Below are 89693 nucleotides of genomic sequence, written 5' to 3'. Positions count from 1 at the left end.
GCGGAAGCTTTGCTCGGTTTTGACTTATTCTTACATGGATGTAAGCCAGTAGGGTAACGCAGGAGCAGTTACCGAGCCCACTAGGTTACAAACCTCGCGCCGCGATTAAACCGCCCCTAGTTTGAACAAATTTCAAACTGCAAAGGTCAACAGACCCTATTTAAGCCACTTTTTATGCACCTTGCTCAACACTTAATCTAAACGGCTTTATTAATAAAAATTAAAGCAAAAAAAAGCGGCTTTACTATAAAAGTAAAGCCGCTTACACACACAATGATTGGGTGTAACTGTGATTTTTTACGTTACGCTGGGCTCATAAACTCGTTAATTTGTTCATGAGTCAGTGTAGGTGTAGCACCGGCACTTTCGGCCACCATTGCACCTACTGCACACGCAAAATCAACAGCATGTTGTGCACAATCGCTACTACAAAGCTGATAAATTAACGACCCTAAAAACGAATCCCCCGCGCCTACTGTATCCACAACGCTAATTAAATAACCTGAGTTATAGTAATTTTCGCCTTTTATGGTTAGTAGTGCACCGTGGCTGCCTTTAGTTACACATAAGTATTCGGTGTTAGTTTGCTGTGCAATAAACGCTAAGTTTTGCTCAAGTGAATGGAACTTACAGCCCATTGCTTTAGCAATTTCATAAAGCTCTTCATCGTTTAATTTGATGAAATCGGCTTTATTCATTAAATCTACTAATGTGTCTAACGTGTAGTGTGGCGCACGTAAATTTACGTCAAACACTTTAAAGTTAGCTACATCAACTAATTGGTTTAATGTGGCAAGTGAGGCATCGCTTCGGCCAATTAGGCTGCCAAATACAAATACATCACTGGCTTTTACTTTTTCAATAAGTGAGTCTGTAAGCTCAATGTTATCCCATGCAGTGTCGGCAACTATTTCGTAGCTGGCTGAGCCGCTTTTATCTAGGGTAACTTGTACTGTGCTGGTTTTTTTGTCGTTATTAACGCCAATGTATTCGCAGCTTACGCCTTTGCTTTTAATTTCGCCTAGTAGCTCAGTACCGAGTTCATCGTTACCTACAGCGCTTATCATGTCGGCTTTAATGCCCAGTGAGTTAATACGCACACACATGTTAAGCGGTGCGCCGCCTAGGCGTTTATCGTTCGCAAAACAATCCCATAGTACTTCGCCAAAGCAGCTTACGCTTACGTCTTTACCTTGTTTAGAATCAATTAAAATGCTCATTATTAGTTACCTTTAGGCTCAAGCACGTTATTCATAATTGCTTTAATTTTGCTAGCCGGTGCGTATAACGCTTCTACATTGTTTTTGTAGTGAGACGTAAAGGCACTTTGCGTATTTAAATCGCCAAATAAGCTAGTTAGCGATAAAAATGCAAGGTCATCAGTCGCCGTTTTAGCCGCAGCTTCATGTAACTCGCTTTGCATTGCATCGATTATTTCAAGCTTATTGCCTTGCTCATCTTCGCCTTTATCGCTGTAAAAACACCATGCAGCAATAACCAGGGTCGCAAGTGATACATCACGGCCATGGGCTAGATTTTCGTTAATGGTGGCAATTAAAAACTTAGGTAACTTTGCTGCGCTTTCTGAACAAATGCGCGATAAGCTGTCTTTAATGTTTGGATTAGCAAAGCGCTCAATTAGCGTGTCTTTGTAGATTTCAAGATCAATGCCTTCTAATTTCTCTAGGTTAGGCGTTACTTCTCTATCCATAAACGCACGTAAGTACTTTGCAAATAAAGGATCTGATACTGTTTCGTCAATTGTGCCGTAGCCATGTACAGAGCCTAATAAACCCAGTACCGAATGGCCTGCATTTAATAAGCGTATTTTCATGGTCTCAAAAGGTGTTACGTCACTTACAAATTGTGCGCCAACGCTATCCCAATCTGGGCGTCCGCAACAAAATGAGTCTTCAATTACCCATTGTGAAAACGACTCACAGGTAATTGGCCATTCATCGCTAACACCGTAGGCATCAACAACGTAGTCAATATCGCTCTTTTTAGATACTGGCGTAATACGGTCAACCATTGCATTTGGGAAGGTTACGTTATTAGCAATCCACTCGCTTAGTTCTTTATCTTGCTCGGCCGCAAAGGCAAGTAGCATTTTACGCGTTACATTACCGTTGTGCTGAATGTTATCGCACGACTGTACTGTAAACGCATCAAGGCCTTGTTCTTTACGTAGCTTTAACGCAGCAGTAATGTAGCCAAACGCCGTAATTGGGTCGTTCGGGTTATTAATGTCGTTAATAATGTCTGGGTTTGAGTAGTCAAACTCACCCGTAACTGGGTTAAAGTTATAGCCGCCTTCGGTAATGGTTAACGACACAATATGCGTATCGCTGTGCGCAAGCTTATTAATAACCGCTTGCTTGTCCTCTGGAGCAAACAAAAAGTCAATCATAGAGCCAATAACTTTGTTATCTATTTGCCCGTTTGGGTGTCTTACCGTTAGCGTGTAAAGGTAGTCTTGTTGCTTTAAAATATCGCGCAGACCACGGTTACCTTCTAATAAGCCAACACCACAAATACCCCACTGTTCAGCACCTGGCGTTTTTAATAGCTCGTTAATGTACACCGCTTGGTGAGCACGGTGAAAGCCGCCCACACCAATATGAACTATACCCGCTTTTAGCTTACTACGGTCGTAGTTTGGTGTATCTACATGGCTTGGCATATCTGCCAAGCTTTGTTGGTTTAGCCCTTTAACAAGAGCGTCAGTGTGCTGGTGTTGCGTCATGGTGCGGCCTTACTAAAACAATATTAAAAATTTAAATTAAGATGCAGTATTGAGTGCTTTATGGCGCAATAGCGACCAGTAAGCGGTTGCAAAATAAATAATGGTGCAAATAAAACATGCAATTTCAAACTGAGATTTATTTCCTGCGTAAATGCTCATGCTGTCACTAAAAAACATTACTTGGCTGGCAAAGCCAAAAATAATAAGTAACGAAACAGTCGACACGCCATTTAACACTTTGGTTAGCATTGAGTTATCAACAACTGGAGCTTGAACGTTTTCTGCAAGTCCTGCTTGGTACTCTTTAATGTCTTGCAGCTCTTGCTCTTCTGCTGCAATTTCTTTGCTGTAGTCTTCACCTGCGCCGTATTTTTTAGCCAGTAGCGTGTAAATAACAATGGTGAAAATCCAAGTAGGAATAAATAAGTAGTAAAACGACATTACATCAATTGCATTTAAACCAAAGCCAAATACAAGTGCTAATGCCCAAGAGGCAATGGCTGGTACGCTACGTGTAATGTTTTTGTATTTAGCCCAGTAGCGGGTTAAACCAATTTTAGGAAATAAAACATGCTCGGCAAATACAATTCCGCCTACAGGTACTACTAATAAGCCTGCGTAAGTTAAAAGCGGTAACATTTGCGAAAATACAAACGGGAAACACGCAATTATAACGGTTACAACACCGACAATTGCGGTAGTGCGCTCGCGCGATTGGTCAATAAAAATAGATTGTGCTGCAAGGCCTGCACGGTAAAGGTTAGCGTTAGCTGTAGTCCAGCCCGCAATAATTACAATAACAAAGCCTGTCCAGCCTAATGCGTGGTAAGCAACGTCACCTGGGTCAAGTGATGAAATAGTTGTTTTAAGTAATACCGCAACACCTGCGCCCATAATACCAGCCGAGATCCATGCTAAGTAATGGCCAAAAAACATACCTACGCCTGAAAACAAACCGTAGCTTTTGCGTTTAGCAAATCTAAAAATTGCCATATCAATTAAGCCAAAGTGGGTAATAGAGTTTGCAGCCCATGCAAAACCAATAACCTCTAATAAGCCAATACCTTTTTCGCCATCAGCGGTGGTACCGGTCCAAATAGAAGAATCCCCTATCGCCATAAAGTCATCAAACCCTGTTAGCGTGGTCACTCCTAATACATGATTAGAAAGCTCAGGGAACAATGCAAACGAGCCCGCTATAAAAATAACAAATAACCATGGCGCACAAATTTTAGAAAAATCAGCAACGGTTGAAAAACCATACATAGCCACAAATACAACAATAGAGCCAACCGATAAAACAATGGCCACAAATGCTAAGCTGTTAGGGTACCAATCGAGTTGCGCGGGTATATCAAACAAAAACCGCACTGCGGTTGCCGATACCGTGATCATGGCGGCGGATATCACACTAAATATGACCACGTTTGCCCAGTTATAGAGCTTGGTCATTGAGTTACCCGCAATTTTATTTAGGTAGTTGTATAAACTTAAGCGTGTTTCTACCGCAATTGGAGAGGTAATTAACCACCACGAACACATAGCTAATAGATTACCAATTAATAAACCTAATAAAATGTCGATGGTCGATGCGCCTAATGCAACAAAGGTTGCACCAATAACAAACTCGGTTGCAGCAACGTGTTCACCAGCGTATAAACCGGCAAAGTGCTTCCAACCATGAAGCTTATGATTAGCAACGGGCAATTGCTCTTCGTTAACATCGTTAAATGTTTGTGTGTGTGGACTTGATGCCATGGTATTTTCCTATTGTTTTAAGCACAGCCCTAACTATTAATTTAAATAAGTGTTTTTTATTTAAATTAATAGTGAGTAAATCACCGTGCCTTTTTATAATGCTACTACTATAACTACTTAATAATTAATGCATTTTTACGTTAAGCTTTGTCAGTGTAATAAAGCTCAACGTTGATATTCTATTACTGTGTTTGTAATGTTGGGTACTGCTTATAAAAGTCATCCCAATGCGTTAAATGCGCTACCTCTGGGTAAGCTTGGTGAACAAAGTTCACTGCATCTTGCATATGCCCACCCCCGCTGTAATGCAAAACCTGCATATTGGCGGCAAGTGCGGCGCACACGCCGGCTTTTGAATCTTCAATCACTAAACAATCTTGTGGCTTTACACCCATTTGCTCAGCGGCATGTAAAAATAAATCGGGCGCTGGTTTACCATTTTTTACCTCACTTGAGGTAAATACCTTATTAAAGTGCTGCGATAAATTAACCACATTAAGCGCTTTAGCGGTGCGTTTAGGGCTACTGCTTGTTGCAATACAGCAAGGTACAGATAATTGCTCTAGCACGTGTTTGATGCCGTTAGTTGGCATTAATGCAGTTTCGAACTCGTTTAATAATGCTTCTCGGTAATCGGCTTCAAAGCTCTCAGCTAAGGTCACGTTAAAGGTATTGAATAAGTTTTGGGTGACTGTTTTAAAATTACAGCCCAAAAAATATTGTTGTACATAGGCTCGGTCAATATTAACGCCAATCTCTGCAAGCATGTTTATTAACACTTGCGCGCTTAATATTTCGCTATCTATAACAACGCCATCACAATCAAAAATAACTAATTCTATTTTAGTATTCATATTGCCCCTTTTTATGCACCTAGTTTGGTGCAACCTCAACTTGGGCATAAGCCCAGCAAGTGAGCATATTCTCTTTATTGTTATAATAAGTCAACATCTTGTTAGTGAAAAACGCACCACAGTGGTGAATATTTATTCATTAAATATGAAATTGTCTGTATTTTCATTGATTTCAAAATTGCAATTACGACTAAGGTCGAACATTGCAAAACCGCTATTTAGAAAATAGAAGGCAGCACGCAAACAGTAATCTAAATTTGTGATTACTCCAATCTAAACAATCAATTTTACCGAACTTACTTTTGTTAATACACTCGTTAACAGTTAAACAGCCAGCAACACTGCCGGCACTTTTATACAGATGAGGTCGACAATGAATACTCAAAAAAACACGATTAATAATAAATCTACGTTAACGCTAAGCGCATTAGCTTTAGCAATGGCATTACCTGCAAGTGCCGCAACTACCCTTACTAAAGACAACGGCGCAGCTGTTGGCGACAACCAAAACTCTATTACCGCAGGTGAGCGCGGAAGTGTATTACTTGAAGACGTACACCTAATTCAAAAGCTACAACGTTTTGCACGTGAGCGTATTCCTGAGCGTGTAGTGCATGCGCGTGGTACAGGTGCACACGGTGTGTTTGTAGCGTCTAAAGAATTAGATGACTTAACAATTGCTGCACCGTTTGCAGAAGCGGGTAAAGAAACTGACGTATTTGTACGTTTTTCATCAGTAATTCACTCAAAAGGTAGCCCAGAAACACTACGTGACCCACGTGGTTTTGCTACTAAGTTTTACACCGACCAAGGTAACTGGGATTTAGTAGGTAACAACTTACCGGTATTCTTTATTCGTGATGCGATTAAATTTCCAGACATGGTTCACTCGTTAAAGCCGTCACCGGTAGATAACATTCAAGATCCTAACCGCTTTTTTGACTTTTTCTCATACGAGCCAGGTTCTACTCACATGTTAACGTGGGTATACAGCGACTACGGTACACCAGCAAGCCTACGTAAAATGGACGGGTGGGGCGTACATGCTTACAAAATGATTAATAAGTCTGGCGATGTTAAATACGTTAAGTTTCATTGGGTAAGCCAACAAGGGATAGACAACCTTGATGCTAAAGAAGTAAACGAAGTGCAAGGTAAAGACTTCCAACACTTAACACGCGACCTATACAGCGAGATTGGTAAAGGCAACTTCCCTAAGTGGGATCTATACATTAAAACCCTTGATCCGTCGCAGTTAGATGACTTTGACTACAACCCATTAGATGCAACAAAAATGTGGTTAGACGTTAAAGAAACTAAAGTAGGCACCATGACCCTAAACCGTATGCCAACTAACTTCTTCCAATCTACAGAACAAGTTGCAATGGCACCGGCAAATGTAATTCCGGGTATTGAGCCATCTGAAGACAGACTATTACAAGGGCGTGTTTTCTCTTACGCCGATACGCAAATGTACCGCTTAGGTGCTAACCACCAACAATTGCCAATTAACCGTGCAAAAGTTGAAGTGGTTAACTACAACCAAGACGGCGCAATGAACTACGGTAATACAACAAGTAACGTGAACTACCAACCAAGTCACGAAAACGTTGCAGAAAACCCAATTGCACGCAGAAGTAACACAGAGCTAAAAGGCTACGTACAACAAGCAGCAATTAAAAAGCAGCAAAACTTTGCTCAAGCGGGTGTACTTTACCGCAGCTTTAGCAAGCAAGAGCGCACTAACTTAGTTAACAACTTAGCCGGCGATTTAGGCAAAGTGAAAGACAGCAAAGTTATGCACAAAATGCTTAGCCACTTCTACAAAGCAGATAGCGAATACGGTACACGCTTAACTAACGCTGTAAACGGCGACATGAAACAAGTTAAGCAACTAGCCGCTAAGCTTTAATATTTTACCCAACCTGTAAGTTATTGAGGAAAGCCTAGCTTTCCTCTTTTTTAAAAAGGTAAACAGTATGCGTAAATTACTTATTATATTTACTTTAGTGATGAGCTTTTCAGGCTTTGCCAATGAGCCACAAAGCCCTGTAACGGAACAAAGCACCGCCCAGTCGCAATACGACAGCTTACTTGCTTATTACTTTGCAGCCGCACGCACCGACGACACCGCCGTAATAACGCAATTTGTAGATGCTGGCATTCCTATTAATAGTTACAACAACAAAGGTTACACCGCGCTAATGATTGCCACCTACCACGGCAATAAAAATACGGTAAACACCTTATTGCAATTAGGCGCTAATGCCTGCCTTGAAGACAACCGCGGTAACACAGCCCTAATGGCTGCCATATTTAGAGGCGAATTTAGTATAGCTAAAACACTTGTAGGCCTTGATTGCGATAACGCACATCAAAACAAAGCCGGTCAAACAGCCGAACAATTTGCACAAAAATTTGGCCAACAAAAAGTGCTCGATTTATTAGCACAGGTAAACAGTAAATCTAATTAATCAACTTTTAATATACCCATTTGCCCGTTATTGTTAGTGACAATAAGGCTACATTAGCAGCCAATAACCAGGCTTTAGCAAAATAAGTAGTACCCTTTAGTTATTTAAACCTTCCTCTCGCCCCATTTCATCGGGGCGTGGTTTAATACCAACGCCAATAAATAGTTGATCTATTTTACCTGCTAAAACAACGCATTTCTTTGTTGTAATTAGCGTCAAGTGAGCAACTATTTACAGCAATTTACACCTAAACTGAATTGCTTATTCGACGTAAAATTTAGAACATATAATTGATAGGGTTGGTATAAACAATGCTTTCCCCTCTTGCCGATACTGGTCTAACCAGATATTATTTTTACCTGTGTACTTTATATGGGAAATAATAATTCTAATGACCGCACCACACTTTGAGCACACCACTATTACCTGTAATAACAGGCAAACCCTAAGCGCCCGTGTATTTACACCCACCAGCCCTATTAAAGGTGCGGTGATGATTGCCCCTGCAACCGGTATAAAGCAGCAGTTTTATGCAAACTTTGCTACTTACTTACAGCAACATGGCTTTGGCGTTATTACGTTTGATAACAGTGGCATTGGCCAATCGCTTAACCGCAGTATTAAAAAAAGCAAAGCCAGTTTACAAAGTTGGGGTGAGCAAGACATGCCTGCGGTACTTGAGCATTTGCAAAGGGTATTTCCTAATACGCAATATCATTTAGTGGGTCATAGCGCCGGCGGGCAATTAGTGGGGCTAATGCATAACGCTAACGAGCTAAGCTCCGCGTTTAATTTTGCTTGCTCGTCAGGTAAATTAACTAATATGAGCTTAGTGTACCAGGTTAAAGCGCACTTTTTTATGAATGGAGTTATACCCCTTAGTAATGCCTTGTTTGGTCATACTAAATCGCAGTGGTTTGGCATGGGCGAACCCCTACCTAAAGGCGTAGCTAAACAATGGCGAAAATGGTGTAACGCCCAAGGGTATGTGCAATCAGCATTTGGTGATACCGTATTTCAACACTGTTACAACACGCTTTCTATGCCCTCAATATGGGTTAATGCTACCGATGACGATATTGCTAACAATGCAAATGTTGCCGATATGCTCTCGGTTTTTCCTAAATTAAAAGCACAAACCCTAACCTTAAACCCACACGACTATGGTTTGAAGGAAATTGGCCATATGAAATTTTTTAGCAAAAAATCTGACGGATTATGGCCACTTGCGCTTAACTGGCTAAACAAACACAGTTAAAAAAGGATGCGTTTACACCGTTAGTTTACGGCGTTAATTTGCTTTTTAACTGGTTTTTCACGCGTTACGAAATAGCATACGAGTGAGCCGCCAGTTACCATTATTACTCCTTGCCAAAACGAGGCACTGAGGGTAATTGATAAATAAAGCGCCGAAATAATCGCCGAAAAAACCGGCGTAAAATACGAAAGCGTACCAAGCAACATTAAGTTACCGCCAATAATAGCTTGGTTCCAAAGAGCATACCCGCTGCCAACAACCACACCAGCTAACACAAGCGTTACGGTCGCGTGCAGTGTAAAGGTCATTTTTGGCTCGTCACTTAATCCATACAACACCCATAAGCTTAGTGCCGTAGCGATAAAAAACAGCACAATGGCATTTTGCCCATTGCTATTTTTTTGAGTAATTACACAGTAAACAGACCAAATAAAAGGTGCTACAAACGCCAACAAGTAAGCCGTTGGGTTACTGGCAAAATTACCCATAATACTGTTAAGAGATAACCCGCTATCGCCACCAACGCACCAAGCCACACCAAAAAAAGCGAGCAGCATACCGGGGTAAATCCAAATACTTACTTTACTACGGTTAACTATAATACTGAGCAAAATGGTAAGTGTGGGCCATAAATAATTTATAACTGCCATTTCTACCGCTTGGTGGCGATTATTAGCAAGCCCTACAAACAGCGCTAAACACACCTCGTAAAGTGCAAATAAAGCAGTGCCCCAAATAATATAACGCTTATTAAACCCAGCAAACTTGGGCCGCCCCATTACCAAAATTAAAAACAGCGCGCTAACACTGTACATAAGTGCCGACCCACCTATAGGGCCAAATAACTCCGAAACATCCCTGAGCAGAGCCACTAAACAACTCCATAATAAAATAGCGGCAATGCCATAAAGCGTGTATTTATGATTAGAAAAAAAGTCCATTAACTACCTAAAAGTACTACTTATGTTTGACGTTACGCTAACAGTAATTAATGGGTTAAACAATTGTTGCTCATCATTTATTGTTATAAAGATGTTTTTGGCCTGCACTTAAGTGTTTGACCTTTTGGTCAGTAAAGTTACAATCATTCAACACGTTAAAAACAGCATCGCCATAATGAGCACACAAACAAAGCCAAATAAAAAAGAACTCACCCGAGTAAAAAACCAAACATTAATACTCGATGCCGCCGAGCAGTTGTTTTCTCAGCTTGGTTACGATGGCACCAGTATGAGTATGGTTGCCAAAGAAGCAGGCGTTCCTAAGGCCAATATTTTATATTATTTTAAAAGCAAAGACGGCCTATACGAAAACGTAATAGACCGCATTATCGCGCACTGGAACTTAGGCTTAGATAACGTAACCCCTGAGGACGACCCTGCACATGTGTTGTATCACTATATTAAAAGCAAAGTCATACTTGCCGTAAACCAGCCGCTGCAATCACGTTTATTTGCCAGTGAAATACTGCGCGGCGCTCCTTATTTGCAAAACTACTTTAGAACCAACACACGCCCGTGGGTAAAACAAAAGGTAGACGTGTTTCAGGCCTGGATAGATGCAAACAAAATGGATAATGTTGACCCTTACCATTTATTATTTACCATTTGGTCAACTACGCAGTACTACGCCGATTTTCAGGCCGAAGTGCTACTGGTAATGAACAAATTAGAATACGACGAAACCGATGTGGCACAAATAACGCAATCAACTGCCCACATAATTTTAAAAGGTATTGGTTTAAAAATACCTGAGCACAGTGAGGCTTAACCCATGGATAATTTTACCACCCCAGACTTATTTGACGATCACCGCAATAGCGTACAAATTGCCGACAGCGGCCTGCGCCACTTTGGTAAAAAAACCACATTTAGTGGCCAAGCAATTACCGTTACCTGCCCAGACGATAACTCGTTTGCCGCCGACATACTGCATGAAAACGGCAAGGGTAAAGTACTGGTTATTGATGGTTTTGCTAGCAAACGCTTTGCTTTTATAGGCGATATTATGGCGGAGCGCGCGTTAAAAAACGGCTGGGAAGGCGTGATTATTAACGGCTGTTGTCGCGACATTGAAATACTTGCCACTATGGATTTACCGGTTATGGCACTGGGCTCAACCCCGCGCAGTACATTAAAGCGTGGCTTTGGAGATAAAAATCAAACAGTGACCATGCTTAGTACCACAATTAACCCTAACGATTGGCTATACGCCGATGTAAATGGCTTAATTATTAGCCCTAACGCATTACTATAAACGCCACACTTGCAACCAAGTTGGTGCAATCACGCACCAACTTGGTGTGTTTTCACCTCTAAATTACACCTCCTTTAATACTTATATTTTTATAAATATCTGCTAAACCCCATACAAACCAAATAAAACCTGACCGAACGGACAGCTTTATTGCATTTGGCATTGCTTTTGCTTAGCTTTTAGGCAATATAATAGCTAACCGATTAAAAAGCGGATCAGGCTCTGTAAAATAAAAATAAGATGTTACGCAGTGGGCTGAAAAATAATAATAACTAATTCGTCTTTTTAATCACCCTAAATCTGATTATAACCAGTTGGTCAGATTTACTTTATAACGAGTGGTGATATGAGTACCAAAACACATAATAATTTTACCGGTATTTTTTGTGACCATGGCCCTAACGCATGGCAAACACAAACCCACGGCAAACTTGTAAATAAGCGCCTTGCAGTAAAAGATGTATTTGCTGTTAAAGGCGAGCGCAACAGCGCAGGTAGCCCAAGCTGGTTTAAAGCAGCAAAACCTGCACAGCAAACAGCAAGTGCCGTAAACAAACTAATGAATGAAGGTTGTAGCTTTACAGGCTTTACCCATACCGATGAGCTGGCCTACAGCTTAGAGGGCAATAACATTCACTATGGTGCAGCACAAAACCCAAAACTTAAGGGCCATGCAAGTGGCGGCTCAAGTATGGGCTCGGCTGCAGCTGTAGCGGCTAACCTAGCCGATATTGGCTTAGGTACTGATACTGGTGGCTCTATAAGGATACCGGCAAGTTATTGTGGCTTATTTGGTATAAGGCCAAGCCATAACGTAATTGAAAAAGATGGCCTAATACCGCTAGCGCCCCCATTTGATACCATTGGCTGGCTTACGCAAAATGCAGAGCTGCTAAGCGATGTAGGCAATGTACTGTTACCAAATCAAGCTATTAATAACGTTGATACTTTAGTTATTTGCGAGCCATTATTTGAGCTGGTTGACCCTGTTCTACAAGCCCCACTTAAACAATTGCTTGAAAAAACCAAACCTTATTTTAAACACCATAAAGAATTTGAACTGCCTAACAGCAGCTTATTAAACGAACTGGCTGACAGCTTTAGAATACTGCAAGGGCGAGCAATCGCAAAAACGCATAAAGATTGGCTTCAATTGCCAGGGCAACTTCCCCAGTTTGCTCCGGCAATTGCGGCACGTTTTAACATGGCGCTTGCCCTAACCGCCCAAGAAGAGCAAGAAGCACTAAATGTACAAACCCAGTGGCAAACACTAATCGCTAAAAACCTAAACACAAACAGCTGTTTATTTTTGCCAACCACACCCACAACTGCACCTAAATTGGGCGCCGACACAAGCGCCTTACGCATGCAAATAATCACCTTATCGGCCATTGCGGGCTTGAGCCGCTCGGCGCAAGTACACTTACCATTGGCTAATTTAGAAAATGGCCACCCGTATGGGTTTTCATTAATGATGAGCCACGGCAACGATAAAAGCCTACTTGCCTGCGTACAACAATTAGCTGCCCATTTTAAACAGGACACACTTGTATGAGCACACACAACATTGCCTTTACTGCCCCGCATTTTGCTGCAACCGAGGCAGGCACCTTAATACTAAAACAAGGCGGTACAGCCACCGAAGCCATGGTAGCGGCAGCGGCTGCTATTAGCGTGGTATATCCGCATATGAACTCAATTGGCGGCGACAGTTTTTGGCTTATTGATAACCCAAACCAAAGTATACCCACTGCCATTGATGCCTGCGGGCGCGCACCAAACGATATAAGCGCCTATAGCAATGAGCCACACATACCAGAACGCGGCGGTTTAAGCGCATTGACCCAAGCTGCAACATTACGCGGCTGGCAAAAAGCCCTTGCGGTAGATGAGCACGCTGCTCTTTCGCTAAGTACTATTTTAGCCCCAGCCATAAAGCTCGCGCGCGAAGGCTTTACAGTATCTAAAAGCTTGCAAGCAGGCTGCGAAAAGCTTGCCACCGCTTCAAACACTAACGCTGCCTTTAAAGAACTTTACATACCTAATGGTAAACCGCTGCAAGCGGGCCAACATTTTAAAAACCCAAAACTTGCCAGTACCTTTGAGCACTTAGCCGAGCATGGCTTAAACGCCTTTTACCAAGGCCCTTTAGCAGAGTCGTTTGCAAACGATTTAGCTGCCGCAGGCAGTGCAATTACACGCGCTGATATTGCCAATACGCAGGCCGATTTAGTAACGCCGCTCAGTGCTAATTTATCGGGCATACAGTGTTATAACTTACCCGCCCCCACGCAAGGCGTGCATTCTCTGCAAATAATTGGCGCTGTTAATAAACTAAAACATTTAGCCAAAACAGAGGCCGATTGGATGCACTTAATTGTTGAGGCAACCAAACAAAGCTTTACTCACCGCCCTACACTTTGGGCAGACCCAGATGCGCTAGGCGATGATTATAAAAACGCATTAACTGATGAGCGCTTAAATGCGCTTGCCAGCAATATAGATATGAGCCAAGCCAAGCAATGGCCATTTAATGCAGAGCCAGGCGATACCGTTTGGATGGCAGCACGTGATAAAAACGGCCAACTAGTGAGCTTTATTCAAAGTGTTTACTGGGAATTTGGTAGCGGCATTTTGATGAGCGAAGGCGGCTTTGTGTGGAATAACCGCGGTTTAAGTTTTAGTTTAAATAGCAACGATGCCAATGCCTTAAAAGCGCATAAAAAACCGGCTCATACACTCAACCCTGCTTTAGCAAAATTTGACGATGGTAGACGCCTTGCCTACGGCACCATGGGCGGCGAAGGCCAGCCACAAACACAAGCTGCAGTATTTAGTGGTTACGCATGGCGTAATAAATCAATTGCCCAAGCAGTAAGCGATCCGCGTTGGTTACTAGGGCGCACCTGGGGCGATACAAGCACAAATTTAAAGGTAGAGCAAAGCTTAGTAATTCAAGTTAAACATGAATTAAATCAACGTGACCACGACTGGGTAAGCGTTGATAATAACAATGAAATGATGGGTCATGCAGGTGCCATTTTAGATACGCCTACCAGCCTTGAAGCAGCCACCGATCCTCGTTCAGATGGTCGCGCAACAGTAACTACAGCAGGAACACAATGACAGAAATAATAAATCAATGGCCGATTATAGCGGCCTTAATAGCAACCGGTATTTTTGCAGGTATTTTAGCAGGCCTATTTGGTGTAGGCGGCGGCATAGTAATTGTGCCTGTGCTGTACTTTTTACTGCAAGGCTTTGGCGTAAGCCCTGAGTCGGCCATGATGATAGCCACAGCGACATCGCTTGCCACCATAGTGCCTACTTCTATTTCGTCGATTCGCTCGCACCATGCTAAGGGCAATATCGACCTTGCTTTAATTAAATACTGGGCCCCGTTTATTTTGGTAATGGCCGTTATATGTAGCTACTTAGCTCATTCTATACGCGGTAATGCGTTGGTACTTATGTTTGCCTGTATTGCCATTTTAGTAAGTTTAAACATGTTATTTAGAGCCGGCGCGCCTGCCCTTGTTAGTAAATTACCAGGTAAATTTGGCCAAGGCATTATGGCAAGTATTGTCGGTGGTTTATCGGTAATGATTGGCATAGGTGGCGGCACTATTGGCGTACCCATGCTAAACGCGTTTAACGTACGTGCCCATGTTGCCGTTGGCACCGCTGCTGTATTTGGCTTATTAATTGCGCTACCGGGCGTTATTACTTTATTAAGTATTGGTACTACACCCACCGATGCGCCGCTTGGCACGTGGGGCCTTGTAAACCTACCTGCTTTTATACTTATTATTCCGCTTACTATTTTGTTTGCCCCTATTGGCGTAAAAATTGGTAGCAAGCTAGATCAAAAACAATTAAAACGCGCCTTTGCCGTTGTATTAATGATAACGGGCATTCGTATGCTTATTCAGACTCTGGGAGCCTAAAACATGTTTAGCGACACGCAAATTCAAACTTTAAATCCGCCACAGCGATTACTCATGGGCCCAGGCCCAATAAATGCAGATCCACGCGTGCTACGTGCTATGTCGGCGCAGCTAATTGGCCAATACGACCCAGTAATGACCGGTTTTATGAACGAAACCATGGCCCGCTATCGCGAAATTTTTAAAACCAAAAACGAATGGACCATGTTAGTTGATGGCACATCACGCGCGGGCATAGAAGCCGTTTTATGCTCTATTTTACGCCCAGGCGATAAAGTACTGGTGCCCATTATGGGCCGCTTTGGCCACTTGCTTGCTGAAATAGCCGAGCGCGTAGGCGCAAAAGTACACACCATAGAAGTCCCGTGGGGCGAGGTATTTACGCCCGAACAAATAGAAAAAGCCATTGTTGATGTAAAACCCCATGTACTTGCTATGGTACAGGGCGATACCTCTACAACCATGAACCAACCCCTTGAACACATTGGCGATATTTGCCAAAAACACGACGTATTATTTTACTGCGATGCCACCGCTTCGATTGTAGGTAACGATTTACCCGCCGATGAGTGGAAGCTCGATGCGCTTTCGGTTGGATTGCAAAAATGTTTAGGTGGCCCGTCTGGCTCTGCTCCTTTAACACTGAGCGATAAATGCGCCGATTGGATCCAAAAGCGCAAAAAAGTAGAAGCGGGTATTCGTACCGCGCAGCATACCGACGGCACCGAGCCATTTGTACGCTCAAACTACTTTGATTTAGGCATGATCATGAATTACTGGGGTGAAGAGCGCCTTAACCACCACACCGAAGCCACCAGCATGCTGTATTGCGCATCAGAATGTGCTCGCATTGTTATTGAAGAAGGCGTAGATAACTGCGTTGCCCGCCACAAGTTACACGGCGATGCCATGCTAACGGGTATTCAAGCGCTGGGCTTAAACGTATTTGGCGACTTAAACCATAAAATGAACAACGTAGTGGGTGTGTATATACCCGAGGGCATTAATGCTGACCACGTACGCGGACAAATGCTAACCGACTTTGGTATTGAAATTGGCACCTCGTTTGGCCCGCTGCATGGCAAAATTTGGCGTATTGGCACCATGGGTTACAACGCCCGTAAAGATGCCGTATTACAAACATTGGCAAGCCTAGATGCCTGCTTACACGCCAACGGCTATAAAGGCCCTAAAGGCGAAGCCGCTATTGCCGCCCTTGCCCATTATAAATAAAAAAAGGATTTAGCATGACGATTGCAAGCCCCCTCCATGAGCCATTATTAAACAGTGAGCTGGCTAATAAATTTGCCGCGCGCGCGTTATTGCGCTGTAAAACGCTCAGTGGCCTATCGCAAATGCAAGGTGGCATTCACCGTGTGTATTTATCTAAAGAGCACAAAGAGTGTAACCGTGTCACTGCTGAATGGATGGCTGAGGCGGGCATGCAATCGTGGCAGGACGAAGTCGGCAATTTATGGGGGCGCTTAGCATCATCTAACCCAAACGCTAAACGATTAATTATTGGCTCACACCTAGACACCGTACCAAACGCCGGTGCATTTGATGGTATTTTAGGGGTGTTACTGGGGATTGAAATAGCCGCCCTTGCACACACGCTTAAGCTTGATTTACCGTTTCATTTAGATGTAGTGGGCTTTTGTGATGAAGAAGGCACCCGCTTTGCCACCACATTAATTGGCTCAAAAGCACTGGCGAATGAGTTTGACCCCCAGTGGTTAAATATACAAGATACAAAAGGCATTAGTATGCGCCAAGCCATGCTTGATTTTGGCCTAAACCCTGATGATTACGCTAAAGCCGCCCTTAACAAAAACGAATTACTCGGTTATTGGGAAACCCACATAGAGCAAGGCCCAGTGCTTGAATCGGTAAACCAGGCGCTAGGCGTAGTAACCGCTATTGCTGGCGCCAAACGCGCTATGATCACCCTATCAGGCCAAAGCGGCCATGCAGGCACTACGCCAATGAACTTACGCCAAGATTCATTAGTTGGCTGCGCCGAGCTTACCCTTGCCATAGAGCAACTAGCAAAAAACGCGAGTAATGGTGAAGTCGCCACCGTAGGGCAAATTCATGCTCGCCCAGGCGCTACAAACGTTATTGCCGGTAAAACGACTATAAGCCTAGATGCACGCGCACAAAATGATGCCGACCTAGCAGTATTACTTAATGCAATACATACCCGCGTCGATCAAATTGCTACATCGCGTAATTTAACGCTTGATTGGCAATGGACACATGCGGCCGACGCCGTAGCGTGCGACACTCAAATTCAGCAATTGTTTAGCAGTGCCTGTAAATTGAATAACCAAGCCTCGCCTTCACTTGCCTCTGGCGCTGGGCACGATGCCATGGCTATTGCCCCTATTTGCCCTGTGGGCATGCTATTTATACGCAGCCCTGGCGGGATAAGCCATCACCCCGCAGAAGCTGTTATTGATGAGGATGTAACAAAAGCCCTTAGCGTAATGTACAGCGCACTCATGCTGTATGTAAAAGAGTTAGAAAAGTAACTAACGGTTGTGTATCCGCAGGGTAGGCTATGTGCTGTTAGCTTAGCCCTGCGTATTAAACGGGGCTGTGGTTATTAATTAAAGCCAGTATTTAAAGTGGGAGTTTAAAACTTAATTAAGGCTTAAGCCAAGCTCATTTAAACTCGCTTCAAAGCGCTGCCATTTTCTATTTATTTTACGCTTAGCCGATGAGCTCACGTAATTACTAATAGGAAAAAACTCAGTATTACCAATATCATCAACAACAACACACCGCTCAATGGTGCCGTTATTATTAACACACGCTATGTTGCGTGGTTTTATTTCTTTGGTGATCACTAAATTGTGCAATAAATAATCTTTTAAATTTAATAGTGGCTCGGCTAAGGCTTCACTATTTGGCTGATTTAAATAATATTCTAGCGTTTTAGCCGGCTGATTATTTGCATCAATCACTAAATCAAACACATACCCTGTGCCAATATTGGTGTGTACCGTACCATGGTATCGCGCTAACAACTGCCACTGAATATTTCGGTTACTAAGTCGCTTATAATAAGCCAGCTCTTGGTCTTGCTCTTGCGAAAACCCTTCATGGCTTACTTTTATACATAAATTATGTGCCTCAGGGTGCCTGTAACACGTTCTATGCGCCCCTTTACCTACAATTAAATCGTCGTTCAATGAGATCAAACCAATTTTCGTCCTAACGTAAATTTACAAATACCAATTCGCTTAATTAAGTAACCTGTTTTGAGGATTGGTATAAAACGAGGTAAATAACACGCCTTAAAATTGCACGCTTAGTATTTACATCTATTAATGCAGCTTTTTTAATACTATGTCAGTAATAAAGTAGGTACATTCGTTAAATAAGCCGGCCATTTTAACTATAAATTAGGGTTTATCAAGGTAAATTAGCTACAGTTTGAATGTATTAAAGGCTAAGGTAGATTTGCTTTTGTATTATTATTAAAACGAATACCAGGCTATTGAGATAAGGAAGAAGAACAAAAAATGTAGATTTATTCGCGGTAGTTAACCTAGTCTTACAAATAAATATTTAGATAGTAGAAGCCCCGTTTTTACTATCTAAATACTCTGGTATATAGCTAAACCGACTTTGTATATTTGTATTCGCATGATACAACAGCTGCACATAAGCCACTAAAAGCTAAAATACAAACTGCAGAAACTGCACCCCAAATTGACATTATCATCACAGGTAAACCGGCATTTGGTGCAGACATAACTATTCCATTCCCTAAATCTTTAGGTGCGCCAAGGTTAGAAAAAACACCAAATAAACCAATGCAAATAGCTATAAAAAACAGTATATAACTCAAAAACCCAAGCACTCTAGAAGCGATAAGCAGGCCCTTAAGGTTTTCTGTTTTAATTGTTGAGTATGGGTAAAGTTTCATATATATCCTTAATTTAATTACTTTTATTATTTTTCTGAGCGAATGTTTATTATTCACACAAGCAAACATAAAAACAAGTAGGAGCAACTTAAATTAGCTAAATTCACCAAGTAGTTAGCCAAGCATATTAAATTTATAACTAAGTATTAGATGTATATTGAAATAAGAGAATTGCTTTAGCTAACCTTCGCTAAAAACATTTATTTTGCAGTTATTCGGGTGGCTACATAAAACTAATTATAGGGCCACCCGTTTTAATTTTTATAGTTACTCAATCGTTACCTTTGCATCACTTACCCATGTTTCGGTTATCGCCTCTTCGTTTTTATCAACCAAATACGCGCGTATGCTTACGGGGTCGTTATTGCTCTGTTTGTAGTCAAATGCTAATCGCCATTGGTTGGTACCCACTATTGGGTAAGCACCAATTGGCTCCAGTATTTCGCCGTTACTGGCTTCAACAATAGGCTTTATGCCACTTTCTCTATCTAGGCCTTTAAACACTGGCCCTTCAAAATCAATCACCATTTTGTTTACGCCCTCAGGAATAGGCTGGCCAGGAATTCCGCCCTGCCCTTGGCGAGTATTAACAACACTTGCTAGGTTTTTTGATTTTGGATCGAGTGGACGCCACTCAATATCATAAGAAAAGGTAAACTCATCGCCTTTACGTACCTCTTTTTCAGGCACCCAATAGGCAACAATGTTATCAAACGTTTCATCTTTAGTTGGGATTTCAATTAGCTGCACAGCGCCTCTCCCCCAATCGCCCGTAGGCTTTATCCACGCTGATGAACGCTTATTGTAAAACACGCCGTCGTCTTGATAGTTATTAAAGTCACGGTCTCTTTGGATTAAACCAAAGCCTTTAGGGTTTTCATCAATAAAGCTATTGGTCGACACCGACTGCGGATTATTTAACGGTCGCCAAATATACTGGCCCGACCCAGTATGAATCGCTAAGCCATCGCTGTCGTGAATTTCTGGGCGCCAGTCTTTCGCTACCGTTTTATCTTTTTCTGAGTACCAATACATGCTGGTTAGCGGCGCTATACCTAAGCGCTCTACATCGGCGCGCATATACAAATTAGCACTTACAGAAGTAACATGCCCTTTGGCCTCTTTGTTGTCTTTACTCAAACCAAACCGATAAGCACCTGTAACAGAGGGCCCCTCAAGTAATGCCCACACAGACATGCTCTCACCTTTATTTTCTGCAGGGCCTAACCAAAATGCCGAAAAGCGAGGAAATTCTTCTGGCTCACTCATACCGGTATTTATTGCAATACCGCGAGCCGACAACCCATATTGCCCCTGAGGGCCATCAGTTCTAAAATAAGACGCCCCCAAAAACGATATCCAATCTGGTTTTATATCGGGGCGCATAATTCTAAAGCCTGCAAACCCAAACCCTTCTGGCAGGTCGTGGGCAGGGCTGTCGTCAGGCATATCAAAAAGCGCATTATTAAAAGGCAGTTCTTTAACGTTGTTTTTATCATCTCTGATGAAAATACTTACCGGTTCAGGAAAATATCGCCCAGGGTAAAATAATTGTACCGGTGCCTTTTCGCCATTTGGGTAGAGGGTTTCATCTTCTTTAAAGCGTATTTTCCAATGTTCGTCATAGGTGATTTTATCAATAAGCTCAGGTGCAGGCACTTCCACAGGCGTATAAGGCTTTTTGGCAGAGGCTTTTGCCATTGCTTTTAAATCTTCAAAAGTAAACTTAGCACTTGCTTGTGCTTGCGCCGCGTGTAACGACACAGAGGAGGCAATAATAGCGGCAATAAATAACTTTAACTTCATAAAAAGTATCTCTAATAAAGGGAGTCTAAAAATAAGCGCCCAGTACGAACGCCTAACTTAAAATGCTTGTAAAGATATTACACACCGCAATATGAACTCGCGTTTACTAAAATAACGTTATTTGGCGAAGCTTCTATGCTTAGCTGTGTTTAGGGGAGATTGTATTTGAATAGTTGCGTTTGAATAGTTGCGTTTGAATAGCTGTATTAAATAAATGCGGCTGATATAACTTTTACTTAGTTAAAGCCAGTTAGTGCTTTAAAATCGAACTGCTGAACAATGCGTCACTGCTACGCTTAGTATAAATACCTGACTAGTAAAAGCCTCATAAAATTAGCTAATTAGTATGGTGTTCAGCCACTTATTTACTAATGTCTTTTCGATATTTTGTTATACCGCTGGCTATTTCTTTCCACCAGTTGTTAGCCCCAAAATGCAAAAAACTTATACTTAGTTGGTTTAACTCTGCCTGCGTTTGCAACCTTGTTATAACCCCCATACCTGAGATGCCGAAAGAGCAATAGACAAAACCATAACTAGAAATGACAAGGAATTATAAAGTTTCCAGTGGCCCTTTTGTTTTTTTGAAACTTTATAAAAAGTGAAAATAAAGCTTACAATAGAACCAAGCACCAAAAATGCTAATTTTTGCATCATGGGTGACCATGTAACACTTCCAGCACTTATATGGTGATTGAAGAAAGCAGCAAACCACAGTAATAAAATTGCATTGAATAGAATATAGAGTTCTTTAAAACCAAACCTACTTTGAGAAGCGCCGCAGAATGGGCAAAAATAAGCTGTTGATTTACCAGCGCTCACCATCTTAGGTAAAATTTTGCTTTTACACTTTTTACAAGTAGTCATAGTTCACTCTAACTTCTTCGGGGTTATAACGCCTCATTAAGAGGCTAAAAATAATTGGTTAAAATTGGCGACGCATGAGCAAAAACCAACTGTTTTTTGTCCTTGTTTAACAGCTTGTTAGGGTTACTTAAATCTTACAGTTTTTATATGCATCTTTGTAGTTAGATGAATTTCTAACCACAAAGTCAAGTTGGATAGTAATTGCAACAGGTTGTCTATTTGGATTTGTTGATGTTGGAACCCATTTCCATTTTTCAATAGCCTTTGTAGCCTGAATATCAAATACACCTTCAGGAAACGCCTTTATTATTTTAGGGTTAATTGCATTACCACTTGAATCAATAATTAGCGAGAATTCAACGCAACCCGATATTTTTTTGGTGTTAGCCTGTTGGGGGTATTTGGGAGCAATCTTTTTTTTAACCACCCAGTAATCAAGTACAGCTTCTTTATTACCAATTAAATCTAAATGCTCGTTAGAAGAATTTTTCTTTGTAGTTGAGCATCCACTCAAAAGTAAAACTCCTATTGCGAATAAAAATGATACTTTCACGAACTCTCCTTGTAACCCTAACAGTTTATTGAACACCACTTTGGGGGGTTATAACGGCGCATATTACATCGCTCAATAATTCCACTAAATAACTGCAATGTAAACAACCAATTAGGCATGCAGTGAAAAAGCCTTTGTTATTTTGCACCAAAACAACTTTTAATAATGTTATTGGACAAAGTCAAAATAACTGTTTATGTGAACAGTTCATTCTAAAGGTAAATTTTGGCTTTGTGCATTTAGCACGTATGAGTTAAAGCATTGGCGAGATAAGCGAGCCTTAACATAATGATGGAACAGGCCCGCTGGAGTGTTTATGATAAAACGAATGGGTTAGTGATTTACTTTACATCAAAGTTCACATGATCAAAATAAGGATTACTCTCACGCGCTTTAAGTACACTAATTGTAGTGAGCACAATAAGCTTTAGCTCGCCGCTTACATTAATGGCAATGCACTCTTGATTGAGTGCATTGCGTTTTGTATCAGTTGCTACACCACATACACCATCACCATTTTTTAATACAAGCTCAATATTCAGCCTGTGCATACAGGCAATTTCGATGTAATCGTAATGGTGGCAACTGATCATAACGTCCTCTTTATATATTATTTAGCTGGCTTAAGTAGCATTAAAGTGGCAATAACAATTAAGTTGCCTACATACCATAAATCTTTGATGACAAATTGCCCTAAACGCCCTAATAACGTGCTTGAGCTAAACGCGCCGCTTGCGGTAATTAAAAATGTTTGGGTCATTAAAAATACGCTTAAACACGCTAAGCCACTAACAATAATAAGCTTTTTATTATTAAGTAAAATGCCTGCACCAAGTAGTACTGCAAATAATACATCAAACCCACCAATGATATTTGATGCGCCTTGTACGCTAAATACCGTGTATAACCACGACATAAACGGTGAGGTTTCTACTAGGCCTACAATGGCTTTGGCTTCAAACTCATAAAATTTCATGCCGCCAATCCACAGTAAAACCATAGCAACCGGTATAAAGTTTAAAAGTACGTGTTGTTTGTCTGTGAGCTTATTTTTATAAAACAAAAATAAATACAAAGGGATAACAGCAAAGTATTTAATTATGCCTTGCCCACTGCCAATAATTGGAAAGCCGCCTAACTGTGCCATCCAGCGGTTACTGGCAAATAAGGTAAGTAAAGGCACTATGCTAACAACTAACGCGAGTATAAGTGCAGGCACAGGCTTTATTAATTTTAAATGCGCAGCTAAGGTGGTGACTGCCAACGCAATCATAGCGCTGCCTGTGAGCAAACCTAATGTATTGTTACTGAGTAAGGTATCAAGTTCATAAAAACTAAAGGTAGCTGAGAGTGTGTTTGGGTTTGCACCTAAAGCAAACGATACACCAAGTAATGCAAAGCTGAGTGTAAGTAAAAAGGTGAGTGCGTTATTTGTGTGTGTTATGTTCATTGTGTGCCCATTAAATCTGTAATGGCTAATAAAGACCCAATTTTTACAAAAAGTGATTCAACTAAAGTTAAATTTTTTAAATACAAGGAAGGATATTTTGGTTTTTACGCTTACAAAAGCCACGCGCGAAAAGAGGTTTAACCTGAGCTTTGGTTAAGAGATTTAGATATAGTTGGTTAGTAATGTTACTGGGTCTGTTTTCTCTAGCTAGAAATTTTAAGTGAAAACAAGGCGAATTTGCGCGTCAATAGCTAGCCTATTGCAAGTAAATTCAACGCAGTTAGCGCTAAAAATAGCTGCTTGAGATAGATTTATTAGCCAAGGCTCAGGTTATTAATTATGTCTTAGAAAACTTACTATGGTAGAGCACCTTGAGGTGGCCGGCTTGTTTTTAACTGAGCAACAGCATAATGAAAGGGTTGACGAGCAATTCGATTGCTCTCATCTCATACAGTTTAATGGTGATACTATAGGTACGCTAAAGTACAAGGTATGGGGTAGCCACATTGAAATAATGCAATTACAAATACACCCCAACCATCAAAATAAAGGCTACGGCAGAGGCGTTATTGAGCAAGTAATTAAAACTGCACAGTTAAAGCCTATCAAACTAACAGTACTTAAAAACAACCCTGCTAAAGCACTTTATACTCGACTAGGCTTTAAGATCACTGGGGAAGATAACTATGAGTACCATATGCAAACCCAGCCTATAAATAACAAAGAGCTACTCTCTTTGATCTTTAAAATCTTTTTTTCTAAAAATGGTTAGGTGCCAGCCCCATTTAAGCGAGCCTAATCTTAAAAATACAGTGGTAAAAAGTGAGCCTAAAATACACCAAATGTAATCAATACTTAAAGTAAACAACACTGCATATACAAGGCCGCCAATTAAACACGCTGAGGCATAAGGTTCGTTTCGCATAACCGAGGGCAACTCACGACAAATTACATCGCGTATAAGCCCACCAAAAATACCGGTTGTTACACCCATAGTAATGGCGATTAACATACCTGTGCCGCTAATCAGCGCTTTTTCGATCCCCATAATATTAAACAAACCCATGCCTATGGCATCGACGAATAAAAAATAAGAGTTATTTACATGAGGCAAGTAACGTACAAATAATATTGTGGCCACAATGGCTGCGTAAGTTGAGTATAAATATTCGGGCGTAGCAATCCAAAATACAGGCTTATTTAGCAAAATGTCTCTGAGAGTACCGCCGCCAAGCGCAGTGACAGTAGCCACCACAACCACCCCAAAACCACTTATGTTTTTTTCGTAGCCTAGCAGTGCTCCTGCAACCGAAAAAAAAGCCACTCCGAGCAGCCCCAGCACCATAAAGTATTCAGCAGTCATGTGCATTCCCTTTTAAATTTTATACATTGGTGTATCAATTTATATGCCAGATGTAATTAGCAAAAGCCAAAAGCGAGGATTGAAAATGCAATTAAAAACAATGAGTTAATAAATTTTTGATGAAATTAATGATGGGTTATTGTGATATGCGGTATTTAAAAAGGTAATTATTTTAAAAGTGAGTAGTTTTTACACATTTTTTATAAGTAGGACTGTAAATTAAGTTATTGCGATTAACCTATTCATAATAAGCTAAATAGCCAACAAAAAGAGACTCTAAAATTAATAGGCTTATACCCTTCCAACTTGCAGAATCTAGGTATATAAAAATGAAACAGATGCAAATCAATGTCCAAAATGTGTTAGCTAAAGCTAATAATTTAATGATCAAAAAGCTTCTTTTTCTTTTAGAAGCCAACAATAATGCCAGCGCACCATAAAGCATATTAGCTGCTGTAATAAATTGAAGGACATATAGAGGTAAAGAATAAACTTCGTGAAACCATCCTTGAAAACTAAACAACGTTAAACCTGCAAGTAGCCCTGCGACACCGTCAAGAAAGAGTATGTCGAATTTATTATATGTAACCACTTTTAGTATCTTTCAGCTTTTAGTTGAGCTGCCTTTTTTAGTGCCCACCAGCCAATTATTAGGCTCATTAGTATACGTACGGGAAAGTAAATAACGGCTGGAATGCCGAATAACCAATTGGCAAAGCCTTCGGGCATTACATAAAACGCAACCTGCTTCACCCAATATATAAACTCTACATACTGCGCTAAAAAGTCATTAAGCGATAAGCTTAAAAATGCTAAATTATTACTTATTAATACCCATAGTGCATACAAGCCAAGCAGGCCATCGCCCACACTGCCAATATAAGATGAGTAACCAATAAATAATAACAAGCCGCGCATGGTAAGTTTCTGTTAGCTGTGTTGTAGAGTTAAATAATAAACTAGCTTAGTTAGTTACAGCCTTTGTTGGTTTTAGCAAGCTGAACGTCATGCACACTTGCATGTGCACCACAGTAAAAAATATAGTTAGAACAATGGTAGTTTTCATCCTTAATATTTAAACCATTCTCATCAAATTCTAGCTCAAACTTACAGTTAATATCGTATTCGGGCTCTTTCTCTTCAAACACCAATTTTTTACCCTTTAGAGCTAAAGGTAATGGTTCTTTCGTCCCCTCTAGTGGGGCAGTGATAGTGCAAATATGAAAGTTAAAGCCCCAGATAAGGCCTTCTGCAAAGTATTTATCTTCTTTTTTAAATACATTTACATAGCTCCTTTTTAATTTAAAACGCTCATTACTTTTGCTTCCATTGTCGTTAAGCATAGGGATCGCGCTCGTTATTTTGTCTGTCCTTGAATAACATCCTTCAAGTAAGTCTGCATGTGAATATTCACTAAAGAGCACACTTCCTAGCATCAAAAACCTTAAAGCCTGTATGCTCATTACTGCACCTTGCTACGCTGTTAATCTTCGTCAAAAAAACGGCCACTATCATCTGTCATTTTTACTGGCAGGCCGTTATCTACCATAAAATAATAAAAACGTAGGTCGTCAATTAAATCTGGGGCGGTTATTTCAATATCATGGTATGTCGCGTTTTTAAATTTAAATCTTAAAATATGCTCAAAACGCTTAGTTTGACAGTACAACACTTCTTCAAGTTCATGTATTTTGATCGTTATACCTAATACTTCAAGCTCGCCATCAACAATTTCAACCGCATGGCATTGTTCTTTTTTCATATAATGCCATTGTAAAAATACCCTCAATAGGACAAATGCAAATAAGTATAAAAATTGATGCAGCAAAGGTTGTTCAATAAATACCTCTACCCAAAATAAAATAATAACGGCGATGAACGTATTACACCCAAGCGTCCAAAGTAGTTTTGCGCTGGGTGCTTTTTTGTACCTTGTCAGTTTTTTCATAAATCCCTTTAAAGTATTATCCTTCGCTGAGCATTGCTCATGCTAAATATTACTTACTTTTGTTCCCGCTAAATGATCATGTAAACAGCGTTTATCTTTTCCAAATATAAATGATGGATTAACAAAACCAGCAATAAACTGACCTACCGAAGGGACCAGTGATAACAGCTGCATAGGTAACATGCGTTTAAAGTAAATAGTTATAAAACTTGCTTTTGTGCCGTCTAGGTTTTCTATACGAATAGACATACAGTATTTACCAATAGTTTGTCCACAGTGATACATAAGGTAGGCATGAAGCACTAACGTAGAAAACACACCGTAAACAAATAAAAATGCAGATAAACCCAGATCTGGTTGGCTTAAGTTATCAAAACCGATATACATTATTACAGGTATAAAAAATGCTATACCTAATAGGCCGTCAATAATAGCAGCAACAAGCCTGTCCCCGCGTGATGCTTTTTCTCCCGCTATTTTTAGGTCGGCATTGTGTGCGGGCTCTTGCGCTTCTCGGGTTTTTATAAGCTCGTCTATTTCTTTTGCGCGCTCAGGAAAGCGTTCTCGGTCAATGACTTTTGCGCTGGAGTAAAGTTCATCTAATGAGTACGTAGAAAAGTCTATTGGGGTATCCATGCTTGGGGTATTCCTTTACGTAATTTAACCCAAAGTAGCATAGCTTTAGTAATTTATTCAATAATCTATGTCAAAAATCTAGCTCAACATTTAGCTTTTGGAGCATAAAAAATGGCGCTAAAAAGCGCCATTCAAAAAACAATTAAATTAAAGCGCTAGGCTTAAAATTTTCTTCGCTTTAGCTATGTCAATATCGCCATGTTCACCAAGGGCTGTCATGCCGTTACGCTCAAGATTGTTGGCAACGGCTTCAACCGCGTCTTCACCTAGGTCGTAATCGCCAAGTTTTGTTTTAATGCCCATTTGCTCAAAAAAGTCTTGAGTATGTTTAATGGTTGCATCAATCAGCTCGTTTTTGTCTTGCATATCAAGGCCAAATACACGCTCACCTAACTGAATAATTTTAGCGCGTTTTTGCTCTTGCTGAACAAACATAAGCGGCGGTAATACAATTGCAAGTGTTACAGCGTGATCTAAGCTATAAAGCGCTGTTAGCTCGTGGCCAATCATATGCGTAGACCAATCTTGCGGTACGCCTTGGCCAATTAAGCCATTTAGTGCCATCGTTGCCGACCACATTACGTTTGCACGAACATCGTAATCTTCTGGGTTTTCAAGGGCTTTAGGGCCTTGCTCAATTAGCGTAGATAAAATGCCTTCAGCAAAACGGTCTTGCAGTGGCGCATTAACTGGGTACGTTAAGTATTGTTCAATAACATGTACAAACGCATCAACTACACCGTTAGAAATTTGGCGAGTTGGCAGTGAGAATGTATACGTAGGATCAAGCACGGCAAATTGCGGTTGCACTATTGGCGTACCAAAGGCTCGTTTTTGCTGGGTTTCTTTACGGGTAACAACCGAGTTACCGTTGCTTTCTGAGCCTGTAGCCGGAAGCGTTAATACCGCGCCAATAGGTAATGCACTTTTTACTTCTGCGCCATTAACTAAAATATCCCAGCCGTCGCCTTCGTATTTTGCTGCTGCCGCTACGTATTTAGCGCCGTCGATAACACTACCGCCGCCTACAGCTAATATAAAGCTAACGTTTTGCTCTTTCACAATTTCTACAGCTTTTGAAAGTGTTTCGTAAGTTGGGTTTGGCTCAACTCCCGAAAACTCCACAAAGTCCACACCTTCAAGTGCATTTACTACATCGTCATATACGCCGTTCTTTTTGATCGAACCGCCACCGTATAAAAACATGACCTTGCCTTGGCTTGGTACGCGGCTTGCGATCTCATTAATTTGATCTTTGCCGAATAAAATCTCGGTGCGGTTTTTAAATGCAAAATTTAACATATTTGTACTCTACTTGGTTACGGGGCTCAGCCCCTGGTGCTCATTGCTTTATAAAATGGGAATTAATAGTTAACTTTCAAGTAATTAATTACCTATTTTATAAATTAAATATGAAAACGTTTAATGTCTAACTGAACGAGCGCAAGTGTACGCGCACTTTACAATAACTAGAATTCAGTTAATCTTGCTTTACCCATCGGATTTCTGATACCTAATGTTTTATGTCTTATTTTGTACAATTACGCACCTTTGTTGAGGTATATCGTTGTAAAAACATCTCTCGGGCTGCTAAAAATTTGGGGCTGTCGCAACCAGCTGCAACCGCGCATATACAAACAATGGAGTCGGTGGTAGGTAAATCGTTATTTGAGCGGCGTCACCGAGGCGTAGAACCAAGTAATGCCGCCCACGATTTAGCAGGCCAAGTGGCAAATCACCTTGATGCTATAGAGCAAAAAGTCGCCTCTGTACGCACCCGTTCAAACGATGTGAGCGGAACGATTACACTGGCTGGGCCCGCCGAATATATTAGTTATGTTGCCTCTGCACAGCTGGCAAATTTGTTACAAGCAGGCAATGTTGATGTGGTCGTGCTGCCTGGTAATCGTGAGCAAATTTATTCAGCGCTCGACACCGGCGTTGCCGATATGGCTATTACAGCCTCCCTCCCCGATAACAAAATTTACGACTTTGAAGTGCTCGACAGCGAAGAGCTAGTACTGGTGGCGCACCGTTTATTAGCGCAAAGCTTAGAGGGGCAAACCATTACGCCAGCACTTTTAAATACGCTGCCAGTGGTCAGTTACGACAGCCAATTACCGCTTATACGCCAGTATTTTGATACTGTATTTAAACAAAGCTGTACGTCAAAAATAATTGCCCGCTGCCCCGACATACGCGCGCTCGCCGGCATAGTAAGAACCGGTGTTGGCTATACCGTGCTGCCTGATTATATATGTCATGACGATATTCAATCGGGTAGATTAATTAAACTTGGTCCGCAAGGGCCGGAAAACAATTTGTACTTAGCGTGGCGTAAAGGGGCGCTTGCTCACCCGCGGCTTAATTATGCCCGCGATGTGTTAATGGCTTTTTCTAATATTAATAAATACGCAAAATAGTTTTTTAACTTATACCAATCCGCATAATTAAGTGATCTATTTTGAGGATGGGTAAACGCGATGATAGCAAGGCAAAAAATTCGCTATTTAGTTATTCTAAATGAGAATTTTTTAACGCAGATAGCGACACGTTTAGCCCCTGAAAATGATTATGTATTATTACGGATTGGTATTGAACGCTGGTTATTTAATAAAATAGCCAACCGCGCGCCATTGCCCACTGCTTTTACTTAATGTAAGGGTTTCAACCGCAAGCCTTGCTGAAAATTGCGTTTTAAATTGCACAATAAGGTATTTACCTTGCGGGGCACCAGGTAAAGATGAGTATGCATTAGCACTTATTTGTTCTCGCGTAGCCACTTTACCTAGTGGCGCACGCACTGTGTTTAGGGCGCTTTTCCAGTTTGCTTTACTTAATTGTGATTTAAATAGCGCATCGGCTTGTTGCCAACTTTTTGTGTATTCACCCGCATCAATTAACTGTAACCAGTTTATTGCTACGGGCATATTTTTAGTGGTTTCGGCCCACACTGAGCAGCTTATAAACAAGCATAAAATTAAAATGAGGGGTTTCATCATTCATCCTTTTAATCTGGCGTTAAAAGTAAATATAGATACTCCAAATTACAACACATTGGTTAAATGGTTAACCCCTAATATTAAAAACTTTTGCAAATAAGTGCCTTACTCTCCTTTAATTTTTAAAACCTGCGCGTAAGTGCAATCGCTCAACATAGAAAAACCATGCGAGGCTTGCTCTTGGCCTATTACAAATGGATGCGCCGCCTCGGGGGCTCTATTTTTAAGTTGCTTTATGCGCTCAAACGAACCATCGCGTTTAGGGTGGTTTGATATAAACACATCTACACCGGCTTGCATTGCCACATTGCCAAAACGTTTAGCGGCAACACTGTAAGCGCTAATTCGCTCAATATCAGGCCCATAGTTTAGCCCAGTCCCTCCCCACAGGCTTAGCATATGTTTTTTGCCGTTATCATATACTGGGAACAACAACGAAATAGTGCCAGGGGTGTGTCCAGGCGTTAAATAAACGCCAATGCTAGTATCGCCAAGCGTAATTGTATCTGCCTCTTTTGTGCTTATATCTCTTGTTGGCCGTTTGCCCCAACGTGGGCTTTCAAAATCAAGCTTTGGTTGTTCTAAGCGTCGCCACTCAACCTCACTCATTACAACACGCGGTTTGTATTTATTAACTAAGTACTCTTGCCCACCGTAATGATCACCATGCCCATGGCTAATAATTAAATACTTAATATCTTCGGGGTTTAAGCCTAGTGTGAGCAAACCTTTTTCAATGTAATTTTTAGCTTGTTCGTTGTTATTTAGCGCATCAATAACAATAAGCCCTTGTGATGTTTTAACTACCCAACTTGCCACTCCACCAGTACCTACATAATAAAGGTTGTCAAACACTTGTGTAGGTTCAATCGTTGATGAGCGCCGTTTACTACCCAACTTTTTACTGCGCTTTTTACCTTCATTATTAGTGCGAACACGCTTTGTTAAATCACGTAACGGGTTTTGTATATCGCATAGGCTTGTTAACCCCGGAAACTCATCAGCGTACTGCATTCCTTTTTCGACATAATCTTGCGCTGTTAATTGTGTATTTTGCGCAATAGCTGGGTGCGTAGCTAAAAAGCTGAGTACCACAGCAGAGAATATAAATTTTGGCATAAACACCCCTTATAGTTTTGTATCTATAGCTAGCCAGTAGCGTCGGCCATCTTCTACATAGCCGTATTCATCGTAGCTGGTTGCTTTATCAAATATATTGTAAATACCAAACATAACTTTAACGTTACCGTTTACTTGCCACGCACTGCCTATATCTGCTGTTGCAATAGAAGGGGCTGAGGTTAAACGGCTAGTTATAGAGGCTGCTTCGGTTTCTTTACCGCGGTAATTAGCACGTGCCCACGTATTAATGTTATCGCTTACATCCCAGTTAATATTTAGCGTTGCTAAATGTTTAGGTATTTGCGTAAGTGGCTGGCCTTTATTGTCGCCACTGCGTTGCTCAGAAAAAGTATAGCTGTAGCTAGTTGCAAGGGTAATATCTGCACTTAACATTGTTTCTATATTTAGCTCAGCCCCATAAGTCACCGCTTTATCAATATTGATGTTATAGCGGTCGGTTTCATCACCACACACTGTGAGAGGACATAAAACGGTGTTAATTTTGTCTTCAAAGCTATTATGAAAAACCGTGATATTAGTTTGAAAATCACTGTTAGCATAATACACAGCCGCTTCTTTACTCACGGATGTTTCGGGCTCTAGGTCAGCATTTCCATATAAATCGCCACCGCGGCTGCTTTGGATCCAATTAGGGCTAAGCTCGCGTAAATCTGGCGCTCGGTAACCGGTAGCTACGCCCGATTTAAAGGTCCATGCCTCATTAATATTCCAAACTCCGTATAGGCGTGGACTCAAGTGCGAATCAAACTGCTCGTTATCATCAACTCGTAAACCCGTGGTAATGGTAAAATCGGGGTGTAAGCTCCACTCATCTTCAGCAAATAGCGACCATTGTTTGTTATCTATTTTAGTAATAGTGGCTGCGTTTGTTGTTTTGTCATCAAGCTTTTCTTGTTCAAATGCGCCGCCTAATGTTACATGGTGGTTTTCAAGTGCAATTGACCACTGCGTATTTGCTAAGGTATTTTCGATGGTTATTTCACGGCCTTCGTTTTCAACCGACTCTTGTTGAATATACGAATGCGCAGCGCCCCAACTATAGCTACCTTTATGTGCTAACGACCACGTGCTGCGGTTATTGTTCGTTTCGCTAGAGCTATTTCGACTAGGTAACGATAGTCCCGAGGTAGAAATACGTTTTTGATCGTGTTCGCTGTATTCAAGCGATATCACATCGTGCTGGGTGGCTGTTAAATGCAGTGTACCACTGTAACTTGTCAGCTCTTTTTCACCGTAACCGCGCTCAATTTCATCTTCTTCACGCTCTTGGTAAAGAGCCGAAAGGTTAACGCTTAATAAATCTTTTATTAATGGCCCCGCTGCATATATTTGCCCTTGGTATTCATCACCCGAATTACTGTTTTCTTGCTGTGTGGTTTCTACGCGAACATTAGCATGCCAATTGTCGTAATTTTTACGGGTTATAACATTAATAACGCCGCCAATTGCATCCGACCCATACAACGTAGACATAGGCCCACGCACAACTTCAATACGTTCAATAGCGTCTAGTGGTGGCAGCCAATCTTGCTCAAAGCCACCGCTGCCGCTTGGTTGTGATTCACGCCCTGACTGCTTTTTACCGTCTACCAAAATAGCAGTGTACTGCGCTGGCATGCCACGCACGCTTATATCTTGTCGCGAGCCACCACCGGTAACCGTAACCCCTGCAACATCGTTAAGTGCATCGGTTAAGTCTTTATAAGCGCGGTTTTCTAGCTGCTTTTTGCTAATTAAAGTAATAGAAGCTGGCGCTTGCGCTAAGGTTTGTTCAAAGCCAGAGGCGGTCACTACTATTGTTTCTATATCATTGTTAGCGTTAGCCAAAGTGTAAAATGGCGCGACAGCAATTAGAGGCAGAGCTAAAGTGTTTTTCAGAGTCATTACGTGGTATTTAATTAGTTATTTTACGTAATGATAACAATTATCAATACATTCAGCAATTAACATTTCATTAAATCACAATAAAACTTAACCGATTAAGATGTGGGTTACTGCAGTGTCATTATTAACAATAAGCCAATTTTATTGCGTTTAATAATACAAAAAAGGCTGCATTAACTAGCAGCCTTTTTTGTATTCTGTAACGCTTAAAGTTTTAAAAATGCCATTTAACCATCAAATTTGGGTTGTGCTCTGTTTGACCATCTACACCAAACTTATTTTTCCAATATACGTATTCTATACCTACATCAAGGCGACCTGTGTCTAGGCCAAGCATAGGAGCAATGTTGTATTTAAGTTGTGAGGTAAAGTTAAAACCGCCTTCACTTTTACCAAACATAGTGTCAGTACTGTCAACAATATCTAAAAAGCCATCGTATCTAAAGTTACCCTTGTTATAGCCCCACGTTACGGTTATTTGGTTGTTATCTTCACGCTCTATGCCAATATCGTCCTGAAAACGACGGTAATAAGCCACATTAAAATATTGAAACCCTGGTACATCTAACGATACGCCGCCACCTAATAAGTAGTTATTTTGATCGGTATCGCCCGAGCCATATTCTGTTTGTAGGCCTAAAAACACCTCTTTAACAAAACTGTTTTGTGGCTTGTAAAGCGTTGGGTTTATGTTTAGCTCTCCGTATACTTCATCGGGGTTACTTAATCTATCCATAAAAAAGAAGGTACCGCCCCATGTATGCCCCGATGCATGCTCAATGGTTACTACACTCCTGTCATCTTCCTCCCCCGAGAACGGCTCGAGGTAATCGGCGCCGGTCATGGCGGTTATACTAAAATCTGACCACAGCTCTTTTGCCGACACGCTACTTGAACACACCGCGATAGCACTGACTAAGGCTAATTTTTTAATTGTTGTAATTTTCATTGTTAATCCCTTTGTTATAATTTTATTAGTCTAGTTAAGATGATCTGTACTTGCTGAATAATTTTCTGGTAAAACAAGCGTCATAACGATGGCGGTTAAACCCGATACCGTTACAGCGCTGCCAAAAATAGCGGTTACCAGCTTAGGCGCATTTATAAACATTTCGGGCACAAAGCTTACCCCTAGCCCCATACCTAAGCTCACCGCAATAATAAGTAAGCTACGACGATTTATTTTTTCGCTTGCAAGAATTTTTACCCCTGCGGCTGCCACGGTACCAAACATAACAAGCGTTGCACCGCCTAGCACTGGTTTAGGAATATTTTGTAGCACGGCACCAATCACCGGAAATAACCCTAAAATAATCAAAATTACACCAATCCACAGGCCAATGTATCTACTTGCTACACCGGTTAACTGAATAACGCCGTTATTTTGGCTAAAAGTAGTATTAGGAAACGTATTAAATGCGGCAGCAATCATTGAGTTAACCCCATCGCCTAAAATACCTCCGCGTATACGCGCTAAATAGCTTGCGCCTTTTACCGGTAATTTAGACACCGCGCAATTTGCGGTTATATCGCCTGTGGATTCAATGGCGGTAATTAGGTATAAAAAGCTAAAGGCAATCATGGCGCCAAAATCAATGTTAAAACCATATTTAAAAGGTAATGGCATGGCGATTAAATCAAATTCGCCCATTTGAAATTTGGCTATACCTAAAATAAGAGCAAGTAACCACCCTACTAACATGGCAACGACTACGGCTGTGTTTAATTAGTGCTACCACGTGTTATAATACACGCAATATTAACTAAGTATTCATAATCTAATGAAAACAATGAAAAAAAGACCATTATACGTGTATACGAGGGTGAGTTCAGAGAAACAACTTACAGGAGATGGATTGAATAGACAGAGTAAGATTTTAGAAACTGTTCAAGATTATGAATCAAGATACAATGCAGAGTTTAAAGCCTTAATAAGTGACGCTGGTGTAAGTGCATTTTCAGGTGCAAACAGTGTTACGGGTAATCTAGGCCAATTTATAAAAGATTGTGAAGTAGGTTTAATTAATAATCCAATACTAGTATTAGAAAGTATAGACAGACTTACACGAATGGAGGTTGACGATTCAAGGGATCTTATAAATCGAATGTTCAAAGCTGGCATTGATTTAATTGTTCAAAAAATGTCAGGTGAATTATTAACCAAGAAAAGTAAAAGCTCATTCAGTAATGATTTAACGATCTCTATTTTTCTTCACCTTGCAAACATGGAGAGTGAACAGAAAAGCAAACGTATTAAAGAAACGTTCAAAAATAATCTGACAAACAAGAAAATAAAATGTTCGAATCATTTACCATTTTGGATAGATTACAGGGATGGTGAATATATTTTAAACAATTATGTAGATAATTTAAGATTAATTTTTGAACTAAGAAAACAAGGTTATTCAGTATTATCAATAGCAAGACACCTTAACGATAATGGTATTAAGCTTGGTGCAAAACAACGTGCAAACGTGAGTGCAAACAGGATTAAACATTTACTATTAAGAGGTCAAGCAATAGGCCAATTTTTACGTTATGATTCAAGTAGAACAAAAATCATACAGTGTATAGATGATTACTTTCCACCAGCGATAGAATTAAATGATTTTAAAATAGTAGCTGAATCGTTCAAGGATAGTAGAACAAGAGAGACCCCAAGTATATCAAACGTGTTTTATGGTCTGACTTATTGTACATGCGGTTCAACCATGACGGCTTACCATTCACAAAGGGAGGATTATTATTTAAGGTGTAAGAATAAGACACAAGGAGTCACAACACAAAGTAAGAAGTGTTTCAACGGTGCAATCAAGTATAAAAGCATAATAGAACCATGTTTGAAGCTGTTTTTTAATCATGTATCAATAGAGACAATTCTAAACAATAATCAAGACACGGTTAACATAGATTCATTAAAAAGTAGTTTAGACGATGAAAAGAAACGTTTATCAAAATTAAAAAAAATGTTCATGGTTCTTGAGGATGATGAATCATTATTAACGGATCTTGCAGAGTGTAAAGCCACTATTAAGCGAATAGAATCAATTATTAATGAACATGAACAACCTTTACAACATGATGTTTCAGAGTGGCGAACGCTGGTGGATCATCCATTAACAACGAAGGACGATAAAATAAAAGTGAATGGAATATTGAAAAAGTTTGTAAAATCTATTCATTTACAAAAGGATGGCAAAATTGGCTGCAATGCAACTATCGTTTTTAAGTCGGGCTTAACAACTAAATTATACTTGCCAAGCATGAAGCACAATGAAGAACGATTTAACACGTTTAGTGCAATGGTAACGGCTAGTAACTGTACATTACCTATCTTTGATGAACCATAAATAATAGTACACAATGTTGTTTTTAGTGTTGAACGTTGTTAGTAATTTTTAGAACCTTACTTGATTATTCGGGTAAGGTTTTTTTTTGCATTTTTTCTAGGAAGGGTTACAACACGTTGACGCGAACTATGCACCAACAGTCAAAGCTAATTTATTCATTTTTGGATAGTTCCCTAAAATAATAACTTCATTATTCTTCACGTTGTTTAAACAGACAGGTAGTGCAAATGCAAATAAGCACATTACCGTTATAACAATCGCTACATACTTTGAATAACAGACAGTGACCAAGTTGTGTTGTAACCCTCTTTCACCCTCACAATAATATTTATGCGCTTTATATTGGGCTGTCCTTGCGAGTGATTGGAAACTAAAAAAGCTTCAGCAAACCATTCTTTCATTATTAACGCGAATAAGTGACATAAAGCTAAGCAGGAGAATCTTTATTCAAAGGATATTGTATTTGTTTTTATAAAAATATGAGCATATAGTATTAGCTAAGGTGGCTTAGAGTAGAGAAAGTTATTTTATACAATCAAAAGCCCGCTAAAATTTATCTTTTTGTTTTGATGAATATTGCAAGGAATGCACTGCAAAAATTAAGCTACACTTAATTAGCGTATTACTATTCACTCCATTCCTTCAGGTTTCATCTCTTATATTACAAATACAGCGAATACTTTCACCCATTCAGTTAGCTAGCTAGTTAATTGAATTTAAATTGGAGCTTTCTTAATGATAGAAATTAAATATGAATTTAAAAATAAAGTCGGTAGCTTGAAGCTACATAAAATAACGGATTTTTCAAATAAAGAGGAGGTACTTGATAGCTTGGGCAGCAGTTCGTTGGAAGAAGCTATATTTGAGGAAGTTTTATCAATATTAGATCCTGATGTAGATACTATCCAACCTATGCACTGTAATGATAGAGGAGCAAAAAGAGAGAGTTTAACCTTACCATCCGAAGCTGAAAGACTCGGTTTTTCAAAATTAGTTGCGACAATAGACGGTAATGAAATATTTATACTCATTTAGGTATAGATTCAAAGTAAAGATAAATTCATACTTTTAAGTAATATAATTTACAAAACAATTGGTTACTTGAATAATTAATAACTTTTCGTACAAGGAATAAAAGTGAATATTAAAGGAATTTTAAGTAAATGTTTTTTAATTTTATCAGCTGTTTTTTTGCAAGCGTGTGGCTCAGGTGAAAAAACATTCACTACAGAACAAATATGTACTGCTACCATAGCTGCAACTATGGGGCGTGATCCATCAATAATTCAGGTTGATTCATTTAAGAATAATACAGTTTTCCTTTCATACTCACGCCAAGGAGATGGAAAACACTGGAAGTACCGTTGTAAATTAGACGGTAATAGAGCTATTTGGGCTTCAGATTCTGGGCGGTGGCGAACAGATAAATATGACTCAAAGATAATTTTTTCAGAAAATGGTGATAAGTTGAGCATTACTGAAAAGTATTCTGACGGGTCAGGAGGTACAAAGCATTACTCAATATCTCAATTAAGTAACTATTCCCAGCCCAATAATTAAAAGTGGTTAATATTTGACTTTTTAAATATGAAAAAGGAGTTTTTGTGAAATATTTAGTTGCAGTGATTTTGTTATTTAGCACTCAAAGTTCGTACGCTAAAAGGATTGATTGTGAGCATGAAGCTTTTTTGCTTTCTACTACCATTTTGAACCATATATCAAAACAATTGGAATATGCAGAATTTATAGATGACCAGAATTTGAGCGATATTAATAGTTTTGGCGTATTTCAATCTATTATTAATAAAAGAAATTCTATCAAAAGGTCTGTCGAGAGATTCCCTGATATAGAAAGTCCACGAAGAATAGGAAAAAAAAGATTAAAAAGAAGTTGTCCTGAATTCAAAAGTATTTTTCATAGATCTTTCATGTCTGGATTGAACCGATTAGAATCTAAAGAATTTCTTTCAAAGAGAACTAGCCCGAAAACTATAAATCAACTACTAGCAGGTAATGCCTTACAAAGAGAGAAGACTAAAGATAAAAGTGCGTATTTTGGTTTTACTGGCTATCAAGATTTTATCGATTACCTAAATAATGCGGTAATTAAAGTAGATACTCAATCTGAAATGGTTCTTAGTAAGTTGAAAGGTGAAATAAAAAGTAAAGAAAATAAGTTGAAAAAAGCTAAAGCTCAAAATGATGAATTAGCAAAGCATGTTAAGAATGAAGAACGATTAAAGAAACAAGAATATGCAGAAGAAAAGCGATTAGCACTACTAAAAGAGAGACAAAAGAAAGCAAAAAATAATATAAAAAGAGGTTCAGGTTTTTTGAAAAGCGAATCGCTCTATTGCTATAGTGATAATTATTTTGATCTACAAATGAGTCTACTAGCTCAGAATATTTTAACTATTTCTGAAGGCTGCTTTACTTCATCAGGTCATGAGGATGTTATCTTAGAAGACATACAAATGTTCAGTGGTGAGTGCGTATTAATAAGGGTGCATGACAGAAAAAAAATCTGGTCAACATGCGAAAGTTATGAAAGTTACTAATCTAAGATTAAGCTAGAACTGGGAACTTGCTCTAAGTTTGGTATATAACGATAAGAGCGCTTTTTGAAGATAGATCAAGTCATCAAAAATAATTTAGTAAACTTTTATTTTCCATAAACAATTTGTTAGGTTTGTGAGTGAACCTAACAAATTTTTTATGGAAAAGCATACTAAACATAAGAATAGTCTAAACCCAATTTAGAACTATTTAATGATTAGGCTCTAGACTACTCACTCCATCCTTTTAGCTCCAATAAAGTACCATCTTTATCTTTTACTTGCTCATAAGTCAACGAGCCATCATATAGCTTGTAGAGTGGTTTTAAAGGGGTTAACTTCTTATCATTTTTCAGAACATCATTATTCACTAAATGAAAGAAAGCTACTATTTTGTCATGCACCATTTTAAGATCTACTTGTTTAGAGTGTTGCAAAAATTTTGTAATTTCATACGCAGTAAATACGTCTTCAACAGTGTAAAAACCGCTACCATCTTGTTTCTTCATTAGTTGATAATGGCTTAACATTAAATCTAGAATCGCTGGTAGTGAATAAAGCATGTTGTATCGAACCATGTTTAAATAATGGTATGTAAACCAGTGTAATGATTCATTAATGGGAATGTTTAAGGGTTTTGTGTGTATATTCATTTTGTTTACCTATCGGAATTGAGCTTTTAGAAAATAAAATAAATGCTCTAAAATCAAATATTTTGATGTTTTTTGATCTATTGCAATGTTCAAAACAGTATGATCGAATCTTAGGCCATAGCGTTTTAATATTAATGTAACAATCGCTTGCTTTGAATAATCTTGACAATATTGATCGTATAGATTGTTCAAATTGGCATGATTCGTTTCATCTTTTGCATAGAATCTTAATCTATTATTTTTTGTGTACATTATATTAAACCTATTCTGTAAGGGTTAAAATAATGTCTGTTAATTTAAATGCATTAAAAAAACATGGTTGATCGTTACCGAATTGGTGTTCGTATTCTTCACAAACTTGTTCAACTGTTACACTAGTATTTAAACCAAGTAAGATAGCCTTAATTGCACGTTCAGCTTCACTATTATCATGTAGATCATATTGAAAATACGTACAAACTTTATTTAAAATGTATTCTTTTTTGCCTTTATTATTCTGCATAGCCAAACCTATTTAATTTATTATTACTCTCTAAAATCTGTTGTTTAATTTTCTGTATTTTTTGAATCTCTTCTTGTAAAGAATCTTTAGAAAGAAACGTTGATTTTTCTTGTTCCGATTTTAAAAATTCATAAATCTGTTTTAATTTATTATCGTTCATGTTCAACACCATTTAATAATTTTTCTAATTCTTCGAGTAGTTGTTGTAGAGTTTCTTTTGAACGCTCGCAAAAAATAATCTTTTCTTGTAGATTATTTTTATATTGGTGTAAGAGTTCTATTAATTTTTCATTTTCCATAATACTAACTTTTTATTTTTTATAATTTAAACCACACTTTTTTACCTTCATTCACACTTTCAGGTAAAATAGTTTTTTCATGATCTGTAGGAATTCCACCAGCTTTATTTTTAGTTTTTAAAACACGTCTAGATTTAATCTTATCATCAAGTTTTTTCTTTAACTCTTTGATTTTATCTTTTCTGCTTTCTACATCTTCATTAATAAAAACGTGTTGAATACTTTTAATGTCTTCATTGATTGCTGGTAGTACGTGTTCTTCACATAGTTGATTAAAGATTGCTTGAGTCTTAATTTTAAAATCTTCTGTAAGTTCTCCACTTTCTGTAAAAATACTCATTATTCACCCATTTTATTTAATAAATTCTCTTCTTCATTAATCATTAATTCTAGTGCTGCAATCTCACTATCTAGTTTTTGAATGGTTTTAGAATCTTCTGCCATAGCATTGAAAACTTTTGATTTTTCTTGTTCGTGAGTATCTAGAACACGCTCAAACATGGTGTTAATAGTTTTCTCTAACAATGATTTTGAAAGTGTTTCACCCTCAAGAATATTCGATAAACCTGTTTCAATGTCCCTTCTTAATTTTAATAAATCCATAATTTTACAACCCGTATTGTAAATCTTGATTAATCTTCTCTAGTTCACGTTTAATAATCGTGTTGTACACTAGGTTTGAACGTGTAATTAAATTGTCTGCCATGTACAACCGTAAAATCTCACGCTCTCGGTCTGTCAGTTTTAATCGTGCATGAATAGTTTTTTCAACATTATTTTTTGGTGTTGCTTTTGTTGTTAATACTTCTTGTTCATCTTCAATAAACATAATTTTGTTACCTATCATTAATTATTCTTTGATTATCTTTATTAATAATCTTCTTATTATTATTTATGTCAGTTTTTTAACGTTGAATAAGTGGAGCAGTTAGCAGCAATAAAAAGTATATAAATAGTTGTATAAGGAATATTTTCCCTCACACAAAAAAAGAAAGGTAAACAAATGATTAAGAAGAATAAAAACCAGCAAGTACAAGAAGACTTAAACACAATATTAATTGATAATGATTTAATGATGTTGAGTATTGCAAAGCACGATTATACGAATATTAAAACAAAGAATAGTGGACAGTTTTTACATTATCTTGAAAATTATTGTAAGAAAAATGAAGAGTATAAAAGCAAGGTTAATTCAAAAGCATTAAACGAATACACGAAGATTAAAGAAAAAATTCTAGAACAGTATTATCATACAAAAGACAACCTGAATATTCAGGTTCATTTTAATGATAAGGAAAAAGTATCTATTCTTTATAGTACAAAATTAAAAAATAATGCGATCACGTTACAATTAATACTAGAATCTATCGTTCATGGTATCTCTGAAAAGTTAAGCGAATATAGCTCAAGTTCAGTAGATGCACCTAAAAATAGTGTGTTACTATCATCAAAATTGCCAATTTTAATGTACAACCTAGTGAGCTTTGATTATAAACTTGATGCAAATTTACTTACTATTAAGAACATTAAATTGAAACCACCAGCAACAGTTTATAATAAAGACGTTGATTATTTTTATGATAATACAGATGCATGTAAAACATTGTTAGAATCGGCACAGAATATTAATAAACTAGGGTTTGTATGATGCATAAAAAAAGCTTGTCTGAATAATCAAACAAGCTTTTTATGCATAAGGTTAAATTGATAAAATGAAAGAAACCAATTCATTATTATTTATGATAAATATTATTGGATTTATTGCGAATTGTCCCAAGAAAAAATAAATGAAAACCCCTGTGTAGTGATAATGCACAGGGGTTTTTTTATGTCTAAAATTAAGTATTCGTTGTTTTTATAACTTTTGGTTATATACACCTGTTATAATTCACCTATGTATCAACAACTCCTGTATAATAAATGGCAAGCGCATGAATTATAAGGGATTATTTATCGCTCTACAGCCCAGTAAATACGGGCATGTTAGTGTTTACTTACCCCCTTTACAGTTTGATTTTGCGTTGATTCCACAAAAAACAGGGTTAAATAACGTTTACTGACTGTTAATTGTACAGTGGGAAAATATTATTGATTCTAAGCCATTGATTTAAATGCTTATTTAAAAATATTCTAAGGGTTTTTGTAAAACACGAAAAAACTCTTATATATATTAGTATCAGCACAAAAAAGTGCTTTTTTTTAAAATAAGGTTGTCAGTATAAGGACAATAGAATGAGGTAACAACATGAAAACAGTATTCACACCAGAAGTATTAAAATCATTATCAGACGATTGGAAGACGGGTAGATTTAGTAAAAGCGACCTTGCACGAAGATACAAAGTAACACCGTCAACAGTTACTAAAAAGTTCAAGATTTTGAAAGCGCTCGGATTAATATAATAAAAATAATAATGGTCACTGTGAAAATAGAATTTACAGTGACCACCATTAACAACAACACTAAAACTATAACTTACCCGACAAGGGAGGGATAAATTAAATAATAATAGGTAAATACCATGAAAGTATTAAACAACAACATTCAATCAATGGAAGTTCCATTTTCTACAGGCACAAAAAAAGAGCTTAACGGCCAAGTTAAAAGCTCTTTCCAAAACACAATTGTTAGTAAAACTAACAGTAATATTTATGTAGAAAAAATTGATGCTTTACACAAAGCTAGTGGCAATTTCACCAAAGTCGTTCTTACCAGCACTGATAAAAAACAAGATTTATTAAAAAATATTAACGTTGGTTTTGCACCAGTTCAAGACGGTTCTTTTACTAAAATTAAAGGTGTTCAACTAGTGCGTGTAATTACTGCCATTACAGAGGGTAAGTTTAATGCACCAGTTGCAGAATATAAAAAAGCTAAAGCTGCTAGCGAAACAAAAGTAAGTAAGGATTCATACTTACCTAAGTTTACACCTCACGGTTTTAAAATTAATGGTTTTCATAAAATTGAGTCAACAGACGAGGGTTTAAACACTTTCACCGCTAACGGTGTTTTTCATGCTGACTTAGATAATATTCCTAAAAACGAATTAAATCGTGTATGGGATGCTTTGTTAACTACTAAACCTTTCTTCATGATGGTGTCACCGTCTAAAGATGGTATCAAATGTTTTTGGTTAAATGACCTTTACGTTAACAATGATTCATACAAAGCGTTTGCAGCGTTCAAAGGTGATCGCAAAGCTCACATGAACATGAACCGTATAATGGTTAAAGACTTATTAAAAGCGGCTGGTATTGTTGAATATTATGATCAAGCACCTACTAACAATAATTCTTTATGTTACGTTTCAGACGATACACGCATTCATTTAGACGATGATTTTAGCGTTTATGGTATTAAGCAAGCTTTAGCTTTTATCAATAACGTTAATAAACAAGCTAAGAGTATTGACGATAAGATTAAAAATGTTCGTTCTAGCATGAGTGAGTTAGGCGCTAGTGAACTTAAACTGAGTGATTCTATGATTGATGCACGTGTTCGATCTACTATTGAAAAGTTTAGCAATAATACAAAAAGCTTTGATGCTGGTGACGGTAACGGTGCAGCTTATTCAATGGCATGTTCAATGGTTGCTAAGGGTGTTGATGATTCACGTATTATACTTGAGTTAGACTTATTTAAGGCACGTTTTAGCAAACGTCCTACATGGACAGCAGAGAGTAAGTTAAACAGTGCTAAAGCTAACGGTGCTAAACCAGTTGTAGAATTAGAATTTAACGGTGCTGACAAAGTTGCTTTTGGTAAATTAGAGAATGAATTAAATATTCTTAGCGAGAAAAAAGCATTTGTTGATTACTGTTTACGTGCTGTTAGTTTTGTTGATAAAAAAGTTAAGGTTGAGGAGGAAAAGAAAGGTGAATTAGTATTCAACAAAGATATTAAAAATCTTAAACTTACTTGTATGACTGGTTTGCCTGCTACTGGTAAAACTTTTAAAGCAACTAAAGACGCTGTTCGTGACATGATTGATGATAAAGCATGTTCACTTTACATTTTACCTGATCGTGCCTCTATGCGCAGAGGGGTTGAGGGTTCACGTTACGAAGAAGTTATTAAACATTTAACCGCTTTGGTTAATACTGGTGAATTATCTTTAAAGGAGTTTGAAGCATACAAAGATCGTGTAGTTACAATTTTTGCAAGCGATGCAGCAGACGAAGAACAAAAATATGGCACTGTAGCGTCACAATTCGATAACGTGTTTAGGTTCGATAAAGATTTTGTAAAAAATGGCGGTATCGTGTTTATGACTTTTGCAGGTTTTTTAACTGTTAATACAACTGACTTAGATTTAAGAAACGTTCATTTATTAAAAGATGATGTTGATGGACTATCAACACCTGTTAAATTAAATACGAATGGTGCTTTGTGGACTAGTCAACAAAAGAAAGATTTATTAAATTATTTTGAATATGAAAAACGTTCTAACAGCTATAAAATTAATGGTCTTAGCAAAGATGGTTTAGAATATTACGTAGAAAATGAAAAGAATGGTAATGCTGAAAAACTGTTCAAGCGTGTTGAGGAAGTTAAAACAATTCATGCTGACAATAAAGCAATTTTCTACACTTTTAAACCAGAAATAGACAAGGGCTACAACGTTTATAAATCAAGAATAATTGACGTTGATACATTCGTTAATTTTGGGCGTGGTGTTACCTTTATTGGTGACTCAGTTCAAGAGAATCCGATTGTTAGATTGTTAACTAAAGCTGGTGTGAACTATCAAGAAGAAAACTTGAAACTTAGGATCAAGAACTTTAATAAACGTGCGGGAACTGTTTACTATGTTACTGAACACAACATGAGTAAAACCAAAATGAACAACATTAAAGAACGTGGATTTATGATAACAAACGCTATCAAGAAAGAATTTGCTGGTGGTCGTAAAGCTTTATTGTGTGTTAACAATGATCAGTTACAAGATGGTGAACTAGCACGTGACCTTGAACACCATTTTGATTTAACAAGTGTTCCAGCTAATACAAAAGGTAGAAATGATTTAAAAGAAAACGATTTAATTTTAGGTCTGTTCCGTTGTGATCTACCTATTGACGTAAAATTAACTACAGATGAAATACAAGGTTTAGGCGCAGACGAACTTGAAAACTGGATTCAGATTAACTTACTTTTACAGGCGTTTTTTCGTGGTGTGTTACGTTACGAAATTGATGATCGTGTATGCGATATAGTTGTTCCTAATAAAGCTCACGCTGAAGCTATTGTTAATCAAATATTTTTAGAAACTGGTGTTAAATTAAATACTAAATGTTTAGATGAAAACGTTTCTAAATCTTTTGAAAACGGTAAACGTGGTGTTCGCCCTCTTTCTGGTGATAAAGCTATGGATGCAAAAACTAAAAATACTCGTAGAGCTATTAAAAAGAAAGTTGATGCAATAGACAATTCATTATCTATTGATGATTTATTGAAGTTTTATGATGGTGACTTTATTAATGCGTTTGTTAATGAAAGTAGCACAAAAAATAAAAATAAAATGGTTAATAATTTGGTTGATGCTTTTAAAGCGTCAATCAATGATGCAAAAACTTACACCGAAATACCAGAAGGGATTGATGGGGATTTAATTGGTGTAAGTTTTGATGAGGATAGTATTGCTAGTGACTCACATGAATTAACGTTATTAACGGGTATTAATGACAGTAATAATGAGTCAATTGATAACAACAAGATTTATGATGAACTATTTAACCAAGATGCAGCTAATGATCCTGTAATTGAGCAACCAATAGAATTTAAAAAAATTGATAATTCACAATTAATCAACTTTGGGTAAAATATTAACTTCGGTCAAGTTCCTGAACTAATACAGCTTAAATTTAATAGTGTGATACAACTCATATCACACTATTAAAAATCTTTAGCGCTTATTTATTTTTAGAACATTTATCCCTAATTTCAGAGATCGCTTTTGATGAACCACTAAGAGAATATTTGAAATATGTAGCTTGCTCACCATGCCATTGAAGTTCAACAAGCGCTGTACTAGAAGCTTCTATTTTTGAAGTTACTACAGAGTCATCTTCAAAATGTAAAAACTTTGCGCCCCAATCTTGGGTAAGTGAAATGTCCTCAACATTATCGTTCCACTTAATACGTGTTTTAATTAAGTTGTAACCACTTTTTGTAGTATCTTTTGATAAATTTGGGGCTTCATTAAAACCTAAATACACCCATTCTTTACCAGCACTGCAACCCACGCCCATATAACTATAAACATCGTGGTATGGAAATCCCATTTTTTTCGATGGATAAGATCTAGGCGAATGTGCGAAAGCAGTAAATTCTCCTGTCATCTCATCTTTTGAAACTGACGTAACCCAAACTGGCTTGGGTGGCGCTGCTTTTTTTACTTTTTCAGATTTTATAGTTTCATTTTTTTCTGAACTACTTACTTTTGCAGGTGATTTAGTTGCGCTATCTGTTGATTGACTTGATGTATAAATACCTAGAATTATTAGGATTAGAACAAGCCATGTGAGTAATGATGTTTTCTTAGGGGCTTTTGCACCACACTTGGGGCAAGATTTAGCTTTATTGCTAACCTCTTCACCACACTCTTTACATTTAACTAATGCCATTTAATTTTCCTTAATTATTTTAAAGTTAGACTGATTTAGACCTGGAAAAGCTTAATTATGGAGGAGCTAAAGTGACTAATAATATTCAGGCAAGTTTGATTAGTTTTAAGCGATCCATGCATAACTATTTTTGTACAATGCTATATTCTTACCAATTAATAATTTTTAATCAAGCATACACTATGAAATACATTATTTTCATTTTAACTCTTCTATTCGTACCATTGTCTGTAGCAAAAACTTATGGGGATTTGAACGTATTTGAAATTGTAAGTATTTACGATGGAGATACATTTCGAGTTAATCTTGATGGTGATATGCCCCGAATTATTGGTGAGAATATAAGTGTTAGAGTAGCTAATATCGACACGCCTGAGTTAAGGGCAAAATGTGAAAATGAAAAAATATTAGCTAAAAAAGCAAAGCAATTCACAGTTCAAAAATTAAGAGAAGCTAAAGTTATAGTTCTGAAAACTGTTCAACGAGGGAAATATTTTAGAATAGTTGCTGATGTTTATTTAGATGGTGCATCGTTGTCAAACTTACTTTTAGAGCATAATTTAGCTGTAAAGTACGAGGGAGGTAAAAAAGTTAAAAACTGGTGTGAGTAAACAAGCTTAAATACAAAACGTAAAATTCCAAAATAAACTTATTAAAATAATTAGTAGCTGTATTGCATGATAAATTACAAACAACAGATATTAAATTAAGTATATGTCAAGAATAATTGAAAATATTTTTTGGTTATTTTTTGGTTTAAAGTGCGACTTCAATAAAATCAATAACTTACGATTAGGGAGTGCGTTTGCTATGGATATAATAACAATAGTATACTGAACACTAGTTTTTAGATGAGGAACACTTTAAATGAGGTAGTAAGAATTGATGCTTTTGAAAAGTAGAAAGCACTTACAGAGTAAACAAATAAGTGCTAACTGTACGATGCATATTGAGTGCATACGTTATATTCATTCTTTAGACGGCCTGAATATAACACTTATTTACTCAGCAACACATCCGACCAGTTGGTGTTTACTCAAATTATAACACTAATGAGGATAGTCCAATGGACATTTCACTATTAGAAGTACAGCAAATAGTAATTATTTTGACTGGTGTGACTACTGTAGTCTGCCGCTTAATAAAGTTATATTGTGATTTGGTAAAAGTTAAATAACCATTTGTTAATTTTTGTACATACCTATATCTGGACGCTCTCGGAAGCGTTCAGGTATTTTACTTTGCGACATAAAAGGATTTAAAAATTTATGGATAAAGCCACATTTGGATTAATAGGTGTTTGTCTTGGTTTTGTTTTGGGCATATTTAAAGATTGGTTTCTTCAATACTTAAAACGTAAGAAAGAATATGAATACCTTTCTATTCGGGTAGTTTGTGAGCTAGACCGTTTTATATATGGCTGTATAGATGTGATTAATGATAACGGAACGGTTTGTGGTCAGTATGATGAAAACGGCTGTGCGCGTATTCAAGTTGAACCACCATGTTTTGACCCTTACAGCTTAGATGTTGAATGGAAATCACTACCCCACAAATTGATGTATGAAATCCTTAATTTCCCAAATAAAATAGAAAATGCGAATGAAATAATAACAGCCACTTTTGATCATGATGATCAACCAACTTATGATAGAGGGTTCGATGCTCGTTATTTTCATTATACTGAGTTAGGTCTTCAAGCATTAGAAATAGCAAGAAAGCTTAGAAAATTGGCGGGATTACCTCCGCTAGAAGCATCAGAGTATTGTGATCCAAGTGATATGTTACCTAAGAAAAAAATAGAGTTAGAGGAACGTAAAAAGTTAAAAGAGCAGTACTATAGAGAAGTTGTGAAAGATTTAAACAAAGGTCTAAACGTTACAAAGAAGTAATATATCTTCAAACATTCTGGTATTTTTAAAAATTGTTTATAGCGTTGAATTAACTATGTTAAGCTATTAAACCTAAAGGACTAAATCTAAAATAAAGGACTAATAATGAACAAACCACTTTCCATACTTCTAATTGCAGCTAGCCTAACTGGTTGTCAAACAACATCAAGCTCTCCCGAAACTGTTGGTAGTAAACTTGATAATGGTGTTATAGATTGCGGCTACGAAAGTATTAATTCAGCCGAATACATCAAAGCACCTGACTATCAAATGAAATATATTACAAATATGTTTTCGTCAGATGCGGCTTCTATTAGTGAAAAACAATTTTATAATCCTAGCTACTTTACACCATTAGCGACTGAGAAGTTCAAAATAACCTCAACAGAACTTAAAAATAAATTCTATTATCACGCTTCTGGTAAACCTAATAGCCGTTTGAAGAAAGATAATAAGATTATTGATGGAGAAAGGTACGAATATCAAAATGCTTCTGATGTAAAAATTATTACTGAATCATGTAAGGTTTATTGGTTAGAAAGAGGTCAATACATTGACTTAACAGTTAGAAACTTGCGTCTAGCTGATGGTGGAGAATTTACAGCAGATAATTATTCTGATTTATTAGGCTCAAATAACTTCTCGAAATTTAGCGCACCAGAAGCTAAAGTCACTTACGATAAATTTACTAAAATAAGTAAAATTGAGTCAACATTTGATAAAAATCTAATGCTACGTACATGGGTTAAAAATAACGGTGCGGATAAGCCAAAGGAAATCCAAATCTATGCAGATGTTCACTTCTTAGATAAATGGGGACATTTAGAGAAAGCTTTTACTGAAACTGGTTTAGTAACTGAGATTACGAAAATTGACACTGACATAGATTGTTCTACTTCAAAGCTTTTAGGTGGCTGTAGTTTAACTGAAACCATTGGCATTAGTTTACCTTACTCCTTCTATGAATCTCATAAACAAGGTTTCGAAGTTAAAGTCCAAGGTACTCGCTCGAAAGTTATTAAAGTAAAAGATTACCAAGTTAAACAGATATTAGATGCTGTAGCTAAGTTTGAAAATTGATATAACTAGTTATTTGGTTATTTTCATAAGAAGCTTTGCTATGTCTTAATAGAAAGCTTCTTTTCATTTTCAGGTATACAAAAGGAATTTAAAATGCATACATCTTTAAAGTTAATCGCTTTACCATTAGCGGTACTTCTTACTGCTTGTTCACCCTCACAACCTGACGTTGAAGTAACACAGCAAGAATTTGGTTCTGAATGGCCTTTTACGATTACAGAAGGTCGTTTAAAGTGTATCAATAGTGCTGTAGTACTCATTACAGATGAAAATGAATATGCTCTCAATGGTGTAGCACAGCAAGAAGGTTATTCTGCTATTGAACCAATATGGAAAGAAGATCCAAGTTTTTATCAAATGGCTAAACAGCTTTCTAAATCAGAAGGTAAATCTGTGGAGGAAGTAATAAAGCTTATGGGAACACCTACAAAGGTCAATATTGGTCCCATTTTAGATAAAGGACTTGCTCTATGTAAGTAGTATCGTAAAACCTAACAAACATTGTTTGGACTTCCTTCTTTATCTAGAAGTTTTTAAGTTTTAGCGAATTTTAAGACCATAAATAATACTATAAGAAATATATTTTCTCTTTAATATAATTGTTAATGTAAAAAATACTCAGCGATAGTTTTTCATCTTCATCAACTATTGCTTTGTCTGATTCATCATCAGAATAGCTCGATAAATGTTTTATAAGTCCATTTATTGAACGCAAAAAACCCTATCCACATTTAATTATGGTTAGGGTTTTTTTCTTGACTTTCCTTTAATATTTTAAAAATACTAGTTTTACCTACGCCAGTTACTTTTTGAATCTCTGATTTTTTCACATCATTAGCAGCCAATTCTAAAACTTGTGCTTTCTTATCTTCACTAATTGGTTTACGACCTTTATAGACTCCTTTAGATTTTGCATGTTCTATTCCCTCACGTTGACGCTCTAAAATCATTGTGCGTTCAAACTCAGCGAACATAGATAGCATGTTCATAAAAAGTTTATCTTGTGCAGATGATGTATCAATCATCTGATCCAAAATTTTAAGCGTTACTCCACGTTCAGTTAGTTCATGTACAATATTTTGAAAGTCCCTCATGTTTCTAGCTAGTCTGTCAATTTTTGTTATTACTACTGTATCCCCTGTGCGAAGTTGTTCAATCATTTTTTCAAGTTCAGGACGATTCTTATTTTTACCACTTAGTTTTTCACTATAAACACGATCCACACCATGCTCTGACAACTTTGATAATTGTACAGTTAAATCTTGACCTTTCGTTGATACCCTCGCATAACCAAACACTAAACCTTTATTTTCCATAATTACCCCTTAATCGTTCGTTTAACTTCTAAGAGTCTAAATGATAACGGTTCATTTATTACAAATAAACCCTAAATGAACTATTTTTTAATATTTTAAACAAGGTTCATAAAGTATGCCCTAAACGAACCACATACATTCAAAAATATAAATTCATAATTGCTACAAAGTGGAACAATTAAAAGCACCAGAAAAAAAGTACATAAATAATAGTGTAAGAAGAAAAACAAAAAAGGTTGCATTATGAAAAAAATGGGAAGACCAAAAAAGAAACCTGACGAACTAAAATCAAAGACGGTTTCTTTTAGAATAAGCAAAGATACAGAAAAAGCAGTTAAACGGTTAACGAACAGCGATAAGTTAAATACGGCTATGAATGCACTTTTATTAAATCTTGAATCAAACCTTGTTTATGTTACCGATTCTGAAAAACAAGTATTAAAGGATGGTTTAGGAATTGATGATCCAGTTGCTTATTATTCTGCAATTATCCTAAACGATTTAGAAGAAGCAAGACACAATATTATAGAAAATCAAAATCAAGCTATAGAACAATACATAGATGTTGGTTTTGAACATGAATCATCATCAACACACTACAACGAATGGTAAACAAAATGAATGAACAAAAAACAAAAAAAGTAATGACATTTAAGGATTTTAGAGAATTTAACATCTCACTGAATAGATTGAAGAATGAAGCAAGAAAGGTTAAAGATTCAGAACAGTTAGCAACTATTCAAAAACAGATCGACATACTATTTAAAACGTTGAAAAAACGATAATTTATTTAAACTCACTCACACATTAACAGGTAAAACAAAATGCAAACACTATCTAAAGGAGAAATTAACTTACAACATGACGAATTAAAGAAGATCTTACAATCATTCGGAATAGTGAAGATTGATCCAGCAATTAATAATGCAATAATTGAAGTCATTGTACATCATCTTAAAACTGACCTTGTTACTTTTGAATCAGCATCAATTAAAGATTTAGGGCAGCATCAAACACAAGCTGGCGCAATTCGTGGCCTAATTTTTCTAGCAATTGAAGAACCAGAGTTTATATTCAGATTCCATTCAATGTTAACACTACAAATAAAACATGCGGAACATTGGTTAAAGTTCCTTGATACTAAACAAAAGTTACCGAGCATCATAAAATATAGATTAGTGCAATATTTGAGTGCATAATTTATAAAATATTCATGTATAGCGCCATTAACTCTCCAAATTGTCCTAAATAATGGCGCTTATCTCTCACAACATGCACGACTATTAATTGATTTTCCTTCCTTTTGTTGATTAATAGTTGTGTATAGTTGTTCAGACTTTTTGCATACAAAAAGTCTTATATTCAATTCAATATAAGGATTTATCAATATTCCCCATTCCAATCATTAAGATCATCTACTTGTGTATATTCCCCACTATCAAAATCAAAGTTCATTGCACTATTCCCAACATTGTGATCTATTCCAGATAATTTATTAATATTAAAAATCTCATTTCTAGTATCATTAAAATCAATGGTTGCTTGATCTACTATTCGAGTAAGTTTCTCTCTTTGATTGTCGGCAACACTGATCAATGCTAAATGACTCGGACGACAGCATTTTGTATTACTGCAAATATGGTGTACTTGCATGTTATTATCGTTTAATGGTTTTGTTACGTTATATATAGAAAACGTAACCCGATGTGTATAATATTGGTACGCACTGTTAATATACTTTCTATTTAGATTTTCTATTTTGTTGTGTTTTTTGTAGAAAGGGTACAAAGAGATACTAGGGTAAGCTTGTTTACAGTCTTTAATAGGAACATAGCATTTACCCATTTTTCGGATAAAACTTTCAGAATGACCAGCCTTATTTTCACTGTCAACTTTGTACTTTTTATAAACGTGTTCTAACACTGCTGGATCTGTACGAATCTTGGCGGGTATGTTTCTATAAGCTGTCAATTTTAAGCACCTTTTATTATCAATTCTATTGACAATATTTATCATTTAAGATTCATTAACGCCCCATTTAGTAGCACTAATTAAATACAGTTACAGCGGTAAGCCTTACCCACTGATTTTTGCTAGCATTTAGTAATACCACCAGCGCCACCACCGAAAAACCCACAATTAAGTTGCTTGGCGAGGCAAACTTTTCAGGCATATTAGTTAATAACCATTGCCCGCCGCCTATGTCGGTCATACCTACTTTAATGAGGTAAACCCCAATGGTGGTGATCACCACACCGGTCACTACAGGCTTAATTACTTTGCCAAGCTTTTCTATAAAAAAGCTAATAAATATCTCTACAAAGGCTGCTAAAAAACACACAGCAAAAATGGTGGCAAGTACTTCATCGATTCCGCCTCCAGTGGCTTTTACGGTAAAACCGGTTGCCAAAATGGTGCCTAAAAACGCAAAGCTGGTGCCTTGTACGCAAATAAGCCCTGAACCAATTGGCCCCACACGGCGAGCCTGAATAAATGTACCAACCCCCGATACAAACAACGCCATACTAATTAAATATGGTATTTCGCTCCCAAGCCCCAACACGCCACCAATAATAAGCGTGGGCGTAATAATACCTACAAAACTTGCCAGTACATGTTGCAGGGCAGCGAAAAAGGATTCGGTCAGCCCTGGTTTATCATCTACTGCGTAAATTATGTCTTCTGAGATTGCTTCTTGGTTTGACATAGTCAACATCCTTTTAGCGCTTTAATATGGGCAAGGTATAAATGCCTTGCCCAGGTTTTAATTTAAATACAGTGGCGCTTATTTAAGCTGCCCTTCAACACCCTCTACATAAAAGTCCATACCCAGTAAGGTTTTATCATCAATTGTTTGCCCCGCTTTAGTTACCAGCTCACCTTGCTGATTGTTAATTGGGCCACTAAATGGATGAAACTCACCGTTGGCAATTTTGGTTTTAATCGCCTCTACCTCTGCAACAACATTGGCAGGAATGTCTTTACTCAGCGGCGCTAAGCGGGTCATACCGGCATCTATGCCTTTCCATACATTTTGCGATTCCCATTTATCATCAAGCACTTGCTGCACGCGCTCGGCGTAAAACTCATCCCAATGATGAACAGGCGCCGTAAGGTGCGCTTTTTTACCATAGCCGCTCATATCTGAGTGGTAACCAATGGCGTATATTCCGGCGGCTTCTGCGGCTTGAAGTGGCGCAGGTGAGTCGGTGTGTTGAGTAATAATATCAACACCTTGGTCGATTAAACTGTCGGCAGCTTCGCGCTCTTTACCAGGATCAAACCAGCTATTAACCCACACTACTTTTACTTTTGCGTTAGGTTTTACTGAGCGCAGGCCTAAAGTAAACGCGTTAATACCGCGTATTACCTCAGGAATAGGAAACGCGGCAATATAGCCAATACTGTCAGATTTACTCATGTGCCCAGCAATAACACCGGTTAAGTAGCGCCCTTCGTAAATACGGTCAAAATAAGTGCCCACATTTTTAGCGCGTTTATAACCTGTTGCATGCTCAAACTTTACGTTAGGAAAACGTTTAGCCACTTTAATGGTCGGGTTCATGTAGCCAAACGAGGTGGTAAATATTAAATCGTGCCCGCTTTTGGCTAGTTGTGTAATAACTCGCTCTGCATCGGCGCCCTCTGGCACGCTTTCTACAAAGGTGGTTTTTATTTTTTCGCCAAATTTATCCTCTAGGTAGCGGCGGCTTACATCGTGGGTGTAAGTCCAACCAGCTTCGCCAATCGGGCTTACATATACAAACCCTACTTTTACGTTGTCTTTTGCCATTGCACTCGCGCTTAACCCTAAGCTAAGTGCTACGCCAAGCGCTGTTATTAGTTTTTTCATTGTTATTCTCCGTGTTGTATTTTTAATATCCTGTTGAAGGCTTATTGTTACTCTTTGTATAAAATTTTAATGGCCCTTATGCCAAGGCTTACCTAGCCACATGGGTTCGTACATTTTTAGTTTTTGTTTATTTTTACTTAGCATAATCAGTACTATAAGCGTTGCACCATAAGGCAGCATGGCCAGTAAATTAGAATCCACCGCTAAGCCAAGCGCCTGTGCCACTAAGTGCATAATGCTGGCAAAACCAAATAAATAAGCGCCTAGCATTACCCGCTCAATTCGCCAACTTGCAAATACCACTAAAGCCAGTGCTATCCAGCCACGTCCCGAGGTCATGTTTTGTGTCCAAAGGGGTGTGTAAGCAAGCGATAGGTACGCCCCTGCAATACCCGCCATTGCGCCGCCAAACATAACGGCTAAATAGCGAGTACGCATTACAGGCAAGCCTAAGTTATTACCAACGCCTGGGTTTTCACCAATGGCGCGTACCGCAAGCCCTGCCCTGTGGTATTTAAAAAATAAATAAGCACCAAGTACTAATGCCCAACTTAAATACACAATGGCATCTTGCGAAAACAGCGCTTTGCCCAGTAGCGGAATATGCTCAAACCCTGCAATTGCTAAAGTAGGTAAGGCATTAATGGTTTTGCCCTCGTAATCAACACCTAAAAATGCCGACAAGCCCGTTCCAAAAATAGTTAGCGCTAACCCGGCAGCCACTTGGCTAGCATTTAAATTAAGTGCTACAAACGCAAATACTAACGACGCCATAACCCCCACAAACGCAGCCACGCTAAAGCCTATAAAGAGGTTGTCGCATTGGTACATGGTTATAAACCCAGCCACCGCGCCTAATAGCATCATGCCCTCTTGCCCCAGGTTAAGTGTGCCGCTTTTCTCACATACCATTTCACCTAGAGCCACCAGCAATAAAGGCGTGCCGGTGCGAATAGTGGCGTATAAAATATTTGTGAATACCTCTAAATCCATGTTTAAGATTCCTGTGCGATGGGTGTTAGCTGCGTTTTTTGTTGTTTAAATGGCAGTAACAATTTAATGCGATAACCAATAAGCACATCGCACGAGAGTAAATAAAACAGCATTAAGCCCTGAAAAATGCCAGTAATGGCATTGGGTAGGCCAATTTCTATTTGCGCCATTTCGCCGCCCATATAAATAAGCCCCATTAACAGCCCTGCTAAGGTGATCCCAAGCGGATGTAAGCGCCCTAAAAAAGCCACAATAATTGCGGCATAACCATAACCGGGTGATATTTGCGGCACTAATTGCCCTATAGGCCCAGCCACCTCGCCAGCCCCTGCAAGCCCAGCTAACCCGCCACTTATTACCAATACACCAGCAATTAAAAGCGCACGTTTATAGCCCGCCATTTTGGCCGCCGATGCATCAAGCCCAAGTACTTGTATTTGAAAACCCACAAAGGTTTTACTAATAAACACCCATGTGGCACACAGCGCTAATAGCGCAAATGCAAGCCCTAAATGAAGGCGAGTACCATCAAATAAAACCGGTAGTAAGGTGCTATCGCCAAATAAGGCGCTTTCAGGAAAGTTATAGCCGTATGGGTCTTTTAATGGCCCGTGTACTGACCACAGCAACACATTAACGGCAATGTAATTGAGCATAATGGTGACTAAAATTTCGTTGGTGTTTAAACGTAATTTCATAAAGGCAGCTAAGCCTGCCCACAACATGCCACCGGCAATACCTGCAAGTAATGTAAGCCCTAAGGCAAAGGAACTTGTAGAGTCAACAAAGTTAACAGCTACGGCACTGGCGCATACGCCGCCAATAAGTAGCTGCCCTTCAGCACCTATATTCCACACCGACGCCCTGTAACACAGCGCTAAACCATAGGCACATAATAAAATTGGAATGGTCATTACTAATAGCTCGGTAACGCCGTACCAGTCAGAAATAGGCGCTATGAGTAAGGTATATAAGGCATTAATCGGGTCGTGCCCTAATAAGGCAAACACCACATAACCTGTTATTAAAGTGAGTAAAATGGCTAAAACAGGAGAGAGATAACTCCATGTGTTTGAGCGCTCTACGCGGGATTCAAGCTTTATCATGCCAGCGCTCCTTGCGGTGTTATTTTTGCTGTGTTGCTTTTAGTGTCGTGATTAAAATCGCCCGCCATCCACTGCCCTAATTGCACAAGTGGTACACAGTCGGTATTTAAAATAGGCGATAGTTTGCCATCGCAAATTGCGCCAATACGGTCACAAATTTTATAGAGCTCGTCTAAATCTTCTGAAATAACCAGTACTGCACAGCCTTCGTCGCGCAGCGTTAAAATTGCCTCGTGAATGGCAACTTGCGCGCCAATATCTACACCCCAAGTAGGGTGCGACATAACCAGCAATTGTGGGTTTTGCTCAACCTCTCGGCCAATAATAAACTTTTGCAAATTGCCGCCCGAAAGGCTTGCTGCGTGAGTACGGTTGCTGGGGGTTTTTACGTTGTATTTTTTAATGATTTTGTCGGCGAGTTGGCTAATTTTTTGTTTTACTAAAAAGCCTTTTTTAACTAAACCACTATCAAAACTGGTAAGAAGTGCATTCTGCGCTAAATCCATATCGGGTACTGCGCCGCGCCCTAGCCTGTCCTCGGGTACGCATGCAAGCCCAAGCCTGCGCCTTTTTAGAGGGCATAACGCATCAACAGCGGTATTTTTAAATTTTATTGCATTGCTATTTTTTTGTGGCTCCTCTCCCGAAAGCGCTTTTAATAGCTCTTCTTGCCCATTACCGGCAACCCCTGCAATACCGACTATTTCCCCTTGTTGTACGGCAAAGTTCACGTTTTTAAGCGCAATATCAAATAACGCCTGCGCACTGGTTGATAAGTTATCGACTGTTAAAAAATCACCTGTGCCAGTCGCTCTGCGCGTTTGGTTACTTATTGGGGTGCTGTCGCCTACCATTAAGCGAGCTATTGATTCGCTGGTTTCGTTTTTAGGAATGCAATGCCCACTTACCTTGCCGGCGCGCAAAATAGTGGCGCTGTCGCAAAGCGCAATAACTTCATGCAACTTATGGCTAATAAACAGCACCGAGCAGCCTTCTTTTTTAAGCGAATGCAGGGTCTTAAACAGTGCGTCTACTTCTTGCGGAGTGAGTACCGAGGTGGGTTCATCTAAAATAAGCAGTTGAATATCTAATAATAAACACCTGACTATTTCTACTCGTTGGCGCTCGCCCGTTGAAAGCGTAGACACTAACCTATGCGGGTCCAGCGGCATGCCGTACCTAGCCGATGTTTTACTAATTCTGCTGGCAAGTGTGCTGCTATGCCCTGCTAAATCGCCCAGCGCTAACGCGATATTTTGCGCAACTGTTAGGGTTTCAAATAACGAAAAATGCTGAAACACCATACCTATGCCTAATTCGCGGGCATCGGCGGGTTCTTTTATGTCCATTTTACGACCGTTAAAAAACATGTCCCCTTGGTCAGGTTTAACTACACCGTAAAGCATTTTCATTAACGTGCTTTTACCCGCGCCGTTTTCACCAAGCAGGGCATGTACCTCACCATGTTTTATTTTTATTGTTACGCCGTCGTTGGCTATACATCCGGGGTACTGCTTTGTCATTCCCTGCATAGTAAGGCGGTATTTATTGTCCATTATTTAAACCTTTCTTTGTGCTTGTTGGTTAAATAAGCTAGCCTAGAAACTTAGCTGACCAAGCGGTCAACAATGGCATGGTATCTGCAATTAACTTACCAAGATGAAAAAGTTTTTTTCTTACCTGCTTAAAAACAACAAGAAAAAATATACGCCAAGCCTTTACATATCAGGGCTTTATAAAAGTTAAGGGGGTCTGTGTGATTACGTTTTTATTAAATGACACGCCAATAGAAGTAGAAGAATGCGCGCCGAATCTCACCATTTTGGACTGGCTTCGCACCAAAAAAGGGAAAATGGGCACCAAAGAAGGGTGTGCAACAGGCGATTGTGGCGCATGCACAATTTTAATTGGCGAAGAAAAACTAAATTTAAACGGTGAGCCAGTTTGGCACTATAAAACCATGAATAGCTGCCTGCTTTTATTAGGTAATGCACACGCAAAACACATAGTAACCGTAGAGGCTGTAACAACAGGGCTTTACCCTACACTTAACGATTTACATCCGGTGCAACGCGCGTTGGTTGAGTGCCATGGTTCGCAATGTGGTTTTTGTACCCCTGGTATAATAATGAGCATGTTGGCGCTTTATATTAATAACCCGAGTTACCCAGGTAAAAAAGCCGCTATTCATGCGCTAGGGGGTAATTTATGTCGTTGTACGGGTTACAGCCCTATTTTACTTGCAGTTGAAAAAGCTTATAGCTACGAGCGTAAAAATGAGCCTTACTCTGCCATGGCGGCACAATTTAAGGCATCACTAAATATAGGTGATGACATTCCTTGTTTAAAAAATGGCTCTCGTACGTTTTATTTACCGCAAAGTGCAGCGCAACTTGTTGAGCTTAAAGCGCGTTACCCGCAGGCACACTTGGTTGCTGGTGGCACCGACTTTGCCATTGAGCTTAGCCAAAACATGCTATTGCCCGATATTATTATATCGCTTAGCCAAACCAGTGAGCTGTGCACTTTAACCGATAACAGCGGCGAGCTACATATTGGTGCAGCACTCCCTTACAGCCAGTTTGTAGACGCTTTTTACGATTACTACCCTGAGTCTAAAGAGCTGTTTGAACGCCTTGGCTCTAACCAAGTACGTAACAGTGGCACCTTAGGTGGCAGCATAGGAAACGCCTCTCCAATCGGCGATCCAGCCCCTTTACTCATTGCACTTAATGCCACTTTAGATTTATTAAGCGCAGCAGGCACACGTACAATAAACGTGGCCGACTACTTTGTTGATTACAAAAAGACAGTCATTAAAAGCGATGAAGTCATTAGCAAAATTACCGTACCTAAACGCCCAGACTCGTTAAAGCTTGCGTGTCATAAAATTTCAAAACGCTTTGAAGATGATATATCTACTGTGTGTTTAGTGCTGGCTATAGAGCAAACGCAAGGCGTAATTAGCAATGCCCGCTGCGCCATGGGCGGCATGGCCGCAATACCCAAACGCGCCGCGCACATAGAGCAAAAGCTTAATGCTCAACCCTTGCAAGTAAGCACCTTTATAGATGCCGCTAGTGCTATAAATGATGACTTTGCTCCCATGAGCGATGTACGCAGCAGCGCGCATTACCGCACTACGGTAAGCAAAAACTTGCTACAGCGTATTGGTATTGAGTTTTGCGGTGCACAGCCAAGCAGTAAAAATAATAACAACATTGCCATTACGAGGATTTCACATGCGTCACTTTGAAATGGATAAACTAAAAGCCCAAGGTGGAAGTGTTGGCCAATCTAAGTATCACGAAAGCGCAATAAAGCAAGTATGTGGCCATGCAAACTACGCCGACGATAACCCAGAGCCCCATGGCTGCTTGCACGCCTACCCTGTGCTTGCGCCTATTACCAGCGGCTTTATTAAATCAATAGATACAAGTAAAGCGCTTGAAGTGGCAGGCGTTAAGCGTATTTTATCGGCCGATGATGTACCCGGTAAGCTTGATATTGGCCCAGTATTCCCTGGGGATGTGCTATTAACCAATCACGAAATTCAATACCACGGACAACCTGTGCTAGTAGTGGTTGCCAAATGCTACGCCATTGCGCGCCGCGCTGCTCGCCTAGTGGTTATAGAGTGCGAGCAAACCACCCCCATACTTGATATTAAAGAAGCGATTAAAAAAGAGCACTGGGTAAGGCCGCCACACTCACTTAACCGCGGTAATAGCGAGCAAGCCATAAATAATGCAGCCCACCAACTTAAAGGTGAAATACACATAGGCGGGCAAGAACACTTTTACCTTGAGGGGCAAATAGCACTTGCTCAGCCCGACAACGATGGCGGGATTCATGTGCAATGTTCTACGCAGCACCCAACAGAGGTGCAGCACTTAGTTGCTAAAGTTTTAAAAAAGCCATTTAGCTTTGTAAACGTAGAAACCCGCCGTATGGGCGGAGCCTTTGGCGGTAAAGAAACTCAAGGCGCGCCTTGGGCTTGCCTTGCAGCGCTTGCAGTTTACCACCTTGGCTGCGCCGTTAAAATGCGCCTAGCCCGCAGTGACGACTTTAAACTTACCGGTAAACGCCACCCATTTTATAACCAATACCATGTAGGGTTTGACGAAAATGGCCTAATTGAAGGCGCTGATGTAACCGTAAATGGGTTTTGTGGTTATTCACCTGATTTATCTGATGCCATTGTCGACCGTGCAATGTTTCATGCAGATAACGCGTATTACTACCCAGCTGCCACCATTAAAGGGAATCGCTGTAAAGTAAACACCGTAAGCCACACTGCATTTAGAGGATTTGGTGGCCCGCAAGGCATGATCATGGGCGAGCTAATAATGGACGACATAGCCGCTAAATTAGGTAAAGATCCGCTTGAGATCCGAAAACTTAATTTATACAAAAAAGGCCGCGACACTACGCCGTATCATCAAACAGTAGAGCAGCATATTTTAAAAGATATGATAAGCCAGCTTGAGGAGTCGGGTGATTACTGGGCGCGAAAAAAGGCAATTAAAGCCTTTAATGCATCATCGCCTATTATAAAAAAAGGCCTTGCGATGACGCCGGTAAAATACGGTATATCGTTTACCGTACAGCACTTAAACCAAGCTGGTGCACTTGTGCATGTTTATAGCGATGGTTCGATACATTTAAACCATGGCGGCACCGAAATGGGCCAAGGGCTTAATACAAAAATAGCGCAAATAGTAGCCCATGGCTTTGGCGTTGATTTTGACGCAGTAAGCATAAGCGCTACTCGTACCGACAAAGTACCAAACACCTCGCCAACTGCCGCATCAAGCGGGACTGACCTAAACGGCATGGCGGCGCTAAACGCGGTAAATACCATAAAAGAGCGTTTAATAAACTTTATAAGTGAGCACTTTGAAGTAGACAGCCAAAGTATTGTATTTAAAGATAACCTCATTACCTTTAGTAAAGGCGAAATTAGCTTTAGCGAACTTGCAAACCTTGCTTACATGAATCGTATATCGCTTTCATCAACCGGTTATTACGCCACGCCTAAAATTCATTACGATAGAGCGAAAGGCGAAGGCCGGCCATTTTTTTACTACGCGCATGGCGTAGCTCTCAGTGAAGTAGAAGTAGATACGCTGACAGGCGAAAACACCGTAACCCGCGTGGATATACTGCACGATGTGGGCAGCTCAATTAACCCTGCACTTGATATAGGCCAAATTGAAGGTGCCTTTGTGCAAGGTATGGGCTGGCTTACCACCGAAGACTTACAATGGAATGATAAAGGCCAGCTTGCAAGCTTTGGCCCTGCTAACTATAAAATTCCTGCAATTGGCGATACCCCTGCCGAATTTAATGTAAATTTATATAACTCGGCCAACCCAGAAACCACGGTATTTAGATCAAAAGCGGTTGGCGAGCCGCCGTTTATGTTGGCCTTTAGTGTGTGGAGTGCTATTCGTAATGCTATAAGCAGTGTGGCCGATTACAAATACACCGCCCCACTTGATACACCTGCCACACCTGAGCGTGTATTAAATGCAATTGAGCAAACCGCTAGCTGGTTTAAGGAGCAGCAACATGGCTAATTTAAATGAGTCGTTTCAGGGTTTTCATACGCAAAACTGGGCGCAAGCTATAAACGAGCATGAACAAAGCGGCACTAACTATGTTATTGCGACAGTGCTTGGAACTAATGGCTCAACCCCACGTGGCACAGGCTCTAAAATGGTAATAAGCGGCGAGCATATTTACGACACCCTTGGCGGTGGACACCTTGAATACGTAGTAATAGAAAAAGCACGCGAGCTACTTGCCAAAGGCGAGGCCGCCCAAGTGATAGAGCAATTTAACCTAGGCGCAAATTTAGGCCAATGCTGCGGGGGAGCTGCCACCGTTATGCTTGAGTGCATGCAATGCGAGCGCTTTACCCTCGACATATACGGCGCAGGCCATGTAGCACAGGCGCTTATTGGTATATTGGCGCAATTACCTATGCGCATACGCTGGATAGATAGCCGCGCCGATGTATTCCCGCAAGTTATTCCTAATAACGTAATAAAAGTGGTTGATGAAGAACCAACAGAGCAAGTTAAACGCGCGCCAAAGGCTAATAATTACTTAATATTAACCCATAACCACCAGCTCGACTTTGCACTTACACAAGCCATTATTAAACGCGCTGATGCTAATTGGCTTGGTGTAATTGGCTCAGATACTAAAGCAAAACGCTTTAAACAGCGCTTAGCCCATCGCGATTTTACCACCGAGCAAATAAAGCAAATGACCTGCCCTGTCGGGCTTGAAAATGTAACGGGCAAGCTCCCTATGGAAGTAGCAATATCAATAAGCGGGCAGTTAATTGGCCTTTATCAGGCTATGCAAACCCATGCGCCCAAACGCCAAGGCTTGCAATGGCGTGCACTTAAAAATGCCTTAATTAGCAGCACGCACGAGGAAGAAAACGCATGAGTAGCTTAAAAATTAACGACCTAAATGCAGCGCAAGCGCATCAAGCATTAGAGCACTGTTGCGCAGCTCCTAACTGGGTAAGCGGTATGCTAAATATCATGCCATTTGAAAATAAAGATCACTTATTTAGCAGCGCGCAAAGCGTTTGGGATAGCCTAGGTGAGAGCGATTATTTAGCCGCTTTTGAAGGCCACCCGCAAATAGGCGATTTATCAACATTAAGTAAAAAGTACGCCGCTACAGCGCAAAAAGCGGGGCACGAACAATCAGGCATGAGTAAAGCAAACGAGCAAACCCTTAAAAAAATGATTGCGCTAAATAAAGAATACCTCAGTAAATTTGGCTTTATATTTATTGTGTGTGCCAGTGGTAAAAGTGCTGAGCAAATGCTTGAACTTATTGAGCAGCGCATACACAACACCCGCAGCACAGAGCTTAATATAGCCGCGGGCGAACAAGCCAAAATAACAAAAATAAGATTGGAGTCATTGCTATGAATAAAAGCCCTATCACTACCCATATTTTAGATACCAGCACAGGCAAACCGGCTGAAAATGTAGCTGTACAATTGTTTTTACTCACTAATAACGAGTGGCAATTAATAGCTCAAGGTAAAACAAATAGCGACGGGCGAATTACCGACTGGCTCAACACAGACGTAGAATTTGCAACCTATAAACTGGTTTTTGACTTAGACAGCTATTATGAAAACCAAGAAACACCTGCGTTTTACCCAGAGGCGCAAATTACCTTTAGATTACAAGATAAAAAACACCATCATATTCCGTTATTGCTTAGCCCATTTGGCTACTCAACGTACAGAGGCAGCTAATTATGAGCACCCACAACAATAATAAAATGACCGTAATTTGTGCCAACATACTCGATTTTGTTGACGACCCCGCCATCGCAGGCGATAGCGCCCATCGCTATTTTGAAAAAGGCGCATTAGTTATTCAAAACGGCAAAGTGGTTAAACTTGGTTACGAGCAAGACATACTGCCAAGCATTGATAAGTCAGCCACTATTATTCGCCACGATGGCAAATTAGTAATGCCCGGCATGATAGACACGCACATACATTTGCCGCAAACCGAAATGGTCGGCGCGTATGGTGAGCAGCTTTTAAGCTGGCTTACCGAATACGCCTTCCCCACTGAAAAAAAGTTTACCTGTGAGCATTATTCAAAAGATATATCTAATCGCTTTTTAGATGAGCTACTGCGTAATGGCACCACTACCGCATTGGTATTTGGCACTGTGCACCCGCAATCGGTAGATGCGTTTTTTAACGAATCTCAAAAACGTAATTTACGTATGATTGCCGGTAAGGTAATGATGGACAGAAACTGCCCAGATGACTTATCAGATTGCGCGCAAACCAGTTACGATCAATCAAAAGCACTGATAGAAAAATGGCACAATGTTGATAGGTTAAGCTATGCAGTAACGCCACGTTTTGCGCCCACATCAACCCCAGAGCAACTACAAAAATGTACTCAATTATTAGAAGAATACCCCGACACCTACCTGCATACCCACTTATCTGAAAACAAAGACGAGTGCGAATGGGTAAAAGGGTTATTTCCTGAAACCGAAGATTACCTTGGCGTTTACGAGCAAGCTAAAATGGTGCGTAAACGCTCGGTATTTGCCCATAGTATTCATTTATCTGAGCGCGAGCTGTGCTGCCTTGCCGATAACAACGCGGCTATATCGCACTGCCCTACCTCTAACTTGTTTTTAGGTTCGGGCCTTTTAAATTTAAAGAGATGTGAAGAGCATGGAATAAATGTCGGCATGGGTACCGATGTAGGCGCAGGCACAAGTTTTTCTATGCTACAAACAGGTAACGAAGCGTACAAAATTCAGCAATTACAAGGTCAAAAGTTTTCAGCATTTAAAGGGTTTTATTTAGCCACCCTAGGCGGCGCACGTGCCCTTGATTTAGAGAACACCATAGGTAACTTTAATGAAGGCTGTGAGGCCGACTTTATTGTAATGGATTACGCGGCCACCTCGTTTTTAAAGTTCAGAATTGGCCATGCCAAAACCCTTCACGAACAGCTTTTTGCCATGATGATGCTAGGCGACGACCGCTGTATTGAACAAACCTACATTATGGGTAAAAGCGTGTATAAACGCGACCAACAAGCCCAGTTTGCAGCCACACCCACACCCGATTTAGAAGAGGCATAACCCGATGGAAAACTATTTATTTGAGCTTGCTCATTTGGTGTTTAGATACTTTCACGTGGTAGCAGGTATAGCGTGGATAGGCGCCTCATTTTATTTTGTGTGGCTTGATAATAACTTACAAACACCGCCACAATGGAAACAAGATAAAGGCATAAAAGGCGATTTATGGGCTATTCATGGCGGCGGCTTTTACGAAGTGGCTAAGTATCAAAATGGCCCAGAGCAAATGCCCTCTACCCTACATTGGTTTAAATGGGAGGCCTACACAACCTGGATCAGCGGCGCGCTGTTATTTACGCTGTTATATTATGTGGGCGCAGATGTGTATTTACTTGATGCCAGTAAAAGTGAGCTCAGTAAGTTTGCAGCTATTGGTGCATCACTTGGTTTTATAGGCTTAGGTTATGGTGTTTATCGGTTATTGTGTAAAAGCCCGCTTGTTGAAAACGGCAAGGCATTTATTGCGCTAGGTGTAGGCTTTTTAGCGTTATGGACGTATGGGGTTGATCAGCTATTTAGTGACCGCGCAGTGTATATTCATGTTGGTGCATTAATTGGTACCTGTATGGCCGGTAATGTATATCACATTATAATGCCTGCACAGCGCTACATGGTAAGCGAAGTAGAAGCTGGGCGCATTCCTGATTCAGCGCCGGGCTTAAAAGCAAAGCAATGCTCAGTCCATAATAACTACGCCACCCTACCAGTTATTTTTATTATGCTAAGTAACCATTTTTCGTATACCTATAGCCATGAGTTTGGTTGGTTAGTGCTTATTGGCTTTTTTATTATTGGTATGTGGATACGCCACTTTTTTAATTTAAAGCACCAAGGTGTTAATAAGCCTTCAGTACTGATAAGCGGTATTGCCGCGTTTTTTGCGTTAATGCTAGCCATAGCACCGTGGCCAAGTAGCTCTGTAAACGCACAAAATGATCTACAAGCAAGTATAAGCGATGCACAAGCGTGGGATATTATTAATAAACACTGTACACAGTGCCACAGTGAAACCCCTACCTCAAAGCTTTTTCAAACCGCGCCGCTCGGCTTTAAGCTCGACTCACTTGCTGATGTAAAAAAAGCCAGTGCACTTATTCATACTCGCGCCGTTATTACCAAAGATATGCCATTGGCAAATATAACCAAAATGACTGATGCAGAGCGCGAATTGCTTGGCACTTGGCTTAGCGCAGTAAAAAAGGAGCAGTAATATGAGCGAGCAATTTAAACATTACCCGCGCGATTTAATTGGTTATGGTGCACACACTCCGCATGCCAATTGGCCTAATAAAGCCCGTATAGCCGTACAAGTAGTATTAAATTACGAAGAAGGCGGTGAAAACTGTGTACTGCATGGTGATGCAGCAGCCGAAACATTTTTATCTGAAATAGTCAGCGCCCCGCATGTAGAAGACCGCCACATAAGCATGGAGTCTATTTACGAATATGGCTCGCGCGCAGGCGTGTGGCGCTTACTTAAACTCTTTAAAAAATACGATATACCGGTCACCATTTTTGCTGTGGCAATGGCCCTTGAGCGCCACCCCGATGTAGCTAAAGCCTTTGTTGAAGCTGGGCACGAAATTGCAAGCCACGGCCTGCGCTGGATTAATTATCAACATATAGATAAACAAACCGAGCGCGAACACATGCAAAAAGCCATTGAAATTATTCAAACGCTTACTGGTAAAAAGCCCACAGGCTGGTACACCGGGCGCACAAGCCCTAACACAGCAGCCCTTGTGGTAGAAAATGGCTCGTTTTTATATGATGCCGACGATTACAGCGACGACTTACCCTTTTACAGTATTAAAGAAGGTAAGCCACAGTTAATAGTGCCCTACACGCTTGATGTAAACGACATGCGCTTTGCCGCTGTGCAAGGCTTTAATGCCGGCGATCAGTTTTATAATTATTTAAAAGATGCGTTTGATACGCTTTATGAAGAAGGCGACCCACAAGGTGAAAACGCCCCAAAAATGATGTCGATAGGGCTGCATTGTCGCTTAATTGGCCGCCCTGGGCGCATTAAAGCCCTTGCACGGTTTTTAGAATATGCTAAATCGCATGAGCAAGTGTGGTTTGCCACGCGCGAACAAATAGCCGAGCACTGGCTTAAAACTCATCCGTATAATACCAATCCGCAATAGTACTTAATCATTTTCAGGGGCTAAACGTGTCGCTATCTGCGTTAAAATTCTCATTTAGAACAACTAAATAGCGAATTTTTTGCCTTGCTATCAACACGTTTATCCATCCTCAAAATAGATCATTTAATTATGCGCATTGGTATAAAAAAGCCTAGATGTGAGCCGTTAAAACTAAACTCTAAGAGCTTATTAGGTTTATCGTAAAAAAAAAGCCCAGCAGTGCTGGGCTTAAGGTCACTTTAGGAGTAGTTAATTAAATGACACTGTAATGATGTTAGAACATACATTTTCAGTTACACATAATTGGTAATCGTACGATGGTGATGTAGCACCACGTACGTAGTCGCGGTAACGGCCGTTGTCTGATGTGGTATCAACCAGCTCACCGTTACGGTATACGCTTAATGACTCAGCGCCAACACGTTCCCAACTTAAATCTACACGCATAGTATCAAGGCGAGATTTATTAGCGCGTTTAAGGGTAAGCTCAAGCTCTACATCACTTACTACAACCGTTTGCGTTGACGTGCTTGTATTGCCTTCGCTGTCAGTTACGGTTAGTACAACATCATAATTACCAGAGGCTGCATAGACATGCATTGGGTTTTGATCAGATGATGTTGCACCATCACCAAACTCCCAGCTCCACTGTGTAATATCGTTGTTTGCATCCGTACTTGAATCAGTAAAGTTAACGGTTAAACCTTGTGTTTCTACATCAAAACCCGCACGCGGAGGTTGTGGGCTAACTTCACCAATAGCGCTTAATGTAAGAGACCACGTATTAATGGTACCCGTATCGGCTGCTGCGGTATCTTCAACGTGTAACGTCCAATCACCTGTTGCCACTTCACCGTTAAATGACTCAGATGTAAAGCTTCTCACTATGTCGTCGCTTGAACCACCCACATTGCTTTGTAGCGTTACTTGCGTGCCTTGTGCTGATACTAGCTTAACCACTAAGTCGCCTGAATAAGTATGCGTAATATCAACATCCGCTGTTGTACCAAACACAGTTAAATCATCAGGCACATTAATCACTGATACGGCGCCCACTGGCGAGTTATCAGGAATATCAACACTTGCATTACTGCTGTAGGTAAAGTCGTTTAGGCCTACCGGTTGAATCATTAATTTAACTGACTGCTGTTTAACAATTTCATCCGCTGTTGCAGTAACGGTTAGCTCGTATTCACCCCACTGTGTATCAGTGTCGGTTTCAACGTTAAGCATTACTTCATCACCAGGGCGAGCCGTGCTAGCCGACAAATAAGCGCCGCTTAATGTTGATGATAGTTCAAGCGTTACTTCTTCATCCCACTGGGCAATTGAGCCAATGGTAAATGTGTAATTTGTAGCTTGGCCCGCTACAATTTGTTGCGTAAGTGGATCGGCTGAAATTTTAAAGCCAGGTGTAGGATCTGCATCAATAAGTGCTTGGTTAACATTAAGGCGCGTACCTGCCACCGTTACACCTTGCAGTGCAGCGTTTGCATCGCCAGAACTCATTAGTAATTCTTTAAGCTCTTGTGTGTTAAGTTCTGGGTTAATAGATAGCACTAACGCTGCAGCGCCAGCTACATGAGGAGTCGCCATTGATGTGCCTGAGTAAGACGCATAGCTCTCACCTGGTGTAGTAGATAAAATTGCGCTACCAGGGGCGCCCATGTCAACGCTGGTTAAGCCATAATGCGAAAACCACGAAATATTATCGGTTTGATCCGTACTTGCTACAGATAACACGCTTGCGTTTTCGTAGTTAGAAGGATAATGCGGGTTTACATCGTTATCTATGGTGTCGTTGCCCGCTGCCGCTACAAACAGTAAATCGGCTGCTTCGCTTGAGGCAATTGCATCGGCTAATGCTTGGCTATAACCGCCACCGCCCCAGCTATTATTTAATACACGTAAGTTAACGCCGGCATTTTTAAGTCCTACCATGTAATCAATACACTTAATTGCATCTGATGTTGAGCCATTACCTGCAGCATCTAAAAATTTACACCCTACCAGCGATACTTCGTGGTTAACGCCTACAACACCTGTTGCGTTATTACCGCTTGCGCCTATGGTGCCCGATACGTGAGTACCATGGCCTTCATCATCCATAGGGTCACCACTGTTGGTAATTGCATTAATACCGTGCACGTCATCTACAAAGCCGTTACCGTCATTATCTATGCCATCTCCAGGCACTTCACTGCTATTAACCCACATATTGCTAGCTAAATCGCTGTGGCTATAGTCAATACCGGTATCAATTACACCTACCACAACATCGCGGCTACCTGTCGAAATATCCCATGCTTCTACTGCATCAATATCAGCATCGGCAGTACCGCCTGTTTGGCCGTCGTTATTTAAACCCCACAACTCATCAAAGCGCGGATCATCAGGCGTTTGAGCAATGCTTACTTGGTAATCAGGCTCAACATATTCAATCGCTTGGTGAGATTTTAAGCGTGCAATGGCTTCTTTAGTACTCATGCCCGAAATTTTAAACTTAGCTAACCGCCCAGAAAGTAAAGACTTATAGTTATCATCAATTTCATCAGCGTTTACATCTGAAATTTTTGCTTTAACTAACGAACGCGCTTGTTTACGCATTTGTGCTGATGCATTTTTTTTGTATTTAACAATTACTGCATCACTACTTGCTACAACAGGGTGTTTAACACCTGCATTAGGTAGTTTTGCAGCAGCTAAACACGGGAGTAAAGCAAGAGTGATAATAGATAATTTTGTTTTCATTGTTCTATCCATAGTTGGTTTAACTTAGCCGTACTAAGTAAGTTTACTTACAACTTCAAATACAAGAGGATCACGTGGCATAGAACTAGAAAACTAATAAATATGGATTTACACAAGTCAAAAAATAACAAACAACTAAAAATCAACATTTTTAACTAGACTGGTTAACAAAAAAACATACAACACAGTCATTTTTATGAAATACCGCCCGCCATTTTTACCTTTTTAAGGACCAAACATTTTTACTAGTTTTCCTTCCTAGTTTTGTTCCTATATAAATACTTTTTTATAACTCGATGAAATACATAAAAAATAAAATTGGTAAAAAAAGATGATTTAAGTCCTTCGCCGGGGAGAATACAGTGAAGGTGTTCTTACAAAAAAGTTTAGCCACTTTATGTTTAATAAAAATGACAGGCTTAAACTTAGCATTTGTAATAACAAACGATTTACAAAATCAAATTAACAGTGGATCACACCATTATTTCAGCACGGCATGCTGAGCGAAAATATCTTATTAAAATTTATAACACTTAAGGTATTTGATTTTACTATTTCAAGGAGAATAATAATGAAGTTGAATAAAACACTTTTAAGCTGCGCTGTTGCATTAGCAGTCGGTACCAGCTTTGCCTCACACGCAGATACACAAAACAAATCAGTGTCTAGCTCGCAACTAAGTACACAGGTATCTACAGAGAGTCTAGAAAACAGCTTAACCCTCAGCCAAACTTCAAATGAAAATAACGCGTTTCTTTATCAAGAAGGCGACAGCAACACCATGCTTGTGACCACCACAGGTAACAATAACGACACTGAAGTTGTGCAAAGCCAATTTGGTAATTATGCCGAAGTAACAACAACTGGCGATAACAACACACAAGTGTACTCGCAAGATGGCGTTGCTAATGGATTTATTTCTGAGGTAACAGGTAACAACAACATGTTATTTGTTAGCCAATTTGGCCAAGGCTTTTTCGTAAATAACGAAGCGATTAATATCGTAACTGGTGATGATAACCTTATTGATGTAGAGCAAGGTAGCGGCGGCCACTGGTTCTACAACATGGATATGCAAGGTAATGCAAATGAAATCATGTCTTTACAACAGGGTGAATGGCATGAAGCAGAAATCACCATGCTTTCAGGCGATGAAAATACACTTGATTTAGTTCAAGACGGCTACTGGAATACTTTTAAAGTAAATAGCTTACAAGGTAACGACAACGAACTTGATGTTGAACAAAACGGCGACCGTAACGCTGTAGCATTTAGTTCAATTTCTGGTGATGCAAATGAAATTGAAATTGAGCAAGATGGCTTAACAAATGCAGTAACGTTTGCAGCTGTTGTTGGCGATGATAACCAAATAGATTTAGATCAAGAAGGTTCATTAAATACAATTGAATCAAACTTATTTGAAGGTGCAAATAACGAAGTGGCAGCAACGCAAGTTGGCGCTGAAAACTTAATGACAGCCGATTTAATTGGCGATAACAACGAACTAACTTCACTACAAAACGGTGACTTTAACGAATCTTACATGGGTGTAATTGGCTCTGATAATGAGTTTTCAACCACTCAAGTTGGCGACTTAAACTCTGTTCACCTTGCTAACTTTAACGGCACAGATAACGATGTTGATTTAGTTCAATCTGGTGATGAAAACGTCATGCTGGTGCAATCGTCGTACCCTGATGTATCGCTTACATCAAACAATAACGATATTGATATTGCCCAAAGTGGTGCTCAAAACGAGGCAGTTGTTACGCTTGCAGGTATTTTAGATAGTAACGATAACCAAATCGATATTGCGCAAGATGGCATGTTAAACCTAGTCGATATGATGGTTGAAGGTAGTAGCCACAGTATTGATATTTCACAAGAAGGTGAAGGTAACTGGGTAAGCGGCGTTGAGCAGTCAGCCTTTTTAGTGGGCGGTGAAAACGTATCGTTTACAGTTACTCAAGTAGGTAACGATAACCTTGTTGAAGGCTCAGTAATTGGCTACGACAGCACGGTTTCTGTTACGCAAATTGGTGATGGCAATACAGCAACAATTACGCAAATGTAATTATTGAGGTGGGGAGGTTAACCCTCCCCATTTTATTATGAAAAAAAATATTCACTTACGTTACTACCTACTGAGTTTTTTTCTGTTTTTTTCTTCGCTAAGCAATGCTGCGCAAGAACTAGAAATAGATGGCTTACTGCTTGATAGAAGCATTAGTCGTTTTGGCCATCAATTTTATTACGAGTTTTCAAATTACTGGCGAGATCTCCCTTCAACCGCTGGTTTTAATATAGAAATAAGAGAAACAGTAATACCAAAAGCTGGCACAAAGCTTTCGCTAATTATGAATAACCAACTCGTGTATGTAACCTATTTAGGACGTAGATTAGCGCCCCTCGACGAACGCGTTGAGCAAGCTGTTTACACTGTAATAGACGCGATGGCACGCTCAAATATGGCAACATCGTCACCCGATATGGCAGTAAATGGATGGTAAAATGAAAAAAATAGCACTTATAATAATAACAACACTTAGTTTTTCAGCCTCGGCAACTGAAATAATTTATACCCCAATCAACCCAAGCTTTGGTGGTAACCCACTCAATGCCACTATGCTGCTTAGTAAAGCGCAAGCGCAAAACAAACACAAAGCCCCAACCATCGAAAAAGGCTACGCAGAGCAATTTCAAGACTCATTAGAGCGCACGTATTTAAACCGCATGGTAAGAGAAATTACCGATATGGCGTTTGGCGAAGAAATTGAAGACAGCCTGTTTGACCAAGACTCAATATTTATGAGTGGCGATTATCAAATAGAAGTCATCACCAGCACAACCGACACTATTACAGTAAAAATAACCAATATATTAGATGACTCTGTCGTGATAATCGAAGTTCCGAGGTTTGGATAATGCGCAAAATACTCATAACAATAACTCTATTAGCCATAACTGGTTGCTCAAGTATGGGAAACTTAATCCCTCCCTCACAGCAAGTCGCCACCACATTAGAACCCACTGAAATATTTAGTGATTTAAAGAACTTACCTAAACCCGTAGGCAGTATCCCTGTGTCTGTGTATTCGTTTAGAGATCAAACAGGCCAATACAAACCGCAAACTAATGTTAGCTCGTTTTCAACTGCAGTAACGCAAGGTGCTAACTCTATTTTAGTGCAAGCACTACACGAGTCTGATTGGTTTACACCGGTTGAACGCGAAGGCTTACAAAATATTTTAACAGAGCGAAAAATTATACGTGCAGGCCAATCTGACAACCCTAACCAACCAGATTTACCGCCCCTTACAACCGCTAAAATAATTTTAGAAGGCGGTATTATTAGCTACGATACCAATGTAAAAACAGGCGGTTTAGGAATGGAATACTTTGGTATTGGCGCCTCTGAGTTATACCGTGAAGATGCAATATCTATATATTTACGCGCAGTTGATGTTCGCACCGGCCAAGTATTACTTAGCGTAGCCACCAGCAAAAAAGTACTTAGCCAAGAAATGCGTGCAGGATTTTTTAGGTACGTAAGCTACAAACGCTTAGCCGAAGCTGAAGCCGGCTTTAGTGATAACGAACCGATGAGCATATGTGTAACCCAAGCCATTGAAAAAGCACTCACAGACTTAATTACAAAAGGAATTGATAGAGGGTTGTGGGCACAAAAAGCAGCGTAATACCAATGCGCAATAACACTTGATTAAGCGAATTGGTATAAGGCTAAAATTTAAAAACAAAAAAGGCTACATAATGTAGCCTTTTTTGTATGAGTGTATACAACAATCGTGTTTTAAAAAATTGCTATAACTACTTAGCCATAGGTAATAAAACCGATATGTAACGCTGAGCCCAATTTGCTAATTCTACACGGTTACGAGAATTGGTTTTTTTAAAGGCACTGTACAAATGCGTTTTAACGGTGTGGTCGCTTATATTAAGTTTATCGGCAATGGCGTTATTGCTCGCCCCTTGAGCAATTAAGTGAATAACCGATTTTTCACGTTTAGTAAGGTGCGCATAATCCCCTTTTTTTAGGGTGATATCTTCTTGTAGGCTATTAAACGAAGAGGCAACCGAGAGAATATCTGAAAACGCTTTTGATATAACCTTTCGCGTAAACCATAACTCGCCTGCGGTTATTCTAACTAGCCCTTTAAAAATAGTTTCTGGTGCATCTGATTTATAAAACACACCATTGAAATGATTTAGCAGTAGGTTTTTTTCGCACACGGCATTGGGCTCTACATTAAATAAGACAACTTTATGCTTTTTAGCGAGGCAAATTAAGTCGGCAGGCAGTAAATCTAACCAGTTATTTTTAGCGCCATCAATTAAAAATAAATCAAACTTGTCCCTTTTCTCGTTTTTAGGGATCACGTCGTCCATTTTAATATCGCCAAAAATGGCTTGCATGGTTTTTAATATAGTTGTGTAGCTTTCACAGTGAAAAGAAGATTGAAACGTGGTTTTTACAAAAACGGCGTGTGGTTGTAGCATAGATTTCTTCCTTGAAATGTTTACACCACATTACCGAATTTATTAACAACTTACAATGCGCCCTTGGTATTATTCATACACGGCATAAAACAATCACCAATTATATTTAGTTAATAGTTACAATAACTTAATGATAATGAATGAATTATTTTCATATAAAATACTGCTCTGATCAGTCCTCACATAACGTATAAAAGCGTGAGGTAACCCCGTTAGTCCAGCCAAAACCTTGCTGTACTACGTATTCTCCGCCCCCTGCTTTTAATTGAGGCACGCACACATTGTATTTTTCTAGTAGGCACTGATTAACAGAAAAGTCGTTTTCTACCATTGTTAGCCAGTTTTGCATTATACGTTTACTAAGATCACTAAAACCGTAATTATTAAGCCCTTTTACAGCAAACCACTGCAGCGGAGCCCACCCATTAGGGCTATCCCATTGCTGTGATGTAGAGGTAAAGGTAGTAACTATGCCACCAGCCTTTAAAAAGTCGCGGCTTAGTCGCTCGGCAATATGTTGAGCTTGCTGATCAGTCGCTAAGTTAAAAAATAATGCAGTACTTGCGGCAGCGCTTAACACCTTAGATTGACTCGCTTTGTGATGATTATAATCAACAAAAAAGTGTTGTTGCTCACTCCACATGTATTTATTAATCAGTGTGCGGCGAGCTGCCACGTTATATGGCACACTGTCGGCTGTTGATGACCGCTTTGGTAACAACGAAAACACGGTGACTCTTGATGGCTACGAAAAAGTAGACTTAGGTTTAATTTTAGAACCTATGGAAGGCTTAAAACTACAACTGGCCATTGATAACTTAACGGATGAGCAAGGTATAACAGAGGGCGACCCACGTAATGCCGATGCCCCAAATGGCCGCTATATTATGCCACGCACTACGCGCTTTAGTGTAGGTTATGCGTTTTAAACACACTTAATACTAAAGGGAGCTTGGCTCCCTTTATTTTATTTTTTCGTTTAGTTTATTAAGCGCCTCTACCGAAAAGCCCCTATCGTAAAAATGTAAAATTTTACCTTTGCTATCTATTAAAACAACGCGAGTATTGTTTGGGTTTTTATTACCTGTAAATTTTTGCACAGTGTCACCATCTTCATAAATAGTGATTACCCCGCCCCACAGCTCTTTTGGTATACCCTTGCGCATACCGCTGTCTATAAATGTACTAAACATACGCGGGGCCATACCTGCTATGGTAGGCAGTTCGTAAGTGGGTAATGTAACTCCTGTCATATCTAAGCCAATTAACCAACGGTCTATGTCAAATTGACTATCTTGTTTATAGCCAATAAGTAACAAGGTTTTATCGGCTTTAAAATCACTTGGTATGGTTACGCTTTTCTCATCTAGGCTGTGGCCGCTAATGGTAGGAAACTGCTTACCGGTAATTTGCTGATTTGGGTATTGAGCTGAGCACGCACTAAGCATTAACACCATAAATGCGCTGGCTATTATTTTAATCATTTTAAAACCTTACACTGTTATAAATATCACACTATTACGTGTATGAGGTAAAACACGTTTAAACCGTTTGCAATTTTAGATACGCTTTAAACTCTCGAAGTGCCATGGGCTTGGCATATTTCCAGCCTTGGCCGTAATGTACGCCAGCTTGTTTTAGTATGGCTTCTTGCTCATTTGTTTCTATGCCTTCTGCCACACAGGTGTAGTTAAATTTACGTACCAACGCCATAATATTGGGGATCATTGATGCCTTTAAGCCTTGTGTTGTTATATCTTGTACAAAGGTGCGGTCAATTTTAAGCTGATGAAAGCTCAAGTTTTGTAGATTTTTTAAGTTAGAATAACCCGTACCAAAATCATCTATCGATAAATTAAAGCCCGCCTCAACCAGCCTTTTAAAGTGGGTATGGGCAACTGTTGAGTCTAAATATTCGTCTTCTGTTATTTCTAAACAAATAATAAAGCGCGAATCGGTGAGTGCAGGTATGTCTTTTAAAAGCGCAATATTGCCTGTTTCTACATCGTAGGGAAAAATATTAATAGAAATTTTAAAATTGCGCGGTAATGCCTCAACGGAGGTTAGCTCATAAAGTACTTTTTCAATCATGGCTTGGGTAAAGCGCCACGTTAAATTGGTTTTTCTGATAATAGGAATAAATTGTTCAGGAAATAAAACCCCGTATTTATCTTCAAAACGGGCCAACGCCTCACAGCCAACCACTTTACCTGTTTGCAAACAAATAATGGGTTGGTAGGTCCAATAAAATGAGCCTTTTTTAAGGCCTTTGCGCACCCGCGTAATAGTTGAGCGCCTAGCCGCTAAGCTATAGTCAATTAACAGTCCACTTGATACACCCGCTAACGAAATTAAAATAAGCGAAATAATCAATAAAAATTGATTATCAGCAAAAAATTGGCTCCACGGAAGTTGTGCGGCTGCGCAGTACCCGGGGTTATTAGTACTGCATTTAATAATTGATTCATAAGGTAAAAATGAGTGATTTTTTACCTGCTCATAAACCCCTTTAGCCCCCGCTAAATGAAACGTCTCGCGCGTATTTTTATAAAGTACTTCCCACTGAGGAGAAACAATTACTTTATCGTTAAAAGCGCGCGTATCGACTATTAAATTGTAATTACCTTGCCTTACAATTATCACTTCCATTGCACGGCCACTAAACAAAAGCAAATACAATTGCGGTTCGTACCTTACGCGCACAGGTTTATTATCGTATTTATCAATTCGAATGTAGTCGGGAGGATTATCGGTAATTGTAGCTGCCAGCTTTCCTGCACCTGTGGTGCAAACCAGCTCATTATTTGTAAAAAAGCCAATATCTATCACGTATTGTGCATCAAACAACGCGCGGCGCATTTCTATCAATGTATTGTTATTACATTGTTTAGCGTTTGCGTTATTTAGGCGGGTTAAAATTTTTCTACGTTCTGTTGCGGCAGCATCTATGTGTTGAACAATATAATTTGAATCTCGCGCTAACTGCCTACTTAGCTTTTGTGCAGCAAAGTACATCAGTGTGCTAGCACATATAATAAAAACCACGACACCGCTTAATACTGCAATTAAAGACCTACGTTGATATTGTTTCATAACACCTTTTTAAAGAAGCTGTGTGTGAGTCAGGTGCAATAATAATTGCATATCTGGGCATAAAAGCAATCAAGCTTGTAAAATAATTAAAGCAAATTACGTTTTTAATTTATTGATTTGTTTGCATTATAATTGCAAAACCAGGTGGCTGAGTATATCGCTAAGCTGCTTATGGCCTTGGCTATTTAAATGTATACCATCACTCCCTAGAGGGGCGTTAAGGTGTGATATATCAACGTAATTAAGCGCGTGCTCGTGTGCTATACGTTTAAAGAGAGCGTTTAAGGGCAATAACTTTTGATCACAGTTTAAATAAATACGGCTTAACCCATGCTGAGGGTTAATAAATAAAGGACCAATAACAATTATGTTCGGTAAATTAGCGAGCGAGTAAAATTGCTTAATAGAGCCAATAAAATGCGTAAGGCCGGTGGCTATATCTGTTGGGGCTAAGTTAAAGCGCTTTTTTAAATCGTTAGTGCCAAGTGCAATAATGAGCGTGTGTAAAGCGTGTTGCTGCAAATCGGGTTTTAAATAGCGAATACCATTAAGCTCCCCCGTAAAAGGCGGGTTATTCACAAGCGTACGGTTTGGCTGCCCCGACTCTATTACGGTAAAGCCGCTGCCTAGCTGTTGCTGTAACTGCGCCGTCCAACGGGTCTTTTCATCATAGCGCTTACCTGTTTCGGGGTTTAAACCCCACGTATTAGAATCGCCAAAGCAGAGTATATTTTTTGTTATTTGCGTCATTAAAATGGATTAAGTGTATAGCCTTGTTGTTGAAGTTGTGCGTGCGCGGTCATCGCAGAAAGCGACATTTTTACGCCATCAATAAGCAACTCAGGCGTTACTTTAAAATGAGTAGCCGATTGCCCACACACATACACCTGAGTGTTATTAGCAAGTAGCTGCTTAATTAACGCTTGGTTTTTATTATCAGCACTAAAGCGTTTTTTATATTCGCTATTAGCTAACACATCAACACTTGCGCTGCCGTGCACAACTAATGCAAGCTTAATGTTTTTAAGCTTTACACCATGCGCTACATGCATGTTAATAAAACGAGCTAGCGAATTTATTGAATTATTTTGCTCGCCTTTTTTAGCACCATCGGCAACATCAAATGCTATTTTAAATACCGTAGCGTCATTAATTTTGTCATGCTCGGGTACATTATAATAATTACCAAACCCGTTAATTGGTTGCTCATTAGCATTAATAAACGGGCTAAAAAGCAGCACTAACCCTAGTAAATATTTCATAAAACAATCCTGTGTTTTTAAGCGTATTACTAAACTACCAGAGACAACCAAAAAAGGCTGCAATTTAAGCAACCTTTTGGGTACTTTTATGGTGATGATTAATAAACTGCATACCTAAATAACTAAACGTATTTTTAAATTGCTCTACAAAACACGCCGGCGCTTCACTTGATGACGCATTAGAAAGCACTGAAAAATGCTTACTACGCAGCGTTCGTAATTTTGGTTTTAATGCTTCATCGTCCATGTAGTCGGTTATTCTATCAATAAATAACTTCATTTGTACCGTGGTGCTGTACCAATAAACGGGTGAGGCAAACACCCAGTGGTCATACTTTAACAGTGCTTCAAATACAGCGTAAAAGTCATCGCTTTTATAGTTTTTGTTATAACAGTACGGCGCTATTTTATAATCATCTAAACATATTATCCTTACATCGTTTTGCTCAGCAAAGCTGTTAACGTGTGCCTGCGTATTACCATTTTTACGTGCGCTTGAGTAAATAATAACAGTGCTACGCTTAAGTTTTTGTTGCATTTAGTTAGCTCCTTTTTTAATGTTGAAAGAAGCTTAAAACCTCAACTTATATTGAGGTCAAACGGAAATTTAAAACAATGCCAATAAATCAAAAAAAACTAACCGAGTCTAACCTAACCGTAGGTTATGTCGCTAAGCGCAGCGGCGTAAAAGTATCAACCCTACACTTTTACGAAACAAAAGGACTCATACGTAGTTGGCGAAATAGCGGCAACCAACGCCGCTATAAAAAAGATGTGCTGCGCCGTATAGCGGTAATAAAAGCCGCACAAGCCATGGGAATAACGCTTGATGAAATTAAACACACCCTGGCCACATTACCTGAGCAGCGCACTCCCACACAAAAAGACTGGTCAGCCCTTTCAAAGCAATGGCAAGCACAGCTTGATGAGCGCATAGCGTATATGCAGCGCCTACGCGACCGCGTAGATGGCTGTATTGGTTGTGGGTGTTTATCTATGAGTAAGTGCCCTATTTATAACAAAAACGACCACTTAGGCGAAAACCAAAGTGGTGCTATTTTGTTAGAGCGAGATTGAGATTTAAATTAAGGTTAATCTAGGCCGCTAAGCCCTTCTCTTGCAGCTCTGTATAAAGCGCCTAGGGTTGAGTCGAATACAGATTTTATAAAGCTATAAGTCAGCTCCACCGCTTTACTAATTACTTTGCCTGCAAACACTAACATATGTCCTAGTAAACCTAAGGTTTGTGTTGCAAACGAGGCTGACGCTTTAGCTATTTTATCAAGCGTTCGCGCCAACATATCGTAAAAAGTGAGCCCGGTTCCAATGGCTGCTTGGGCAGCAACTGCGCTGTAATAGCCTGCATCTTTTAAAAGGGTAATTAATGCAGCACCAAGTTTATCTGCCCAATGTGAGGTAAATGATGCTTGATTTCTGTCTTCAAATTTTAAACGCACAGGCATGTTTAAAAAGTTATTAGCTTGTATAGTTAAGTTGTTCCAATTATTGCTATTGGCAGTGTTTAAGTAGCCAGGCGTACCAGCAAGAGTATGAGCAGCCCCTTTTAAACCTTGTCCACTATCTAAACGTATTTCTTGGCCATTGTGCGGAGCATGCGAAAAAGGCCATAAAGGCACTTTAGCCACTGGGTCAGCCCCATGTGTACAGCGATAAATTTTATCGATTCTGGATGTGGCTGCACGAGAAAAGTTTTCAAGCCCAACACGTGGCGAACCAAACGTATATAATTTTACAGGAAGTGAATACTCAGCTTTGATCCAATCAGCAGAAAGCGTCGCTAACGCACCACCCAAGCTGTGGCCAACTAAATGAACGCAACCCGTTACTTTATCTTGAATATTCGCTGCTATAAACTCTTGCAGCGCAGGCTTCATACTATAAAAAGTCTTATTAAAACCAGCATGCACCATACTGCCATTTGACCCACCACTCACACCAAAGTGCCCATCGGTTAATCCATCTCTTAGCGAGTTAGTTCCCCGAATAGTTATAACCGAATCGCCCTCATACGCGCCAAGCCCATGCCCTACTAAAGCAAAGCCCGTGCTTAAATTAAATAAATGAGAAAAAAAGCTACCCGTTACCCCTTGTACTGCGCCAGGGTTAACAGAAAAGTTAAAATTGTCGCGCAAAGAGGCATGAAGTGTGCGATTGAGTAAATTAGTGGTTTTAATACTTTTTGCTTTATAAGCAAGGTTTGCTAATTGTACGGCTTGAGTGGGTGTCAAAGTATTCATATAAGTTCCCTTTAAATAAATAGTTAAAGTTTACATGATGTGTATATCGCAAAAGTGTGGCTTGTATCTTCTTTAATTGGAATATCGTAAGTTTGTGGCTCTTTAGAAATATCGCACTCTAAGTGCGCAAGAAGCTCTTTAAGTGTGTCACTTTTTTCATGAATTGAAACAAGCGTGTACCACAAAACAATTCCTTCTGGCGTGCCGTTTTCTAAATAAATATGTTGAACCAGCGAGTCGTTATCAAACATATTAGAAGGTTTACCTGTTTTTATTGTTTTTTCTGTGAAGGTAAAATAACCCTGTTCATCTGTTTTGGTTTCATCAACGTATTCATCGCCATAGGTAAGTGAGCGCATCACTTTAGTATTTGCAACTGGCTGCCCATTATCTAATAACTGCCCTTTTACTGGAGCCGATAAATAAAATTCTTGTTTATTAAAAAAGCCAAACATATCTGCACAAGCCTGTGATGTAGTAAAAAAAACAACGGCAATAGAGACTATTACCAATACAAAAATTTTTAAGCGCGATAAAAACAAAGCAAACTCTCTCCCAAGGCCTAGCTATAAACTACTTAATATATATGGCTAATTAATTACACCAGCCATATTTATACTGAAAAAGTAGGGGTCTAATTAGGTACAATTATACTGCATGTTTTTTAATCAAAAAACAATCACTAATCTAATTATAAAATAGTGTATATATTAATTTACCAATGCCACTAAACATGATGCTGCCCATAAGCAAAAAAGCATACATAATACTAATAGCACCGGCTTAAGGATCGCTCTTTTTATCAATTTCTATGCATGCCGTACACACAAAAAAAATATAAAAAAGTTAGCTATCACACCTAAAATAAAAGCATTGCCAAATAACGGTGATACGCCAGCTAAAACTGCACCCAAAATTAACAGCGAGCCTGAAATTGAATGTTTATCAAACCGGCTTTCAATTATTTTTATAGCTAAAGTGGTTAGCATAGATAGTGAAAAGTATAGCGTTGGCCAAAACTGATAATATAAATACCCCCAGTTTAAAAGCTCACCTGAAGTTGATGAATAAGCTTGCAGGCCTATGTCGGCCGCTAAACCATTCGCGGCGTTTTCGCTAAAAAGATACCCTATCCCACCAATAATTAATTTTATAATCCAAAAAAATAAAAAACTGGCAATTGTAAACCCGATAGCGTCATCTCTTGTTAATCGTTTTTTAGCTTTGCTTTTTACAATAATGGCAAGCATTAAACCTAGTAGACATACACTTCCTAAATAAAGTACTGCCTGCCAAAAGTCATCAGGATAAAATACAGCTAACCCTGGCGCTATAAATAGATACATAGCATCTTCGTTATCAAGTGAACGGTTTTGGGCACTTTGCTCAGACTCTTTAAAAAGAGCTAAATATACAAATAAAGGCTGTAAAAACAGCATTAAAATACTCGTGGTAATAAGGCTCATACATCATCCTTAATGAGAAAAAAATGCAGCACACGTGCTGCATTAAAATTAAAAATGTGGGTACTCAATAAAAAGAGAGGTAGGTATTAAAGGTTTATTTTTTGAAAATACGTTTTAAGTTTTAAAAGCCCCGACTCAAGTTCAAATTTTTGTATTTTAGGGTTCTTGAATTTAAACCCATTAGAAATATGGGTGTTAATCATCGTCGCCATACCCTCAAACCCAGCTGGCGCACTAGCAACTAAATCGATCAACAAGGGCATGATAAGCACTTGATGCTCTTCTATTAAAGTTGGGTTTTCGTATATATCGTAAACGAGGTTAGTTAATGTTTGTTGGTTTTGTTGTTCCATAATAATTATAAAACACCTGAATTTTGGCGTTTATAGCTCCTTTTAATTATGTAGAATTGAAATGTGGATTTGTTAGTTAAATTTAATAATATAAAGGTCTTATCCTTAAAGTATGCATTTCAATTCAATCACTGCGATTACAAATGATATTTATAGTTGTACTTGAGCATAAATGAAAACACTCGCTTTTATAGTGAGTGTTTTCTCCATGTTAATATGTAGTGTCAAACGATAAAATTAAAATTGCTTAAGAAGCGTATATGGCGCATCCGCGGCTAGTCGTGTCACAACATAACCATAAGTAGATCCGTAACTTCCCTCTTCAACGCTGTTATCCATATACAGCACCATGTCTTCAATGCCGTCGTTGTTATAATCACCTTGCGCCATGACCGTCAGTTTTTGGATGCCGCCGCTGTTGTCATAATAAATTGCTTGGTCTTTATTCAATGACTCCATTTTACTAATATGACTCATTTCTTCCCAGCTACTCGCTTTTGCTAAACGACGCTCATCGTCGTTTGAAATAATTAAAGAAAGCTCAGGAGGCATCTGTTTCGGTAGTACTGAGCTATGCTCAAAATCAGTCAAAAAACTAGATTCAGAAGCATTTAGCTCCCCCATATGTGCCCATATTAAACACACTTTATTCATTGCTTTTATAACATCTTGATGTCGGTAACTAAGTGCGTTAAACCCTTCATCTAAAGCATTAAATAAACTATTACAACTAGTAACGACTCTATCTGGGCTGCCATCTTTAAGAAGGTTTTCCTCAAAGTACCACTTTTTATCAATTAGAGCTTTAACCTGCTCTTGTTTCTCTAATGTTGTAGACGCTGTAAAATATCTATCTGTTTTATTTTCCGAACTATATGTTGGTGCTATTTTATTCTTTTCTATTTCTGCGCATGCAGTACTTGAGATACTAATACATGCAAGTAAAGTTAATTTATTTATCATTTTGCACTCACTAGTAAATTGCGTACATAAGCATTACGTTCAGCAGATACATCTTTTCTATTTGATTCAATAGCCGCCTTTTTAAAATCTTGCGCTTTCATATACTTATTAAAATTAGGGAAAGTATCTTTGAGTTTAGTCATCCCTAGATTGAATATTAGATCAAATAAGGTTAACTTAACGTCATCAGGGTAACTTGCAAATTCTGAAGCACCGTATATACGTTTAAGCTCACTTTCAAACGTTTTAATATGCTGATCAACTTGGGCATTTGCAACAACTTCAGTAATTATTAACTTAGTAAAAGGTTTAAAACGCCCAAAACCTTCATCTTTACCAAAAGGTCTTGATTTAATTAGTTTAAATTCATCTTCAATTTGCTTCGTTGTTGCAACAACACCCGTATCCCGAACGGTGAAAGGAACTTTTTTTGCAGCTTCAACATCTTTTAATAAATGACCTACGCCAACGGTTACATAGCCTTTTGTATCTAAATACATATGAGGAACATTACCTTCATATTTCATCATATTTTGTTTTAGTTTCGTTTTTAAACTGCCAGATATTGGTACAACAGCTACCACTGCAGCACTAGCTAACTTTTCATTAATTTTGCGAAAAGTAGCATCGTTAGCATTAATTTTTCCATCAGGCCGCGCCATGTTTAAGACTTTGCTTTGGAACAACTTAATAGCAGCAATAGTTTTTGAGTTTTCTGGGCGAGGGTTTAAGCGACCATCGACAATTAAAGTTTGAGTAGGTGGAATAAGTTTCAGTAATTTATTCAACGCGGTTTGTACAGTTTTTACATCGTTTAAACTGTTAATCCCACCCAACCCAACAGGTTGAGTTATTCTGATTGATGACATCAATAAAGTCCTTTTTAGAGTTTTTATATAGTTCGTTTAATATTTAAATATAAGCTAGTGAAAGATGGAAAGCTCAGCCTACCCCTTGTCTATTTCTTTCAATGAATTTAATAAAATATCGTTACCATTTTTAGAGATAAAATTTGCATGTATATATAATCTATCTTTTTCAGTAAGATATATATCCGTGTTTGATATATGTGTTAAATAGCTTTTAACTAATTTTGATTCGTTGCTATCCGGGCTTCTAAAGAGCGTTGACCCTTCCAATCTATCTCTATTTTTTAAAGCAAAAAACGCTGAAAGATTGGCCATAAAATGTGTCAAATCTTCTTTAGTTACTTCTAAAGACTCCAAAAACTTTATAAAAGCTTCATCGAAGACTTCAGCGTTATCATTACTCGCTCTTAAAAAAGATTCAACATGCCCGCCAAGGTTTGCACCATGGTTATGTTGGTCAAAGTCAGGGGTTCTTACAAAGTAGTTTTTTTCTCCGCGAAAAAAGCTATTTGTCTCATTCGTTTTTAAAGCAGCTGCAAATAAATTATTCATATGTAACCTAACTAAAGTAATATTATAAAGAGAGTATTTTCAAGTCTCATATTCGTCTTTGTACTCATCAATATCACCAACTATGAAATCCAAAAAACTTATTTCTAAAGTATCATCAACTGTTCTACTAAGGTTATTCCAAACAATAACGTTACCAAAAGATTCCATTTCTGGAGATGCATTTAAGCAATAATAGATCTCATCGTTCAAGTTTTGAAAAACTATCAAGTTCTTCGGTAGGTTAATCTCATCTCTCTTTTTTGCTGTGAACCATACAAAATTAGGAATACCAGCAGTGCTAAAATTACTACTTCTAGTCAACCCATAGTACTCTAAAGAGCCTAGGCATAAATAACCTATTTTTTTTAAGAAAGCTTTATACTCTTCCGGTAAGGAAACATTTAAATAGGCTTCTGCATTCGCTATCTCTTCACTACTATGAGCTACTCCAATTGAAATATCTTCGTTAGAAGACATTTCTGATAACATTAACTGAACATCTAAAATTGTACTCATTACTCAAACCCTTCTGATCTTTTTATCCAATATTTAGAACTCCATTTTGTGAAAGCTTTCTGAGCGTCTGTTTGCTTCACTTTACCAGTTCTAGTTTTAGGCCATGTTGATTTTTTCCCATTATGAGCTCTAAAGCTATAATTTTTTCTAGCTACCCATTCACCGTTTACTTTATTGTATTGTGGTACATGTAAAACTTTAGTTTTTTTAGAGTGAAACTCACCACCTACTTCAGCTATTGTTCCTGGTTCTCTTTGTATTAAATGATGAAGATTCACGGGTTGGTCATCATAACCGATCGGAGGCCTCCCCTTTTTCATCCTCTGTATATTAGTACGATTCTCACCATCAACTTTATTAGGATCAAATAAATCATTTCGCTGAAAAACACGCCTGCCATCAACTTTGACCGGAGCACTCCAAATTTTTAAAGTTTGGCCTTTCTGTGCATCAATTACTTCATCATTATCTAAGCTTTGCGAGCTTTTAAAGCTATTCGATAGCTCTTCTAGACTGTTATTATGAACGACAGTTTCGGAATTAATTAACGCAGCCTCTGTTATACCGCCTTTGGTTTTGCCTCCTGGGATCCATTCTCCATCGTATGCACCACCCTCGCGACCATTTGGAATATCATACTCAAATCGCTCATCGCCAGGATCGACTGTAATATAAGTAATTTCATCATTACTTAAGTCAGTGTTTTCACCTAAACTAAGTTCATCTCTAAGTATTCTCCAATCATTTCCTGATTGAGTGTATTTAGCTATAATAGCGTCCATTTCACTTTTAAGCCCTACAAACTTTCTTGGCGGCAATGTGGGGTACTCAGGGTTTAGCATCCAACTTTGAATAGAAATAAAACCTGCACCTTGTTGATTAAACTGGGCTATATGTGCATCTATATATGATTGTGGTAAATATGTTGACGGGTCTGGTCGCTCAGCTTTAGGTGTAAGTAAAACTTCTTTTACCTTTTTGTAGCTATCCGCCGCTTCAGTGGTGCTATTAAAATGCCCTTTGGTATTTTTTAAGAACGTATTCCAGGCATTTTCCTTACAACTCAACCCAAACGGATCCACCCAATTAACCGGGTTAGGCGCATATTGATAGTGGTTTATGCCACCTATCAAACCGATTGGATCTTGGTTTATAAAACGCTGTTGTTTAGGGCTGTAGTAGCGGTAGCGGTTGTAATGTAGCCCACTCTCTTCATCTAAATATTGCCCCTGAAAGCGGATTGGCTGAGTGAAGGTTTTTTCTTTATTAGTGCCAGGCTCGGCTTCTGGCTCTTCATAACCATACACATCGGCTTGGTTTTCCCACACGACTTCTGCTTTGTTATTGGTAACAAAACGTGGGGTATTCAGTTGGTCTAGGTGGTAGTAATACACCTCACCTTTTTTAATCAGTGCTACTGGGTGAAATTGATTTGGCAGGTTGATATACCAGGTATATTCGCCGTGTTGGCATTCACCAATTAACTGGTCGTTATCCCAAATGTAGTCAATTTTGCCGTGCTCGGTGTGCTTAGCAATACGGCGCCCGAGTGGGTCATAGTCGTATTGGGTAAGCGTGCCATTGTTGTTAAAACAACTTAACTGGTTAAACGCGTTGTATTCACGACGGGTTTTTATGCCTTTACCGGTTTCGCGTATTTGGTTACCGAATTCATCATAATGAAAGTCGCTGTCGCCAAAGTGGGTTAAACGGTCGGCATCAGTGGTGCCTTTAATAACCCTATCATCTTCGCTTAGCTCATTGGTGGCCTTTGCTACACTTGAATCGCTATACTCACTATGAATTACATTACGTGTGCTTTCTGACTGATTACTTTCAATCTTATTTTTGGCATCACTAGCATCGCTATTATCATTTGGCTCAGTAGTCTGCTGCTCGGCTAATTCGTTATTTTGTACCCTTGACTGGCTAACTGGGTTACCAAAACTATCCCACTGGTATTGGGTAGTTTTTGTGTTCTCACCACTGGCTAGATTTTGCTGAATTAACTGGCCAAGGCTGTTGTATTCAAAATTAATGTTATGACTACTAACGCCTTCCTCTTTACGCGCAATCAAGTGGTTTACGCTGTCGTAGTTGTACGTACAGGTATCTAATAATGCTTGCGCTGGATGTGTAAGCTGCTGCTGCGTTAAACGGTTAAATACATCAAAC

At 39.1% G+C, this 89693-nt stretch carries 92 protein-coding genes and 3 pseudogenes (1 of these 95 cut by a window edge); 39 read left to right on the top strand and 56 right to left on the bottom strand.

Going from position 1 to position 89693, the window contains the following annotated elements; genetic code table 11:
- Positions 1–302 precede the first annotated feature (302 nt).
- The 4 genes from CWC04_RS10065 to CWC04_RS10050 all read right to left on the bottom strand — a co-directional run bounded on the left by CWC04_RS10065 (position 303) and on the right by CWC04_RS10050 (position 5358).
- On the bottom strand, positions 303–1220 hold the full coding sequence (locus CWC04_RS10065; protein WP_138685321.1) for a carbohydrate kinase family protein: 918 nt from the start codon (positions 1218–1220) through the stop codon (positions 303–305).
- Positions 1221–1222: 2 nt separating this feature from the next.
- Positions 1223–2746, bottom strand: a complete 1524-nt coding sequence (locus tag CWC04_RS10060) for a mannitol dehydrogenase family protein (protein ID WP_138685320.1) — start codon at positions 2744–2746, stop codon at positions 1223–1225.
- A gap of 36 nt (positions 2747–2782) precedes the next feature.
- A complete protein-coding gene (locus CWC04_RS10055) occupies positions 2783–4504 on the bottom strand; it encodes a purine-cytosine permease family protein (protein WP_138685319.1) in 1722 nt (573 codons plus the stop codon).
- Between the two features lie 182 nt (positions 4505–4686).
- Positions 4687–5358 (bottom strand): HAD family hydrolase, encoded by a 672-nt coding sequence (locus tag CWC04_RS10050; RefSeq protein WP_138685318.1) that lies wholly within the window; start codon positions 5356–5358, stop codon positions 4687–4689.
- A 373-nt stretch (positions 5359–5731) separates the two neighbouring features.
- Between CWC04_RS10050 and CWC04_RS10045 the strand changes: the two genes are divergently transcribed.
- Together CWC04_RS10045 and CWC04_RS10040 are read left to right on the top strand one after the other, a co-directional pair.
- On the top strand, positions 5732–7270 hold the full coding sequence (locus CWC04_RS10045; protein WP_004587093.1) for a catalase: 1539 nt from the start codon (positions 5732–5734) through the stop codon (positions 7268–7270).
- 100 nt (positions 7271–7370) lie between these two features.
- Positions 7371–7832: an ankyrin repeat domain-containing protein gene (locus tag CWC04_RS10040; protein WP_374276184.1), complete on the top strand. Its 462-nt coding sequence runs from the start codon at positions 7371–7373 to the stop codon at positions 7830–7832.
- Between the two features lie 96 nt (positions 7833–7928).
- Here the strand turns inward: CWC04_RS10040 and CWC04_RS20000 are convergent, their stop codons facing one another.
- Positions 7929–8051 carry a hypothetical protein gene (locus tag CWC04_RS20000; RefSeq protein ID WP_282452136.1) on the bottom strand — a complete coding sequence of 41 codons (123 nt, stop codon included), beginning with the start codon at positions 8049–8051 and terminating at the stop codon, positions 7929–7931.
- 172 nt (positions 8052–8223) lie between these two features.
- Here CWC04_RS20000 and CWC04_RS10035 point away from each other — a divergent pair, with 172 nt between their 5' ends.
- On the top strand, positions 8224–9090 hold the full coding sequence (locus CWC04_RS10035; RefSeq protein ID WP_126009277.1) for an alpha/beta hydrolase family protein: 867 nt from the start codon (positions 8224–8226) through the stop codon (positions 9088–9090).
- A 20-nt stretch (positions 9091–9110) separates the two neighbouring features.
- Here the strand turns inward: CWC04_RS10035 and yddG are convergent, their stop codons facing one another.
- Complete coding sequence (gene yddG / locus CWC04_RS10030) at positions 9111–10031, bottom strand: aromatic amino acid DMT transporter YddG (RefSeq protein ID WP_138685317.1); 921 nt, start codon at positions 10029–10031, stop codon at positions 9111–9113.
- Between the two features lie 175 nt (positions 10032–10206).
- Between yddG and CWC04_RS10025 the strand changes: the two genes are divergently transcribed.
- The 7 genes from CWC04_RS10025 (at position 10207) to CWC04_RS09995 (ending at position 17827) form a co-directional block, all read left to right on the top strand.
- Positions 10207–10860, top strand: a complete 654-nt coding sequence (locus tag CWC04_RS10025; RefSeq protein WP_024032802.1) for a TetR/AcrR family transcriptional regulator — start codon at positions 10207–10209, stop codon at positions 10858–10860.
- Positions 10861–10863: 3 nt separating this feature from the next.
- Entirely contained in the window at positions 10864–11346 is a 483-nt protein-coding gene (locus CWC04_RS10020; protein ID WP_138685316.1) for a putative 4-hydroxy-4-methyl-2-oxoglutarate aldolase, read from the top strand.
- Between the two features lie 346 nt (positions 11347–11692).
- Entirely contained in the window at positions 11693–12901 is a 1209-nt protein-coding gene (locus tag CWC04_RS10015) for an amidase family protein (protein ID WP_138685315.1), read from the top strand.
- Positions 12898–14472, top strand: coding sequence for a gamma-glutamyltransferase family protein (locus CWC04_RS10010; protein ID WP_138685314.1), 1575 nt, complete (start codon positions 12898–12900; stop codon positions 14470–14472). Before CWC04_RS10015 ends, CWC04_RS10010 begins: the two co-directional genes overlap by 4 nt.
- On the top strand, positions 14469–15293 hold the full coding sequence (locus CWC04_RS10005; RefSeq protein WP_004587085.1) for a sulfite exporter TauE/SafE family protein: 825 nt from the start codon (positions 14469–14471) through the stop codon (positions 15291–15293). Before CWC04_RS10010 ends, CWC04_RS10005 begins: the two co-directional genes overlap by 4 nt.
- 3 nt (positions 15294–15296) lie before the next feature.
- Positions 15297–16526, top strand: coding sequence for a pyridoxal-phosphate-dependent aminotransferase family protein (locus CWC04_RS10000; protein ID WP_004587084.1), 1230 nt, complete (start codon positions 15297–15299; stop codon positions 16524–16526).
- Positions 16527–16540: 14 nt separating this feature from the next.
- Positions 16541–17827: an allantoate amidohydrolase gene (locus CWC04_RS09995; RefSeq protein ID WP_138685313.1), complete on the top strand. Its 1287-nt coding sequence runs from the start codon at positions 16541–16543 to the stop codon at positions 17825–17827.
- Between the two features lie 111 nt (positions 17828–17938).
- Here CWC04_RS09995 and CWC04_RS09990 read toward each other — a convergent pair whose 3' ends face one another.
- The 7 genes from CWC04_RS09990 to CWC04_RS09960 all read right to left on the bottom strand — a co-directional run bounded on the left by CWC04_RS09990 (position 17939) and on the right by CWC04_RS09960 (position 23906).
- Positions 17939–18499, bottom strand: coding sequence for a YrbL family protein (locus CWC04_RS09990; protein ID WP_164834669.1), 561 nt, complete (start codon positions 18497–18499; stop codon positions 17939–17941).
- Positions 18500–18918: 419 nt separating this feature from the next.
- Entirely contained in the window at positions 18919–19230 is a 312-nt protein-coding gene (locus CWC04_RS09985; RefSeq protein WP_004587081.1) for a hypothetical protein, read from the bottom strand.
- Between the two features lie 267 nt (positions 19231–19497).
- Positions 19498–21036 (bottom strand): OpgD/OpgG family glucan biosynthesis protein, encoded by a 1539-nt coding sequence (locus CWC04_RS09980; RefSeq protein WP_138579801.1) that lies wholly within the window; start codon positions 21034–21036, stop codon positions 19498–19500.
- A 486-nt stretch (positions 21037–21522) separates the two neighbouring features.
- Positions 21523–21903: a hypothetical protein gene (locus CWC04_RS09975; protein ID WP_138685312.1), complete on the bottom strand. Its 381-nt coding sequence runs from the start codon at positions 21901–21903 to the stop codon at positions 21523–21525.
- 127 nt (positions 21904–22030) lie between these two features.
- Positions 22031–22456, bottom strand: a complete 426-nt coding sequence (locus tag CWC04_RS09970) for an energy transducer TonB (protein ID WP_138685311.1) — start codon at positions 22454–22456, stop codon at positions 22031–22033.
- Between the two features lie 341 nt (positions 22457–22797).
- Positions 22798–23049 carry a Rho-binding antiterminator gene (locus CWC04_RS09965; protein WP_138685310.1) on the bottom strand — a complete coding sequence of 84 codons (252 nt, stop codon included), beginning with the start codon at positions 23047–23049 and terminating at the stop codon, positions 22798–22800.
- A gap of 17 nt (positions 23050–23066) precedes the next feature.
- Complete coding sequence (locus CWC04_RS09960; protein ID WP_138685309.1) at positions 23067–23906, bottom strand: DUF417 family protein; 840 nt, start codon at positions 23904–23906, stop codon at positions 23067–23069.
- A 358-nt stretch (positions 23907–24264) separates the two neighbouring features.
- On the opposite strand from CWC04_RS09960, the gene CWC04_RS09955 reads away from it, so the two are divergent.
- On the top strand, positions 24265–24678 hold the full coding sequence (locus CWC04_RS09955; protein ID WP_171038574.1) for a GNAT family N-acetyltransferase: 414 nt from the start codon (positions 24265–24267) through the stop codon (positions 24676–24678).
- Here CWC04_RS09955 and CWC04_RS09950 read toward each other — a convergent pair.
- The 6 genes from CWC04_RS09950 to CWC04_RS09920 form a co-directional block, all read right to left on the bottom strand.
- Positions 24634–25269, bottom strand: a complete 636-nt coding sequence (locus CWC04_RS09950) for a trimeric intracellular cation channel family protein (RefSeq protein WP_138685308.1) — start codon at positions 25267–25269, stop codon at positions 24634–24636. The genes CWC04_RS09955 and CWC04_RS09950 overlap by 45 nt on opposite strands.
- Positions 25270–25863: 594 nt before the next feature.
- Complete coding sequence (locus CWC04_RS09940) at positions 25864–26187, bottom strand: hypothetical protein (RefSeq protein WP_126009311.1); 324 nt, start codon at positions 26185–26187, stop codon at positions 25864–25866.
- A 50-nt stretch (positions 26188–26237) separates the two neighbouring features.
- Positions 26238–26732, bottom strand: a complete 495-nt coding sequence (locus tag CWC04_RS09935) for a hypothetical protein (RefSeq protein WP_249326111.1) — start codon at positions 26730–26732, stop codon at positions 26238–26240.
- Positions 26733–26752: 20 nt separating this feature from the next.
- Positions 26753–27217, bottom strand: coding sequence for a hypothetical protein (locus CWC04_RS09930; protein WP_171038573.1), 465 nt, complete (start codon positions 27215–27217; stop codon positions 26753–26755).
- A 42-nt stretch (positions 27218–27259) separates the two neighbouring features.
- The gene (locus CWC04_RS09925) at positions 27260–27853 is read right to left on the bottom strand and encodes an RDD family protein (RefSeq protein ID WP_138685307.1); all 594 of its coding nucleotides are present in this window, start codon (positions 27851–27853) and stop codon (positions 27260–27262) included.
- A gap of 147 nt (positions 27854–28000) precedes the next feature.
- On the bottom strand, positions 28001–29155 hold the full coding sequence (locus CWC04_RS09920; RefSeq protein WP_004587069.1) for an iron-containing alcohol dehydrogenase: 1155 nt from the start codon (positions 29153–29155) through the stop codon (positions 28001–28003).
- A 221-nt stretch (positions 29156–29376) separates the two neighbouring features.
- On the opposite strand from CWC04_RS09920, the gene CWC04_RS09915 reads away from it, so the two are divergent.
- Positions 29377–30276, top strand: a complete 900-nt coding sequence (locus tag CWC04_RS09915) for a LysR family transcriptional regulator (protein ID WP_138685306.1) — start codon at positions 29377–29379, stop codon at positions 30274–30276.
- A 183-nt stretch (positions 30277–30459) separates the two neighbouring features.
- On the opposite strand, the gene CWC04_RS09910 is transcribed toward CWC04_RS09915, so the two are convergent.
- The 5 genes and pseudogenes from CWC04_RS09910 to CWC04_RS09890 all read right to left on the bottom strand — a co-directional run.
- Positions 30460–30855, bottom strand: a complete 396-nt coding sequence (locus CWC04_RS09910; RefSeq protein ID WP_248443452.1) for a DUF4019 domain-containing protein — start codon at positions 30853–30855, stop codon at positions 30460–30462.
- A gap of 105 nt (positions 30856–30960) precedes the next feature.
- Positions 30961–31974 (bottom strand): MBL fold metallo-hydrolase, encoded by a 1014-nt coding sequence (locus CWC04_RS09905; RefSeq protein WP_138685305.1) that lies wholly within the window; start codon positions 31972–31974, stop codon positions 30961–30963.
- A 9-nt stretch (positions 31975–31983) separates the two neighbouring features.
- Entirely contained in the window at positions 31984–33882 is a 1899-nt protein-coding gene (locus CWC04_RS09900; protein ID WP_138685304.1) for a TonB-dependent receptor domain-containing protein, read from the bottom strand.
- A 214-nt stretch (positions 33883–34096) separates the two neighbouring features.
- Positions 34097–34831: a DUF5020 family protein gene (locus CWC04_RS09895; protein WP_004587064.1), complete on the bottom strand. Its 735-nt coding sequence runs from the start codon at positions 34829–34831 to the stop codon at positions 34097–34099.
- A 30-nt stretch (positions 34832–34861) separates the two neighbouring features.
- Positions 34862–35587 (bottom strand): annotated as a pseudogene (locus tag CWC04_RS09890) (uracil-xanthine permease family protein); the annotation flags it as partial.
- 85 nt (positions 35588–35672) lie between these two features.
- Between CWC04_RS09890 and CWC04_RS09885 the strand changes: the two are divergent.
- The 4 genes from CWC04_RS09885 to CWC04_RS09870 all read left to right on the top strand — a co-directional run bounded on the left by CWC04_RS09885 (position 35673) and on the right by CWC04_RS09870 (position 39790).
- Complete coding sequence (locus tag CWC04_RS09885; RefSeq protein WP_160289070.1) at positions 35673–37232, top strand: recombinase family protein; 1560 nt, start codon at positions 35673–35675, stop codon at positions 37230–37232.
- A gap of 735 nt (positions 37233–37967) precedes the next feature.
- A complete protein-coding gene (locus tag CWC04_RS09880) occupies positions 37968–38267 on the top strand; it encodes a hypothetical protein (protein WP_138685303.1) in 300 nt (99 codons plus the stop codon).
- Between the two features lie 102 nt (positions 38268–38369).
- The gene (locus CWC04_RS09875; RefSeq protein ID WP_138685302.1) at positions 38370–38792 is read left to right on the top strand and encodes a hypothetical protein; all 423 of its coding nucleotides are present in this window, start codon (positions 38370–38372) and stop codon (positions 38790–38792) included.
- Positions 38793–38836: 44 nt separating this feature from the next.
- A complete protein-coding gene (locus tag CWC04_RS09870) occupies positions 38837–39790 on the top strand; it encodes a hypothetical protein (RefSeq protein WP_138685301.1) in 954 nt (317 codons plus the stop codon).
- Positions 39791–40017: 227 nt separating this feature from the next.
- On the opposite strand, the gene CWC04_RS09865 is transcribed toward CWC04_RS09870, so the two are convergent.
- From CWC04_RS09865 to CWC04_RS09845, 7 genes are all read right to left on the bottom strand, one after another.
- Positions 40018–40296, bottom strand: coding sequence for a hypothetical protein (locus CWC04_RS09865; RefSeq protein WP_138685300.1), 279 nt, complete (start codon positions 40294–40296; stop codon positions 40018–40020).
- Positions 40297–40702: 406 nt separating this feature from the next.
- On the bottom strand, positions 40703–40942 hold the full coding sequence (locus CWC04_RS09860) for a hypothetical protein (protein WP_138685299.1): 240 nt from the start codon (positions 40940–40942) through the stop codon (positions 40703–40705).
- A complete protein-coding gene (locus tag CWC04_RS19675) occupies positions 40932–41102 on the bottom strand; it encodes a hypothetical protein (RefSeq protein ID WP_171038572.1) in 171 nt (56 codons plus the stop codon). Before CWC04_RS19675 ends, CWC04_RS09860 begins: the two co-directional genes overlap by 11 nt.
- Positions 41092–41241, bottom strand: a complete 150-nt coding sequence (locus CWC04_RS19670) for a hypothetical protein (RefSeq protein ID WP_171038571.1) — start codon at positions 41239–41241, stop codon at positions 41092–41094. Before CWC04_RS19670 ends, CWC04_RS19675 begins: the two co-directional genes overlap by 11 nt.
- A gap of 19 nt (positions 41242–41260) precedes the next feature.
- Entirely contained in the window at positions 41261–41581 is a 321-nt protein-coding gene (locus CWC04_RS09855) for a hypothetical protein (RefSeq protein WP_138685298.1), read from the bottom strand.
- Positions 41581–41844, bottom strand: coding sequence for a hypothetical protein (locus CWC04_RS09850; protein ID WP_138685297.1), 264 nt, complete (start codon positions 41842–41844; stop codon positions 41581–41583). Before CWC04_RS09850 ends, CWC04_RS09855 begins: the two co-directional genes overlap by 1 nt.
- Before the next feature lie 4 nt (positions 41845–41848).
- Positions 41849–42088, bottom strand: a complete 240-nt coding sequence (locus CWC04_RS09845) for a hypothetical protein (protein WP_138685296.1) — start codon at positions 42086–42088, stop codon at positions 41849–41851.
- Positions 42089–42244: 156 nt separating this feature from the next.
- Here CWC04_RS09845 and CWC04_RS09840 point away from each other — a divergent pair, with 156 nt between their 5' ends.
- On the top strand, positions 42245–42889 hold the full coding sequence (locus CWC04_RS09840; RefSeq protein WP_138685295.1) for a hypothetical protein: 645 nt from the start codon (positions 42245–42247) through the stop codon (positions 42887–42889).
- Positions 42890–43761: 872 nt separating this feature from the next.
- On the top strand, positions 43762–47058 hold the full coding sequence (locus tag CWC04_RS09835; protein ID WP_138685294.1) for a hypothetical protein: 3297 nt from the start codon (positions 43762–43764) through the stop codon (positions 47056–47058).
- A gap of 91 nt (positions 47059–47149) precedes the next feature.
- On the opposite strand, the gene CWC04_RS09830 is transcribed toward CWC04_RS09835, so the two are convergent.
- Positions 47150–47863: a zinc ribbon domain-containing protein gene (locus CWC04_RS09830; protein ID WP_051686696.1), complete on the bottom strand. Its 714-nt coding sequence runs from the start codon at positions 47861–47863 to the stop codon at positions 47150–47152.
- Between the two features lie 71 nt (positions 47864–47934).
- On the opposite strand from CWC04_RS09830, the gene CWC04_RS09825 reads away from it, so the two are divergent.
- The 4 genes from CWC04_RS09825 (at position 47935) to CWC04_RS09810 (ending at position 51315) form a co-directional block, all read left to right on the top strand.
- Positions 47935–48474, top strand: a complete 540-nt coding sequence (locus CWC04_RS09825; protein ID WP_249326107.1) for a thermonuclease family protein — start codon at positions 47935–47937, stop codon at positions 48472–48474.
- A 657-nt stretch (positions 48475–49131) separates the two neighbouring features.
- Positions 49132–49755 carry a hypothetical protein gene (locus CWC04_RS09820; protein WP_138685293.1) on the top strand — a complete coding sequence of 208 codons (624 nt, stop codon included), beginning with the start codon at positions 49132–49134 and terminating at the stop codon, positions 49753–49755.
- 105 nt (positions 49756–49860) lie between these two features.
- Entirely contained in the window at positions 49861–50835 is a 975-nt protein-coding gene (locus tag CWC04_RS09815) for a hypothetical protein (protein ID WP_138685292.1), read from the top strand.
- 93 nt (positions 50836–50928) lie between these two features.
- Positions 50929–51315: a DUF2511 domain-containing protein gene (locus tag CWC04_RS09810; protein WP_138685291.1), complete on the top strand. Its 387-nt coding sequence runs from the start codon at positions 50929–50931 to the stop codon at positions 51313–51315.
- 251 nt (positions 51316–51566) lie between these two features.
- Here the strand turns inward: CWC04_RS09810 and CWC04_RS09805 are convergent, their stop codons facing one another.
- Entirely contained in the window at positions 51567–52151 is a 585-nt protein-coding gene (locus CWC04_RS09805) for a recombinase family protein (protein WP_138685290.1), read from the bottom strand.
- A 243-nt stretch (positions 52152–52394) separates the two neighbouring features.
- Between CWC04_RS09805 and CWC04_RS09800 the strand changes: the two genes are divergently transcribed.
- From CWC04_RS09800 to CWC04_RS09795, 3 genes are read left to right on the top strand one after another with little or no spacing between them, the layout of a single operon-like run.
- Positions 52395–52763 carry a hypothetical protein gene (locus CWC04_RS09800; protein WP_138685289.1) on the top strand — a complete coding sequence of 123 codons (369 nt, stop codon included), beginning with the start codon at positions 52395–52397 and terminating at the stop codon, positions 52761–52763.
- A 5-nt stretch (positions 52764–52768) separates the two neighbouring features.
- The gene (locus tag CWC04_RS19665) at positions 52769–52936 is read left to right on the top strand and encodes a hypothetical protein (protein WP_171038570.1); all 168 of its coding nucleotides are present in this window, start codon (positions 52769–52771) and stop codon (positions 52934–52936) included.
- A 39-nt stretch (positions 52937–52975) separates the two neighbouring features.
- Positions 52976–53350, top strand: coding sequence for a hypothetical protein (locus CWC04_RS09795; protein ID WP_039037655.1), 375 nt, complete (start codon positions 52976–52978; stop codon positions 53348–53350).
- Positions 53351–53534: 184 nt separating this feature from the next.
- Here CWC04_RS09795 and CWC04_RS09790 read toward each other — a convergent pair whose 3' ends face one another.
- From CWC04_RS09790 to CWC04_RS09765, 6 genes are all read right to left on the bottom strand, one after another.
- Complete coding sequence (locus CWC04_RS09790; RefSeq protein WP_138685288.1) at positions 53535–54167, bottom strand: HNH endonuclease signature motif containing protein; 633 nt, start codon at positions 54165–54167, stop codon at positions 53535–53537.
- A gap of 31 nt (positions 54168–54198) precedes the next feature.
- Positions 54199–54858, bottom strand: a complete 660-nt coding sequence (locus tag CWC04_RS09785) for a solute carrier family 23 protein (RefSeq protein WP_249326106.1) — start codon at positions 54856–54858, stop codon at positions 54199–54201.
- 78 nt (positions 54859–54936) lie between these two features.
- Positions 54937–56004: a BMP family ABC transporter substrate-binding protein gene (locus CWC04_RS09780; protein WP_138685287.1), complete on the bottom strand. Its 1068-nt coding sequence runs from the start codon at positions 56002–56004 to the stop codon at positions 54937–54939.
- A 66-nt stretch (positions 56005–56070) separates the two neighbouring features.
- Positions 56071–56997: an ABC transporter permease gene (locus CWC04_RS09775; protein WP_138685286.1), complete on the bottom strand. Its 927-nt coding sequence runs from the start codon at positions 56995–56997 to the stop codon at positions 56071–56073.
- Between the two features lie 2 nt (positions 56998–56999).
- On the bottom strand, positions 57000–58103 hold the full coding sequence (locus tag CWC04_RS09770) for an ABC transporter permease (protein ID WP_138685285.1): 1104 nt from the start codon (positions 58101–58103) through the stop codon (positions 57000–57002).
- Positions 58100–59659 (bottom strand): ABC transporter ATP-binding protein, encoded by a 1560-nt coding sequence (locus CWC04_RS09765; protein WP_138685284.1) that lies wholly within the window; start codon positions 59657–59659, stop codon positions 58100–58102. Before CWC04_RS09765 ends, CWC04_RS09770 begins: the two co-directional genes overlap by 4 nt.
- Positions 59660–59859: 200 nt before the next feature.
- On the opposite strand from CWC04_RS09765, the gene xdhA reads away from it, so the two are divergent.
- The 8 genes from xdhA to puuE are packed head-to-tail and all read left to right on the top strand — an operon-like array spanning position 59860 to position 68917.
- Entirely contained in the window at positions 59860–61359 is a 1500-nt protein-coding gene (xdhA, locus tag CWC04_RS09760) for a xanthine dehydrogenase small subunit (RefSeq protein WP_138685283.1), read from the top strand.
- Positions 61346–63685: a xanthine dehydrogenase molybdopterin binding subunit gene (gene xdhB / locus CWC04_RS09755; protein WP_138685282.1), complete on the top strand. Its 2340-nt coding sequence runs from the start codon at positions 61346–61348 to the stop codon at positions 63683–63685. The genes xdhA and xdhB overlap by 14 nt, the downstream gene beginning before the upstream one ends.
- Complete coding sequence (gene xdhC, locus CWC04_RS09750) at positions 63678–64568, top strand: xanthine dehydrogenase accessory protein XdhC (protein ID WP_138685281.1); 891 nt, start codon at positions 63678–63680, stop codon at positions 64566–64568. Before xdhB ends, xdhC begins: the two co-directional genes overlap by 8 nt.
- Entirely contained in the window at positions 64565–65065 is a 501-nt protein-coding gene (uraD, locus tag CWC04_RS09745) for a 2-oxo-4-hydroxy-4-carboxy-5-ureidoimidazoline decarboxylase (protein ID WP_126009338.1), read from the top strand. Before xdhC ends, uraD begins: the two co-directional genes overlap by 4 nt.
- Positions 65062–65400 (top strand): hydroxyisourate hydrolase, encoded by a 339-nt coding sequence (gene uraH, locus CWC04_RS09740; RefSeq protein ID WP_138576547.1) that lies wholly within the window; start codon positions 65062–65064, stop codon positions 65398–65400. Before uraD ends, uraH begins: the two co-directional genes overlap by 4 nt.
- Positions 65401–65402: 2 nt before the next feature.
- On the top strand, positions 65403–66767 hold the full coding sequence (guaD, locus tag CWC04_RS09735) for a guanine deaminase (protein WP_138685280.1): 1365 nt from the start codon (positions 65403–65405) through the stop codon (positions 66765–66767).
- A 4-nt stretch (positions 66768–66771) separates the two neighbouring features.
- Positions 66772–67977, top strand: coding sequence for a urate hydroxylase PuuD (locus CWC04_RS09730; RefSeq protein WP_138685279.1), 1206 nt, complete (start codon positions 66772–66774; stop codon positions 67975–67977).
- A 1-nt stretch (position 67978) separates the two neighbouring features.
- A complete protein-coding gene (gene puuE, locus CWC04_RS09725; RefSeq protein WP_004587051.1) occupies positions 67979–68917 on the top strand; it encodes an allantoinase PuuE in 939 nt (312 codons plus the stop codon).
- 249 nt (positions 68918–69166) lie between these two features.
- Here the strand turns inward: puuE and CWC04_RS09715 are convergent, their stop codons facing one another.
- Positions 69167–71668: a S8 family serine peptidase gene (locus CWC04_RS09715; protein ID WP_138685278.1), complete on the bottom strand. Its 2502-nt coding sequence runs from the start codon at positions 71666–71668 to the stop codon at positions 69167–69169.
- Between the two features lie 571 nt (positions 71669–72239).
- Between CWC04_RS09715 and CWC04_RS09710 the strand changes: the two genes are divergently transcribed.
- From CWC04_RS09710 to CWC04_RS09695, 4 genes are read left to right on the top strand one after another with little or no spacing between them, the layout of a single operon-like run.
- Positions 72240–73742 carry a curlin gene (locus tag CWC04_RS09710; protein ID WP_138685277.1) on the top strand — a complete coding sequence of 501 codons (1503 nt, stop codon included), beginning with the start codon at positions 72240–72242 and terminating at the stop codon, positions 73740–73742.
- A gap of 37 nt (positions 73743–73779) precedes the next feature.
- Positions 73780–74178 carry a curli production assembly/transport protein CsgE gene (locus tag CWC04_RS09705; RefSeq protein ID WP_126009353.1) on the top strand — a complete coding sequence of 133 codons (399 nt, stop codon included), beginning with the start codon at positions 73780–73782 and terminating at the stop codon, positions 74176–74178.
- Positions 74168–74593 carry a curli assembly protein CsgF gene (locus CWC04_RS09700; protein ID WP_004587047.1) on the top strand — a complete coding sequence of 142 codons (426 nt, stop codon included), beginning with the start codon at positions 74168–74170 and terminating at the stop codon, positions 74591–74593. The genes CWC04_RS09705 and CWC04_RS09700 overlap by 11 nt, the downstream gene beginning before the upstream one ends.
- Positions 74593–75366 (top strand): CsgG/HfaB family protein, encoded by a 774-nt coding sequence (locus tag CWC04_RS09695; protein WP_004587046.1) that lies wholly within the window; start codon positions 74593–74595, stop codon positions 75364–75366. Before CWC04_RS09700 ends, CWC04_RS09695 begins: the two co-directional genes overlap by 1 nt.
- Positions 75367–75496: 130 nt before the next feature.
- On the opposite strand, the gene CWC04_RS09690 is transcribed toward CWC04_RS09695, so the two are convergent.
- The gene (locus CWC04_RS09690; protein WP_064387111.1) at positions 75497–76186 is read right to left on the bottom strand and encodes a response regulator transcription factor; all 690 of its coding nucleotides are present in this window, start codon (positions 76184–76186) and stop codon (positions 75497–75499) included.
- 172 nt (positions 76187–76358) lie between these two features.
- Positions 76359–76859: pseudogene (locus CWC04_RS09685) on the bottom strand (trehalase family glycosidase); the annotation flags it as partial.
- Between CWC04_RS09685 and CWC04_RS09680 the strand changes: the two are divergent.
- Positions 76858–77115 (top strand): annotated as a pseudogene (locus CWC04_RS09680) (TonB-dependent receptor); the annotation flags it as partial. The pseudogenes CWC04_RS09685 and CWC04_RS09680 overlap by 2 nt on opposite strands.
- 33 nt (positions 77116–77148) lie before the next feature.
- Here the strand turns inward: CWC04_RS09680 and CWC04_RS09675 are convergent.
- The 5 genes from CWC04_RS09675 to CWC04_RS09655 all read right to left on the bottom strand — a co-directional run bounded on the left by CWC04_RS09675 (position 77149) and on the right by CWC04_RS09655 (position 81079).
- Positions 77149–77670 carry a hypothetical protein gene (locus tag CWC04_RS09675; RefSeq protein ID WP_138685275.1) on the bottom strand — a complete coding sequence of 174 codons (522 nt, stop codon included), beginning with the start codon at positions 77668–77670 and terminating at the stop codon, positions 77149–77151.
- Between the two features lie 58 nt (positions 77671–77728).
- Entirely contained in the window at positions 77729–79279 is a 1551-nt protein-coding gene (locus CWC04_RS09670; RefSeq protein WP_138685274.1) for an EAL domain-containing protein, read from the bottom strand.
- 126 nt (positions 79280–79405) lie between these two features.
- The gene (locus CWC04_RS09665; protein ID WP_249326101.1) at positions 79406–80029 is read right to left on the bottom strand and encodes a GDSL-type esterase/lipase family protein; all 624 of its coding nucleotides are present in this window, start codon (positions 80027–80029) and stop codon (positions 79406–79408) included.
- Complete coding sequence (locus CWC04_RS09660; protein ID WP_138685273.1) at positions 80029–80541, bottom strand: DsrE family protein; 513 nt, start codon at positions 80539–80541, stop codon at positions 80029–80031. The genes CWC04_RS09665 and CWC04_RS09660 overlap by 1 nt, the downstream gene beginning before the upstream one ends.
- 64 nt (positions 80542–80605) lie before the next feature.
- Positions 80606–81079 carry a flavodoxin family protein gene (locus CWC04_RS09655; RefSeq protein WP_024032853.1) on the bottom strand — a complete coding sequence of 158 codons (474 nt, stop codon included), beginning with the start codon at positions 81077–81079 and terminating at the stop codon, positions 80606–80608.
- A gap of 77 nt (positions 81080–81156) precedes the next feature.
- Here CWC04_RS09655 and soxR point away from each other — a divergent pair, with 77 nt between their 5' ends.
- On the top strand, positions 81157–81618 hold the full coding sequence (soxR, locus tag CWC04_RS09650) for a redox-sensitive transcriptional activator SoxR (protein ID WP_138685272.1): 462 nt from the start codon (positions 81157–81159) through the stop codon (positions 81616–81618).
- Positions 81619–81632: 14 nt separating this feature from the next.
- Here the strand turns inward: soxR and CWC04_RS09645 are convergent, their stop codons facing one another.
- The 9 genes from CWC04_RS09645 to CWC04_RS09605 all read right to left on the bottom strand — a co-directional run.
- Entirely contained in the window at positions 81633–82799 is a 1167-nt protein-coding gene (locus CWC04_RS09645; protein ID WP_024032855.1) for a lipase family protein, read from the bottom strand.
- A gap of 23 nt (positions 82800–82822) precedes the next feature.
- Positions 82823–83341, bottom strand: a complete 519-nt coding sequence (locus CWC04_RS09640) for a DUF6795 domain-containing protein (protein WP_249326100.1) — start codon at positions 83339–83341, stop codon at positions 82823–82825.
- Positions 83342–83608: 267 nt separating this feature from the next.
- A complete protein-coding gene (locus tag CWC04_RS09635) occupies positions 83609–84265 on the bottom strand; it encodes a hypothetical protein (RefSeq protein ID WP_249326098.1) in 657 nt (218 codons plus the stop codon).
- Between the two features lie 86 nt (positions 84266–84351).
- On the bottom strand, positions 84352–84618 hold the full coding sequence (locus CWC04_RS09630; protein ID WP_138685271.1) for a hypothetical protein: 267 nt from the start codon (positions 84616–84618) through the stop codon (positions 84352–84354).
- Between the two features lie 237 nt (positions 84619–84855).
- Positions 84856–85581: a hypothetical protein gene (locus tag CWC04_RS09625; RefSeq protein ID WP_138685270.1), complete on the bottom strand. Its 726-nt coding sequence runs from the start codon at positions 85579–85581 to the stop codon at positions 84856–84858.
- Positions 85578–86450, bottom strand: coding sequence for a hypothetical protein (locus tag CWC04_RS09620; protein WP_138685269.1), 873 nt, complete (start codon positions 86448–86450; stop codon positions 85578–85580). The genes CWC04_RS09625 and CWC04_RS09620 overlap by 4 nt, the downstream gene beginning before the upstream one ends.
- 78 nt (positions 86451–86528) lie before the next feature.
- Positions 86529–87002: a hypothetical protein gene (locus tag CWC04_RS09615; protein ID WP_138685268.1), complete on the bottom strand. Its 474-nt coding sequence runs from the start codon at positions 87000–87002 to the stop codon at positions 86529–86531.
- Between the two features lie 39 nt (positions 87003–87041).
- On the bottom strand, positions 87042–87518 hold the full coding sequence (locus CWC04_RS09610; protein ID WP_138685267.1) for an SMI1/KNR4 family protein: 477 nt from the start codon (positions 87516–87518) through the stop codon (positions 87042–87044).
- Positions 87518–89693 carry the 3' end of an RHS repeat-associated core domain-containing protein gene (locus CWC04_RS09605; RefSeq protein ID WP_138685266.1) on the bottom strand. It continues 2675 nt past the right edge of the window, so the window shows 2176 of its 4851 coding nt (coding positions 2676–4851); its start codon lies beyond the right edge, outside the window; the stop codon is at positions 87518–87520. Before CWC04_RS09605 ends, CWC04_RS09610 begins: the two co-directional genes overlap by 1 nt.

The organism is Pseudoalteromonas sp. S2893, from assembly GCF_005887105.1.
Lineage (GTDB): Bacteria > Pseudomonadota > Gammaproteobacteria > Enterobacterales > Alteromonadaceae > Pseudoalteromonas > Pseudoalteromonas atlantica.
The sequence above is the reverse complement of the archived record's forward strand: the minus strand, read 5'-3'. Positions and strand labels throughout refer to the sequence as shown.

Coding starts and splice junctions, on each gene's coding strand:
- CWC04_RS09770 (WP_138685285.1), bottom strand. CDS start 58,103: ATGATAAAGCTTGAATCCCGCGTAGAGCGCTCAAACACATGGAGTTAT.
- CWC04_RS09955 (WP_171038574.1), top strand. CDS start 24,265: ATGGTAGAGCACCTTGAGGTGGCCGGCTTGTTTTTAACTGAGCAACAG.
- guaD (WP_138685280.1), top strand. CDS start 65,403: ATGAGCACCCACAACAATAATAAAATGACCGTAATTTGTGCCAACATA.
- CWC04_RS10005 (WP_004587085.1), top strand. CDS start 14,469: ATGACAGAAATAATAAATCAATGGCCGATTATAGCGGCCTTAATAGCA.
- CWC04_RS09930 (WP_171038573.1), bottom strand. CDS start 27,217: ATGAAAAAACTGACAAGGTACAAAAAAGCACCCAGCGCAAAACTACTT.
- CWC04_RS09645 (WP_024032855.1), bottom strand. CDS start 82,799: ATGAATACTTTGACACCCACTCAAGCCGTACAATTAGCAAACCTTGCT.
- puuE (WP_004587051.1), top strand. CDS start 67,979: ATGAGCGAGCAATTTAAACATTACCCGCGCGATTTAATTGGTTATGGT.
- CWC04_RS09715 (WP_138685278.1), bottom strand. CDS start 71,668: ATGAAAACAAAATTATCTATTATCACTCTTGCTTTACTCCCGTGTTTA.
- CWC04_RS09935 (WP_249326111.1), bottom strand. CDS start 26,732: ATGAGCATACAGGCTTTAAGGTTTTTGATGCTAGGAAGTGTGCTCTTT.
- CWC04_RS09960 (WP_138685309.1), bottom strand. CDS start 23,906: ATGAACATAACACACACAAATAACGCACTCACCTTTTTACTTACACTC.
- CWC04_RS09810 (WP_138685291.1), top strand. CDS start 50,929: ATGCATACATCTTTAAAGTTAATCGCTTTACCATTAGCGGTACTTCTT.
- CWC04_RS09635 (WP_249326098.1), bottom strand. CDS start 84,265: ATGAGCCTTATTACCACGAGTATTTTAATGCTGTTTTTACAGCCTTTA.
- CWC04_RS10000 (WP_004587084.1), top strand. CDS start 15,297: ATGTTTAGCGACACGCAAATTCAAACTTTAAATCCGCCACAGCGATTA.
- CWC04_RS09775 (WP_138685286.1), bottom strand. CDS start 56,997: ATGGATTTAGAGGTATTCACAAATATTTTATACGCCACTATTCGCACC.
- CWC04_RS09975 (WP_138685312.1), bottom strand. CDS start 21,903: ATGACTACTTGTAAAAAGTGTAAAAGCAAAATTTTACCTAAGATGGTG.
- CWC04_RS19675 (WP_171038572.1), bottom strand. CDS start 41,102: ATGAACGATAATAAATTAAAACAGATTTATGAATTTTTAAAATCGGAA.
- CWC04_RS09860 (WP_138685299.1), bottom strand. CDS start 40,942: ATGCAGAATAATAAAGGCAAAAAAGAATACATTTTAAATAAAGTTTGT.
- CWC04_RS10050 (WP_138685318.1), bottom strand. CDS start 5,358: ATGAATACTAAAATAGAATTAGTTATTTTTGATTGTGATGGCGTTGTT.
- yddG (WP_138685317.1), bottom strand. CDS start 10,031: ATGGACTTTTTTTCTAATCATAAATACACGCTTTATGGCATTGCCGCT.
- CWC04_RS10035 (WP_126009277.1), top strand. CDS start 8,224: ATGACCGCACCACACTTTGAGCACACCACTATTACCTGTAATAACAGG.
- CWC04_RS10015 (WP_138685315.1), top strand. CDS start 11,693: ATGAGTACCAAAACACATAATAATTTTACCGGTATTTTTTGTGACCAT.
- CWC04_RS09985 (WP_004587081.1), bottom strand. CDS start 19,230: ATGAAACTTTACCCATACTCAACAATTAAAACAGAAAACCTTAAGGGC.
- CWC04_RS09785 (WP_249326106.1), bottom strand. CDS start 54,858: ATGTCAAACCAAGAAGCAATCTCAGAAGACATAATTTACGCAGTAGAT.
- CWC04_RS09765 (WP_138685284.1), bottom strand. CDS start 59,659: ATGGACAATAAATACCGCCTTACTATGCAGGGAATGACAAAGCAGTAC.
- CWC04_RS09865 (WP_138685300.1), bottom strand. CDS start 40,296: ATGAAGAAACAAGATGGTAGCGGTTTTTACACTGTTGAAGACGTATTT.
- CWC04_RS09730 (WP_138685279.1), top strand. CDS start 66,772: ATGGAAAACTATTTATTTGAGCTTGCTCATTTGGTGTTTAGATACTTT.
- CWC04_RS09670 (WP_138685274.1), bottom strand. CDS start 79,279: ATGAAACAATATCAACGTAGGTCTTTAATTGCAGTATTAAGCGGTGTC.
- CWC04_RS09895 (WP_004587064.1), bottom strand. CDS start 34,831: ATGAAAATTACAACAATTAAAAAATTAGCCTTAGTCAGTGCTATCGCG.
- CWC04_RS09805 (WP_138685290.1), bottom strand. CDS start 52,151: ATGGAAAATAAAGGTTTAGTGTTTGGTTATGCGAGGGTATCAACGAAA.
- CWC04_RS09620 (WP_138685269.1), bottom strand. CDS start 86,450: ATGTCATCAATCAGAATAACTCAACCTGTTGGGTTGGGTGGGATTAAC.
- CWC04_RS09695 (WP_004587046.1), top strand. CDS start 74,593: ATGCGCAAAATACTCATAACAATAACTCTATTAGCCATAACTGGTTGC.
- CWC04_RS09790 (WP_138685288.1), bottom strand. CDS start 54,167: ATGATAAATATTGTCAATAGAATTGATAATAAAAGGTGCTTAAAATTG.
- CWC04_RS10020 (WP_138685316.1), top strand. CDS start 10,864: ATGGATAATTTTACCACCCCAGACTTATTTGACGATCACCGCAATAGC.
- CWC04_RS10040 (WP_374276184.1), top strand. CDS start 7,371: ATGAGCTTTTCAGGCTTTGCCAATGAGCCACAAAGCCCTGTAACGGAA.
- CWC04_RS10060 (WP_138685320.1), bottom strand. CDS start 2,746: ATGACGCAACACCAGCACACTGACGCTCTTGTTAAAGGGCTAAACCAA.
- CWC04_RS09780 (WP_138685287.1), bottom strand. CDS start 56,004: ATGAAAAAACTAATAACAGCGCTTGGCGTAGCACTTAGCTTAGGGTTA.
- CWC04_RS09795 (WP_039037655.1), top strand. CDS start 52,976: ATGCAAACACTATCTAAAGGAGAAATTAACTTACAACATGACGAATTA.
- CWC04_RS10055 (WP_138685319.1), bottom strand. CDS start 4,504: ATGGCATCAAGTCCACACACACAAACATTTAACGATGTTAACGAAGAG.
- CWC04_RS19665 (WP_171038570.1), top strand. CDS start 52,769: ATGAATGAACAAAAAACAAAAAAAGTAATGACATTTAAGGATTTTAGA.
- CWC04_RS10010 (WP_138685314.1), top strand. CDS start 12,898: ATGAGCACACACAACATTGCCTTTACTGCCCCGCATTTTGCTGCAACC.
- xdhC (WP_138685281.1), top strand. CDS start 63,678: ATGGCTAATTTAAATGAGTCGTTTCAGGGTTTTCATACGCAAAACTGG.
- CWC04_RS09995 (WP_138685313.1), top strand. CDS start 16,541: ATGACGATTGCAAGCCCCCTCCATGAGCCATTATTAAACAGTGAGCTG.
- CWC04_RS09665 (WP_249326101.1), bottom strand. CDS start 80,029: ATGACGCAAATAACAAAAAATATACTCTGCTTTGGCGATTCTAATACG.
- CWC04_RS09830 (WP_051686696.1), bottom strand. CDS start 47,863: ATGGCATTAGTTAAATGTAAAGAGTGTGGTGAAGAGGTTAGCAATAAA.
- CWC04_RS09880 (WP_138685303.1), top strand. CDS start 37,968: ATGATAGAAATTAAATATGAATTTAAAAATAAAGTCGGTAGCTTGAAG.
- CWC04_RS09675 (WP_138685275.1), bottom strand. CDS start 77,670: ATGATTAAAATAATAGCCAGCGCATTTATGGTGTTAATGCTTAGTGCG.
- CWC04_RS10025 (WP_024032802.1), top strand. CDS start 10,207: ATGAGCACACAAACAAAGCCAAATAAAAAAGAACTCACCCGAGTAAAA.
- CWC04_RS09710 (WP_138685277.1), top strand. CDS start 72,240: ATGAAGTTGAATAAAACACTTTTAAGCTGCGCTGTTGCATTAGCAGTC.
- CWC04_RS09690 (WP_064387111.1), bottom strand. CDS start 76,186: ATGCTACAACCACACGCCGTTTTTGTAAAAACCACGTTTCAATCTTCT.
- CWC04_RS09920 (WP_004587069.1), bottom strand. CDS start 29,155: ATGTTAAATTTTGCATTTAAAAACCGCACCGAGATTTTATTCGGCAAA.
- soxR (WP_138685272.1), top strand. CDS start 81,157: ATGCCAATAAATCAAAAAAAACTAACCGAGTCTAACCTAACCGTAGGT.
- CWC04_RS09940 (WP_126009311.1), bottom strand. CDS start 26,187: ATGCGCGGCTTGTTATTATTTATTGGTTACTCATCTTATATTGGCAGT.
- CWC04_RS09835 (WP_138685294.1), top strand. CDS start 43,762: ATGAAAGTATTAAACAACAACATTCAATCAATGGAAGTTCCATTTTCT.
- CWC04_RS09840 (WP_138685295.1), top strand. CDS start 42,245: ATGATTAAGAAGAATAAAAACCAGCAAGTACAAGAAGACTTAAACACA.
- CWC04_RS09610 (WP_138685267.1), bottom strand. CDS start 87,518: ATGAGTACAATTTTAGATGTTCAGTTAATGTTATCAGAAATGTCTTCT.
- CWC04_RS09845 (WP_138685296.1), bottom strand. CDS start 42,088: ATGATAGGTAACAAAATTATGTTTATTGAAGATGAACAAGAAGTATTA.
- CWC04_RS10045 (WP_004587093.1), top strand. CDS start 5,732: ATGAATACTCAAAAAAACACGATTAATAATAAATCTACGTTAACGCTA.
- CWC04_RS09705 (WP_126009353.1), top strand. CDS start 73,780: ATGAAAAAAAATATTCACTTACGTTACTACCTACTGAGTTTTTTTCTG.
- CWC04_RS09700 (WP_004587047.1), top strand. CDS start 74,168: ATGGATGGTAAAATGAAAAAAATAGCACTTATAATAATAACAACACTT.
- CWC04_RS19670 (WP_171038571.1), bottom strand. CDS start 41,241: ATGGAAAATGAAAAATTAATAGAACTCTTACACCAATATAAAAATAAT.
- CWC04_RS09925 (WP_138685307.1), bottom strand. CDS start 27,853: ATGGATACCCCAATAGACTTTTCTACGTACTCATTAGATGAACTTTAC.
- CWC04_RS09615 (WP_138685268.1), bottom strand. CDS start 87,002: ATGAATAATTTATTTGCAGCTGCTTTAAAAACGAATGAGACAAATAGC.
- CWC04_RS09655 (WP_024032853.1), bottom strand. CDS start 81,079: ATGCAACAAAAACTTAAGCGTAGCACTGTTATTATTTACTCAAGCGCA.
- CWC04_RS09815 (WP_138685292.1), top strand. CDS start 49,861: ATGAACAAACCACTTTCCATACTTCTAATTGCAGCTAGCCTAACTGGT.
- CWC04_RS09905 (WP_138685305.1), bottom strand. CDS start 31,974: ATGCCAAAATTTATATTCTCTGCTGTGGTACTCAGCTTTTTAGCTACG.
- CWC04_RS10065 (WP_138685321.1), bottom strand. CDS start 1,220: ATGAGCATTTTAATTGATTCTAAACAAGGTAAAGACGTAAGCGTAAGC.
- CWC04_RS09625 (WP_138685270.1), bottom strand. CDS start 85,581: ATGATAAATAAATTAACTTTACTTGCATGTATTAGTATCTCAAGTACT.
- CWC04_RS09950 (WP_138685308.1), bottom strand. CDS start 25,269: ATGACTGCTGAATACTTTATGGTGCTGGGGCTGCTCGGAGTGGCTTTT.
- CWC04_RS09900 (WP_138685304.1), bottom strand. CDS start 33,882: ATGACTCTGAAAAACACTTTAGCTCTGCCTCTAATTGCTGTCGCGCCA.
- xdhB (WP_138685282.1), top strand. CDS start 61,346: ATGCGTCACTTTGAAATGGATAAACTAAAAGCCCAAGGTGGAAGTGTT.
- CWC04_RS09820 (WP_138685293.1), top strand. CDS start 49,132: ATGGATAAAGCCACATTTGGATTAATAGGTGTTTGTCTTGGTTTTGTT.
- uraH (WP_138576547.1), top strand. CDS start 65,062: ATGAATAAAAGCCCTATCACTACCCATATTTTAGATACCAGCACAGGC.
- CWC04_RS09980 (WP_138579801.1), bottom strand. CDS start 21,036: ATGAAGTTAAAGTTATTTATTGCCGCTATTATTGCCTCCTCTGTGTCG.
- uraD (WP_126009338.1), top strand. CDS start 64,565: ATGAGTAGCTTAAAAATTAACGACCTAAATGCAGCGCAAGCGCATCAA.
- CWC04_RS09660 (WP_138685273.1), bottom strand. CDS start 80,541: ATGAAATATTTACTAGGGTTAGTGCTGCTTTTTAGCCCGTTTATTAAT.
- CWC04_RS09850 (WP_138685297.1), bottom strand. CDS start 41,844: ATGGATTTATTAAAATTAAGAAGGGACATTGAAACAGGTTTATCGAAT.
- CWC04_RS09965 (WP_138685310.1), bottom strand. CDS start 23,049: ATGATCAGTTGCCACCATTACGATTACATCGAAATTGCCTGTATGCAC.
- CWC04_RS09855 (WP_138685298.1), bottom strand. CDS start 41,581: ATGAGTATTTTTACAGAAAGTGGAGAACTTACAGAAGATTTTAAAATT.
- CWC04_RS09800 (WP_138685289.1), top strand. CDS start 52,395: ATGAAAAAAATGGGAAGACCAAAAAAGAAACCTGACGAACTAAAATCA.
- CWC04_RS09630 (WP_138685271.1), bottom strand. CDS start 84,618: ATGGAACAACAAAACCAACAAACATTAACTAACCTCGTTTACGATATA.
- CWC04_RS09915 (WP_138685306.1), top strand. CDS start 29,377: ATGTCTTATTTTGTACAATTACGCACCTTTGTTGAGGTATATCGTTGT.
- CWC04_RS09910 (WP_248443452.1), bottom strand. CDS start 30,855: ATGATGAAACCCCTCATTTTAATTTTATGCTTGTTTATAAGCTGCTCA.
- CWC04_RS09885 (WP_160289070.1), top strand. CDS start 35,673: ATGAAAAAAAGACCATTATACGTGTATACGAGGGTGAGTTCAGAGAAA.